Raw genomic sequence first — 112,706 nt, 5'->3', positions numbered from 1 at the left:
CAGAAAGAGGTTGATGGCGACGCCGCGGCCACCGAGCAGGGCGATCAGTGGCGAGCCACCTAGGACGCCGGCGACGTAGACGGGCGCGAACGCCAGCGCGAGCAGGCCGTTCGTCACGGGACCGGCAAGCGCGATGAGACCGTGTTCGCGCTCGGTGAGACGGCCGCGGTGGTGGACGGCGCCCGGCGCGGCAAAGAGGAAGCCGACGAGCGCGCTCATGATGGCCAGAAAGAGCATGCCGTAGTCGGCGCGGAACTCCGCGACCTGATCGAAGCGGACCGCGACCACCTTGTGGGCGAGTTCGTGCAGGAGAAAGCCAAGCCCGGCAGTGACGAGGCTGACGACTAGCGGGAGGACGAGACCCTCGTCGAGGAGCCGCGAGATGGCCTGGCTTCCGCCACCCTCGAAGAAGATGGCGAAGGCGACGCCGAGGGCGACCCACGCGATAGCTAGATCCGTGAGTTCGCGCGAACTGAACTGGAGGCTCACGCGACGGTCCTCCAGAGCAGTTCGGCGCTGTTGCGCGCGCCTTCGAGCATGAGCCGCGAGACGCCCCCGACCCCGCCGATTTCCGTCGCGAACAGCGGCAGGACGTAGACCGCAAAGAGCAGACTCGCGATCATGCTTCCGACGTTCGTCATCGCGACGATCATGATGAGCCGAAAGAGTGGCACGTCGAACATCTGCCCGATCAGTTCGCGGATGGGCGTCTCCTCGTCGCCGAGGAGCTCGTTGAGGCGACCGATGTCGGAGACGTTGACCGGCGTGTGCCGGAGTTCGACGTAGCCCGTGAACCACCCCGGCGCGAGCAGGGGGTTGATCGACGTCATCCAGGCGACGAGGCCGCCGACGGCCGTCGACGACCAGCGCGCGCCGGCGAGCTTGGCGAGCCCGGCCGCGAAGACGCCGTTGACGACGAACCACGCGGCGAAAAGCCGGAGGAGGAAGCCGTCGCGGACGCCCGCCATCGCCAGCAGCGCGAAGAAAGCGACGAAGCCGACGGAGACGAGGATACCGACGGCTTTCAGCCAGGGGACGCCGCCGCCGGAGTCGGTGCCGACCAGCGACTCCCAGGGCGGCAGCGTCTCGGGAGCCGCGAGATAGCCCTCGATTCCTTCGCGGTGGCCCGCGCCGACCACCGCCACGACATCCTTGCCCGCCTCACGGAGCGCGACGAGTTCGTGGGCGATGTACGCGTCGCGCTCGTCGATGAGGGCGCGCGCGCCGGCGGGGCTGAACGAGCGGAACTCCTCCATCATGACGCTCACCACGTCGGCGTCGGTGAGATCCGCCAGATCGACATCGTCGAGGTCGTCGGTCGCGACGCGGCCGTAGCCGGCGCGGTCGGCGATCACGCCACCGAGCAGACCGACGGCGACGCCGCCCGCGAGACCCAGCGTGAGGCTCCCGACCACGCGGGCGACGAACGGGCCCAGATAGCTCGAAACGACGCCGTCCGCGAGGCCGAGACCGACGCCGCCGAGCAGGCCGACGGCGACGCCGGCGCCCGCGCCTGCCAGGAGCGCGTCGTTCGGGTCGAGGGACGCGTCGGCGAGGGTCTTGGCGACGAAGCCGACGCCCAGCGCGAGCACCACTCCGCCCGTGATACGCGTGAGGACGGGGAGCGTGAGACCGAGCGACGGTCCGAACAGGCCCAGCAGCGGCCCGGCGATAATTCCGGCGGCGACACCGAGGGCGAGGCCGATACCCCGGGCGTCGGTGACGCCGAAGGCGAGACCGCCGACGAGGCGAGCCTTCTCCAGAAACCCCATGCGCGCCCAGAACCGCTGGATCGTGGTCTGGATGTCGCGGTCGACCAGCGCCACGTCGATGCCGAGGTCCTCGGCCGTCTCCACCGCGGCCATCATGTCCGCGCCGGGTTCGATGTCGAACTGCTCGCCGAGACGCGCCTGCACGTACGACAGCATCCAGTAGGCGAGAAACTGGAAGACGGTGTTGCCGCGCAACAGGTCGCCGGGTTCGATGTCGTCGGGCGTCTCGCCGCGCATCTGGCGAAAGCGCCCCTCGTCGAGTTCCACGGCGACCACGTCCGGACGGTCGGTTTCGATCGCGTCCTCGACCTCGCGGACGCTGTCGGCCGAGACGTGGGCCGTCCCCACCACGCGGATACTCCCCTCGCCCGACGACGCCCCGTGATCGCTCATTGGTCGCGGTACTATGGCACGCTTTTTACCCTTGTCGGAGAGAGGCAGGGGTATGGCCTCCATCGAGAACGCGGCAGCCCTGGCATCGACCCGTGGCCGCGAGACGGCGCTGGCCTGTCTCGAAACGGGCATCGAGGCCGCGCGACCGGAGCGCGTCGTCGCCGAGTCGATCCGCCTCGACGACGACCGGCTCCACGTCGGCGACGCGACGTATGATCTCTCTAACGTCGACCGCATCATCGCCGTGGGCGGCGGAAAGGCGGCCGACGGCGTGGCCGATGCGCTCGAATCGGTCCTCGGCGGCCGGCTCGACGCCGGGGTCGTGGTCACGCCCGATCCGAGCGATGGCGACCGCATCGATCGCCTGCGCGGCGACCACCCCGTCCCCAGTCAGGCGGGCGTCGAGGGCACCGAGCGCATCCAGGAACTCGTCGCCGACGCCGACGACCGGACGCTCGTGCTCGCGATCATCACGGGCGGTGGGAGCGCACTGTTGCCCGCCCCCGCCGACGGCATCACCCTCGAGGACCTCCAGGCGACGACCGACGCGCTCCTCGACGCGGGCGCGGAGATCGGCGACCTCAACGCCGTGCGCAAACACCTCTCGACGCTCAAGGGTGGCGGTCTCGCGCAACTCGCCGCGCCGGCGACGGTCGCCAGCCTCGTCTTCAGCGACGTCGTCGGCAACGATCTGAGCGTCATCGCCAGCGGGCCGACCGCGCCGGACGGCTCCACGTACGCCGACGCGCTCGACGTGCTGGAGCGCTACGGCGTCGACCCGCCACGGTCGGTGTGGGAGCGACTGGATCTGGGCGCGGCGGGCGACCTCCCCGAGACGCCGGGTCCCGACGACCCGATCTTCGACCGCGTGACGAACCACGTGCTCGCGGACACCTTCACGGCCATCGACGCCGCGCGCGAGGTGGCGCGCGACCGGGGCTACCACCCCTGCGTGCTCTCGTCGTCCGTCCGCGGCGAGGCCCGCGAGGCGGCGCTGACCCACGTCGCCGTCGCCGAGGAGGTGCTATCGACGGGGAATCCGATCGACCCGCCGGCGGTCGTCCTCTCGGGCGGCGAGGCCACGGCGACCGTTCGCGGTGACGGCGTGGGCGGCCCGAACGCCGACTTCGCGCTCGCGGCGGCGGTCGAACTCCCCGACGACGTGACGCTCGCATCCGTCGACACCGACGGCCGCGACGGCAGCAGCGACTTCGCGGGCGCCATCGTCGACAGCGACACGGTCGACGACGTGCCGGCCGCGCGCGAAGCGCTCGCCAACAGCGACGCCTTCGGCCATCTCCGTGACCGGAACGCCGTCATCAGCACGGGCGCGACGGGGACGAACGTCAACGACCTGCGCGTGGTAGTTATCGACTGAGGCGGCCGCAGTACGTCAGTGCCGGCGGTCGCCGACTGTCGATACACCGGACACCGGTCCGTCTGAGAGACGGATGGCTGGTCGGCGTCGAAAGAGAGGAGAAAATCGGCCCGTCGAGGCCGGCAGCAGGAACGCGGCCGTTAGCGAGTCGCCGAGTCGAGGACGAGGGTGTCGTCCTCGAGGTAGTGTTCGAGGTGGTGAGCGTGGTCCTCGAGCGTCAGGAGCTGTTCCCGAAGGAGTTCGGCCGTGGCGTGGTCGCCGAGCCCTTCGGCGAGGTCGACGTGGTCGCGCACCGTCTCGATGATGTCGCCGTACATCTCCATGTCGTTCCGGAGCGACGTGCGGATGTCGTAGACGTCGTCGCCCTCGGGGTCGACGGGGGCGTTCTCTTCGAGCCGCTTGCCGCCCGCGAGCGGGACGCCGCCGAGCGCCTGAGCGCGCTCCGCGAGTTCGTCCGCGGCTTCCTCGGCGTCCGCGGCGGCGTCGCCGAGGAACAGGTGGAGGTCGCGGAACTCCGCGCCTTCGACGTTCCAGTGGTGCTTTTTCAGCTGGTGGTAGAGGACGTACGTCGCGGCGAGGTCGGTGTTGAGCGCCTCGACGAGCTGCTCTACTTTCTCCTGTTCGAGGCGGAGCGCCTCGGTCGCTTCGACCGAATCTGCCTGCTGTCGGACCGATTTTTGCGTGCTCATTGCGTTTCTACGTACGCCCTCCACCCACTTACCCTTTTCCGCTGAGACTCGTTCACACGCGCTGAGGAGCCATAATTCCGGCGTTAACGGTGCTGTCGCGGCCACTTAGATCGGGGCATCTCCGGGGAGAACGCCACCCGAGAGAGGAAGGTTTTGTACCCCGGTGCCGTATCGGTGGCTATGGCAGACTTGCTGCCCTCGCGTCCCGACACCTCTGCGGCGGAGGAGGCCGAACCCCGTGTCGTCGGTCTCGACAACGAGGACGCCGACGACCTGCTGTCGGCGCTCTCCTCGGACACCGCCCGAGAGGTGCTCGCGACCCTCCACGACGACCCAGACACGCCCTCCGGCGTGGCGGAGCGTGTCGACACCTCGCTCCAGAACGCACAGTACCATCTCGGCAACCTCGAAGACGCGGGCCTCATCGAGGAGATAGACACCATCTACTCCGAGAAGGGCCGGGAGATGCGGGTGTTCGCCCCCGCCGACCGGCCGCTCGTGGTCTTCGCCGGGAGCGAAGCCGAGAGCGGCGGTCTCGAGAGCGCGCTCAAGAGCCTTCTCGGCGCTATCGGCCTGCTCGGCGTCGCGAGCGTCCTCGTCCAGTGGTATCTCGACGAACTCCCCCTTCCGGGGCTCGCCCAGACGGGCGGTGCGGGCGCCGACGGCGGGGGCGGCGAGGTGTCCACGCTGGCGACGGAGACGGCGCCGACCGCAGCGGACGCGGCCGGCGGACTCCCGCCGGGCCTGCTCTTTTTCCTCGGCGGCCTCGCGACGCTCGCGCTCGTCGGTGCGGTCTGGTACGTCCGGCAGCGGTAGCGTCGCCACCCCCGTAGCTATTCATACTCCCCGAACCAAACCCTCGGTATGGAGCACACCGCCGAGGTGGCCGGCATCGGGGTGGGCACGAGCGACGACGGATCGAACGTTCCCGCGGTCCTGTTGACCGCTCGGGAGGAGTATCTCCCCATCGTCATCACGGCCGATCAGGCGCGAACCATCCAGCTGGGCCTGTCGGGCGAGCCGTTCGAGCGCCCGCTCACCCACGATCTGCTGGTCGAGATGCTCACGGAGTTCGGCGGCGTCGTCGACGGTATCCGCATCGACGACCTCGCGGACGGCACGTTCTACGCCAAGGTTGACGTGGAGCGCTACGACGACGGCGAGCCTCGCAAGTTCGTCTTCGACGCCCGCCCGAGCGACGCCATCGCGCTCGCGGTCCGGAGTGACTGCCCGATCACCGTCACCGACGCCGTGCTCGACCGGGCCGGGCGCCCGGAAGACGAGTTCGAACCCGAGCGCATCGACGACTTCGACGACGACTGATAGGGGGAATCGGGTGGACTTTTCACCGCCCCGCGCCACCACAGCCCCATGGCAGGCGATACGTCGACGCTCGCGGAGTCACACACCGAAATGACGGAGATGGTGCTCCCGAACGATACGAACACGCACGGGCGGTGTCTCGGCGGCGTCGTCCTCCACTGGATGGACGTCTGTGGCGCCATCGCCGCGATGCGCTTTGCCAACGAGGGCGTGGTCACCGCGTCGATGGACCACGTCGACTTCAAGAGCCCCATCGACCTCGGCGAGGTGGTCGTCATCGAGGCATACGTCTTCGCCACCGGTCGCACCAGTCTGGACGTGAAAGTCGAGGTGCGCGCGGAGAACCCTCAGACGGACTCGGAGCGTGACACCACCTCCTCGTTTTTCACGTTCGTCGCCGTCGACGACGACGGCACCCCGATTCCCGTCCCGGATCTGGAGTGTCCCACGGAGGGCGAACGGCGACTCCGCGATGCGGCCATCGACGACCGCGCGGCGCAACTGGAGCGCCTCGCCGAGCGCATCGAGCGGTGAGCGACTTTTTGCCGCCAGCGCGCGTAGGTGGCGTATGAGCCTCGACGTGGACCCACCGGCCCCACCCGAACTGACGGACGACGCGGTCGATCCGGACGAGTACGACGACGCCGATGTCGTCGCCGACGCGGACTACCGCCGCGAGGAGCTCGAAGCCTTCCTCCGCGACGGCGCGTGGGCCGACGCCTTCGCGCAGTGGGCGGCCGACACCGACCTCGACGAGGCGGACTGGCGGATCGTCCGCGACCTGGACATGCTCCAGGAGTTCGACTTCTTCTGGGACGACTTCGCCGATCGCGTGGGGTATCACGCGCCCGGCATCCCCGAGGACTGGAAGGAGCGCGACTACCACCCCGACATCGACTCCTGGAAGACGGTGTCGTCGATCAACGCGTCGCTGACGGAACTCGGGCAACTGGTGTGTGAGGTGCTGAAAGACGAGTGGATCGACTGGGAAGCGGCGTACGACGCGCCCGACGACCTGCCGGAGTTCTAGCGGTCGCGAACGAATCGGCGGAGCGGCCCGCCCCGGCGCCAGGCGGCCTCACACGCCAGCCACGCGCCGCCGACGCCGACGGCGATCAGGGCCGCAAGGAACCCCCACGGCGACAGCCACACCGGACGGTACCAGGGCGCGCGGTGGGCCCACCAGCCCGCAGTGGACTGCCCCGCGTCGGCGACGGGCGTCCCCGGCCGTCACCCGCTCCAGCCAGGCGCCGGGGCCCGCCCGACTGGCGGCCGGCGAGTCGCCCGCACCGCCGCGGACGGTGTAGGTGCCCACGTCGCGTAATACTCCCAGACGACGCGACCCGTCGGCGTCACCTCGATCACGCGGTGGCCGAGGCTGTCGACGACGAGCGTGTTTCCGTTTGGTAGGCGGTCGGCGTCACGGGGCCACGTGAGGTTGCCCGTGAGCGTCCAGGTCCGGTTCCAGGATCCGTTCTCCCGGGCGTACTCCACCACGCGGTCGTTCTCGCTGTCGGCGACGAGCATCGTCGGCGTGCCGTCAGCGCCCCGCAGGAAGTCGGGGTTGTGTTGGGCGTGAAGGGTTTCCGTCTCGCCGTCGCTCCCGAGGCGCATCTCGATGTCGTCGGTCGTGCGGTTGATGAGCAACACCTGATCGAAGTTCCGCGGCGAGACGAGCAGGCGATCGTCACCCACAGGGTCGACGTCGTTGACGTGAGTCCAGTCCGCGCTGTCGGCGCCACCGGCGGTGTCGTGCGGGAAGTGGTCCGCGAACCGCCACTCCCAGGTGACGGCGCTCTCCGACCGGTTCCAGACGACGACCCGATCGCCGCTGGTGCCGTTCTCGACATCCGCGCGCATGTGTGCGACGACGAGACGGCCGTCGTCGAGGCGGTCGACATCGTGCGTATCGGTAAAGGGCAGACGCTCGGTCCAGACGCGCTCCCGCGTCTCGCGGTCGAGTTCGCAGACCAGCGTCTCTCCCGCGCGGGGACTCACCACGAGCAGGTTGCCGTTGGGCAGCGGATCCACGTCGTAGAACCAGCCGGCGGCACCGTGGGCCCCTCGTACTGCCACCGCAGGTCGCCGTCGGGAGCGATGGAGAGGAGTCGTGGCGGTCGAGAGCGGTCGAACTGCCCGGCGAAGTGGACGCCTTGCGTGCTGACGACCGTCGCGTTCGACGGTTCGGCGTCAACGGTGCCGGGGCCGAGCGAGCCGTCGTCGACCGGATCGTACGCGAGTGTCGATCCCGTCGACAGGAGAAGGAGCACCAGGACGGCGAGGGCGAACGTCAGTCGGAGACGGGACCGAGTGGACACGGCGAGAGGTGGACGGGACCACCACCTGAACGCTTTGGTTTCGCCGCATCCGATCACCCGCGATCACCGTTTTGATATACGCACGGGGATAGGGTCGGGTATGGACGAGATCAGTGACCAGTACACGCCCGAGGACGTCGAGTCCTCGGTGAACGCGTACTGGGACGAACACGACGCGTACGCGGCCACGAAGGAGGCCCACGCCGACGACCCCTCCTTCTTTTTCGTCGACGGGCCGCCGTACACGAGCGGGCAGATGCACCTCGGGACGGCCTGGAACAAGACGCTGAAAGACGCCATCATTCGCTACAAGCGGATGGAGGGCTACGACGTCACCGACCGCCCGGGCTACGACATGCACGGTCTGCCCATCGAGGTGAAAGTCGAGGAGGAACTCGGCTTCGACTCCAAGAAGGACATCGAGGAGTACGGGATGGAGGCCTTCATCGAGGAGTGCAAGTCATTCGCGGAGCGCAATCGCGAGAAGATGGACGAGGACTTCCAGTCCATCGGCGCGTGGATGGACTGGGACGACCCCTACCGCACCGTCTCGCCGGAGTACATGGAGGCGACGTGGTGGGCGTTCAAACAGGTCCACGGGAACGGCCTCGTCGAGCGGGGCAAACGCGCGGTCAACCAGTGTCCGCGGTGTGAGACGGCCATCGCCGACAACGAGGTGGAGTACCACGAAATCGAGTCACCGTCGATCTACGTCAAGTTCCCTCTGCAGGACCGCGAGGGGTCACTCGTCATCTGGACGACGACGCCGTGGACCATCCCCGCAAACGAGTTCGTCGCTGTCGACTCCGAGATGACGTATCAGGCCGTCGACGCGACGAAAGGCGGCGAGACGGAGCGACTCTACATCGCCGAACCCTGCGTCGAGGACGTCCTGCGCGAGGGGCGCTACGACGACTACGAGGTCGTCGCGGAGTACGCAGGCGAGGAACTCGTGGGCTGGGAGTACGACAACCCCCTCGCCGAAGAGGTCCCCGACCACGCCGCCGGCGAGGGCATCGGCCAGGTGTACGCGGCGGACTATGTGGAGGCCGACCGGACGGGTCTCGTCCACTCCGCGCCCGGCCACGGCCAGGAGGACTTCGAGCGCGGCCAGGAACTCGGCCTCGACGTCTTCTCGCCAGTGTCCGGCGACGGCACCTTCACCGACGAGGCCGGCGAGTACGCGGGCCAGTTCGTCCGCGACGCCAACGGCGACATCATCGACGACCTGGACGCGAAGGGCCGTCTCCTGGCGTCGGGGACTCACTCCCATCGCTACGGCCAGTGCTGGCGGTGCGACACCGACATCATCTATCTCGCCACGGATCAGTGGTTCATCACCGTCACCGACGTCAAAGACGACCTGCTGGACAACATCGACGACAGCGAGTGGCACCCCCAGTGGGCGCGGGACAGTCGCTTCCGGAACTTCGTCGAAGACGCGCCGGACTGGAACGTCTCCCGGCAGCGCTACTGGGGGATTCCGCTCCCCGTCTGGGTGCCCGAGGACGACCCCGACCCGAGCGCCGAGGACATCCTCGTCGTCGGCACGCGGGAGGAACTCGCGGAGCGCGCCGACCAGGACATCGACCCCGAGTCGGTCGACCTCCACCGGCCGAGCGTCGACCCCCTCACTATCACGGAGGACGGCACCACTTACGAGCGCGTGCCGGACGTGTTCGACGTCTGGATCGACTCCTCGGTGGCGACCTGGGGCACCCTCGACTACCCCAGCGACGAGTCGCGGTTCGACGACCTCTGGCCCGCGGATCTCATCGTCGAGGCCCACGACCAGACCCGCGGCTGGTTCTGGTCGCAGCTCGGGATGGGAACGGCCGCCCTCGGCGAGATTCCCTACGACGAAGTCGTGATGCACGGCTTCGTCAACGACAGCGAGGGCCGAAAGATGTCGAAATCGCGGGGCAACATCGTCACGCCCGAGGAGGCCATCGACCGCTTCGGCCGCGACCCGCTTCGCGCCTACCTCCTCTCGCACGACCAGCACGGCGTTGACCTCTCCTTCGAGTGGGAGGGCCTCGGCGAGATGCAGTCGACGCTCAACATCTTCTGGAACGTCTTCCGGTTCCCGCTGCAGTACATGCATCTCGACGACTACGACCCCGCCGACGCGAGCCTGGACGACGGGGAACTGACCGTCGTCGACGAGTGGGTGCTCTCGCGCCTGCAGTCGGTCAAAGCCGAGGTGAACGAGGCGTGGGACGACTACGCCGTCCACGACGCGCTGAACGCCGTCCTGGAGTTCGTCACCGATGATGTCTCGCGGTTCTACGTCAAGGCCATCCGCGAGCGCATGTGGGAGGCGGAGGACTCCGCGTCGAAGCTCGGCGCCTACGCGACGCTCGCGACGGTGCTCGATGAAACGGTACGCCTGCTCGCACCGGTCACGCCCTACCTCGCCGAGGAGATGTACCAGCATCTCGACGGCGACGCGACGACGGTCCACCAACTCGCCCACCCGGCGGTCGACGAGGCGTGGCGGGACCCGGCGCTCGAAACCGAGATGACGGTCCTCCGGGCCGTCGAGGAGGCGGCGGCGAACGCCCGTCAGCAGGGCGGCCGCAAACTCCGCTGGCCCGTCCCGCGCGTCGTCGTCGAGACGGAGCACGACCGCGTCGCCGACGCCGTCCGCTCGCTCGATTCGCTGCTCGGCGCCCGAGTGAACACCCGAGTAGTCGAGGTGACCGACACCTTCGAGGAACTCGTCGAACGCGCCGAACCCGAGATGGGCGTCATCGGTCCCGCCTTCGGCGGCGAGGCCCAGGAGGTCATGGCCGCCATCAAGGGGCGCCGCCGCGACGAACTCGCCGACGGCGACGAGACGCCCTACGCCGTCACGGTCGACGGCGAGCAGTACGACCTCACCGAGGAGATGGTGTCGTTCCGCGCCGAACCGCCCGAGAACGTCGCGAGCGCGGAGTTCGACGCCGACATCGACGGTGGCGACGAGAGCGCCAGCGGCACCGTCTACGTCGACACGTCGCTCACGGACGACATCGAGGCCGAGGGGTACGCCCGCGACGTGGTCCGGCGGATCCAGGAGATGCGAAAGCGACTCGACCTGGACGTCGACGAGCGCATCCGGACGCGCATCGACATCGACGACGACCGGGTGGCCGACCTGGTCGACCGCCACCGCGACCTGATCGCCGAGGAGACACGAACCGCGGCGTTCGACGCCGACGCCGACGACTTAGTCGAAGAGTGGGACGTCGAAGGCGTCGCCGTCACCATCGGTATCGAGCAGTTGGACGCAGAACAGACGGCGTAAGCGCGCGCCGGTTTCGTTTTTCCTCGCGACGGGCAACCGATCAGAGAGTATCGCAACTGCCTAGCGATTCGCGGCGAGCATCTTCGACGACCGCTGAGAGCACCTATCAGCGGTTTCGAGGCGAAGCCTCCGGCCTCAAGGAGCAAGGACTTCCGACGCCGGACGGAAGGACGACGCGAGTAGGCCGGAGAGGAAGCCGACAACTCCCCAACCGTCCACGGACTGTAGCCGTCCCCTTCTCCCCAACGCTAATAAACCACCCGGCAGACATCTGACGTATGGGGGTGCGGCGCACTGTCCCAGTCAAACTCGACGTAGGCAGTCACGACGCCGCACTTCTCCGCGAGACAGTCGATGAGTTTCTGTGGGCCGCCAACTACGTCGTAGACCACGCCTGGCAGGGCGAATACAAGACCACGAGCAAGGCCCAGTTGCAGGCAGAAACCTACGATGAGGTGCGTGAACAGACGCGTTTGCACGCAAACCTCGTCCAGAACGCTCGCAACAAGGCCGCCGATGCCGTACAGGGCGTCGTCGCTCGCTGGAAGCAAGGTGAGGACGCTGGCAAACCACACTTCTCGACGCCGACTGTGGTGTACGACAAGCGGTGTGCGACCTTCCACGACGAGTACGTGTCGCTGGCAACCGTTGACGGGCGCATCGAGATCGAGTACGTCCTGCCCGAAAACGAACGCGATACACCTCACAGCCGGTATCTCGACAACGACGACTACGAGGTGACAGGCGCAGAACTCCACTACAGAGACGGCGAGTGGTTCCTTCATCTCCGAACAAAGACGGAGATGGAGACCGGCACGCCGGAACAGGCAACGACCGGGCACAGCACAGTCCTCGGCGTTGACCTCGGCGTGAACCAACTCGCTGTCACTTCGACAGGGACGTTCTGGAGTGGGCATGAGTTCGACCACTGGCGACGGGAGTACGAAAAGCGGCGGGCGTCACTCCAGCAGTGTGGATCGCACCACGCTCACGAGAATATCCAGTCGGTCGGTCGGAAAGAGACGGGGCGCTTCAAACTGATGCTCCACCGGATTGCGAACGGCATCATCGAAGAAGCCGCCGAAACTGGCTGTACGGTCATCGCCTTTGAGAAGTTGACTGGTATCCGTGACCGACTTTCCGGTGCGTCGTGGGGCCATAAGTGGGCCTTCGAGCGGGTATACGAGTACGTCGAATATAAGGCCGAACTCCGCGGCATCGATGTGGATCAGGTGGATCCGGAGAACACGTCACGTCGCTGCTCGCACTGTGGGTTCACGCATCCAGACAACCGCGACGCCGAGGACTTTGAGTGCCTGAAATGCGGCTACGAGAACCACGCGGACTACAACGCCGCCAAGAACATTGGACTGCGGTATCTCCGCCGTAACCAAACTGGAGACGGCGGAGGCGCACCCGTAGGCGTGCGCTTGAATCGCGGGACGTTGAACGCGAACGGAGCGTATGACCCTCCTGCCGGAGATCCCGGCCAGAGCAGGAGTCCACGCGAAAGCCCCACCCTCAACGAAGCGAACAGCGAAGCCGTGAGCGAGTAGGGTGGGGTAGTTTACTCCCAGGTCAACCCTTCGTAAGTGATGCCCTCGCGGCGGTCGACGACGCGCCGGCCGTCGATGACGACCCGTTCGGACATGAGGTCGAACTCACGGTCGAGGTCCGAAAACTCGGGCCAGTCGGTGACGATCAGGACCGCGTGCGCGCCCGAGAGCGTCGGCGAGGGCGAGGCGAGATACTCCACGTCGGGGAACCGCTCGCGCATGTTGTCGGCGGCGGCGGGGTTGGGATCGTAGGCGATGATGTCCGCACCGCGTTCCTGCAGGCCCTCGACGATCGGGATCGCCCGCGAGTTGCGCACGTCGTCCGTATGGGGCTTGAACGCGAGGCCGAGGACGGCCACGCGCTCCCCCTCGACATCGACGTGCTGGTCCATCAGGTCGAGCATGCGCTGGGGCTGGCGGTCGTTCACGTCGATGGCCGCCTGGAGGAGTTCGGGGTCGTACCCTTGCTCGCGGGCCGCGGCGACGATGGCCGAGACGTCCTTCGGGAAGCAGCTGCCGCCCCACCCGGCGCCGCTCCGGAGGAACTGCTCGCTGATGCGGTCGTCGAGGCCGATGGCGTCGGCCACCTCGTAGGCGTCGACGCCGAACTCCTTGCAGATGTTTCCGATGTCGTTGATGAGGCTGACCTTCGCCGCGAGGAAGGCGTTGTTGGCGTATTTGATCAGCTCCGCCTCGCGGAGGCCCGTCCGGACGACGGGCACGTCCTGGGCGTCCAGAATCGGCGCGTACACCGCTTCCAGCGCGTCGAGCGCGCGGTCACCGTCGTCGCTCGTCCCGAAGACGAGTTTGTCCGGGTTCTGGAAGTCGGCGACGGCGCTGCCCTCCCGCAGGAACTCGGGATTCATCGCGAGGCCGAAGTCCTCGGCGACCCGCAAGCCCGACGTGCGTTCGAGCGCCGGCCCGACGACGTCCTCGGTCGTGCCGGGCGTGACCGTACTCTTGACGACGACGGTGGGATAGCCGTCGAGATCGCCGAGCACCTCGCCGAGCGCTTCGGCGCCGGCCTCGACGTACGTGGTGTCGATGCTGCCGTCCTCGTTCGCGGGCGTGGGGAGTGCGAGGAAGACGACCTCGGCGCCGAAATCGACCAGATCGTCGTAGTCGGTCGTCGCCCACAGTGTCGATCCGGCGTACCGGTCGAGGAGGCCGCCGAGGTCGGGTTCGGAGACGGGCGCCTCGCCCTCGTTCAGCGCCGTGACGGTCGACTCGTCGACATCGACGGTCATGACTTCGTGACCGAAGTCGGCGAGACAGGCCGCGACAGTCGTTCCGACGTAGCCGCTACCGACGATACCGATATTCATCACCTACGCGGTGAGACTGTGAGGCAAAGAGGATTCGGATGTACGGCGGTCACCGGCCATCGGCAGGCGCATCGACGGTGAACTCCGCGACGAGGGCGTCGAGGCGCGCAGGGTCGTCGGCGCCGGGGAGCGGTTCTTCGGCAGTGCGACACGCCCGATCGATCCCCAGGCGCTCACAGACGTGATCCGCCGTCGCCGCGGCCATCTTCCGAGCGGTCGTGAGTTTCCCGCCGACGACGGTGACAAAGCCGGCCGCGCCCGCGTCGGCGTGGTCGAGGAGGGCGAACCCGCGGGAGATGCTCCGGGCGTCCCCGCGCACCGCCTCGTCGGGCGCGTAGAGTGGGCGGACGCCCCAGTACGTCCGCTCGACCGCTCTCTCGGCGAGGGCGGGACACATCGCCGCACACTCGGAGAGGACGCGCTCGACGGCCGCACGCGGGCGCTCGAAGTCGTCGGGGTCGTCGACGGCGACGCTCGTGGTGCCGAGGACCGCCTCGTCGCCACGCGGAACGACGATGTCGCCGTCCGCGGGCGGGCGACACCGGTTGAGCACCGTGCCGACACCCGGGTTTTCGACGGCGACCATCACGCCACAGGTCGGCTGCATCGGCACGTCGACCCCCGCGAGCGCGGCACAGCGCTCGGCCCACGGTCCGGTGGCGTTCACTACCACCTCGGCGTCGACCATCGCGTCGAGGCGGCCGCCCACGGCGACGGTGTCGACGTGGCCCCCGGAGACATCGATGGCCTCGACCGGCGAATGAGCGTAGAGACGCGCGCCGGCGTCCCGGGCGTCGGCGGCCGTCGCGACGACCAGGCGGGCGGGCGAGACAACGGCGTCGGGGACCGCGAAGGCGCGCTCGACGGCGGGGCTCGCGGCCGGCACCCGTTCGCGGAGTTCGTCGCCTGACAGCGTCTCGACGGCCATCCCCAGATCCGCACACGCGGCGCGCTTGCGCTCGAAGTACGCGGGGTCGTCGGCAGCGAGTTGCAGAAAGTAGCCGCCCGTCTCGTCGAGACAGCCGGCGGCGATGTCGCGGAGAAGCCGGTTCTCCGCGAGGCAGTCGGCGGCGTCGTCGGGATCGCGCTCGGCGTAGCGCGCGCCGCTGTGGAGGACGCCGTGCGACCGGCCGGTGGTGCCGGCCGCGAGGGCGTCGCGGTCGACGAGGGTGACATCGATATCGCGAAGCGCCAGGTCGCGGGCGACGCTGACGCCCGTCGCGCCGCCGCCGACGACGAGGACGGTCGTCTCGTGCATGGTCGGTGGGTCAGCGCGTGCCGCCTTGACGGCGTCGATGGCCGGCGCATGACGCGCCGTTTATGGCGATTGCCCCGCTGGGATGGCGTATGGCGCCGCCGCTCGTACTCGACATCGACGGGACGCTGACGCGGGCCGACGGCGGGATCGATCCCCGGGCGTTCGACGCGCTCCGCGAATGGGAGGCCCCGATCGTCCTCGCGACGGGGAAGGCGTTCCCCTACCCCGTCGCACTCTGTCATTTCATGGACATCTCCGAACGGGTCGTCGCGGAACACGGCGGCATCGTCTGTGCCGACGACGAGGTGCGGGTGACCGTCGACGACGCGAGTCGTGCGGCGGACGCGGCGCGGGCGTTCGTCGAGCGCGGCGGGCAGATGGGCTGGGGCCGGGCCGACACCGTCAACCGCTGGCGGGAGACGGAAGTCGCCGTTCGGTACGACGCCGACGAAGCGCTGCTCCGGGCTGTCGCCGAGGAGTTCGGCGTCGAACTGGTGGATACGGGCTACGCCTACCACCTCAAACTCCCGGGCGTGGCGAAAGGCGACGGCGTCCGGTCGGTCGCCGAGACGCTCGCCCTCGAACCCGCGGACTTCGTCGCCGTCGGCGACAGCGAGAACGACGTCTCGACGTTCGAGGTGGTGGGCGAATCCTACGCAGTGGCGAACGCCGACGACCGGGCGCGCGACGCCGCCGACCACGTGACCGAGGGCGCCCACCTAGACGGAACGCTCGAAGCCCTGGCGGCGTGTCGCGACCGATGATCCCCGTCCGCCATCGTCTCGAGACGAGTCGCTATGTGGGCGTTCTGTTCCCCGTCCTCGGCGTCGTCATCGCCGGATTCCTGCGCGTCGTCGGCGACGACCTTCCACAGTCCGCGGACTGCGGACTCACTCCCCGTCCGTCAGCCGCCCTGCCAGGCCGATAATCGCCAATCCGAAGAGGAGAACGAGCAGTCCGGCGGCGATCCCGCCGAGTTTCGTCCAGATCGTGAACGGGGTGATGAACTGGGCGGCGATCGGATCGGCGGTGCGTCGGCCGATAAAAGCGGCTGCGAACGCGAGACCGCCCAGCGATATCGTCCCGCCGGCGTACAGACCGAGGCGTCGCCAGGGAATCATCCATCACGCTCGACCGCCTCGCTACACCACGCCGAAAAGGGCTCGTGGGCGCCGTCGACGGGGAGCCGTTCGATACAGGGCACATCGTAGGGATGCCACTCGCCGACGCGGTCGACCATCTCGTCGTACCGTCCGTCGGTGGTTTTCGCGAGCAGAATCGCTTCGTCGTCGGCCGTCACGTCGCCGTCCCATCGATAGACGGACTGGCAGTCCACGACGTTGACACAGGCCGCCAGTCGCTCGTCGACGAGCCGTCGCGCCAGATGGGACGCGTCCTCGCGCGGGACGGTGACGTAGACCGTGACGGGCGGTGACGGGTCGTCGGGCATCTACAGTTACGCTTCGGCGTCGGCGTCGTCGGTTTCGATGGGGACGAACGTGCCGTTGATGTCCCACTCGTGGATGCAGTACACGTCGCCGGCGATGCGGTCGCCCTCGTCGTCGGTGTCGAGACGCCAGGTGCCCGTCGCGTCGTTCCAGCGTTCGCGACGGCCACATTTCTCACACTCCCGGACGGTCGGTTTTCGGATGCGTATGTCCATGGTCATGGTGAGGATAGCACACGGTGGGGATTTAACCCTATCTCATACAGCCGGTCTTTTTCGTGCCGCGGCGACAGCCAGTGGTATGGGCTTTCACACGTTCGACAGCGATCAGGCGGCGAAACTCGAGGATGCAGCCGCCCGGTATCGCCACTGCTCGCGCGAGGAACTCCACGCCCTCGTCGCACCGCAGTCGGACGCGGTGCTCGCCGACCTCGGCAGTGGCACCGGGTTTTACACCGACGATCTCGCCCCCCACGCCGGAACGGTGTTCGCCGTCGACGTCCAGACCGTGATGCACGACCACTACCGCGAGAAAGGCGTCCCCGAGAACGTCGAGCTCGTCGCGGCCGACGCCGCCGACCTCCCCTTCGCGACGGGCGAACTCGACGCCGCCGTCTCGACGTTCACCTTCCACGAGTTCGGGAACGCCGACGCCCTGCAGGAGGTGGCCCGCGTGCTCCGGCCCGGCGGGCGACTCGCCATCGTCGACTGGGACCGTGAGGGTGCGGGCGAGGCCGGTCCACCGCGCGGGGAGACGTACGGCCTCGACGACGCCGTGGGCCTCCAGCGAGCGGCGGGGTTCGCCATCGACCGCGCCGAGACCCGGCCGGAGACGTTCGTGACGGTGGCGCGTCTCGACGGCTGATACGGATTATTGTAACTATTTACCGGTGGTTCGCGGAGGCGATCCAGCGAACCACCGGTACTGACTTACAATAAACCGTATAATACTGCCGGCTGTAACTGGATCAAGATATTCACCACCCCGGGTGGCGAAATCGTTGAACGACTTACAGCCGACAGTATGACGGTCAGACCGGCTCCGCGATGCCCTCGGTGTACCGTTCGAGCGCGAGGACGACGACGGCGCCGACGGCTGCCGCCCCCGCGAACGCGAGGAGCGGATCGGTCGACCACCCGGCGGTCAGTCCCTCGCCGGCCTCGACGACGGGGGCGCGCAGGCCGCCGACGACCAGGCTGACGAGAAAGGTGAGCGTCGCCCGGTGGTAGTGGGCGAGCGCCCAGCGGACGGCGTGGGCGACGCTGAGGAGGCCGACCACGCCCCCGACGCCGAAGGCGACGACGGTCGTCGCGGGGTCGACGACGGCGTCGACCGTCCCGCCCACGAACAGACCGAGGAGGGCGTCGACAAAGGCCGTCAGCCGTTCGACGAGGAACTCGTACTGACCGAGGATGACCAGGATGAGCGACCCCGAGATGCCGGGCAACACCATCGCGCTGATGGCGATTGCGCCGACGAAGACGGTGACCAGCGGCGACGACGGGAGGGCTGCGCCGGCGCGACTCGACGCGAAGAAAGCGAGACAGAACCCGCCGATGCCGGCGCCGATCCGCCCGGGCGTATCGAGCGACGCCTGGTCCGCGAGCGCGACGGCCGAGGCGGCGATCAGGCCGAAGAAAAAGCCGAAGGTGACGACCGGGGAGTCCGCGAGCGCGACGTGGAGGAGCCGCGTCACGACGAGGACGGCGGTGAGGATGCCGGTACCGAGCGCGAGCAGAAACCAGCCGTCGATCTCGAGAAACGCCGCCCGCGCGTCGGCGCGCCGGCCCGGCAGCGGTGCAGCGAGAACGCGGCCGATCCGCGCCGGCGAGACCGCAGTGATGGCTGCGATCAGGCGCTCGTAGATCCCCGTGATGAGCGCGATGGTGCCGCCGGAGACGCCGGGGACGGCGTCGGCGGCGCCCATACAGAGTCCCTTGAGAGCGACGACGAGCAGGGAGCGAAGGCGCCGTTCCATGCGGCGTTAGTTCCGAGCGACGGCGACGCGGGGAGCGTCGAACGCCGTCCGCGTGTCGGTACTTCCTGACACACCGTCGGGCGTGCTCGACGTGTCATCGGCGGAATCAGCGGTCGTCTCCGTGATCGACGCGTCGGGGTCGATCGATTCGGACTCGTTACCGCCGCCGAGCGACAGGTTCTGGAGCGGGTTGCGTTGCTCCAGTGTCACCTCCCGCGTGCCCTCGATGTCGCCGTTGACCCGACCTTCGCTCACGTTCACCTGGGAGCGATACTGCACGAGCGAGCCGTTGTCGTTCGCGAGCGCCGACTCGAGCGTGTACGGGCCCGTCGCCCGGACGCTCACGTTCGTGTAGCCGTTCGACGGCCCGTACTCGTCGTAGCCCGTCGTCGAGTAGGGAAGCGTCATCGTCAGCTCCCCGTCCTCGTTCGTCCGCGTCTGCTGGGTGTACGTGAACGTCTCGTTGGTCGCCGGAACGCGCATCGGGACCGACGCGCGGACCGACGTGTTCGGCGGCAGTCCGTCGCTCGTGATGGTCGCGCCGGGCACCTTCTCGAAGGACTTCACCCACGAGGGCTCGTAGAGCGTCTGCGACGACGGCGGGAGGCCCGTCATGGCGAAGGCGCGGCGGGCCGAGAGCGAGTACTGCGAGGAACTGGACGCGTTCGACTCGCTCACCTGCACCAGCCGGTAGTGTTCGAGCGCTGGCACACGCTCGCTGGGATAGTGGCCGACGCCACCGATCTGTGACGTGCTGTCGTTTTCGACGTAGGCTTCCGCCGCGGACATGTTGTCGAACTGTCGGAGCACCGTTCGTTGGTCCTGCGGCCCCGCTCGGACGGTGATCGTCTCGCCGCTCTGGGTCTCGACGCGCCGTTGTTCCCAGTCGACGACGATCGGCTGGGGCTGTGCCGAACTCCCGTGGTAGGCGTACAGCCGCACCATCTGGCTCTCGTAGTAGCGCTGGGTGCGGACGGGGAAGCTCCCGCGCAGGTCGCTGGCGTACACGCGGTTGTAGAAGTCCGACGCGGAGACGTTCGACGCGTCGTAGAAGACGACCGGAGCGCCGAACTTCGACGACGGGTTGACCATCTGCCAGTCGACCATCACGTACCGGGTGCCCGCCGCCTCCGTGTCGCGCTCGCCGAGGGCGCTCTGTGCGGCCGACTCGTTGGGCGCGAGCAGGAAGTTCGCGGCGTCGGTCGCCCCCTGCTGGAACGGGTTGGCGTTCGGGATGCGCTCACCGCGGACGGTGATCCAGTGGCCGTAGTCCCACCAGGATTGGACGCCGTAGGCGCCGGCCGGATAGTCGTAGTCGCCCCCCGACGGTTGGTCGTAGGAGCCGTAGTACTCCATTTCCTCACTCGCACCGCCGAAGGTGCCAGGGGCGGGCGTGTTCGACTCCATCCAGTTGAGCGAGTCGTTCCACTCCGTCACCGCACCAGGGCCAGTCCCCTGTGCTGTCTCCCAGGCGGTGCTACTCTGGTCGAAGTCGGCGTTACCCGTGTTGCGAACGTTTATCGGCACGAGGAGCACGGGCGTGATGATCAGCATCGCGGCCGCGAGCACCGCGAGCACCTGGTATCCCTGCAGGTCGCGCAGCGCGTCGAAGGAGGGGACGCGCAAGTCGAGATACGTCAGGATCTCCCCGAGGAGGTAGGCGTTCGCGATGGCGACGATCGGTGCCAGGTAGTAGTGGAACCGGACCTGCGTGAACGCAGCAGAGGTCATGAACGCCGCCCAGACGACGAAGAGGAGTTTCTCGCTGTCGTAGTTGGTCTGGATGACGGCGCCAAAGAGGATGGCCGCGACGATCGCGACGCCGACGAGTTCGGAGACCACACCGATCGCGTCGGCGACAGCCTGGAACGGGCCGGGAACGAGGAAGAGCAGTCCCAGGATCGCGAGCGAGCCGAACACGTAGCCGACGCGTTCGGTCTCCCAGTCACGGAGCAGCGGTTTCGCGACCAGCCAGATGACGGCCGCAACGCCCGTGAAGAGCGTGAAGCCGTAGTCGGCCATGATGCGCCCGGTCGCAGTCATGCGGTTCTGCTGGAGGATGTCGGGTGAGAGATACGGCTGCGCCTCGGAGATGGTTCGAAGACCGGCGCCGGCACTGAAGCCGATGAAGCTGAGGGCGTTGGACTGGATCGTCCCGAACAGTGACGGGAGCGCGACCGCGATGAGGCCGAGGGAGAGGGCGATGAGGCCGACGACCGCCGGCGGGTAGTAGGTACGATCGATCGCGCGGTCGTCGAAGAGGCGTGCAAGCCCGGCGAGGAAGGCCGCGCCGACGCCGACGCCGAGCGCGACGACGGGCTGGAGGAGGGAGAAGTCGGTGGCGCCGAACGACACCGTGTCGAACTGCACGAGCATCAGCACCGCGGCCACGACCATCGAGACGACGCCGACGAACGCGATGGGTTCAGGCGAGCCACCAGTAACGTAGTCGCTCGTAAGCTGGTAGACCAGGTAGACGCCAAAGACGCCGACGAGCAGGACACCCGGCGGCCACACCCACATGTAGAGGGCGACCGCGACGCCCGCGAGCGCGCTCCAGATGAGTGGCTGTCGGAGGGCGTCCATATCGCGGTCGACGACGAGTTCCCAAATCGGTTTCTCGCGGACGGCGACCGCGATGGCAATCATCAGCGCGAGCACGGCGATGGTCTGGAAGAGCGGTTCGGCGATGTTGTGGTCGGCGAAGCCGACGAGGCCGCGCTGGAGGAACTGCCCCGGGAGGAGCAGGAGGACGATGGCCCCGAAGAGGCCGGCCGCGCGCCCGGCGAACCGCTTGCCAATGGCGTACACCGGCACGGCGATCAGTGCGCCGAACACGGCCGGGGCGACCAGCAGCGTCTTCGCGACGAGTTCCTGTGACGGGCTGCCGAGGCCGACGACCAGCGCCGCGGTGGCGACCAGCTGGTCGTACAGCGTGCCGAACTGCCCCGCGTTCGTGCCGTACGGGAAGTTCGTCCACGGGTCGTACGACATCGTGAAGGGCCAATGCCGCACCGTATACTCGACCTGACGGAGGTGATACCAGGCGTCATTCCCCGAGAAGTACACTGTCCCGTCGCGGATGAAGTTGCTATACGCCTGCAGGCGGATAGCGAGCATCGTCGCAACGACGAGGACGAGCGCGGGGACGTGATACCAGTTGAAAAAGAGGTCTGCGACCGACGAGGACCCCTGTCTCTGATCGTCGCTCATTGGCCAAACGGACTTGAATTATCGGCATAAACCTTGTTATCTACCGACGGCCACAACCGCTATCAGCGCCGATACGTCCCGTCACAACCGAAGGCTTATTCGCGACTCGGCGGTACGTCGGGCCCATGCAGGTGTCGGTCGTCGTCTGTACGTACGCGATGGAACGGTACGACGCGTTCACCGAAGCCGTCGAAAGCGTCCTCGCCCAGACGTACGACCCCGTCGAGGTCGTCCTCGTCGTCGACGGCAACGGCGCCGTCTACGAGCGCGTGCAGGACGATTTCTGTGACCGCGAGTGCGTCGTCTGTCACAACAACGAGGAGAACCGTGGCATCTCCTACTCGCGCACGAAGGGCGCGGAACTCGCCTCCGGGGACGTGGTGGCGATGCTCGACGACGACGCCGTTGCCCACGAAGACTGGGTGGCAAATCTGGTCGCGGTGTACGAGGACACCGACGCCGTCGCCGTCGGCGGCGACGTGCGACCGGACTGGCAGACCGACCGCCCCGATTTCTTCCCGGAGGAGTTCTACTGGCTCGTCGGCTGTGTCGAACCCGGGTTCGCCGAGGACGGCGAGGAAGTGCGGAACACCTACGGGTCGAACATCTCGTTCAAACGCGACGTGTTTCTGGAGGCCGGCGGCTACGACACGCATACGGGGCGCCGCGGGGACAAGCACATCCAGGCCCACGAGGCGCCCGTCTGCATCCGAATCAAGGACCTGACCGGGCAAGGCGTCATCTACACCGACGACGCGGTGGTGGAGCACAAGCTGTTCGACTACCGCGGCGAGTTCGACTGGCTCGTCGCGCGCTCGTTCTGGCAAGGATACTCGAAGCGCGTGATGGACCTGCTGTATCCCGACGAGGACGGCGACGAGACGGATTATCTCCGCTTCCTGTTTCTGGACCGGGTGCCGCGCCGGGCGAAAGGTGTTATGACGAAGCCGTCGCTGGCGGCGGTGTTGCAGATTCTGGCGATATTCGTGTTTACGGGGGCCGTGGGGCTAGGGTATCTGTATGCGTTGGTGACGCCGGGGTTGTTGGAGAAAGTGGAGACTGTTGTGGAGTAGTCTACGGCGATATTATGGTTATCGGAGGCGGGGCGCTCGAAGCCGAAGGATATAGATTCTGTGCTCGAGATGGTCAGCGTAGCCGATGATAGATCCGACGCGCGTGTATCACTCTCTCCCTGATATCGTTCAGGACTCGATTCGGTCCGTTCTCGACTCACACCCACTGATACGGTGGTACTACGCGGATAACAGTTATCTCCGAACGAAGGGCTGGATGCGGAGCAACGAGGTCGGTGCCCCCGTTGACCAAGACGGAGAGCCGATTCCGTGGTACACGTATCCCACGATCGATTTCATCGAACCTCGGACCCGGACCGAGTTTCGCGTGTTCGAATTCGGGAGCGGTCACTCTTCGCTGTGGTACAGCGACCGCGTCAAGGAGGTAGTCGCCGTCGAAGACTCGAAGGAGTGGGCCACGGCGATGCAAGAGCGTTCCCCGTCGAATTTAACCGTCGTATATGAACCGGACCTCGATGACTACGCATCGGAAGTGACGGCCCACGGATCGTTCGATATCGTCGTCATCGATGGCCGCGTTCGGCAGAGTTGCGTGGGCCCAACTCTAGAGGCGATAACGGATCACGGCGTCGTCATTCTCGACGACTTCGAACGGTGGGACGACAGTGACTGGGCGCGTTTTCGGGACGCGGGGTTCCGCGCACTCCCGTTTGTCGGGCCGAAGGCACAGCGACTGACCGAATCCTGCACGGGCATCCTCTATCGAGACGAAAACTGTCTGGATATCTGACCGGGTGATCGACCGTCGAGGAATACAATATTCTTACTGTCAGGGAGAAACTGTGGAGGAGCGTTCCGGCGATACTCCGACACGTGCGTCCTCGTCCGAATCGTGCACGTCGTCGACGGGGGCATTGTGGGCCAATCCGTGGAAAGGACCGCCTTCAGGCGGCAAAGAACGTAGATGTGTAACCACTGGTCATGTTGGTGCCGGTGGAGAGGCGAATCCGGAGGGAGAACGTTTTTCCACACACCCGGTCCATCCCGAACCGATGTATCCGCCGACACCGACGCTGATGGCTGACGGATCGAGGTGGCGGCCGTGACGGACAGCGCCGCCGACGTTCAGCCCTTGCTCGTCAACGCGTCGGACACCGGCGGGTCGGCGACGGCGACCAAGCGCATCCACCACGGTCTCCGCCGCATCGGCGTCGACTCTCGGATGCTCGTCCAAGAGAAATCCACTGACGACCCGACGATTATCGGTCCCGAATCGACACTCGGTCGCGCCTGGAGTCTCGCCCGACCGCACGTCGACATGCTCCCCCTCCGTCTCTACGGCCAGTCGAGCGGGTTCGGCATCAACTGGCTCCCGGAGCGGAAACTCGAACGCATACGCGAAGTGAACCCCGATGTGGTCCATCTGAACTGGGTGTGGCGCGGAACGCTCTCGGTGCGGACCATCGGTCGGCTTGACCGTCCCGTCGTCTGGCGCTTGCCTGACATGGCCGCGCTCACCGGCGGGTGTCACTACGCCGATGGCTGTGACCGCTTCGAAGAGCGCTGTGGGTCGTGTCCGCAACTCGGCTCCGACTCGGTGTTCGACCTCTCCAGACTCACCTGGCACCGCAAACACCGCCACTGGGACGACCTGGATCTCACCATCGTCGCGCCGAGCACGTGGCTGGCCGACCAGGCGCGCCGAAGTTCGCTGTTCGGAGACCGACGTATCGAGGTGATTCCGAACGCCCTCGATACGGACACCTATCGTCCCCGCGACCCCGAACTGGGCCGGGACTTCTTCGACCTGCCCGAGGACAAACGGCTGGTATTGTTCGGAGCCGTCGACCCGATGGGCGACCACCGGAAGGGCGCGGACCTGTTGCAGGACGCGCTGCAGTCGCTCTCGGGGGAGCTAGAGGACGTCGAACTCGTCGTTTTCGGTGCCAACGAACCGGAGGACCCACCAGACTTCGGCTTCCCGACACATTACGTCGGCTACCTCCACGACGACCCGAGTCTCGTCTTGCTCTACTCGGCGGCCGACGTGATGGTCGTCCCCTCGCGCTACGAGGGGTTCGGGCAGACGGTGTCAGAGGCGCTGGCGTGTGGGACGCCCGTGGTGGCGTTCGACGCGACGGGGCCGAAAGATATTGTCGATCATCGGGAGACGGGGTGGTTGGCGGAGCCGTACGAGGCGGACGGGCTGGCGAGTGGAATTGAGTGGGTGTTGGACGTAGCTGACCGGACTCGGATGTCGACGACTGCGCGGGACCACGCCGTCGAGCGCTACGAGCAATCGAAGGTGGCCGGCGCGTATCTCGATCTCTATCGGCAGCAGATTATCTGATCGAGTCGACTCCGTTTTCTGTGGTCCACACCACTACAGTCCGAGCGCTTCGGTCAAATAATGCATCCCAGGCATAACCTTCCATCTCGCGGGCCGCAATCGATGGAACCGGTCATCGTATTCCTGATCAACGGCGACGTACGGCGGATGGTTCAGGGGAAAGTCCAAATTGAACGTCTCTTTTCCCACGAAGCCGCTTCCCACGTTCTGTGTATTCGTCGACTTCTCGCCGAACCCGATATTATCTACGAGATTTCGGGACGGGACGACGGAGAGACCGCTGTTGAGGTGGCGAGCGAATCCCCACGCATACGCCCAGCTTTCAGTCTCACCCGCAGCGGTGCTGTCATACACTCGCTCTAGATACCGGAACTGCTCAGGATCGGAGACGAGGTCGCGGATTCGGTCACGAACTGTTGGGTTGGCCCACAACCTCATTTCGGGATCGAACTCGTCCCACGCATCCCGCCACGTCGCCCATCCCCAGATGCCGCCGTAGTACGAGAAGTGGTAGTCATAATCGTCTCTCTGCCACTGTTCGAGCTGGTTCCGGCCGGTTATCTCCATAACCCTGTCGTCGTCACGAAATCGATCCAGAAGGAGTTGACAGTACCGGAAGAAGTCCATCTCGGGAAGGATATCATCCTCAAGAATAATCGCTTCCGGCACTTGGTCGAACACCCAGTCTAACCCGGTCGAAAAACGACGCTTCAGGCCCATGTTCTCGTCCGCAAGTTCACATTTGACTTCGAACGAAAATGAATCCTCCAAAACGAGGTCGCGCACGGCCTGGGTGCGCCGTCGATCCGTCTCGTCGTTTGGATTGGGACCATCCGCCACGAACAGGAGACACGAAGGGTCGGCCTCGCGGATCCGTTCAAGCACTCGCCGCGTATAGTCGGGTCTGTTATAAGCGAAAAGCGCGACGGGAGTTTGCAGATCGAATCCGTCGGACATGGTTCGGATTTTATTGACCAAGATTTAGTCCTTTCGTCGATCTGCGTGCGGTTCTGGGAGACGATACTCGCGTGATCTGATAGTCGTAGCTATTTTCTGGGGGTGTCCCATCCCACAGCACGCAGCCCGGCGAAAGGAACTTTTAATCGACCCCCGAGATATACTTCACATCTCGTCGGTGCAGACCCGTCACAGCAACCGTGTCGAGTCTCTCCGGCGATTAACTATCACGATGACAGCCACACGCAGTCAATCGTCACGGAAATCAACGGAGCAAGACGGCGTCGCGTTGAGCATCTGTATTCCGACGTACAACAACGCCGAGCGCCTGGCAAAAGTCATCGGGCACGTCCTCGAACTCGACCACGGCGGTGTAGAACTCGTCGTCTGCGACGACGGATCGGATGACGACACGCGTGCAGCTATCGACCACTTCGACGACGAACGGCTCCGTTATTTCGAAAACGAGACGAATATCGGGTATGAGAAGAACCTCTTTCGCTGTCTCACGCTCGCTCGAGGGAGATATCTCATGCCGCTGGCAGATGAAGATAAAATCGTCAGCGAGAACCTTCGTTGGGCACTCAGCCTGATCGAGAATCCGACCATCGAATTCAGCAGTATCGTCGCCGGATATGGACCTGTCGACGACGAGCAGTACGACTGGGACGAGTCCGTTCCGCTGATGCAGGAGTGTGAGACCGGCTACGATTCGCTCGCTGCCTTCGTGAACCGTATTCCGCATCCGTTCGCCAACCATACGTGGCGACGGAACTACATCGGCGGAATCATCCTCGAACGCTCGGCCATCGACCTCGAAGCGGCGGAGGAATATTTCGGATCGCTGTATATTCACAACGTGTTGCTGATTCAAGCGATGGTCAATGGTCGGGCGATTCTCTCATCCCGCCATCTCTGTCTCGTCGACCATTACCAATACGAGGGAGAACACCGCTTCTGGAGCGACTTCGACTGGTCCGATTTGGAACTTCGTGTCCAGTTGCAACAGTATCGAATGAAGGCAGTCGACGAAATACTACGCGACCAGAAGAGCAAGGACCTGTTCACGCGCGTGGAAACCCGTTTTGCCGCGCAACTCGCGGCGTGGGCGACCCTCCAGAAGGATACCGCACTTGCACCGCTGAAACACGCCGCGCTAAACGGGGATGTACGATCACTCGAAGATATATGGCAATCGCGCGCGTTTCGGCGGCGATACATCTACTATTTAGTCGTACTTCCCCTGCCAATCGACTCGCTTAAACGCGACGTACAAGAGGGGCTGATCCCGCGTAAATCGCTACGTGTCTGGTATCACTTCGTCGCAAGAATCCTGCCGTCGGGAATCGACGAGCGAATCCGGCGATGGTACGCGAACAGAAACTCCTGAGTCAAACGGGAGCGTCGTGGTCGTGACTGCAGTTCCGGAAATTCACTCGAGACCCGCTGCACACGATAACTTATATCCGCAATCCGCTCGGATGCTTTCCTGATGAAAGGTGTCGTACTCGCCGGGGGCAAGGGGTCTCGGCTCCGCCCGATGACTCGTGTCGTCAACAAGCACGTGATCCCGATTTACGACCAACCGATGATCTACTATCCGGTGAATACGCTTGCAGACGCCGGCATCGACGAGATCATGATCATTAGCAACGCGGACCATATCGGCAAGTACATCGAACTGCTCGAAAATGAGAGCGACTTCGATATCGACTTTTCGTACAAGGTCCAGTCGGAACCGAAAGGCATCGCCCACGCCGTCGGTCTCGCCGAGCAGTTCGTCGACGACGAGTTCGTGGTCATTCTGGGTGATAATATTATCCTCGAAGATCTCGGTGAGAAGATCGGTCCACTTCGGTCCGAAGAGGATGCACGTATCTTCCTCAAACAGGTGTCCGAGCCCTCCGCGTATGGCGTCGCATCGGTCGATAACGAGGGACACGTCATCGGTCTGGAGGAGAAGCCCGAGAACCCCGAATCGAACGACGCGGTCGTCGGCCTCTACGTGTTTGATTCGCAAGTGTTCGACGTGATCAGCGACTTGACGCCGTCTGAAAGGGGAGAATACGAAATCACCGACGTCAACCGACAGTATTTGCGAACCGGGACATTGCGGTATGAGCGAATCGACGGCAGTTGGTACGATGCCGGCACCCCAGAGGGCGTGTTTCAGGCGTCAGCCGATGTTCGCGACCGTCGTCGGGAGGACTAGCCGTTCGACAGTTCCGGGCGTGTCTCACGCATGCAACGAAGACCGTCGTATATCCCCTTCGGCGCGTATCCTGTCCGCTCGACGAGTCGTGTTGAGGACAGTTTGGCGTTCGGTCGCGTCGCCGGCAGCGGCACATCGGAAGATAGCGACGGCACGATGCGGTCAACATCGTATCCGAATATCGCCGCGATGCGTCGAGCCCATCGGTAGCGGCTAATGTACTCCGGACCGACGACGTGATAGACGCCATCATATTGTCCTTCTAGCAGTAGTTGAATACAGGCAGCCACGTCGCCGTTGTACACGGGATTGTTGTACCAGTCGGTGAAAACCTCAAGAGACCCTGACCCTTGCAAACCATCCAGCACCCACTCGATCATCGATGGCGACTGCCAGTCGGCACACCACCCGTAAGGTTGGTCAATGCGAACGACAAGCGACGGGACTGCGGCGTCGCGAACGATATCTTCGGCGTCGACTTTCGTCTCGCCGTACGTATTGATTGGGTCGCGTGTCGAATCCTCTACATATAGGCGTTCCCCACCGGAGAAGACGAACGAACTGGAAAATAAGACAATTTTTGCATCAATTCGTTCACATGTTCGGACGACAGCGTCTGTTCCCTCAACGTTGACTTCTCGAGCCAAGTCTGGATCCTGCTCGCAGGCATCGGCATCAACCAGTGCGGCCGCGTGAACGACAGCATCCGGCGAAACTTCTTCGATCAGCGACCCGACCTCGGTCCGATCCCGAACGTCGAGTTTGTGGGTTTCGACGGCTTCCACGTCAGGGGTGTTCGTGTGATACGTGGCGACGACTTGGTGGCCGTGCTCGGAGAGATGAGAGACTAACTTCCGGCCGACGAATCCCGCTCCGCCGGTTATCAGAACTCGCATCAGTAGTCGACGAAGAGGTCCTCAAACGTCTCTTCGATGTACACGACATCTTCGTCCGACATGGATTGGTGTGCGCCGATGACGAACGAGTCGGCCATAATGCGATTCGCTTCCGGATAGTCGTCGAATGGGAGTCGGGCGTCGATCCGTTCGAATCCGGGATGTTTCAGCAGATTGCCCGACCAGAGCGAACGGGTCTGTATTCCGTTCATTTCCAAGTGCCGAACGATGGCCCGACGATCGAAGGGGGCCTCTGGTCGAATTGTCAGCGGATACGCGAGCCAACAGGTCTCGACATCCGAGCGCTGTTCCGGGAGCACGAACCACTCCCGGTACTCGCTGAAGAAATCGTCGAGTGTGGCAAACACTTCCTGTCGGCGTTTGATGAACGAATCCAGTTTCCGGACTTGTTCAACGCCGAAAGCAGCACTCGCTTCCGTCGGCAAGAAATTATATCCGATTTCGTCGAATACGAACTTCGAGTCGTAGTGAACGTCGCCGAGAATACGGTCAAGTCTCTCCTCAATATCGTTGGTCTCGTCGGCCGCCGACGAACGCCCCCAACCACGTAGTTTCTTGAGACGTTTCATCGACTCATCGTTGTCAACGGCGATCATGCCACCCGTCCCGAACGACGTGATGACGTGCGATCCGTAGAAACTCGTCGTCGAAATATCGGTGAATTCGCCCGTTGGTTGACCCTGTATTTTGGCGCCGATCGTGTCCGCAGAGTCCTCGATGAGTTGCAGATCGTGTTCGTCCGCGATCGACCGGAGTTCGGCGTAGTTGGGTACGTTGCCCAGCAGAGACGGAGCCACAATCGCCACGGTATCGTCAGTGATCGCTTCCCGGACTTGCCCAATGTCAAGCAGATAATCACCGACGCCGACGTCAACGAAGGTCGGAACCAGTCCCTTCTGGATAATCGGCGCAACGGTCGTCGAGAACGTAACTAACGGGGTGATGACTTCACTACCCGGCTCCGCATCCAATAGTTCGATCGCTAAGAGGTTCGCAGAAGAACCGGAGTTCACCATTACTCCGTGTTCCTTGCCGAACAGGGTAGAGACACGGTCCTGAAACTCCGAAGTGAACTCACCACCCACTAGGCTCTCGGGATGATCGAGCACCTCGTTTACCGCCTCTCGCTCTTCCTGTCCGTACGTCGCTCGCGCGTAGGGGACGCGATAACCGTCATGCTCCATGTTATTTGTGCAGGTTCGGCATCCCTTATCATAACCGCTTCGATGGTTTCCCCGCCGCGTGAGATGGCGGAACCACAACTCCGAACGAATAGCCTATATCGTTGCTCGCCTAGATTGGCCTATGAGAATCCTCGTCACCGGCGGAGCGGGATTCATCGGATCTAACTTCGTCCATTATCTGTTGGACCACACCGACGACGATATCGTGACGTTCGATAACTTGACATATGCCGGCTCGCTGGACAATCTCGGCGATGCGCTGGACAATCCACGACACGAATTCATCGAGGGAGATATCTGCGACACCGAACTCGTCGAAGATGCCGTCTCGACGGTCGACGCAGTCGTCAATTTCGCGGCCGAATCACATGTTGACAGGTCTATCGAGGGATCGAAGCCGTTCATCAGAACGAATGTCGAGGGGACGCAGACGCTTCTCGATGCGGCCATTGAAGCCGATCTCGAGCGGTTCCTTCAGGTCTCCACCGACGAGGTGTACGGAGAGATAGCGGAAGGCTCGTTTTCAGAGGATGATCCGCTCAATCCACGGAATCCGTATGCCGCGTCGAAAGCGGCAGCGGACTTGCTCGTAAACAGCTACTACGTAACTCACGGGCTGCCAGTCGTCACGACGCGATCGTCGAACAACTTCGGTCCCAGACAGGACCCAGAGAAACTGATCCCGAAATTCATCCTGAACGCTGCGAACGGTGACACACTACCGGTCTACGGCGATGGCACCAACGTTCGAGAATGGACATACGTTATGGATAACTGCCGAGCGATCGACCTCGTTTTGCGCGACGGCGATGTAGGCGAGGTGTACAATATCGGATCTGGACACGAGATGACCAATCTCGAAGTAACACGCCGGATTCTCGACATTCTTGGGAAACCACATGATCTCATCACCTTCGTCGAGGACCGGCCGGGACATGACCAACGGTACGCACTGGATGCATCCAAAGTTCGGTCATTAGGGTGGGAACCGATGCACGATTTCGACGATGCGCTCCGAACGACCGTCGAGTACTATCTGGATCGATAAACCCGACACGTTCCGCTGGACGTAGGCCGGCACCGGCCCCTGAAAGGAACGGCGCAGTGACCCGATTTCGTGACTCGGGGAGTGCGGGTTCTTCGGTGACGGTCCCGTCGACGTCGTTCCGTGGCTGCTGGCAGTATCTATTCCGTGATAGTTTCGACATAATATTGATGGGAATCGAAATACAGTCGACCGATTCGTTTGAGGTGAGCCGCTCTCCGAGTATGGTCGATCACGCCGCACCGGGCCAGTAAAAATCGAGTGCAGGCAGTCGCCTTCGGACGGACCCGTATCTAAACGCGTCCGCGGGGACAAGAAAAGGTTTAATCGAAATACCACCAACCGAGCGACACAGACAATGGGGAGTTCTCGCGGGACGATCGTATACACGAAAGGCGGCGGGCGTCTGGGAAACCAGCTGATAAATTACGCGAACCTGCTGGCGTTTCAGCTTGAACACCCCGAATTCGAGGTGTTTGACCTCGCGTTCGTTCCATACATAGACGCGTACGGTCGAGATGATCTGGAACTCGTGGACCTCTCCGACCTCGAGTTCGACGGGTTTTGGAAACCATTCGTCCGCATCTTCTGGGAGTGGGAACGTCTCGCTTCTATCCGGGATTTCTATCCCATCAATCGATTCCGACATCAGGCGCTCCACTACTTCGCCCAGCGGCAGCGGAACGCTCAGAGTATCGTGGGCGGGAAGCCACACGCGCTCTTCGACATTCCCGGTGAGCAGTACGACGAGTTCGACCTCACGGACGAGGCGAACGTAGACCGCCTGCGATCAAAGGATATGACGCTGCTCGCCGGTTGGGGTGTCCGGTGCTGGCCGCTCGTATCGAAATATCTACCCACGATTCGAACACGCCTCCAACCCGGCGAGGAACACCGCTCCGTGGCGGAGTCGTTCATCGAGCCGCTTCGCGAAAAACACGACAAACTGGTGGGAGTATTGATACGACAGGGCGACTACCGGACCTGGAACGACGGCAAGTACTTCTTCGAGTCCAGACGGTACAAGGAACTGATGGAGGCGTACGCCGCCGAGTTCCCGTCGCAAGATGTCGGCTTCGTCATCGCGTCCGACGAGAGACAGAATGCAGACCTGTTTGCCGACGACTCGTTCACCTTCGCCACGGGAGAGGCAGTTGGCCCCGGCCACTACGTCGAGAACTTCACCGAACTGTCCCTCTGTGACGAGGTTCTGACACCGCCCAGTACGTTCAGCGTGTTCGCCGCAATCCTCGGTGAGTGTCCTGTCGTCCCGCTCTATCCGGGCGTCGAGCAGGATGGATTCGACCGAGCTGACGATCCACTCCGCGATAGCCGAGATCATCCGATTCTGGGACAGATCGTAAAATAACCCCGTTCGACGATCAGTCGAGGTCCGTCTTCTATCCGTCAAATCCCGCCCGTTTATCTGACCCGGGCGTAGACCACCGTTATGGGAGAGATTCGCATCGGACCACCTCGTGACCTGATCACGCGCGTTCGAGAGGCGTTTTCGGTCGAGTCGTTCGTCGAGACGGGGACGCTTCACGGCGAAACGGCGGCGTGGGCGAGTGGACCGTTCCAAACCGTCGTGACGATCGAACTCGGCGACGACCTGTACGAGCGAACGACCGAGCGGTACGGTGATATCGATAATATCGAGTTCCTTCACGGCTCGTCACAGGAGATGCTCCCGGGCGTCGTGGAGCGTCTCGACGACTCGGCCGTCTTCTGGCTAGACGCGCACTACTCCGGCGGCGAGACGGCGGGTGAAGAGTACGAATGTCCGCTCCTAGAAGAACTAGCGGCGATCGGCGGCGCGGACGGTGAGCAGTTCCTGTTCATCGACGACGCTCGCGATTTCCTTTCGCCGCCGCCACGGCCCCACGACCCCGACGACTGGCCCACGATCGACGAGGTCATCCTGACGATACGCGACGAACTGGGACCGGAGTATTACATCGTCGTCGTCGAAGACGTGATCGTTGCCGTGCCGCCCGAAGCCAAGGATATCGTGAAGTCGTACGCACAGGACGTCGCGACCGAGCGCTGGCGAGAATCACGGGTTCGAACGGGTGCCAGGCTGATCTATACGGGAGTCATCGATTCGCTCGTCACGGAGCGAACGGTTGCCCTGCTGCGGCGGACCGGTTTGTATCCGCTCGGGAGAAAAATCTACCATGTACTCGATTGAAGCGCCTAGTTCAGAAGGTTTTACACACGGTCGCTTGAACTGAGAGATAGATGTCAGAGGTCATCCTCGTCACCGGTGGGGCAGGACTCGTCGGATCCGAATGCTGTCGACTGCTCGTCGAGAACGGCTACGAGGTCATCAGTGTCGACAACTACGCTCGCGGTGACATCTTCGGAGCGGCGGGCGACACCGAGCGAACTGCCGAAACCCGGCTCCTTGATGAGAACATCGACCACCGCGTGATGGACATTCGGGACGACGAGATGGAGGATATCGTCGCGTCAGTCGACGGCGTGATACACACCGCCGCCCAACCGTCACACCCGAAATCCATCGAAATGCCGGTCGAGGATTTCGATATCAACGTCCGTGGGACGCTCGACCTACTCGAAGCCGTGCGGACCCACAACGACGATATTCCCTTCGTCTTCACGTCGACGAACAAAGTCTACGGCGAGGTGCCGAATTTCTTCTCGTACGAAAAAGTCGGTGAGCGGTTCGAACCGGTCGACGAAACCTTGTTTGAGGGGTTCGACGAATCACTCCGCATCGACCAGAACATGCACACACCGTTCGGCGTGTCGAAGGCATCCGCCGATCTGTACGTGCAGGAGTACGCCCGAATGTACGACCTCGACGCAGCGTGTTTCCGGATGGGATGTATCACGGGCGGTGCGGCACGGGCCGTCGAACTCCACAACTGGGAGCCATACTTCGTCAAACTCGCACTGACGGGCGAAGAACTGACCATCTACGGCTACGAGGGGTACCAAGTGCGTGATGTTATTCACGCACGAGATCTGGCCGACCTGTTCCTGCGGTATCTTGAGAACCCGCGACCAGGCGAGGTCTACAACGTCGGCGGGGGTCGGGAAAACTCCATCTCGCTTCGTGAATCGTTCGATCTCATCGAGGACGTGACCGGGAACTCGCTCTCGTACACGTACGGCGACCAGCGCAAGGCCGACCACCAGTGGTGGATATCCGACCTGTCGAAAGTGCGGTCTCACTATCCGGGCTGGGAGCGGTCGTACGACCTCCGGGAGATCTTCGAAGAGATTGCCGACGCGCTCCGGAACGAACTGGACACCGCCTGAGCGGGGTTTTCTCCGGACCCATCGGCGACATTTTCCGGGGAGTGCGAACCAGGGGGGGTCTCGTCGATGAGAAGCCGAACTTCATCGGCAACCATTCCCTGATACCGCCGGCGAGAGGAGCTAATCATGAGGAACGATATCGTCGAGTAGCGACGCGATAGCCTCGGTATCGGCGATCATATCGGATCCCGCGGACTGACACGTCACGCTCACGTACTCGTGACCCATCCCCTTCGCCAGCGCGAAAAAACAGGCGTTCCGATACGACCCGAACAGTTCGATGAGCGTCGCCTCCTCGCTGAAAATCATATTAGTCAGTCCGGCTCCGTGAGGGCCGAGAACGATCTCGGCGTTCGAGAACCGACGGACCTGCGTCTCGAAGGAGAGCTCTCCCGGAACGATCCGGTCGAACCCGTAGTCATCGAGTACTGACAGCAGCGCGTCCTCGTTCCGGACGCGGCGGTCCGTCGTATCGGCCCGGGAGACGTAGAGACGGCGTCCCGGACCGGTCGAATGCGTCCCAGCCACGGACTTCCGAATCCGCTCGCCGAGTCGGGCTGCCGCCGCGGGCGAGTGGATGTACCCGTCGCTCGTCGAACTCGTATTCCGGCGGAGTGATCCGAGAACGGCGTGCGAACAGCGAGCACGGGTCCCGGACCACTCGATGAGACGGTCCGTGTCCACGCCGGCCAGCGAGAGTGAGGACAGGAGCCAGGATGGGGGATCGGCAGGGATCAACACCCACGGGTTCTGCCCCGTTCGTTCCTAGTAGACCTCGAGAGCGAACACCTGCACGAGATAGTCCACGAGCCAGTGGTAGTACTCGGTCACCCATGGCCCGACGAGCGAGAAGACGGGGTCGTCGTATCGATAGTCCGGGCGCTGCAATCGGGTTTCGAGAGGGAGTTGACCGGAAAGTAACGCCAGAACCGACGCGTCGACTAAGCGCGCGTATCCGCCGAGGGCCGATTCGAGGAGAAGACGTCCATCGACGCTGATTACCGCGGACGGACCGATCACCGTCGCATCATCGGCGGCGATGACGAATGGCGCAGGGGCAGTACACTCGCCGACCTTCGTTTCGATGACTGACGGCAAGTCGCCAACGTGCCTCGGCCGGTCGAACTCGTATCGTTCGGCCGTTCCGAACCGGTGAACGGTGTATCCAGCGGGCGGGTCGTCCAATAGTTCCGCGCGGGTCAACACGCGCGAACCGAGGATGTGGCGATAGCCCGTCGCGATGTACGGTCGAAGGCGACGGTAGAGTCGTCTCGAGAGAGTCATCGAAATCAGTGCGAGTGATCCACGTGTTGGCAGGCCTTTTCGATCGTCTGGATGTTGATTGCTTCTCGAGTATCGGACGGGAAGTCCGGACAGAGCACACCGAAGGAGCGGTGTTCGACCCATCGCGAAAGACGGTTCATGAGTCGACGACGCCACATCACCTCTCGCTTTATCGCTCGTGCAACAACGTTTCCAGGTTCTCTTGGACGTACGCCTTATCTCGATTCGCGGTGTACCAGTCGATGGTCTCTGCAAGCCCGTCTTCCAGCGAGTATTCAGGCTCCCAGCCGAGGAGTTCCTCGGCCCGCGTCGTATCCGCAGCCCGATGGCGAACGCCAACCGGCTTGTCCGTCATGTAGTTCATCTCGGGCAGGTCCTTCTCCATGTAGTCGAAGATGGCCTCCACGACCTCGTTGATGGAGATATACTCGGAGATGCCGGCGTTGACAGGCGTGGCGTCGGTGATGTTCTCGTTCGCCAGGAGCAGCGCCGAGACGATGTCGTCGACGTAGGTGAAGTTCCGGGTCTGCTCGCCGTCGCCCCAGATCTGGTAGGGTTCCTGGCCCGCATAGGCCTTTGCGATGAGCGCGATGATGGCGTGAGTCTCGTTCTCACGGGGGCCGTAAGCGGTGAAGATACGGACGGAACTCGCGTCCACGCCGTACTGTTCGTGGAACGACTGCAAGGAGAGCTCGCCCATGAGCTTCGCCCAACCGTAGGACTCGTCGGCGTAGGCACCGCCGCGTTCGTCGAAACTCACCATGTCCTCCTGCAACCGCTGTCGTTCCTGCTGGATGTCCGTGGGATACGTACAAGCGCTGGAGGCGAAGGTGATCTTGTCGACGCCGTTCTGGACGGCCGTCTCGAAGACGATGTTGTCGAGCGCCATGTTCGTCGCGCAGTTCGCGGGGTAGTTGGAGATGTACCCGCGGCCGCCGTGGTCGGCAGCGAGGTGGAACAGGCGGTCGATGCCCTGCGTAGCCTCATCCGCGAAGTTCCAGTGCTTGAGATTGCCCTCGTAGAAGTCCACCTCGTCTTCGACCGCAGACAGGTTCCCCGTCTCGCCGCTGGAGAGGTCATCGGCGACGCGCACGTCGGCGCCCCGGTCGACCAGCTGCTCGACGAGATGGCTGCCGATGAAGGAGGCGCCACCCGTGACGAGGACGGTGTCACCCTCGAAGCTCATTGGTTCGCACCTCCGTCAGTCTCGATATTGGCCAGTTCCGCATCGGCACCGAGTTCCTCGGCGGCCCACGCGTACGTCTCGGCGAGACCCTCGGTGAGGCTCACTTCGGGCGTCCAGTCGAGCGCTTCCTCCATCTTCGTCGTGTCAGCCGCGTACTTGTAGGTACCTTCGGGGGCGTCCATATCGTGCTGAATCTCGATGTCCTTCCCGCTGATTTCCACGACGAGTTCGGCGAGTTCCATGATGGAGACGACCTCCTCGCCGTTGCCGAGGTTGATCGGTTCGCCGTCGGCCTTACGCTCGATGGCACGGACCATCCCCTCCACGAGGTCAGTCACGTAGATGAAGCCGCGTTCCTGCGACCCGTCACCGAACATTTCGAACTCGCGGTCGGGATACTCGATGGCCTTGCGGATGAACGAGGGAATGACGTGTGCGCTGTCCAGGTCGAGGTTCTCGCGGGGGCCGTAGGCGTTGAAGATGCGCACCATCGCACAGTCGATATCGCAGTCCTCGTGGTAGGCCTGGCACGCGACTTCGCCGAGCACTTTCGCCCATCCGTAGGTGCTGTGGGGGTTGGCGGGGATAGCCTGGTCCTCGGTGAAGCGGTTGAGGCCGTCGTGTTGTTGGCGGTAGATGCAGGCGCTGGAAGCGAAGAGGAAACGGTCGACGTCGTTGATGCGGGAGGCCTCGAGCATATGCTGGTTCATCAGCACGCTCGGGGTGAGACCGCCGACGTTCTCTCGCTGAATGTAGTGAATCCCGCCGACCCGGGCGGCGAGGTGGAAGACGTGGTCGACGCCCTCGGTCGCACGAAGACAGCCTTCGCGCGTGGTGAGATCCGCGGGGACCAGGTCGATGTCGTCCATCACGTGTTCGATGTGTTCGAGGTCGCCACGGGAGAAATCGTCCGCGACGACGACGTCACACCCTTCTTCAAGAAGGCGGTCGACGAGGTGGCTGCCGATGAATCCGGCGCCGCCCGTGACCAGCGTGGTCGAGTCGGCTAGTTCCATACCGTGACTGGGCGGATGAGCGTAATATATTCACCGACTCGGAGAGAACGTCAGTCGTCAAACAGCCGGTCGCCCAGGATCGCGCCGATAGCTTCCACGTCGAAATGGTCGCGATACACCTCGTAGCCGCCGTCTTCGAGCCGTGCCACCAAGTCCGGATCGGCGGCCAGCGTCTCGATGGCGTCCGCGAGGGCAACGGGATCCTTGGGCGGGACGGTGTAGATACTCTTGCCGTGCTCGAACCAGTCGCTGATGGCCGGCGACTCCTCCGTGATGACCGCCTTCTTCGATGCCACCGCCTCGCTCACCTTGTTCGTGATGCTCGCGAGCGACCGGGGGTCGTCGGCGAAGACGCCGAGCGCGACGTGTGACGACGCGATCCACTCCTGTTGGTCCTCGCGGGGGACGAACCCCTCGAACCGGACGTTCGACAGCGCGAGCTCCTCGGCCATCTCGCGGTAGCGTTCCTGCTCGGGGCCACTCCCGAGGAAGACGAACTCGTACGGTTCGTCGCGCAGTTCCGCGGCGGCGCCGATGATGGTGCCGACGCCGTGGTGGGGCAGGAAGTTCCCCCAGTAGAGGACGGTGAACGTCTCGCGCTTGCCGATTTCCTCGCGAGGGTAGAACCAGTCCTCGTCGGCGCCTGGCGGAAGGCGGACGAACCGCTCTTTCGGGATTCCGTACATGTCGCTGTACAGGTCGATGAACTGGTCGGTACCGACGAGGTGGTGGTCGGGGATCTTGAGGACGAGCCGTTCGAGGACGGCGACGCTCCGCACGATGACCGGATGGATGTCGCGCATCTCCGCCGTCCGATAGAGGGAGACGAACAGGTCATAGACGAGCGGGCAGTCGAGTCGCCGCGCGTAGTACGCCGCGAGCGGGATGAGCAAGGGGTTGAACTTGGTCAGCACGAGGGCGTCGATGTCGACGTTCTCGTCGCGTATCTCGCCCATCCGGCGAACGATGCGAAACCAGAACAGCGGCAGGAGGAGGAGTTTTTTGATACCGATGAATCGCGACGTTTCGCTGAACCGGCATTCGTGAACCGTCGTATCGGCTTGTTCGAACCCGCGGCGGAGCAGTTTCTCCCGCGGATAGTCGTAGTCATAGTCGCCGAGCAACACCACGTTCCGATTCGAGGAGGTCACAGTTCGGCCACGACTACAGGTAGCGGCATCAAAAGAGTGCCGAGACGGAAGACCAGTTGACGACTTCACCGGTGAAACAGAAAGTTATTGACTCCAAGTCGATGACTACGGATCAACCCGCTACACGTGCGGCGACTACTTATGCGACTTGGACAAACCTCCATCGTCTTCTTCCTCTCTCGCATCACTGCCTCGTTACTCGGATTCGGTGCGACGCTCTACTTCGCCCGCGAACTCGGTGCCGGTCCTCTCGGAATCTACTCGCTCGTTCTCGGCGTCGTCGCCTGGCTCAGCATCGCCGGCACGATGGGCGTGCCCGCGGCCGTCACGAAACGTGTCAGTGAGGGCGACGAGCGGGGGCAGTACGTCACCGCAGGAGCCGTGCTCGTCGTCGCCCTGCTCGCGATCCTCCTCGGCGGCGTAGTGCTCTTTCGTGGATGGATAAACACCTACGTCGGCTTTCCTGCCGCGACGTTCGTGGGCCTCATCCTGCTCGTGAGCGTCCTGGCGCAGGTTATCCTATCCACAATTCAAGGGCTGCATCTCGTACAGATACAGGGGCTTCTGTCCCCGCTTCAGACCGGCGTCCGCAGCGGCCTCCAGATCGGCGTGCTGTTTCTTGGTGGGGGCCTCATTGGGCTGTTTCTCGGCTACGCGGCTGGCCACTTTGTCGCGTTGCTGGTGGGTGCGCTCATCGTCAGCAGGCATCTCGATACGATCGGACGACCGACGCGCGAACACCTCCGTAGCCTCATCGAATATGCCAAATTCGCCTGGATGAGCAATCTCCGGTCCAAGACGTTCAATTGGGTCGACATCATCGTCCTCGGATTTTTCGTCTCATCGTCACTCGTCGGGATCTATGCCGTGGCGTGGAATATCGCTCAGTTTTTGATTCTGTTCAGTTCCTCCATCGCGGTCACGATCTTCCCGGAGATGAGCCAACTGGCTGCAAAGGAAGATCCACAGGCGACAGCCGACCTGTTCGAGAAGTCACTCTCCTATGCCGGCTTACTTCTGATTCCGGGCGTTGTCGGCAGCCTCGTCGTCGGTGAGCGACTGCTCCGAATCTACGGCGGCGAGTTCACACAGGGCGTTGCGATACTCGCACTTCTCGTCGTCGCATCGCTGATACAGGCGTACCAAGATCAAGTGTTGACCACGCTGAATGCAGTCGATCGACCGGATATCGCCTTCCGTGTCAACGCCCTATTTTTAGTTGGGAACGTGCTTCTCAACCTTATCCTCATCTACGTGTACGGCTGGGTCGGGGCTGCCATCGCGACAGGGCTGTCCGCATTTCTCAGTCTGGTCGCAGGGGCCACCTATCTCCGCACTATCGTGGCCTACGACCTGCCGCTTACCGAACTGTCGAAGCAGTGGGTCGCAGCCCTCGTCATGGGCATCGTCGTCTACGGTCTTCGGACCCTCGAAAATACGATGGGCATCCTCCGACACAACGTCGCGACAGTTCTTCTCCTCGTCGGTGTCGGCGCCGGTGTGTATTTCACCGCACTCGTCGTCCTCTCGGAGCAGTTTCGCACGACGATCCGCGAAAACCTCCCCGTACTCGAACCGTATCTCGGCTGGTAGTGCCGAAAGTATTTGCGACCGCCCGGCCCAACACATATCATGAAAGCCGTCATCCTCGCCGCCGGCAAAGGCACTCGCCTCCGCCCCCTCACGGACGACAAACCCAAAGTGCTCGTCGAGGTGAACGACAAACCCCTCATCGAGTACGCCTTCGACTCCCTCATCGACATCGGCATCTCGGAGTTCGTCGTCGTGGTGGGTTACAAAAAGGAGCAGATCATGGAGCGCTACGACGACGCCTACGAGGGCATTCCCATCACCTACGCGCACCAGCGTGACCAGTTGGGTCTCGCCCACGCTCTCCTGACGGCCGAACCGTACATCGAGGACGACTTCATGCTCATGCTCGGCGACAATATCTTCGAGGCGAACCTCGCTGACGTCGTCGACCGCCAGGCCGAGGACCGCGCCGACGCCGCCTTCCTCGTCGAGGAGGTGCCCTGGGAGGAGGCGTCCCGCTACGGGGTCTGTGACACCAACGAAGACGACGAAATCACGCGCGTCGTCGAGAAGCCGGACGACCCACCTTCGAATCTGGTGATGACCGGCTTTTACACGTTTACGCCCGCCATCTTCCACGCCTGCCACCTGGTCCAGCCCTCCGACCGCGGCGAGTATGAACTCCCGGACGCCATCGACCTGCTAATCCAGAGCGGGCGAACCATCGACGCCATCCGGATGGACGGGTGGCGCGTCGACGTGGGCTATCCGGAGGACCGCGACGAGGCCGAACGACGCTTGCAGGAGGCGACGACCGACGCCGAGTGACCGGGCGACAGGATGGGAACGACTTTTTGGCCCGCCCGGAGAGATGGTTTGTATGTCCGACCGCGACGACGTCTGCGTGCTCGTCCCCACGCTCGACGAGGCCGAAACCGTCGGCGACGTCGTCACGGAGTTCCGCGACGCCGGCTTCGAGAACGTCCTGGTCATCGACGGCGGGTCGACGGACGACACCCGAACCGTCGCTCGCGAGGCCGGTGCGCGCGTCGTCACCCAATCCGGCTCCGGCAAGGGGCAGGCGGTCCGCGAAGCCGTCTCGGACCACATCGACGCCGAGTCCGTCCTCATGGTCGACGGCGACGGCACGTACCACGCCGCCGACGCCGACGCGATGCTCGAGCCACTTTTCGAGGGCGACGCCGAACACGTTATCGGCAACCGCTTCGCCGACATGGAACCGGGCGCGATGACGCTTCTCAACCGCGTGGGCAACCGCCTCATCAACGCCGCCTTCGGCGTCATTCACGGCGAGTCGTTCGACGACATCCTCTCCGGCTACCGGGCGTTCACCCGCGACTCTTTCGAGCGGATGCGGCTCTCCGCGGAGGGGTTCGGTATCGAGACGGAGATGGCCGTCGAATGCGCCAAGCAAAACATCCCGACGACCGTCGTTCCCATCACCTACTCGTCGCGCCCCGCGGGATCGAACACGAACCTCCATCCCGTCCGTGACGGCGGGCTCATCATGCTGGAACTGTACCGCCGGGCGAAAACCAGCAATCCCCTGTTTTACTTCGGAAGCATCGGCTCGGTGTCGACGCTGACGGGCGTCCTGCTCGCCGCCTACGTCGGCGTCGAGTGGATCACCCGGAGCGTCTCCCACGAAGTCATCGCCGTCGTCGCCGCCTTCGCCATCCTGGTCGGCGTCCAACTGTTGATGTTCGGCCTGCTCGCCGATCTGATCCTCTCCTTGCACCGGGAGAACGTCGAGGAACGGGAGTAGCGCGGGCGGGCCGCACGAAGGGCAACGTTTAGGCCGTTCCCCGGGGGAACCGAGCGTATGCCCGAGACAGTGCTCCTCGTCGGCGGCGGCGGGCGCGAACACGCCATCGCCCGCGCCGTTGCTCCGGACTGTGACCTCTATGCCTGTGCGAGCAACCGCAACCCCGGCATCGCGGCCCTGGCCGCGGAGATGCGCGCAATCGATGAGCGCGACGCCGCGGAAATCGTCGCGTTCGCGCGCGAGGTAGATGCAACGCTCGCCGTCGTCGGTCCCGAATCCGCCCTCGCAGCGGGCGTCGCCGACGCCCTCGACGACGCCGGCGTCTACACCTTCGGCCCCGACGCCGACGCGGCCCGCATCGAGACGGACAAGGCCTATCAGCGACGGTTCATGCGCGACGAGGGGATTCCGGGCTGTCCCGACTTCGAGACGTTCGACGATATGGACGCCGCCTGCGACTACATCGACGCCTACGACGGTGACCTGGCCGTCAAACCCGCCGGCCTCACCGGCGGCAAGGGCGTCCGGGTCACCGGCGATCAGGTGACCAAAGCCGAGGCCAAGGCGTATCTCCGCGAGGCCGACTACGACCGCGTCGTCCTCGAGGAGCGACTGATCGGCGAGGAGTTCACCGTCCAGGCGTTCGTCGCCAACGGCGAGGTGCGCACCACGCCCGCCGTGCAGGACCACAAGCGCGCCTACGAAGGCGACGAGGGGCCGAACACGGGCGGGATGGGAAGTTACAGCGACGCCACCCCGACGCTCCCGTTCATGGACGAGGCGGACTACGACGCCGCCGTCGAGATCCTGGAGGCCACCGTCGACGCGCTGGGAGAGTACAAGGGCGTCCTCTACGGGCAGTTCATGCTCACCGCCGACGGCGTACGCGTCGTGGAGTTCAACGCCCGCTTCGGCGACCCCGAGGCGATGAACACGCTGCCCGTCCTCGAGACGCCGTTCGTGGACGTGCTCACGGCCGCGCGGGAGGGCGTTCGGCTGCCCGCCCTCGAATTCTCCCGCCGAGCGACGGTGTGTAAATACGCCGTCCCCGCGGGCTACCCCACGGATCCCGAGGCGGGCGCGCGCATCGATGTCGACGAGGAGAGCGTCGCCCAAGCGGCCGCGGAGAGCGGGACCGACGCCGGCGACGCCCTGCTCTTCTATGCGAGCGTCGACGCCCGCGACGACGGCCTCTACACCACCACCTCCCGGGCCTTTGCTGTCGTGGGAATCGACGAGACGATCACGGCCGCCGAGACCATCGCCGAGGACGCGCTTGCCGCCGCAGGCGACGGCCTCCGCGTGCGCCACGACATCGGCCGGCCGGCGCTCGTCCAGCAACGGATCGACCACGTGGAGCGACTCCGCGAGTAGCCCGTCCTCTGTTCGGCGCTAAGAAGCGTATGACGGGCGTGTGACGCTCAGCAAACCTTTATTTCGCCGCGTGCCGTCATTTCGGTAATGGCGACGTTACGGGATTCTCTGGACGACCTCGTGGCCGACATCGACGGACTGTTTCTGTTCTCCCCGTCGGCGTCCTACTACGGGAAGTTCGACGACCTGGACGTGCCGCGCGTGGTGATCGCAACGGAGAACGACGTCGACGCAGAGCCGTTCGTAGAACTCCCGTTGGACTTCGACGACGTCCGCGAGCGCATCCGGTTCGGGATCGAGGGCGCGATGGACCGCGATCTCGTCTCGGCGGGCGACACCATCGCCTGCACCGTCGGGATGTTCGACGACGACACCGACTCCCTGGTCCGGATACGCGTCGAGGAGTCGGTGCGGTCCGGCGTCTACGACCTCTTTACCGATTCGCGCGCCGATCCCGGCGTGGTCCGTGATGTCTTCGAGGTGGCCATCGACCTCGGGAAGAAGGGCCAGAAGGGCAAGCCCGTCGGCGCGCTGTTCGTCGTCGGCGACGCGGGCAAGGTGATGAACAAGTCCCGCCCGCTCAGCTACAACCCCTTCGAGAAGTCCCACGTCCACGTCGGCGACCCCATCGTGAACGTGATGCTCAAGGAGTTCTCGCGCCTCGACGGCGCCTTCGTCGTCTCCGATTCGGGCAAGATCGTTTCGGCGTACCGCTACCTCGAACCCTCCGCCGAAGGGGTCGACATCCCGAAGGGACTGGGCGCCCGCCACATGGCCGGCGGCGCCATCACGCGCGACACCAACGCCATCGCCATCGTGCTCTCCGAATCGGATGGCATGGTCCGGGCGTTCAAGGGGGGCGACCTCGTTCTGGAGATCGATCCGGAGGAGTACTGAGATGCAATCCGGCGCCATCAACGACGTCTTCACGGCCGTGCCCATCCGCTTCTGGCTCGCGTTCGCGACGCTCTTTCTCGGCCTCGTGCTCGGGTGGGTCGTCCGGATGTTAGTCCAGCGGCTCCTCCACCGGGCGGGCATCCCGGGCGTCATCGAGGGCACGACCTTCGAGCGAACCGCCCGCGAGTTCGGCACCTCGACCGTCGCCATCCTGTCGGCCATCGCCGGCTACTTCGTGTTCGGCATCGCGGTGTTCGCCGCCATCGCCGTCGCCGAAATCCAGTACGTCGCCCAGTTCTGGAACGCCGTCGCCGGCTTTCTCCCACAGCTCTTTTTCGCTATCGTCGTCCTCATCGTCGGGGTCGTCCTCGGCGACAAGGTGGAACTCCTGGTGTCCGAGCGGTTCCGCGGGGTGAAGCTCCCGCAGATCGACGTCCTCCCCCTGATGGCGAAATACAGCGTCTTCTATCTCGCCGCGCTGATCGCCCTCGGCCAGGTTGGCGTCGCCACCGCGGCGCTCATCGTCCTGCTCGCGGCCTACGTCTTCGCGCTCGTCTTCCTCGGCGGCCTCGCTTTCCGGCACCTGCTCTCGGCCGGCGCCATCGGTACCTACCTCCTCCTCCAGCAGCCCTACACCATCGGCGACGAGATCCGCGTCGGCGACGTGCGCGGGATCGTTCAGGAGATGGACCTCTTCGTTACCCACGTCGAGACCGACGGCGAGGAGTACGTCCTTCCCAACAGCAAAGTGTTCGCCGAGGGTTTCGTCCGGGTCCGGTCCTAACGTTCGCTCACCCCACCCTCAACGGGACGGGCCGGCACGCCCGCCACCGTCGTCTCCGGCGGCACGTCGTCGGTCACCAGCGAGTTGGCGGCCACCTTCGCGTCGGCACCGATTTCGACGCCCGGAAGGACGACGGCGCCCGCGCCCACGAGTGCCCGTTCCCCGACGATCACCTCGCCCGTGCGGTACTCGTCCTGCAGGAACTCGTGACAGAGCAGGGTGGCGTCGTAGCCGACGATGGCGTCGCTCCGGAGGGTGACGAGTTCCGGCCAGAACACGTCGACGGTGGCTTCGAGGCCGACGGCGACGCCGGGGCCGACCGTGGTCCCCAGCCGTCGGAGCAGCCAGTTTTTCGCCCGGAGACTCGGCGAGACGCGAATTAGCCAGACCGCGAGGTAGTTGACGGCGACCCGGATCGGGTGTCGTGCGCGCATCCAGTGCCACAGCGAGTTCCGCGACCCGCCGGTGGGGTGGCGGTCGAGACGATCGTGTCGCCGCTCGGCGTCCGAATCGGTCACGGGCGCTGTTCGTCACCGACCGTCTTGAAACCGTGAGTCACGGAGCGATCGGTGACGAACGAAACGCACACGTGACGGCCCCACGATGCAGCCGTATGGAACGGCAGCAACTGCTCGCGCTCGTACTGGTGTTGCTCATGCTCTTCTCCTCGATCGCGTACGCGTTCGCGTCCGTCTGATACGGTCTGCCCTGCCACCACGTATAGGTGTCTCGCCCCGAAATAGCCGCTATGGCAGTTCCAGTTCTCGGGTCGGCCGTCGCATTTCTCGTTGCATTACTCGTCGGCGGCCTCGCCATCTATCTGAGCGCGCGGGTCATCGCCGGCGTCGACGATTACAGCCATGCCGTGGTGACGGCGCTCCTCGGCGCCATCGCGTGGGCGCTCACGTCGTGGATTCCAGTCGTCGGGTCGCTGCTGGCGCTGGTCGTCTGGGTCGGCGTCATCAACTGGCGATATCGAGGTGGCTGGGTCCGGGCCGCACTCATCGGCGGCATCGCCTGGCTTGCCGCGCTCATCATCCTCAGCGTGGTGAATCGGGTCTTCAGTCTCGGTATCGGCGCGGTCGGGATTCCGGGGACGTAAGATACCATACCCCGTGATCCCGTCGGATCAGGGGCGCCGCCGGAGCGCGACTAGTCCGAGCAGTCCGAGAACAGCGACGAGGGCGCCGAATCCGGCACCGTCGCCCGTCGTGGACGTGGCCGTATCGGTGGCAGTCGCCGTGCCGGGTGTCGTCCCGTCGGCGGTAGACGTCGCCGTCGACACTGAGACCGTCACTTCGTCCGTCTGGGCCGGCGTGGTGGTCGCGTCGGACGACTCCTCGACGGCGGTAACTGCGAACACGGAGAAGCCGGGCGTCTGGGCCGTTACGACCAGCGTTCTGCCCGCTCCGCGCTCGACGCTCGTTTCGAGCGTCGACCACGACGACCCGTCATAGCGTGCGACCCGCAGGCGGCCCGGGTCGACGTCGACCGCCGCAGCATCGAGAGTCATGCGTACCGTCGCGTCAGAGGTGCGCCATTCACCGGGCATCTGGAGGGAGACGGCGCTCACCGTCTGACCGTCCGGCGAGGGCGTCCCACTCGGGAGTGAGGAGAGCGACGTAGCACGGGCGAACCCCGTTGCCGACCCCTGACTACGAACCTCGATCCGACTGACCGGCCCGTCGGAGAGGTCGAACGTCGCGGCGTCGATGTTCGAGAAGACGGAGACCGTCGCGGAGCTGCGGTGGGTCGATGGTGACCCAGGCGCCGACGGGGCACCGCCGCCCCCGCTGGACGGCACGGACACCGCCACGGTAGCCTGCTGACCCGCCGCGCCGTCGTTTCCGGCGGCATCAGCGGCCCGCTGGAGCGATACCGTGTACGTCCCGCTGGTGTCGACGGTCGTGGTCAGCGTGTGCGTGTACGGTCCGCTCCCCAAGGTGGTGAAACTCGATACTGTCTGCGAATCAGGACCGCTCAGGTCGACGGTGACAGCGTCCAACGGCTCCGAAGCGACGACCGTTATCTCGACGCGAGACGGCGTCGCATCGTCGGTCGAAGCCGACACGTCCCCGATGACTGGCGTCGCACCGTCGGTTTCGTCTACGTCGCTGTCGGTTATCGCCGCGATGCTGCTGCCGTCGAGTCCGGTCGTCGACCCCGGCGTATACGTGACCGCGGCGGGGCCGGTTCCGGACACCCCGGTCGTGATGCGGAGTTGGATCGTGTCGTCGTCCGCCGCGGATAGGGTGTTCACCGCCTCGACGGCCGCCCCGCCGAGCGTCCAGTCACCGGGCGTGACCGTCGAGTCGTCGATAGCGCCCGTGAACGTGAGCGTCGCGGCGTCGACGTTCCCGTCCCCGTCGCGGTCGAGCGTCGTCGCCCGTTCGACGGCGGGCGCCGCGCCGCTGGTCGTCCCGGTGAACGTCGTCGACTCGGGGATTGTGTTGCCGAGTGGGTCGACGAGCGTGCCGGCCGCGGCCGTCACGTTCGGCGTCGCGTCACTTCCCGACAGGCCGGAGACGGACAGTTGGAGGATGGCGTCGTCTGCCGTCCCGGTATCGACGCCGTCCACCGAACCAGCGGAGAGCGAGAACGCCGACGCGTCGAGCGTCGATGCACCGTCGTCGATGGGCTCCGAAACCGCCACGTCGATGCGGTCGACAGCCCCGTCACCGTCGGCGTCGGCCGTCGATGCCGCGATGATGTCCGGCGGTGCGCCGTCGGACGCCGTCAGCGTCTGTTTCGGGTTGCTGTTCGGCGTCGTGGCCAGGTCCTGAATCGAGTCGCCCTTGAGCGTCACGTCGGGCGTGAAGCTCGTGTCGTACGGGGGGGAGCCGCTCACCGAGATCCGGATTTGGTTGTCGTCCTCGATTGAAGACTGAAACCCGTCGACCACGCCCGACGACAAGGAGAAATCATCCGCTTCGAGGGAATCATGCGCGTCGACCGTCCCGTCGTCGATGGATTCGGTGAACACCACTTCCAGCCAGTCCACGGTTCCACCCCCAAACGACAACGTCGTCACCGACTGCATCAGCGGCGCCGCGGCGTCTTTGACGGAGCGATTTTGGACGTAGATGGCCGGGTTCGAGCCGTCGGTGATACTCCCACCCAACGCGTGGTACGTGAGCGTCAGGTTGAGTCCGGTGTCGTTGGCCGGCGCGGTGACGTTGAGTATGACCGACGAGCCGTTCACCGAGGCTTGGTCGATGGTGACCGCGTCGGCGTCACTCCCGTTGAGCGAGTAGGCGCCCGTCGTCGGCGAACTGTCCGACACGTCTTCGGAGTGCAGAACCTCAATCCTATCGACCTGTCCGTCCGCAGTCGGGCCGTCGAGCATCGAGATTTCGATGGCGTACGGCGACGCCTTATCGATGGCGGGGGCGGACGTCGTATCGAGCATTCGGTTGCCGGCGGCGTCCTGTATCGCCGCCTCGGACCCCGAAGCGTACGCGAGCGTCGGCGTCGCGCCCGTGTCAGCCTGCCCGCCAGACGGGTGGGACAGCACCACGTCCACGGTGTAGCCACCGCCGTCACTGCTCACGTCCGAGACGGTGCCCGAGAGATTGTTGGCCGTGCCGATGGAGAAGTCGGCCGCCTCGACCGACCCCGACGCGACCTCTTCGGTGAACGTTACGGTCAGGTTGTCGACGAGGCCGTCTCGAACGTGGTTGGCTGTCTCGACGTGGACGAACGTCGGCGCGGCCCTGTCCCGTACCGTGAGCGTCTGTGCAGGTGCGGCGTTCTGTCCGTCGGTGATGTTCGTCCCCGCGTAGTCGACTGTCGGTGCGATGCTGCCGCCCGTGTTGTTCGCGGTGCCGGTGACGTCGATGCGGACCTCTCTATTCGAGACGGTCCCGCTGCTGTCTTTGGTGAGACTGATCGTTCCGTCCACGGGAATCGACCAGTCGCCATCGACGTAGGACGACGCCGACACGTCCTCCGAGTAGCGCACGTCGACGCGGTCGACCGTCCCGTCGGCGTTCGTGTCCCGGTACGAGGCGTTCAGCGCGATGGGCGCCGCCCCGTCGCTCGCGGTGACGGTCACCGAACTTCCGGCGGGACCCGCGTTGCCGTTCGTGTCCTGCACCGCGTTCTGCGACACCGTCACATCGGGCGTGAGCCCCGTCTCGTTCGCCGTCGCCGAACTGAGTTCGAGACGGAGCGTGTCGTCGCCGTCGTTGTCGGCGATGCCCGACACCGTTGCGCCGCCGACGGTGAAGTTGTCCGTCGCGTAGGCGGAGGATGTCTTGACCGCCTCGTCGAAGGTGACGGTCACGTTGTCGACGGTGCCGTCGGTGGTGTTGTCGTACGTAGTCGCCCCCGTCGGCACCGGCCCGTAGTCGGCGGTCACCGACACCGGGGCACTGTTCCCATCACCGTCTAGGTCGACGGTCGCAGACGCCGAACTCCCCTTCTGGACGAGCAACGTGTCGCTCGCGTCGTCGGTCGTTGTGGCCGAGAGGTTGAACGATCCCCAGTACTCGCCGTCACTCCCCGTCGGGTCCGAACCGGCACCCGTGTCGTACATCGTAATCGTGATGGACGCGGTCCCGTTGGTCACCGTGACCTGCTCTTCCGTCCCATTAAGCGTCCCAGCAGTCGCGTTGATGTACACCGTCTCCCCGTCGGTGGCCGTGCTGATCTGGGCCCCGCCGGGCGCGTCGTAGACGGCGGCTTCGTCCTGTGCTGCCGCCACGGGCCCGACCAGCGGCGAACCCAGGCTGGCGAGGACGAGCGACGCCACGGTCACGACGAGGATGGCAGTTCGTCGCGCAGTCATAGAGTATCTTCCGCGAATGCGGAGTCAGCTATACGCCCACCACGGCATCGAGTAGCAACCAAAGACATCGAACGTGGTTACTGTGGAGACGCATCGATATGTTAAAAGCGACGAACGCGGCGACACCTACGTCAGTCGCTTCGAGACGTACGGCCCGTCCTGATAATACCCGAGTTTCTCGCGGTAATACTGGCGGACGCCGATGCCGCTGATGACGCTCACCTTGTCGTAGCCGGCGTCGGCGGCGAGTTCCTCGGCGCGTTCGAGGAGGCGCCGACCGTAGCCCTTGTGTTGCCAGTCGCCGTCGCCCTCCGTCTCCTCGCGGATGCCCGCCTCGCTCCCGTAGACGTGGAGTTCGCGCACCAGCGCGGCGTTGTCGAGTTCGCGCCGCACGGGGTCGTTCGGGAAGCGCAGGCGACAAAAGCCGATGAGCAGGTCGGCGACGGGGTCCTCGAAACTGATGAAATGTTCCGTGCCGCCGCCGGCCTCGTAGGTCATGACATCGAGTTCGACCCGGCCGGGGTCCGGGTCGGCGTCGTTGTGCCCCACCTCGCGGGCGCGGATGTCGCGGGGCGTGATCCCCCGCTCTGCCGCGCGCTGTTCGGCCAGTTGCCGGAGGTTCGACTTCCAGACGCCGGCGTCGATGTGGTCGGCGGGGATGTCGCGTTGCACTCGCTGGAGGCGCGTGTACTTCGGAATCAGGTCCATCACCTCCGCCACCAGGTCGGCCGCCTGGTCGTTGTTCAGGGGGTCGAACTCGTCGCGGCGCCAGCGGTCGTAGATGCGGGTGCCGCGGACGACGAGCGTCGGGTAGATTTTGAGGTAGTCGGGCCGCCAGCGGGGATCCTCGAACAGCTGGCGGAAGTCCTCGAGACACATCTCCTCGGTCATGCCCGGTTGGCCGGGCATCATGTGGAAGCCGACCTTGAACGCGGCGTCGCGCAGGCGGCGGTTGGCGTCGATAGAGGCCTGCACGCCGTGGCCGCGGTGCATCTCGCGATTGATGCGCTCGTAGGTGGTCTGGACGCCGACTTCGACTTTCGTCCCGCCGAGGTCGAGCATCCGGTCGATCTGTTCGGGGTCGCACCAGTCGGGTTTGGTCTCGAACGTCGTGCCGATGTTCCGGATGTCCGCCGTCTCGTTTTCGGCGATGACGTCTTCAAGATATTCGAACTCCGGAACCTCGTCCGGGGCGAAACTCCGCCCCTCGGCCGGGTCCGGCGTCGAATCGGTGTCGTATTCGTTGAGGGCCTGGAGCGCCCGCTTGACGAACCACTCCTGATAGTCGTGGCTCCGGGCGGTCATCGTCCCGCCCATCAGGATGAGCTCCACCTTGTCGACGGGGTGGCCAATGTGGCGGAGCTGTTCCAGACGGAGCGTCACCTGCCCGTAGGGGTCGTAGTCGTTCTGCTCGCCCCGGGCCGCGGCGGGTTCGTGGCCCGTGTAACTCTGGGCGCTGTCGAACTCGGAGGCCGGGCCGCCGGGACAGTAGAGGCATTTCCCGTGCGGGCACATGTTCGGCGACGTCATGATGGCGACGGGGGAGACGCCGGAGGCTGTCCGAACGGGCTTGCGCTGGACGACCTCCTGCACCTCGTCGCGCCGCTCGTCGGGGGCGCGCTGGAGGATGTGGGCGTTTTTCGGCACCTTCGCCGCGCCGTGCTCCGAGCAGGCGTCGAGTTTCGCCGACTCCAGGTCGTCGCGGTCCACCTCGCCGTCGAGGATGCGGTCGACGAGGGCCGCACAGACGCGCTCGAACGCCTCACTCTCGCCCGACTCGGCGTCCGCGCTCGCGGCGTTGCCGGCGCTAGTCATTCGTCCTCGTGTCGTCGATTCGCGGGGTTAAGGGTGTCGCTCCGGGGGGTCCGAAGATCAGGCGATGCGGTCGACAGCGGCGTCGACGATGGCGTCGACGGCGGCGTCGCGACGGCCCGAAAGGAACTCGATGCGGCCGTCACGGATGCTCGCGGCCGTGATACCGGCGTCGGAGACCGCCTCGGCAGCGTCGCTCGCGACGCCCCGGAGGTCCAGGTCGCCGCTACTGCGCAGGTAGAGTTCGTCTGTAGCGACGCCGACGGTCAGGTAGCTGTCATCCTCGGGGCGGCGTCGGCGGTGCAGTTCGTCGAGTAGGAGGCTCTTGGGCGGGAAGTCGAAGCGGTGGGTGTAGGCGTCGGTGTCGAGGTGGTCGACGACGACGCCGTCCTCCTCGTTCCGGTCCAGGTTGGCCGTCGCCGTCTCGATCTCGTCGTCGAGTTTCTGGCGGAACTGCTCGCTGATGTGTCCGGCCAGGCCGCTCGTGGCGTCGAACAGGAGGTCCGTGATGAGTTCGCGTTTCTCCTCGTAGGACTGGTAGTAGGCCTCCAGCGCGATGGCCTCGCGAAGTTCGCGCGTGCGGTCGGCGTCGAAGCCCGCGTCGGCGGCGAGATCGCCGTACGCCTGGGGCGTGTCGCTCCAGTAGGAGACGGCAGGCAGGTGCGCGAGGTCGTCGCGCACGTCGGCGTTGACCGTCGCCGCGAGCGTGGTCGCCATCGCACCCGTCGAGAGGTCGGCGGCGTCGGCGCCGGCCAGACTCGGGTTGACGATGGCTTCGCAGTCGTCGGCGATTGCGGCGTCGGCCACCTCGGCGTCGACGACGACGCGGCTGGCGCCGTAGATGCCGAGCAGGCCCAGGCCGTCGCTGGATTCGACCGTGCTGCCGGTGCCGACGAGCAGGACCAGCGGGAGCTTCTCGTCGTGTCGGTCGCGGTCCTGGAGCATCCGCGTCACGTCCTTGGTCGCGTCGTCCATGTCGTAGACGGACTCCTCGAGCGGACGGCGCGTGAAGAAATGGTACTCGGCGTCGGCGGCGGCGTGTTCCGACCGGATCAGCGGCAGGACGGCGCGCTCGACGGCGGCGCCGGCGACGTAGCCATCCGCCGTCGCGGCGTGGCGAACGACGATGGGACGGGATTCGAGCACGGCCCGGCGGATGGTCTCCGCCGCGTCGAGCAGGTCGCCGGCCACCGCGTCGATGGCGTCGTGATCGGCCAGTGAGACGACGTCGTCCGGTCGGGCCTCCGCCGTCAGCGCGTCGGCCAGGCGCTGTTCGACGGCTGCGGCCTCCTCGCCCTCCAGAATCGTGAGCGACTCGGTTTCGACCTGCAGTTCGTCGTAGCGGAGTTCGACCTCGCCGGCGAGGCGGACGACGCTTCCGACTTCGACATCGGGGTAGGCGCGGACGCCCGCCTCGACGAACGCCGCGCAGTCGACGGCACCCGTGCTGTCGCGGAGTTCGAACACCGTCGGACCGCTCGTCTGTCGGACGCCGACGATCTCGCCTTCGAGGCGCACGTCGTCGCCGACGTGGTCGTCGAGGGCGTCGACATCGACGCGTTCCAGCTCGGCGGCGTCGACGGCCGTCTCCGGGTCGACCGTTTCGGGGTCGTCGGGTGAGTCCGTCTCCGTCGCTTCTGCGATCTCGTCCGTCACGTCGTCGGCTTCGGACGGGGACGGGGACGAGGACGGGGTTTCGGCTTCCTCGGTCGTCTCCGCAGCACCGTTCAGTTCCTCGCCGCTGGACGCGGTCGGCGTCTGTCGGACGGGCGCGGGCGACTCCGTCGCCTCCTCGGCGCCCATCTCGATCTGCTCGCCGTCGGCCTCGCCCTCGGGGTCGTGAACTTTCGCCCCGCGGAACTCGCGTTCCGACTGCCGCTTCGACCACGCGAGGTCGACGTTACCGTTGTCGCGGACGTTTTTCACCTGCACGAACACGGTCTCGCCGGGGTCCCAGCCGAGACTCTCGAGCCGGCGGTCGAGTTCGCTCCGATGCAACAGTCCGGTGACACCAGGAGAGAGGTCGACGAAGACGCCGAAGTCGGCGAAGCCGTCGACCGTCCCCTTGTAGTAGCGGCCCGAGACCAGTTGATCGGTGGTGGAGCCGCGGAAATCAAACCAAACGTCCTCTTCGTGGGTGATCCAATCCATTAGCGGAATCGAACAGCTACACCCTAAAACGATTGTCGAAATGCCCTGACAGCCGATTCAGATGATATACCACGACAAAAGCAGGTCGACCAGGGCGTCGCTCCCACCGAACCCGACGCCGAACAGGAGGACGGCGGGGACCGTCCCGGCGACGAACGCCCGGAGTCGCGTCGTGTCGTGGACGACGCCGAGACCGACGACGAGCAACGTCGCCCCGTACAGACAGCACGCGACCCGAACCTCGGGAATCGGAATCGCCGCGAACGGGGCGGGCGCCGTCGCGTACGCAATGACCTGGACCGTCTCGCTCACGCCGGCACGGTCACGGACGACCGCCATCAACAGGAGCGTCTGAAGCGCCGCGAGCAGGTGGAGCACCGCGGGCGCGACGAGGACGCCGACGAGCAGGACGGTGACCGCGGCACGGAGCGGCCCGCCGGCCGGGAACCGCGACGGATCGAGAACGGATAGCGAGGCGGCGTAGATGACGGCCATCGCGACGGCGAACACGAGGCCCGGCGCCTGATCGCCCGGCGCGACGCCGTGACGGAAGAATCGCCTGGGGCGACCCAGCACCTCGGCCCACGCCCGAACGATGCCGCGCAGTCCGCGGTCACGACCGCCGCGGGGGTTCTCGACCCACGTCGTCACGAGAGGGTGTGCGGTGGCGGCAGGCAAATGGATTCTGGTCTATCGGAGCGTGTGGAACGGAGCGCACGGATACCGGCGACTACCCGCCCACGTTCTGGTCGCTCTCGAAGGTCGACGGGTCGGGTTCGATACGGGCGTATTCGACGACGCGCCGCCCCAGCGTGTCGACCCGACTCGCCAGGTCGTCGTCGACGAACGCGCCGTCCTCGAACGCCGACGACGCGCGGGGGACGGCCGCCTGGTGGGGCAACACCCACGCGTCGAGGGCGCGACACACCGATCGCAGGTGTTCGAGCGCCGTGATGGGGAAGGCGCCGCCCGCGACGCCGAGCAGGCCGACGGTCTTGCCCTCGAACTCGTCGAACCCGCAGTGGTCGAGGGCGTTTTTCAGCACGCCGGAGTACGACCCGTGATACATCGGCGTGCCGAGCAACACCGCGTCGGCCGCACGGACCCGCCGCGCGAACGCCGCACTGTCGCCCTGATCGTCGACATCGGGGTTCAACGGCTGCAGATCGAACCGTCGGAGGTCGAGCAACTCGGCGTCGGCGCCGGCGTCCCTGGCGCCGTCAAGAGCGTGTCCGAGCGCGAGACGGGTGTAACTGTGTTCCCGAAGACTGCCCGGAATCGCGACGACGGTGACCATACCCCGGCGTACGGCCCCAGCGTCAAAGAGTCCGGGGGCAGCGGCCTACCACTCCAGACCGCCGTTGACGCCGAGCACCTGGCCGGTCATGTAGCTCGCGTCGTCGCTCGCCAGAAACCGGATCATGCCGACGATATCCTGGGTGTCGGCGAAGCGATCCAGCGGGATCCGAGCGCGGATCTTCTCCTGGACGCGCTCGGGCACCTTCTCGAGCATGTCCGTCTTCACGAACCCGGGCGCGACGCAGTTCGCCGTCGAGCCCGTGCTCGCGAGTTCGAGCGCGAGCGTCCGCGTGAACGCGAACAGCCCACCCTTCGAAGTGGCGTAGTTCGCCTGGCCGTAGTTGCCCTGCTGGCCGACCACGCTGGAGATGTTGATCAGACGGCCCTCCTCGGCCGACTGGATGTCTTCGAAGAAAGCCTTGGTGCAGTTGAACGTCCCGCCGAGGTTGACATCGATGACCTGTTGCCAGTCCTCGTGACTCATTTCCTCGAACCGCCGGTCGATGGTGATGCCGGCGTTGTTGACGAGCACGTCGACGGAGCCGAGTTCCTCGTGCACTTCGGCAGCCATCCGTTCGACCTCGTCGGGGTCCGAGACATCCGCCTGGGCACACATCGCCGTCTCGTCATTCTCCTCAATGACCTCCTTGACGTCGCGGGCCTCGGCGGCGGAACTGCGGTAGTTGATGGCCACGTCACCACCACACCGCGCCAACTCGTAGGCGATCGACCGGCCGATCCCCCGCGACGCGCCCGTGACGACGCAGGTCCGGCCATCGAGCGGGCGTGGATCCAGCGGATCCAGTCGCCGTGTCGTTTCGGACATGTCTTCCCCATGAACGTATTCCCTGATAATTATTCGCGTGTTTTTCGCCGACAGCTGACTTCCCCGACGATCGTGACACGAAAATCCGTACGACAGAGCCTGCCACGACCGGCCTACTGCGGGTGGAAGGAAGCATCGAACGCGTGCCCTACGCTCGAAGCCGTGCGACGGTGGCGTCGTCGCCGTCCGCGAGTTCGACCAACCCGTCGTCGGCCAGGTCCGACAGCAGTCCACGGAGCCACTCCCGACCGTACTCGCCGTCCGGTGTGTAGTCGACGCGGACGCGCGGCCCGAGTTCGTCGAGCGCGAGTTCGTCGTACTCTTTGAGCGCCGATATCACGCGGCCGCGCATCTGTCGGCGACTCCCTTCGAAGGCGGGCTGGGTCGGCACGTCGGGCGCGGTGAAATCCCCCGTCTCGTAGGCGTCACACCAGGTTCGCCACGGACACCCCGCCTCGTCACAGCGCGGCACCTGCTCGCAGGCGACGCCACCGAGTTCCATGATGGCGTTGTTCCAGACCCGTGAGTCACCCGCCGGCATGAGTTCGCTGGCGGCGCGTTCGAAGGCGGCGTCGTCGTCCGGAACGGAGAAGGCGCGGTGGAGGACGCGCTTGACGTTGGTGTCGACGACGGCGTCGCCGGCGTTGAACGCGAAACTCGCGACGGCGTTGGCGGTGTAGGGACCGACACCCATCAGCGACTGGAGGCCGTCGGGCGTCCGCGGGAACTCGCCGTCGAACTCGTCGACGATCTGTCCGGCGGCCTCGTGGAGATAGCGCGCGCGGTTGTTGTAGCCGAGTCGCTGGTCGGACCAGAAACCGACCACCTCGCTCCGGTCGGCGTCTGCGAGCGATTCGGCGGTCGGCCAGCGGCCGAGAAACGCCTCCCAGGCGTCGACGACGCGGTCGAGTTGGGTCTGCTGGCTCATCACCTCCGAGACGAGGATCTCGTAGGGATCGTCGGTCTCCCGCCACGGGAACGCTCGGTGGTCGGCCTCGTACCACTCGACGAGCGCCGTTCGGACGGCCTCGCGGTCGACCTCGGGCGGCAAGACGGCGTCCTCGCTCATTGGTTGTCGATGGGGGGCGCGATCGCTTAGGGGTGGTGGTTCGGCGGCAGGACCGCACGGCGGGCAATCGGTTTTATACCCCGACTGCGTTGGATGGGGCGCAATGCTCGTCGTACACGCTACCTTCCCCATCGATCCCGACAAGCGCGAGGAGGCACTCGACCACATCAGAACGCTCGCGGAACAGTCCCGCGCGGAGGCGGGCACCATCGACTACCGCGTCGGCGAAGACGTTGAGGATCCCAACGTGTTCCGCTTCCTGGAGCGATACGAGGACGAGGAGGCCTTCGCCGCCCACACCGAGACGGATCACTTCGCGTCGTTCGAGGCAGCCCTCCCGGACCTCCTCGACGGCGAACCCGAAGTGCTACGGTTCGACGTGTCGTCGTCGACCGAACTCGACCTGTAGCGCGGGGCTGGCGTCGGCGTCGCCGCTCGGTCAGCCGAAAGCCGTATTCCACGCCCGCACCTTGTCCGGTGCATGAGCCTCGACGACCTGAACGCGGACGTGAAAAACGCCTACAGCGACCTCGGCGACGACATCGACGTCGACCTCGACCGGGAGACCCGAAACGAACTCGCCATGCTGATGGCGGCGCTGGACCCCGAGGATCCGGGCGAACTCGTTCGCCGGGCGGTCCACGCGCTCTATCGGTCGACCGTCGACACCGGCGACCTCGATTTCCACCTGCGGCAGGGCTACGACGTGACCTACGACGAGTATCTCTCGGGGATGACTTACGACGAGATGACGGGCGCCGACCAGTACCCGCAGCGGGACGACGAACGCCGCTACCAGATGTGACCGACGAGGCGAAGATACAAGCCCCCGTCGCGGCCTAGATGAACTGATGTCGAACGCCCCGCCCGGTGACGGCGTCGCCGAAGCGACCGACGAACAGACGTGGCTCGACCTCGTCGACGACGTCCTCGACACCGCAATCGACCGGGAGGAAGACCTGGAATGTTCGTTCGAGGAAGTCACCGTCGACGTGCCGCTGCGGATGGACTCCGACTCCGAGTTCGCCCGGTGGCACCTGGACGGGACGGTCCGGGTCCACGTCGACGGCCAGCGCGGGCCGCTGTCGGACTGGCTCCGCTGGTGGTCCAGACAGCTCTCCTGAGACGGATTATTGTGACTGGTTACCGGTGGGTCGCCGAAACAGTCCAGCGACCCACCGGTACTGACTTACAACAAACCGTATGAGACGGCCGGAGGTCGACAGCACGAGTCGGCACAAGGCGTTTGGCGGTGGCGGTTCTCGGCGACGTATGGTCGACGCCACGTTCGAGGTGTTCGAAGCCGACGCTGCGGCGTTTGGCTGGCGCCTCCGCCACGACGGCACGACGATCGCGACGAGCGACGGCACCTATCCGACACGACGGGCGGCGATGGTCGACATCCAGCGGATCAAACACGCGGCCCCGGAGGCCGGCGTCGAGTCGGTCGACCGGGAGGCGTGATCACCACTCCTCGAACTTGTCCCGGCGGTAGACATCGATCTCGTGGACCGTCGAATGCTCCTGGCCGGCGGCGAAGACGATCGCGTCGGCGATCTCCTCGGGCTCGCTCACCTCGCCCGGTTCGAACCGCTCGGCGAAGGACGCGCCGTCGTCGCCGCCGAACTCGGTGCGGACCTCGGTCGGATTGACGACGGTGACGCCGACGCCCTCGGGTCCGGCCTGGGCCTCGACGCTGTGGGCGAATCCACGAACCCACCACTTGGTCGCCGCGTACACCGGATTCCCGGGTCGCGGGTACTGCCCGGCGAAACTACCGACGAAGATCAGGTTCCCGTCCGATTCCTGCAGATGGGGGAGCGCCGCGCGCGTCGCGAAGAAGACGCCGTCGACGTTGGTGTCCATCATCGCCCGGTAGTCCGCGGTCGCGAGATCGGCCACGTCGCCGCCGCGCCCGAGGCCCGCGTTGTTGACGAGGACATCGATCCCGCCGAACGTCTCGACGACCGTCTCGATCAGCGCCTCGACGGCGTCCTCGTCGCGAACGTCCGTCGGGACGACGAGCGTTTCGACGCCGTGTTTGGTTTCGAGGTCGGCTGCGATCGAGGCCAGTCGATCCTCGCTCCGCGCCGCGAGGGCGACGCGCGCTCCCTCGCTTGCGAGCGCGTGTGCGGTCGCTTCGCCGATGCCGGAACTCGCACCCGTGACGATGGCCGCACGGTCTTCGAGAGACATGGTTGTCGGTGGTGTCGGTCCGGAGGGCCTTTACTTTCCGCCTCTCCCGACCGATGTGACACCCTCCTCGTCCAGTTCGTCGTACTTCACCGCCACCATCTCGAAGTAGTCCTCGTCCATCAGCCGAGGATCGTTGACCCGGTGGAAGTCGTCGAGCACGAAGTTGGTCTGTTCCCGGTCGAGGCCGTAGGCGTGGAAAGCCGCCGCGTCGATCTCGGCCTGAAGCTCCCGGCGTTCGTCCATCTCCGTCGCCGGCTCGATCCCGCCGAGTCGGTCGCGCATCTCCTCGAAGGCCTCACCGTAGCAGTTGAGTCGGGCCGCCCGCTCAGAAATGAAGTCGAACCACTCGTCCCCGGCCGTGAGGCGCGGGGCCTGCGACTCCTCAAATTTGTACATCACAACTGTCGTGTCGATCTTTGTCTTCATCAGGAAGTCGAAGGGGATGCTGTTGATTAATCCAAGAGCGACGAACAGTTCCTTAGCGGTGAAGATCCGTTCATATACTCCGTGAAGAGGATCATCTTCTAAATCGTCACGTTCAGGACGGATCTCAAATGGTCGAACAGTGTGAAGCTTATTGTGACAGACTATACCACGGGGGATTATTGACGCGATAATAGTTCGCTCATTCGTCGCACTCGTGATGTCCCGAAACACGATCCGGTACTCAGTACAGTCGGGGCGCACATCCTCTTCGGAGAGTGGCTTGCCCCGGTGTTCCTCCAGAAGGTCGTTGACAAAGCCAATCTGTGAACCAGTCCCGTCGAAGGCGTCGTAGAGCCCCCGCTTGAGCTTGCGGAGATTCTTCTCCCGAACGCGGTACTTCGCACTCTCCTGCGGTGGCTCTTCGACACTCCAGAACTCCGGCCCCTCTATGTCGAAGTATGTCGAGTCGTGGACGAACTGGTAGACGTTCTTTCCGCCGAGAACCGGATAATCGCCCTCCGGCGCGGATTCGATAAATCGGTCTGTATCACTCGTTCGGTGGAGTTCTGCGTAGGGGTTCGCATACCAACTATCTCCCACGGATTCCCCGATAGAGGGGTTCTGAATGATCTTGCTGAGAACATCGCTTTCCTTTTCAGATTTCAGTAGAGGGAATACTCGCGCTTCCGGAGAATACTGTTCGAGAACGGTACGAGATGTTCTGAAGGCAGTCTCGTCGATATTCTGGAGCACGTCAGCATTACCCTCCCGATACAGGCTCCGAATCTGATCCGTCTCGCCCCGATTCTCGAAGGTCAGGACGGTGAATTTGTACCGGGTGTCGATATTGTCGAAAATCCCGTGGTTCATAAAGTGGGCCATCACGTCGACCCGCGTCTCGTCGAGGAGGTGCATTCGGAGGTCTTTCCCCGACGATCCGGTGAAAATCGTGCCCGGTAGAATCTGAGCAACGTAGCCGTCGTCGCGGGCGATGTGGAAGACACGCTCCAAGAACAGTGCCGAAAGGTCGTTTTCCGTCCCCTCGGTGCGACCGGCGACTGTGGGCCGCTGGAGTTCGTAGGCCTCGGCGTTATTGAAGTAGTCTGCCTGAATCTTGATATTGCGTTTGTATGCCTCCCACGCCTCCGCAATCTCCGGGTCGTCCAGTAGTTCTTCCTGCCGAGCGTCTTTGGCCGCGGGCATCAGCGTCCGGAATTTCCGGTCGTATCGGACAAAGAAGTCGTCACGGAGCGGTTTGATCCGATCCCACGGTGGATTCCCGACCACCACATCAAAGCCACCGTCGGCGTACACCTCCGCGAATTCGAGCACCCAGTTGAACGGCTCCATCTCCGCGACCGTCTCGGGCGTAATATCCTCGATCCCGGCGTCCACGAAGTCCCCGTGAATGTCGTCGATCAACTCCTCGCGGGCCGTCCGAAGTTTCTCGAATGCCTTCCGCCGATGTTTCTCCGCGGTGTCGCTGTCGAAGGCCTTCTCGTGTTTCTCGATTTCCGTGATGATGCCCTCGTAGCGGTCACGGACGCTGTCCTCGCTAAAACTGCCGAGCGTGTATTCCCCGTTGTCCGTCGTCTCGGGGAAGCCGGTGTAGCCGATCAGGCTGTTCCCCGACCGGAGGTTGAAGACGATGTTGGGCAGAGCCAGCTCCTCTTCCCCGAGGTCGTCCAAGTCCTCGCGTTCGAGCTCGGAAATTATCGAGAGCCACAGCCGGAGCTTCCCGATCTCGACCGCCGGCCCCATCAGGTCGACGCCGTAGATGTTTTCGAGGACGGTCTTCTTCTTCAGCTTGTAGTCGCCGGGCGTCGTGTCGGCCTCGGTCTGGACGTACAGCGCCCGACGGATGCCGACGATTTCTTCGAGGACGGACGTGAGGAAGTGCCCCGAGCCACACGCCGGGTCGACCACCCGGAACTCGTCGACTGTCTCCAGAAGCGGGCCGATGATCGCCATATTCGGCGGCAAGTCCTCGATGAGTCCGTACACCGAGTCGAACACGCGAACGTCCCGCTCTTTCCAGTCGCACTCGTCGACCAGCGTCTCTTTGAATCGGTCGAGAAGGGCCGGGCGAACGGTCTCCTCGGCGCAGAATCGGGTGATTTCGCTCGGGGTGTAGTACGCACCGAGTTCTTTGTTCGTGTCGGCGTTGTCGCTGGTGATGTAGTTGACCGTCTTCTCGAATACGTTGCCCAGAACGCTCGGGTCGAGATCCGTCGGTGCGCCGCCTGCCGAGAAGCTGTACCGCTCCAGCAGGTCGATAATATCGGTCAGGACGGAGTCTCGCACGTCGAAGTCTGCCTCTCGGAAGCCGCCCTCGTCGTCCTCGATGGTCGGGCGGAACAGGCCGCTGTTGAGGTAAGGAACTCCCATGAAGAGGTCGACATTCGTGATGTTGGGGGAGCGGTCGGCGGGCTTCTCGTTCATCACGTCGTAGAAGAGCGGCTGGATCATCTCCTCGTAGAGCGACCCGGCGTAGATCCCCCGCTCGTGAGTGTCCTGCAATTCGAGGAGAAGATCGGGATCAACGATGTGCTTGTCTTCGAGGAATTTGATGAAGATGAGCCGGTTCATCAGCTCGACGGCGAACAGCCGAGCGTCCTCCTCGGTGGCACTATCCGGCTTTACGACGCCGTTCCCGATCAGCGACCGGGCGCTCCGCTCCTCCCCCTCGTCGACGATCCCGAAGACGTAGCGAATGTAGTCCTCGTAGAACTCGTCGGTGATCTCCTCTTGGCGGCGCTTGATGACCTGGCGGGCTTCCTCCGAAATAGAACAGAAATTGTCGAATTGAAAAGTCCTAATCAGACGAGTTATGGTCTCACAGCCCCGTTCAGACGAGATCACCCCCCCCCCCCGCCCAGATCGAATCACGCGAGAGAGAGTGTTGGCTCCCGACTTGATTCTCGAACAACGCGAGGAACACCGGCTGAAGGTCGACCTCCTCGATGACGTTGTGAGTATAGGCATCGGGGTCGTACCGGACGAAGATCCACCGGAGGCCGTCGGTAGCGAAGCCGAAGTCCGACTCGAACTCCCGCTGACTGAGCCAGTCCCGAACCTGCCCGAGTCCGTGATCGCGCTGATCCAGCTTCTTGTTGATCGGTTCGGCCTCGATGAGCAGACGAGTAGAGTCGATGTCGTCGTAGTCACGCAGAGAGACGGTGTAGTCTGCGACCATCGTCCGTTCACCAGAGAGTCCACCGGCCTCCGTGTCGTACTCGTAGCCGAGCTCGTCGAGAAGGGGCTCTATGACGGCGCGTTGAGTGAACGGTTCGGGGTCGAGTCCGTCACGCGTCATTCCCGCCCGAAGTTTGTAGGAGCCGGGATCGGCCCGGAGTATCTTTTCGAGGGTGTTGTCGTCGATCTGTTCTCGAAGCCGGGAGACGGCGTCGTCGACAGCCTGAATGAAGCTAACCTCGGCGTCCTCTTCGACCGTGGTCTCGAAGGCTTCTCGAACGAACTCGGTCGCGGCGGTGGAGGGATTAGATGCCATCGTGCGGATAGGGTCTCGTCAATTTGCTATCCGCTCGGATTGTAAAGTATTCGGGGAATATCCAGATCAAGTTATGCAGGATGATAACGTGTGTAAAACTTATTTGTGGCATAGTTGTAACAACAATATGCACCCTGTTGATCGCTTCAGAAAGCGCGTTGCTGAGGCAGTTGCCTCGATAATCCTACCCCTATTAGCGACGGTTGTGAACGCTATAATGACTGCTCCAAACCCTGCAATGGAAGATCCAAGTATGAGTACACAGGTGACGATCAGCTTCCTCGCCGCACTCGTGCAGTCACTTCCAGGAATAATGACGTTGATAACTATCGGCCTCGCCACGCTGGTTGCGGGCCCGCTTGGATTTATTGGCGCTATCCTCGAAGTTGTCGGCGCGTCTCAACTACTCCATCAACAAAGCCAAGCCGGCTTCTGGCTCATTTGTATTGGAGCGGCGATGGTCGTTGCTGGTCGGTTCATCCCGTGGCTCAAAGTCTGGAATCTACTTTCTGATTCGTGCTCCAGCGGCTACCACCGATAGCATCCAACAATTATGTTGCTTGATCTACTATTGATCAGCGATGCCGAACGAAGAACAGGTCGAAAATATAGTCGCGGCAATTGAATCAAAAGCAGATGAGTTTGGTCAACCAACAGAACATATAGATTACGTTGGAAATGATGATATACGCCGAATGGGTTGCTGGATAGGCACAGGCTGTGACAGAGTCCGGGTATTAGCTTCTCCAGAGTGGGACTACCTTGCTGTCGCCCATCTAATACGGTTAGATGAACGTATAGCGGCGGAGAATAATAGAGACGGTGATTCTGAGGAGATTGAGATTACGTCTGAGGATCTTGAGGAAGCGCGAGCTCAATTGAGAGAGGATCTTGATGATAATGTGGATGCCAATACGCTGGTTGAAATTTATCTTCGGATACACGAAGTAGCTACATCCGGTGACTGCGAGATCATCCTTGATGTTCTGGACTCGTATCAAACATCTCGATGTAGAACGCAAGAACTCATATTCCCGTACAATGAGCCAACTACCACCCCATTGCTTTGGGATGGATATAAACGAGTGAGGCAGACCGGGCGAACTATTCGGGAGATACTACTCGCAAGTTACCCAATAGGGAAATCATTGGGAGGTGGTGAAGAAACAGATACTCCCTCCGGCCCTACTGCATTCCAGTAGGTAGTAATCGACCTGAAAGAATTAGGATTGTCCGGCCAATCAAATTCTAATAGCAATTACAGTATAGATTCAGAAATAATAGAGTGTGTTCCGGCCAATGTTTGGGTGTGCAATAGAGGTAGAGGAACTGAGCCGATGAAATACACCCACCTTCCGGCGAGTCTGCCCGGTGGCAAGCCGAAATCGTCCGACGAGTTACAGTTGCCGTCGGTGCAAAAAAGCAGGGCTTAAATACGAACAGTCCGTCAAATCTGATGCGAACGCCGAGAAGACGGCTACCACATAAAGAGATGGCCCGCAGGGCCAGATAGCTCCGATAGTGTAGTCCGGCCAATCATATTGCCCTCTCACGGCAATGACCAGGGTTCGAATCCCTGTCGGAGCATCGCAGCGGGTTTTTCGAGCGAGACGCGCACGACGGATTCGAGATTCTGGGGACTTCTGCGAAGGTGCTGGATGACTGCGCGAAAGAGCAAAAGCAGGTCCGATCCGGAGAGCAAATCCAGATGGACCGGCGCAGTGCTCGGTCCCACGATGGCCAGCGTGGGACTCACGGGGCCAGCAGCAGGGTCGCTGGACGCCGTGACGATGCACGCCCTCAGCCGAGACGGCCTCATCGGGCAGGCGTCGAATCTCGGCAGAGTCTCGTGGCTAGCGAGCCTTGTGACGGGTCTACCTTCGCACGGATGCTTAGTCATTTGCGTTTCGTATCGCCGTGAATCTGGGACCTCACCCGTCGGAAAGGTTTATACCGCCTCTCGGGTAGTTTCAGGCGAACGATTTCGTCCGTTCATCTGCTGGAGAGCCTCTCTGCCGAGACCGAGACCTCTCCCGCTTGTTCGTAGATCCAATATGCAGTTGCCGACGACAGCCCATTATGAGTACTGACGACCAGAGCCCACTCGACGCCGTACGAGCAAAGTTGGAGGCCGAGATTCCGGACGAACTGAACGTTTCACGGGTTACCTACGAGGGCCCGGAACTCGTCATCTACACCGAAACGCCCCGGGAGTTCGCCGAGCGAGACGGCCTGATACGGAAGCTAGCCAGTTCGATCCGAAAACGCATCACCGTTCGGCCAGCGGCGGGCACACAGGCGAGTCCGGCCGATGCCAAGCCGCGGATCATGGATGTCATCCCCGACGAGGCTGGCATTACGAACCTACAGTTCTATCCCACGACGGGCGAAGTGTTGATCGAAGCGGAGAAGCCCGGACTCGTCATCGGGCGGCGCGCGAGCACGCTCCGCGAAATCACACAGGCGGTCGGCTGGACGCCCGAAGTGCTGCGGACGCCGCCGATGGAGTCGTCGACGGTCGACAACGTCCGGAACTTCCTGATTCAGGAACGCGACGAGCGACAGGCGTTCCTCGAACGCGTCGGCGAGCACATTCACCGCGAACCCACGCACGAGACGGAGTGGGTCCGCGTGACGACGCTCGGGTGCTGTCGAGAGGTGGGCCGCGCGAGTTTCATCCTCAGCACGCCGGAAACGCGAATCCTCGTCGACTGCGGCGACAAACCCGGCGCCGAGGGCGAGGTGCCCTACCTGCAGGCGCCCGAGGCAAACCCCATTCCGGACCTCGACGCGGTCGTCCTGACCCACGCCCATCTCGACCACAGCGCGTTGCTTCCGCTCCTGTTCAAGTACGGCTACGACGGTCCCATCTACACCACGCAGGCGACCCGCGATCTGATGGGCCTGCTCCAGCTCGACTATCTCGACGTCGCCGCGAAGGAAGGCCGGACGCCGCCCTACGAGAGCGCGATGGTGCGCGAGGAACTCAAACACACGATCACGGTCGACTACGGTGACGTCACCGACATCGCACCGGACATCAAACTCACGCTCCACAACGCGGGCCACATCCTCGGGAGCGCCGTCGCACATTTCCACGTCGGCGACGGCTTCCACAACGTCGTCTTCTCGGGCGACATCCATCACACGGACACCCGCCTGTTCAACGGCGCATCCAACGACTTCCCGCGCGTCGAGACGCTCATCATGGAGTCGACCTATGGACGGCGCAACGACGACCAGACCGACCAGGAAGACAGCGAGCGCAAGCTCATCGAGCTGATCGACGACACCTACGAACAGGATGGGAAAGTCGTCATCCCCGCCTTCGCCGTCGGTCGCTCACAGGAACTCATGCTCGTCCTCGAGGAAGCGATGCGGAAGGGGAAACTCCCGACGATGCCAATCTATCTCGACGGGATGATCCGCGAGGCGACGGCGATTCACACCGCCTATCCCGAGTTCCTTCGAGACGGTCTGCGACAGCGAATCCTCCACGAGGACAAGAACCCGTTCCTCGCCGAGCAGTTCCAACAGGTCGACGGCGGACAGGAGATGCGTGAGAACATCGCCGGCGGCGACCCCTGCATCATCCTCTCGACTTCGGGGATGGTGACTGGCGGCCCGATCATGTCGTGGCTCGAACTCCTGGGCGGTGACCCGGAGAACACGTTGGTCTTCGTGGGCTACCAAGCGCAGGGGACGCTCGGACGGCGGATTCAAAGCGGTCGACGAGAGATCCCGTTCAGTGACCGCGGAAGCCGGAGTGAGCAACTGACACTGCGCTTCGACGTGGAATCGGTCAGCGGATTTTCCGGCCACGCGGACCGGGGCGGCCTCGAAGACTACGTGCAAACGATGAATCCGCGGCCGGAGGAGATTCTTTGTGTACACGGGGACGAGTCGTCGACGGATCAGCTCTCGTCCGGGCTCTATCAGGAGTTCGATATTCGCACGCACGCGCCGAAAAATCTGGAGACGTTCCGTTTCGATTGATACGGTTTATCGTACGTCAGTACCGGTGGGTCGACGACCCGTCTGGGCGACCCACTGGAAGGCAGTACAATAATCCGTCTGAGCGGCTATCGCACCTGTCGATCCCTGCATCGCGGGTCCGTCCCAGTCGAGCTTGACATCCTCCCCGCGCTAAAGCACGGGGCTTTCTCCTTGAGTTGCCGTCAAGTGTCGAAACTCGCTCGACGCAGCGAAGCACGTTAGCCCGAAGTATCTCCGCTCGGCGCACACGCCGTCAGGAGGAAGGACAGCCATAGCTGTGCGCTCGAATCGCGGGATCGAAGTGAGCGGTGAGTCCGAGCCTGCCGTTTCGGACTGCCAGAACGGACTTCACACGACAGCGACACCTCAACGAAACGGGTTGCCAGACCGAACGAGGGAGAGTGGCGTTGTTTACTCGTGAGGCAGTGACTTGAACGATCGCGAAGACTTTCTTTCGGGTTCGACAATATTAACTTGCCAACGAGAGAACTCACTGACGATGACTTGGTCCAACCAAGAGTGGTGGCCGAACCTGTTGCGGCTGGACATTCTCGACGACAACGCGCGGGATGTCAGCCCGTACGACGAGGATTTCGACTACGCGGAGGAGTTCCAGAAGCTCGACCTCGAAGAGGTGAAAGCGGACATCGAAGCGGTGATGACGGACTCGCAGGACTGGTGGCCGGCGGACTACGGTCACTACGGACCGTTTTTCATCCGGATGGCGTGGCACAGCGCCGGGACCTACCGCACCGCTGACGGCCGTGCCGGTGCGTCCGGTGGACTCCAGCGGCTCCCACCGGAGAGCAGCTGGCCGGACAACGTGAACCTCGATAAGGCCCGTCGCCTGCTCCAGCCGGTCAAGCAGAAGTACGGCCGCAAGCTCTCGTGGGGCGACCTCATCGTCCTCGCGGGGAACGTCGCCCTGGAGTCGATGGGCTTCGAGACGTTCGGCTTCGCCGGCGGCCGCGAGGACGAGTTCAAGTCCAACGAAGCCGCCGAGTGGGGTCCCGAGACGGACTGGGAGACGACCTCGCCCGAGCGCTTCGAAGACGAAGAGGTGGGCAATCTCAAGGACCCACTCGCGAACACCGTGATGGGCCTCATCTACGTGAACCCCGAGGGCCCGTACGGCGAGCCGGATGTCGAAGGCTCGGCGGCGAACATCCGCGAGGAGTTCGACCGCATGGCGATGGACGACGAGGAGACGGTCGCGCTCATCGCCGGCGGCCACACCTTCGGGAAGGTCCACGGCGCCGACGACCCCGAGGAACACGTCGGTCCCGAGCCCGAGTCGGCCCCCATCGACGAGCAGGGCCTCGGCTGGGCACAGGAGCATCTCGACGAGAAGGCCGGCGGCCTCGACGTCATCACCAGCGGTATCGAGGGTCCGTGGAACGCCTCGCCGATTCAGTGGGACATGGGCTACATCGATAACCTGCTGGAACACGACTGGACCTCGGTCAAAGGCCCCGGCGGTGCGTGGCAGTGGAAGCCTGTCGGCGACGATATCGAGGGGGCACCGCGGCCGCACGACCCCGACGAGACCGAAGAGCCGATGATGCTGACGACGGACATCGCCCTCAAGCACGACGACGACTACCGAGAGATTCTGGAGCGGTTCCAGGAGAACCCCGCCGAGTTCCAGCAGGCCTTCGCGAAAGCGTGGTACAAGCTCATCCACCGCGACATGGGCCCGCCGGAGCGACTCCTCGGCCCGGAGGTCCCGGACGAGACGTTCGTCTGGCAGGACCCCCTCCCCGATGCCGACTACGAGGTTATCGGCGACGCCGAGGCTGCCGAACTCAAGGAGGAGATTCTCGACACCGACCTGACCGTCTCGCAGCTGGCCAAGACCGCGTGGGCGGCGGCGTCGACGTACCGCGACAGCGACAAGCGCGGCGGCGCGAACGGCGCTCGTATCCGGCTGGAGCCCCAGCGCAGCTGGGAGGTCAACGAGCCCGAGGAACTGGCGGCGGTGCTCTCGACCCTCGAAGGGATCCAAGAGGAGTTCAACGGCTCGCGTGACGACGACGTGCGCGTCTCGCTCGCCGACCTCATCGTGCTGGGCGGCAACGCGGCCGTCGAGCAGGCGGCGGCCAAGGCCGGCTACGACGTCGACGTGCCGTTCGAGCCGGGGCGCACGGACGCCACCCAGGAACAGACCAACGTCGAGTCCTTCGAGGTGCTCGAGCCAAAAGTCGACGGCTTCCGGAACTACCTCGGCGCGGGCGACTTCGACGACCTGTACGACACGCCCGAGGAACGGATGGTCGACAAGGCGGAGCTACTGAACCTGACCGTCCCCGAGATGACGGTGCTGGTCGGCGGCATGCGCGCGCTTGGCGCGACGTACGGGGACGACCGCGGCACCTTCATCGACCGCCCGGGCACGCTGACCAACGACTTCTTCGTGAACCTGCTCGACATGGACTACGAGTGGGAATCGGTCTCCGCGGACCACGAACGCTTCGAGGTCCGCGACCGTGACACCGGCGACGTCGAATGGGAAGCCACCCGCTTCGACCTCATCTTCGGCTCGAACGCCCGTCTCCGCACCGTCGCGGACGTCTACGGCAGCGACGACGGCGAAGAGGCGTTCGTGCAGGACTTCGTGGATGCGTGGCACAAGGTCATGACCCTCGACCGGTTCGATCTCGAATAAGGGAGTCGGCTCCGCAGCCGGCCCCTCGCCGGCGCGGTAATACGGCTCGCATCCGGCCTCGCCCGGACGTGCCACCCCCCGAACGGGGGGTATTCTCACCCACAGCGCCGTCTGACACGGAGCGGCGCGTGGCGCGGCGGCTCCGATCTGCTTCGGGGGTCGTCGGTGGGAAGGCTCGTCCCGTTCTGGGTCGAATTTGTGCCTCCCGTATGGCAGAAGGATGGATAAATGACGAAAACGGGTTTTATTACCGAAGCGCCAACCGTGAGCCATGAGCGATGTCATCCAGAGGGATGGGGCGGCGCCGAACTCCGGGGCTCGGCTCGCCGACGCCCGAAGAGAGACACGTGAGCAGGCGCTCGATATGGGGGCGGAATGAATCGATCTCGACTCCTGACGGCGCTTCTGGTTTCGGCCATCGTGGGCAGTTGCCTGGTGGCGCCGCTGACGAGCGTCGGCGCCGCCCAGAGTACCGCGGATGAGTCGGAGGCATACGTCTCGATCGGAAACGTCTCGGTGTCCCCCCAGTATCCGGGACCTGACGAACAGGTCACGGTCACGGCGACGTTCCGGAACTCCGCGAATAGTGGTGGGGCTGCCAAGCTTACGGAAGCGAGCCTTCGTGGGCCCGGCGTCTCGAGACGGAGTTCGGCAGATAACCTCGGTGACCTCGGTCCCGGGGACTCGATCGAGGTTCCCTTTTCCACGACGTTCGAAGAGACGGGACAGAAGCGGCTCACGGTCGTGCTTCGCGGGCACGGCCCCGATGGGAGCGTCTTCGTCGTGGAGCGACCGGTCTACGTGACCGTGGAGGAATCGAGCGGCATCTCGCTCGCCTTCTCGCCGGTGTTCGACGCCGATCCCGCTGCAGGCGCGGAAACCCCGATCAACGTCACGCTGGCAAACGGCGACAGCGAGGCCGTCACCGGAATCCAGCTCGAGCTCAACGGCAGTGGGACCGTCGAGGATCCACAGCGAGTCAAAGGATCCATCGGCGCAGGGTCGGAGCAGACGTTCCAGTACGACGTTACGTTCGATGGCACCGGAACGCAGACGCTCAGCGGCGACGTCACGTACACGACGTCGGAGGGGATGCGGCGAACGGCCACGAAATCGGCCGATATCGAAGTCAGTGAACCGGACATCAGCGCTGGTCTCACAGCGAGAAGCGCGACCGACGGCTCGGTCGAAACCAACGTCGAGTTGACGAACTTCGGAAACGCGGCGTTCTCCGACGTAGAGGTCGTCGCGAGCGCGGGCGGGGATGTTGTCGCTCGGAACCTCATGGAAGACGTCGACCCCGACTCGAGTCGATCAGTGAGATTCGATGTTCCGAGCTCCGTCGATGGCACAGTCACGTACACGGCGACCTACACTGCGGCTGGAACCACGCACACGACAGCCGTACAGGACCAATCCGCCGTCTCGGGGGAGATCCGTCTCGTCAGCGTCGCAACATCCCGGTCCGGGGCAGGAGTGACCCTGCAGGGTGACGCCGCGAACATCGGCAGTACCACTGCCGAATCCGTCCTGCTCAGGGTCGTCGACACTGACGACGTAGATCCGACCGCTCCGGTGGGAGAGTATTATGTCGGCGAAATCGAGGGCAGCGAGTTCGGCACCTTCGAACTGAGTGCCGAGACGGGATCGAACGCCTCGACGATACCGGTCGAAGTCACGTACGTCGTCGATGGTGACCGAGTGACATCGATCCAACGGATCGACATCGCGTCGATATCGGGGAGCAGTGGACAAGCCGCTACCGGGGGGAGCGACGAGCAAGCGGCGGGCGAGGAGCAGGGTCCGCCTTCGGATGGGGGCCCACCGATTCTGGGAATCGGGATCGCCGTGCTGGTCGTGATCGCTGGTGCCGTCGGCTTCGGCATCCGTCGCTGGCGTAGCCAATGAGTATTATCGAACTCACCGATGTCGTCAAGCGCTATCAGAGCGGAGAGGAGGTGGTCGAGGCGCTGAAAGCCGTCGATTTCCACGCCGAGCGCGGCGAGATGGTGCTCGTGACCGGCCCCTCCGGATCCGGGAAGAGTACCTTGCTCAATATGATCGGCCTCCTCGATACGCCGACTGAGGGGACGATTCTGCTCAACGGTCGAAACGTGACGGATTTCGACGAGGACGAACTTACCGAGGAGCGTCGGTCGTCGCTCGGATTCGTCTTTCAGGATTTCCATCTGCTCCCGATGCTTACGGCCGTCGAAAACGTCGAACTCCCGTCGATGTGGGATCGAAGCGTCGACCGCCATGAGCGTGCCATCGACCTGCTGCAGTGGGTCGGCCTCAGTGACCGGCTCACCCATACGCCAGCCCAACTGTCCGGCGGCCAGCAACAGCGCGTCGCCATCGCTCGCGCGCTCATCAACGAACCGGATATTCTCCTCGCGGACGAACCGACGGGGAACCTGGATCAGGCGACCGGTCGAACCATCCTCGAAGAGATGACGCGTCTCAAAAAGGAGGAGAACATCGCCATCGTCGCGGTAACCCACGACGAACAGATGAAGGACTACGCGGATCGCGTCGTCCGCCTCGTCGACGGGGTGATCCAGTCGTGAGCGTCGCGGCTATTCTCCGGCGGTTCCCCAGCGCGTTGATGGCGTGGCGAAACCTCGGCCGGAATCGGATGCGCACCGGTCTGGCCGCGCTCGGCATCGTCATCGGTGTCATCGCGATCGCCTCGCTCGGCATGGCCGGCGTCGCGATCCAGCAGCAGGCGACATCGCAACTCGGAGGGCTCACCGATCAGGTGTCCGTCTCTGCCGGCCAAGATAGCGTCGAAGACGGCGTGACAGCCGACCAGATCGATGAGATGGACAGTGTTCTGACGGACGCACGGGTCGTCCCACAGAAGACCAACGACACGACGGTCTCCTCGCGAAGCGACGAGGCGTACGTGAGCGTGACGGGTGTAACCGAAGCGAGCGCGCTCTACGACGTCTCCAGCGGGGAGGCACCGGACCGACTACAAACCGGTGCGTTGCTCAGTAACAGCACTGCCCAAGAGCTCGGCCTCGAGATCGGTGATCCGGTCAGATACGACGGACAGCTGTACCGGATCCGGGGCTTTATCGCCTCCGACAGCGGCTTCGGGCCCGGCGGTGGCGGCGAACTCGTCCTTCCTCTCTCCGCACTCGCCGACCAACAGCACTACGACGCCGTGACGATCATCGCCGAAGACGGCGACGAAGCCTCGGCGATCGCAGACCGGCTCGAAGCGCATTTCAACACCGAGGGACGGGACTCCGAGGAGGAGTTGCAGATCACTACCTACGGGAGCGCCCAAGAGAGCATCAACTCCTTCATGAACACCCTGCAGCTCGCGCTGATCGGCATCGGCTCGATTTCGCTGGTCGTCGCGAGCGTGGCGATCCTCAACGTCATGTTGATGAGCACGGTTGAGCGCCGTGGCGAAATCGGCGTCCTTCGAGCCGTCGGCATCCGCCGCGGTGAAGTCCTCCGGATGATTCTCACCGAGGCAGCCTTCCTGGGTGTGGTTGGGGGGGTCATCGGCGCAGCGGGATCGCTCGCCGTCGGGGTCGTCTTATTCAGCGTGCTCACAGGTGATGCGACCCTCGTGTTCGGCTGGGGCAGCGTCCGGTATCTTCTGTTCGGCTTCCTCTTTGCAGTCGTCACGAGCGTGCTGAGTGGGATCTACCCCGCCTGGAAGGCGGCGAACGACCGGCCAGTCGAGGCGCTCCGAGGATGAGTGGATGAACGTCACCCAGTCGCGCCATCGAAACGGAGCACGGGACATCGCTCGACGTGAGTCGGTACGCTACGACGTGATTCCGTCGACATCAGAAGCTATTTCCGCGTATTCCCCCGCAATTGCGGTAATGCGGCAGTTATTGTGGTGGCTCATCGGTGGTTCGCGGGGAGGTGAAAACCGCCTCCGGATCGTCCGAGCGCTCCACAAGCGTCCGAGGAACACGAACCAACTGTCGGAGGATCTCGATTTGAACTACAAAACCGTCCAACACCACCTCGAGGTGCTCGGGGAAAACGACATCGTGACGACGGAAGGCGACACCTACGGGAAGATGTATTTTCTCACCGATCGCATGGAACGAAACCTGGATATCCTCGACGAAATCGCCGAACAAGCGGACATAAACAGCCATGGGGACTGATCGAAACCCACGCCGCAGGACGGCACTCGTCACCGCCATCGGACTACTGTGTGGACTGCTTGCCATGCTCGCGGTCGGGGTCTTCCCGGCCCCCCCGAAGTGGATTCCGGAACTGTTCGTGTTCCTCGTCCGAGTCCAAGTGTTCGTCACGACGTTCAATCTCGTGCTGCTGATGGCGCTGCTGTGGACCTACGTCTCCCTCTATCGCGACCTGCCGAACAGATACACACGTAGTCTCATTCTTCTCAGCCTGGCGCTATTGCTCTACGCGCTGACCGCCAATCCGGTCATCCACTTGGCGTTCGGCTTTCCGCCGTCCGGGGGGAGCCCGTTCATCGTCATCCCCCACGCGTTCGTCGGGGTAGCGATCATCGTGCTGTTCTATCAGAGTCAGACATAAGGGCGCTTCTGCGCCGATAGCGTTCGGAAACCGACGGCCCGGTGTCGGCCGCCATGACACTCATCGAGAGACCGAGAACGGCACACTGATTCGGGGCGCAAGCGGGCAAGGTCGGCACGACTCAACGACGAACGGTCGTGGCCGTCGCTCAGTCGTCCGCCGCCGCGCCCTCGGCCGCGCCCGGCTCGGTCACGCCACCGGTGGCCCCGCGCGGGAAGTTATCGATCGTCGCCGCCCGGAACGCCGATTCGTCGAACGTGTACTCCCCGTCGAGGAAGTCGAGGACTGCCTTCGTGTCCCGCCGGGCGTTTTTGAGACAGGTCGACGCACCCGGCGACGGGGTGATGTTGAAGATGATGTCGTCGCCGACGATCTTCGCCTCGCCCATATCGAGGGACTTCGCCGACGTGTCGACGATCTGTGGCCGCACGCCGCCGTACCCCGCCGCGCGTTCGATGTCAGCGAGGTCGACGCTCGGGACGACTTTCTGGACGTGCGGGAGGAACTGCCGGCGACCGACCTCGGGGAGGTCGTAGACGAGATTGCGGAGGACGTAGGGGAGGAGAATCCGGTCCGAGAGGACGTTCGCGTAGCTGAGCATCGCCGCCGCGTTCAGCCCGAACACGTCGAAGAAGTCGGTCATCGTCGAGAGGCGACCGCGTTCGAGCGTCGGGACCAGTTTCGCGGTCGGCCCGAACCGCGTGACGCTCGGATCGTGGACATCCGCGTCGCCGTGGACGGCAGCGAAGGGGAGTTTCTTCATCTGCAGCGTGTACACCTTCCCGTTCAGGAGGTCGTCGGCGAGGAAGAAACTCCCGGCGACGGGGAGCAACACCTTGTCCTGGCCGTAGCCGAGGTCCTTCGCGATCTGGAGGCTGTGCGAGCCGGCGGCGACGACGGTCGCGTCAGCGTCGAACCGGCCCTCGGTCGTCTCGATGGTGTGCCCGTCGAGCGTCGGCGTGACATCGGTGACTTCCGTGTCGGCGTACACGTCGACGTGGGCCTCGTCGGCCGCGCGCTCGACGAACGACTTCGTCGTGGCGCCGTAGTCGACGACGTAGCCGTCGGGCGTCTGGAGGGCGAGCAGCTCCACGTCGGGGTCCCGGCCCTCGACCACCGCGGGTTCGATCTCCGCGATCTCTTCGCGCCCGATCGGTCGCAGTTTGGGGAAGAGGTCACCGAAGCCCTCCTCGTCGTACCGGCGTTCGAGTTCCGGCACCTCCTCGTCGCCGACCGCGAGCACCATCTTGCTCCGCTTTGCGTGCATCTCGCGGTCGGGGTCGTGGTTCTCCAGATAGCCGGCGAGCAGTTCTGCCCCCTCCTTGACCTCGCGGGCCTTCTCGAGCGTGTAGTTCGTCTCGATGTCGCCGAAATGCAGCGTCTGCGAATTGTTCGTGTGGTGGGAGTTGATCGCCGCGATCTCCGCTTCCTTCTCGATCAGTGCGATCGAGCCGATGTCGGTGAACTTCGCGGTGGTGTACAGGAGTGAGGCACCGCTGATACCGCCGCCGACGATCACCAGATCATATGTGTCAGACATGGGTGTTCCGTGATAGCTACGTCCACGACTGTACTCCAGACGGATAACTCATATTTTTCTCCGTCGAGCTATCGACGATTGTCGACGTACCGGTCGACAGAGGGGCTGTATCGGCGGGTCAGCCCACGAGCCCGTGGGGCGTGATCCTAGGCGTTTCACGGCGATACCGGAGCGAGACGCCGTTCGCAACGGCATAGGCCGCCGGCGTCACTCGGCCGCCAGCGTGATACGCCCGTGAACTCGAACCAGGCGCCGCCGGCGTCGCCGTCGGTGACGCGAACGGGCCAGCCGTGGGCCTCGGCGACCCGCGCGACGATACTGAGGCCGTACCCCGTTCCGCCGCGCCGAGTGGTGTACCCGTAGTCGAACACGATATCGCGGTTCTCCTCGGGGTGCCGCGCCATCCCGGTAAACAAGCACTGGAGGAACGAGCGATCCGGACGAGTGGTCACGGCACCGTCCTTGGATTGTCGGACCAGATGAGTGTCTCAGGGGTGGATAGAAGTTACCGGGGCGTGGCCACTCTTAACACGCGTCCCCTGATAGTGTCAGAGCCAGGAGTCCATGTTCGACCGAGCGCTTCTTCCGACGGACGGCAGCGAGGCAGTCGGGCCCGCAGAGGAGACCGCCATCGACCTCGCTGAAATACACGGGGCAACGCTCCACGTGCTCTACATCGTCGACCAACCGACCTCTGTTTCCGGGACGGGTGAGGGAGTACCTGGATTGGATGCCCTTTTGGACGCGTTCGAGCAGGAAGGACAGGAAGCCACCGGCGATGTCGCCGCGCAGGCAGCGGACCGTGGCATCGAAGCGACGAGCGCTGTCCGACGTGGAAACCCGCACGACGATATTCTCACGTACGCTGAGGACCACGATATCGATGTCATCGTCATGGGAACCCACGGTCGAACGGGCGTTAAGCGAGCGCTACTCGGTAGCGTGACCGAAGACGTTGTCCGCCACTCCGAGATTCCGGTATTGACCGTCCACCGGGACCCGGAGGAGTAGGTCTCTCACAGCCCTCCGTCACGGGCGGGCGAAATCCGGGCCGTTCAGTGAGCGCTCGGGACTGGCAACCTAATGAACCGGTGTTTCGTCGACGGTCGCGTCGACATCGGGGTCGTAATGCTTCAGCCCCCACGAGACCAGGGCACAGATCGCGCTCAGGACGACGAACAGGGAGAACCCGCGTGCGTACCCGATCTGCCCGAAGACGTCGGTGTAGTAGCCCAGCGCCGGGAGGATGATGAGTGTCCCGCCGCCGCCGACGCCGCTGATCCAACCGGAGGCGCCACCGACGGCTTCGGGGACGAACTTCGGGACCAACTCGAAGACGGCGGCGTTAGCGATCCCCATCCCCGTGCCGAGGATCATCATCCCGATGAACGCCGGCCAGAAACCGCTCGCGAAGGTCATGACGACCGCACCGACGGCCATGACGCTGAAACTCGCGATCGCGACGTTCTCACCACCGAATCGGTCACTGATGCTACCGCCGGGAATCCTGATGAGGGAGCCGTAGACGATGAAGATGCCCGCGAGCAGCCCCGCTGTCGAGAGGTCGAAGCCGTGGAACAGGTCCCAGTAGGTGGGAAACCACGCGGACAGCGAGGTGAACCCGCCGCCGAACGAGACCGTATAGAGGAAGACGAGCACCCACGTCCGTCGGATCGACGCGGATTCTCGCAGCGAGTCCCAGGCGTTCCCGGACGGGAAGATGTCCTGTCCGAGTTCGTCCGCCGTCTCCGTCGCCGCCTCCTGGTCGTTCCCCTGGCGGAGCAGCTGGAAGTAGTACGGGTCGACAGCGTAGGTGGCGTAGGCGATGGTGACGGCGACGACGAACGCGAGCCAGATCCCGTAGGCGATCGCCAGCCCCGTGAGACCAATCAGGACCGGCAGGACATAGACGACCATCCCCGGGCCGATGTTACCGGCGCCGGCGAACGCGCCCATCGCGAACCCCTGTCTGTCGCTGGGGTACCAGTAGGAGGTCTGGCTGATTCCGACGGAGAACGTCGCCCCGCCGGCGCCCGCCAGCAGGCCGAACAGCACGAGCAGCGGGTACAGATGCATCCCGAAATCGTGGGGGTACGTCAGAAACAGCGTGACGACGAGACCTGCGATCCCGACGATCGTCGAGGCTAACAGGATGAGCATCGGTTTCTTTCCGCCGGCCTCGTCGACCCAGGCCCCGAACGGGATCCGCAGCACTGCTTTGCTGAGGTGTGGCGAGCCTAACAACAGTCCGTGGAAAACGCCGGTGAGGGCCAAGTGTTCCTCAAATATCGGGCCGGCAGCCCCGTAGAACACGATCGTGGTGAGGCCTGCGAAAAACCCGACCGTCGCCATAAATAGGCCACGTCGAGGCGTACCCTCGACGCCGTTCGCTTCCGCGACGCGGTTTTGGCCAGTCATTTTTCCGCGGGGGGAGTCTGGCCCCGTCTGACTGCTACAGTCCGATTGGTCCCTTTCCGGTGAGCATCAGTATATCCGCGCCGGTGCTCATATGACGGCCTTGTCCGAGACATCTTCGTACAGTTCGTTTCGTAGCAACGGGCCCTTGTCTCTGTCGAATTATTTTTTGTGTGTCAATTTTAGAAGACCGGAATTCTGCAATTTCGGTTCCCCGTAGGTAGTGATAAACTGCTGTGGATTAATATACTATCAGAATTTAGATAGTTGTCTGTGGGAGTGGCGCGGCCGACGAGGTCGGGGCCGTCGGTTTCGGTGGACGTGACGATCTCTCCTCCTCCGGTGGCGGCGATGCCGACGAATCGACGGCGTTTCGCGACCGATGTCGTGATCGCGTCAAGCGGGGAGATGTCGAGCTCCTCGGCCATCAGCAATGAGTCGGGGTGTCGCGACACGAAACGCGCCCACAGATCAGCAAAGCGGGGCCCTGCATCGACCGAATCTTGATGTGCTAGCTCCCGGAACTGACCAAGCATGGCAAGCGCGGCAGGCAGTCTGACCGAGCCACAGGTGCTCGCGCACACGAAACGGCGGCTCTTCCCCGAAGCCGACGAGGGATACGCCGTCGTCGACACGCAGTTCTCCTCGGATCGCTGGCTCGCCAGCCAGCACATCGGCCCGGAGATCAAGGACGCGCTCTCGCCGTTCAATCACGTTCGGGTCGGCACCGGCTATCCCGACCTGGTCGGCGTTCGCACCCTCGACGACGGGCTCCTCGCCGTCGACCGACTGGGTGACGACCCGCCGTTGATCGTCGTCGAAGCGAAAGGGCATACGGATCACGGCCGGGTCGACATCGAACGCGGGATCGTCCAAGCGTACGACCGATTGCACGAGGCCAACGCCGCCTACGTCGCGGCGCCGGCGAGTGCTATCTCCCAATCGGCCTGCACGCTCGCCCGGGAGTTGAACGTCGGCGTCCTCGGTGTCGAGACGGACGGCGCCGTCGAGGCCATCGAAGCCCCGCGCATGGTCGGAAACCGGACGACGACGGAGACGAGCGCGATCCGATTCCAGGCCAGCGCGCAGGGCGTCGCGGACAAGTCGTTCGGGCTCAACCACCCGAAGAACTACCTCGCGTACCCGCTCGCCGTGCATCATACGGCAGAGACGGAGGGCATTCTGGCCGAGCGAGTCGTGCGCGCAGTCGACGACGCGCGCACGGGAGCCGCGTTCCTGAATCTCGTCGACGACGACCCCGACCGTATTCACCTGACGCCCCTCGGGAGAGAGGTCGTCCGGTTCGCGCTCCGGGAGTACGAATCGGTCGACGACGCGCTCCGCGCGTTCGACGACTGGAAACGGTCACGCAAGCGTTTCTGCGACATCGCCCCGAAGTGGGGACTGCTCACTCGCCGGGTGGTCTACGAGTATCCCGCGACGAAACTGCTCGTCGAAGAACTTCAGCGGATGCACGCGGACCGGATTCCCGAGCCGACGCTGCCGGAGGTCGTCGAGTACCTCCACGAACTCCATCCCTCCTTCACCGTCGAGTTGTTCGTCCGCGGCGACCAAGCCGTTCGCAGTCGCGTGCTGAACGCCGACGGCGAGTTACAGTCCGCCACGCTGGCCGACGGGGACGTGTACCACTCGCCGACGGTCTTCCAGCTCAAGGCGATGCTGTATCACGCGGGAATTCTGACGACACGGGGCGCCGAACCGTCGAATCTGGACCCCTCGACGGACGTATGGAAGCTGCGGGAGTCGGTTATGTGAACTACCCACCCCTACTCGCTCACGGCTGACGCCGTTCGCTCCTTGAGGGCAGGGCTTCCTGCTTCCACGACGCGCTTTGCAGGAACCGTAGTGGTTCCCGTAGGGAGCGCAGTCTCCACAGGCGTTGATTCGGAGTATCCCACTCCTACATCTTGTAGACCGCGAGAAAGGATGTTCCACGCCGCGTTCGCGTCTCTGTCTGCCTCAAACCCGCAGGCCGGACAGGCGTGTTCACGGACCCACAACGGCTTCTCCGTCGAAACGCCACACGACGCGCACTCTTTCGTCGTCCCTCTCGGATTGACCGCCACGAAGTGCGTCCCTTCGCGGTCGCACTTGTATTCGAGCAACGAGAGGAACGTCCGCCACGCTGCCGATGCAGTATTCCGACTGTTCGACGGACTTTCCATCATCCCCTTCACGTTCAGGTCTTCGACCGCCACGAGGTCGTATTCCCGAGCGTAGTACGCCGAGAGCTTGTGCAAGAAGTCGCGGCGCTTCCGTCGGAGGTCGGCGTGACACTCCGCGACTCGACGCCGTTGCTTCTCGTAGTTGTTCGACCCGTGTTGCTTCCGTGAGAGCTTCCGTTGCTCGCGCTCCAACCGTTCGCGCTCGTCGGAGAGAGTGAGCGGCCCGACCGCCGTGCCGTCGGTGTCGTGTGCGTACTTGAGAATCCCCACGTCGATGCCGACGCACCGTTCAGGGTTCTCGGGAGGCTCGGGTAGTTCACGGTCCATTTCGACGCCGAATGTGGCGAACCACTCACCCGTCGGTTCTTTCTTGAGCGTGACCTGCTTCACGGTGGCGATGTCGGGGATGGCGCGGTGGAGCCGAATCGGTATGTCCGCGAGTTTCGAGAGCGACAGCACAGTCTGACCGCCCTTCTTGTCGAGCTTGAAGCCAGACTGGTACGTGAAACTGCGGAACTCCCGTGGGGGCTTCCACTTGAGGTGACCGACGCCGTAGCCGTTCCTCTTGAGCGCCGAGAGCCCGTTGAGGTTGTCGAACAGGCGTTCCACGACGGTTTGGAGAACCTTCGAGTACACGTCCGAGAGGTCGTCCCACCACTGCTTGAGGTCGGGGAGCTCCGCCCGTAGCGTGGTCATGGACGGCAGTTCACCGTGTTCGTCTTGGTACTCGTTGAGGCGGTAGAGTGTGTGGTTGTACAGTTGCCTACAAATGTCTCGGTGGCGGTCCAACTCCTCACGGTGGGCGTCGGACGGCTTGAGACGGAACTTGTAGGCGTAGTACATTCTACTCGCGTTGGTCCTCGACGTACTGTTTCAGCACATCCAGCGACACCTGCCCCGTCGAGATGAGGCAGTACGAGTCGTTCCAGAACGAGTCGCCCCACAGTTCGGTCTTGAGTTCGTCCGCGTACTCGTTGCGGATACGGCGGGCAGTCGCGCCCTTGGCCGTGTTGATAAACTTCACGAGGTCTGTGGTTGGCTTCGCTCGGAAGAGGATATGTACGTGGTCGTCCTCGCCGTCGAGGTGCGTCAGTTCGACACCGTAGTTGTCCGTGAACCCGCTGATGACCTCGTGAATGAATTGGGTTCGCTCCTCGGTTAGCACTCCGCGCCGATACTTCGTGGTGAGTATCAGGTGGTAGTGCAGGGAATACGTCGAGTGCGCTCCCGAGTCGAGGTCGGACTCCATTGGGTTCGATCAATACTATGCTACCCTACTGCACAAACGTTGTGATTGCGTGGGCCTGTGGGCCTGTGGGCCTGCCACCGAATCGTGTATGAGAACTGTACGGCGCTGTATCCCCTCCCTGCTCGCGCCTCCCGTTCGGTCGGCGCTCGCTGAGGTAGGGGGCTTAGCGCCTACTTTCAGCTAATACGACAATTCACTCTGTACTGCGTATCGAGTATGTTCTTCCCCGGATGCTCCGGCAAACGCTTTTGTCTCGCGGTGCCCTCGTTTGAAGAACCCATGGGGCTTTTCAACGAGCTCGGGCGACAGGTCGAGGAGTTCAAGCAGACTGCGAAGAACGCAGCCAATAGCACTGATACGTTCCAGTGCCCAGCATGTGATGAGCAGTTCGACAATACGCACGAGCACTGCCCGGAGTGCGGGGAGCCGATGGTTGAGTCGACGGGGAAGGATTAGTCGCCTCCTCTGTCTCTGCGACCTCCGTTTGGATATCCGCTTCGCACATGTGGGTTTTCGAGGTATTTGAGCAGCGTCTCCCGGAATTCGGTTAGGGTAGCGGTCGAGACAACGAGTTGGTAGTCACCCCTCAACCCAGCGACGAACACCGTGTGGGAGAACGCCGGTCGAAATGGCACCCGAAATCAAGACGGTGGTGTCGAGCACCGCTGTCATTCAACGTTGTTCCGCGCTTCATGGACGAGCTCGGCTACTTCGGTTATCGAGAGCTCAACCTCGTCAGCGCGCTCTTCGACACGCTGTCGGAACTCTTCGACCGAGGGGAGCTCGACTTTCTTCAGCACGAGGCCGTAGTCGGTGGGAACGACCATCAGCTTCGTTCCTTGTTGCAGACCGAACTCTTCTCGGAGCCGACTCGGGATCGTAATCTGATCCTTTGGCGTCACGGTCGTGATTTCGGGAGTGTCGCTGTTCATGATTATGTAAGGATTCCTTATAATAAACAAGAACCTTCGAGCAGCCTGAAATCTGCGAGCCCTAGCTTTACGGCAATATATTCCCAATAGGAATTCTATGCCTAATGGGAAAGAAAAGACCACGATCGCGCTGGAATATCCGTTTCCCGGCGATCGGGTATTCCGCTATCAGGCGATGCAAGACCTCCTCGGACTGTTAATCGAGGAACCATACGAAGAGTACACGGTGAGTAGACTGGCGGAGATGATTGACGCCACCCAGGCGACGATTTCGAAGTCGGTGCGCCTACTCAACGAGACGGGAGCGATCCAGACCCGTCGAGATGGCAGAAAACGGTACGTCAGTATTCGTCGCGACCGGCTCTCGAAGCCCGATCCCGTTCTCTCGGTTCCACAGACCGAATTCCACAAACCACTCAAAACAGTCATCGACCGCACACAGGAGGCACTCGACAACCTCGTCGGAATCCTCCTGTTCGGCAGTGTCGCTCGTGGCAATGCTGACCGCGCGAGCGACATCGACCTGCTGGTCCTCGTCGACGACGACAAAACCCAAGCCCGTCGCTCCGTCCAGTCCATCGTCAGTGACTTAGAGGAAACCAAGTTCGACGGCAATCGGTACTCGTTCGAAGTGTTAGTCGAGTCGACTGACAGCGCGAGACGAATTGGAGACCGCCTCCAGCAGCAGTTCGACGACGGGATTACGCTCGTCGGCTCGGACGAGCTGTCGGCGATTCGGTCGGAGGTGTACGACGATGGAGAATGACGACATCACGGACGCACTGGCCGCAGCGGAACGGAGCTTCGAGCAATCACCCGAACGGGTCGAAGAGGGGCTCGACGTTGACGAGGCGGAGCTGGTACAACTTCGGCGTGCGTGCCGGCTGCGTGCCGCGGCATCGTTGCTACTGGATCGTGGGTACTACACGGTGGTTATGAAAGATTCGAGGCTAAAACCTCGCCCTTCAGGGCGGGGAGGATGTCAACGAATCGTCGTTCGTGGCGATCGAACGCACCATCCAGTTCCGACTCATCCACGACGGTGCGATGGAGTCGTCCGAGGTAATCAGTAGCCATCGCCGGCTCTACCAGCGTGGGGCCGAAGTCGGGCTCTACGACGAGGAGTTCGCTGCCGAGCTTGCCGAACTGTGGAACCAGAACCGAACGGAAACGTACTATCGACTCGGGTTAGCCACCGAAGCGCAGGCAGTAGCCATGGAGGAGCTTGCAGCCGCTCTTCACCAACATCTGGTCGATGGAAGTCGGATCAGCTACGAATGTCTCTGCTGAATCAGCTGCTCCTGAGGCAGCTAACTGTGGTGAGTGAAGTATACCAGGTTGCTGAGTCCATCAAAGAGTACATTCGTACTCACGAGAATGGGCCGGAAAATCAGACGGTGCGGCGGGACGCACGGATACCCCCCACGGAACAGGGCTTGAATCCGAGCGAATCCAGGGCTTGCTGAATATCCTTGACTGGAGACTAGAACTACTTGAGAACGTCCGGCAGTTCGCCGCGTTCCGGTGTGTTCTCGTCGGGATTGATTCCGAGTTCTTGCAGCTCCTCCTCGGTGGGTTCACGCCCACCGTCGTTTTCGATCGCGTCGACGACGGCATCGAGATTTTCGAGGGCCTCGTCTCGCGTCTCGCCTTGAGCGGACACCTCAACTTCGAGGTCTCGGGCGGTCCAGGTCCCATCCTCGTTGTGAGTCAGGGTGATCCGCGGTTCCCGGCCGGATCCGTGCCCGGAATCGATACTCATACCCATACGTACATGCGGAGAACGGATAAATTACCCTTCCTCTGTGAGTCCGTGCATCGGTGTTCCGAGCGCGTTCCGTTCCATACGGGTGCCTACTCGGCCCACTCCAAATCAGACGGGGCGTACGAGTACTGTTTGATCCCCTCTTCGTCACAATGCGATTCGAGTGCGCCGGGAAACATCTCTGGATCCTCAAGCTGTCCGGTGTAGACCACCGACACCGGCTCGGAGGTAGAACCGCCAGCACGGGCAACTACGACGGCCTCGTCGGGATCGTCGTGACTCGCCTTGACGACCCTGTCGCCCGGCGTGAACGGGTTCTCAGCGAATTCCAGGTTCGTATGCTTGTACGTGTACAGCGTGATGTCCTGGTCGTCGCAGTACGACGAGAGAATGGCCGAGTCGATATCTCGCCAGTTGCTTGGCCCTTCGTCGAGGCTACCGGGGAACGCGACGCAGACGGCCTCACCGTCCATCGACTGACCGTAGACGCCCACGTCCTTCTCCGGAGGTAGGACCTCGACAACGACCGCCACAGACGCGTCCTCGTCACCGGACTTGACGACGCGGTCGCCCGGCGAAAACGGGTTCTGTGGCTTCTGGTTCATGTGGGCCGTGTTCGGGCCGAGATCCATCAGCTCGTTCATCGGACGAGCTGCGAGATGGTCCAGTTTCGTCGGTTCGTCGCCCGAGTACGCTTCCTGGGTCGACACTTTCGACGTGAGCGTCTCGACGCGCTCCCAGCCGAGGAGGATGAGCCCGTCCTCGTTGTCCCGGTGCCACACCATCACGATGATTTCGTCGTCGGGATCCTGGTCAAGGAGCTTCGACGGACGGAAGGCGGAGACATCTCGGGAGGTCTTCACGTCGATTTCGTAGCCGAACACCTCGAAGTCGTAGGCTGAGAAGCTCTCCGGGTGGCACTTACGAATCGCCTCCTCGTTTTCCCACTCCCACATTTCGACGGGGAGGTATTCCCGGCAGAACTGTTCGAAGGCGAGCTCCCCGAGGTTGCCGCGGCGTTTGGTGGGGACGTCGTCGGCGTCCTGCTTCACTGCCTGGTGATGGGCGCGTTTGCGGTCGACGTCGTCGGGGGTGTAGAGGTACACTGTGTTGAACGATATTGCATCGCCTCATGAAGATACTGCCACACCACATCAACAGGCCACTAATACGGTAATCCACTCTGTACTGCGTATAGGAGATACACGTACCACTCAGTTCCTTGTATATAATGGTCATTTGGTCGTTCTTGAGCACGTTTCATTGAGTCCGAGAAACTATATATGTCGCTGCCAAGTACAGCTTTCTATGCCCGCTATCAGCCTAGTATTCCTTGCCGCACAAGCCATTATTTCATCATTCGTTTATTACCTGGCGGGAAGATATGGGGCTCGTTCGCCATTAATCTCCGGCATCCTCGTTTTCATGCTTGGATTTGCTCTTGTACTCGTACTCGACACCGTTATCGGGCTATTTGCGGTCGAACTCCTACTCATCCTCATCTACTTTGTCGGATTACGTGCGGGACGACAGCCTTCAGTTTCAGCGTGATTCCCACAGGTCGATAGCGCTCAATACGCACACCTACTGAGCGGGTGGTTCATATCCGAAAGTCTCGGAATTAACCACCTTGGGAACTGTTCTATGACACCCTCACTCTATGCTACTGGCGGGGTAGAAGTGCGAAATTAGGAAAATGGCAGAGGAACCAGTATGGGCGGATATAGAGTGTGGGTGACTGATATTTCAGTAATGGCGTTTTGAGTCACAGGAAGCAGTCGGCAGCGTAGAGGCAGCGAACTCTAATTAGAAGGGAGTAAATGGTACCTCAAATTCTGTTTCAATTACGTCCAGCACTGCGTCTACTGTGAATTGGGAGAAAGCATCGGTATCGATATCGCTGCGGACTTCGTGTGGTCGGTACGATGCAGTCTGCATATTTCGTGTTCGAACAGTCCTGAGCGAATCTCGGAGACTGGCTTCTTGAAACGGGTTATCGAGGTCATCTATGGATTCTCCTTTCGGTCGAATCCAGAGTTCCCAGTCGAATCCATCAGAAAGTATTGCTACTGCATGGATGTCGAGGTCGCTGTCAAGATAGTTCTCCATGTCGTTCCGCGCGTTTTCGATTTTCTTTGGGGGTTTTACTTCGCCGAAAAACCGGATGTCTTGCTGCATCGCTACCTCGATTGGAATCGAGGTAACTGCGAAGTCGGGAATGCCGCCGCCTCGTGGCCATCGTGGCGCGTACTGTTTCGGTTGTGGGCGCAACGAGTACCCGAATGCCTGTCGGAGCATCGGGAATACGAGATGGTCTTCGATGAAACGCTCTGGTTTTTGGATGAGATTCTGTCCTTTGAGAAAGTGTTTTCCGTCAACGACGGTGTCGAAGTGCGCGGTGCATTCGCGTGCTCCGATCTCATCAATGAAGTCCTCTAGAACGTTCAGGATGTAGTTGGCAAGTGGGTCGTGGTCATCGAAGGTGGTAGGTTGATTTGTCATTTAATCAAGTGTCGGGCAATCATCCTTCAGGTCCTTGTTGGAGTGTAGTGTTAGAAATCGGAGAGGGATTGTTGCCGCTCGTAATCGTATTTCCTTCAATCTTCCCCATAAACTTATAACTCTCCACGATTTCAATAGGTTCGAGTCCCGGACAGAGGCGAGAGCCGCACACGATCCGCATGGGTTCCGGAAATTCAGCGGGCGCTCAAACGGCGGCTGAAAATTCAATTCCGGCTCTACAAGCGTTGAAGAGCAAGAAAACCGGATGGTTACAAGTCGTGCGGATTACGGATGGGTTGGGGCGGATTCGAACCGCCGGCCTGCTCCGTGTGAAGGAGCCGTCATAACCTGGCTAGACCACCAACCCGCGCAGTAAATCGGTACTTGGGACGGCGACTTAAGGGTTGTCTTATACGGTTTATTGTAAGTCAGTACCGGTGGGTCGCTGGGACGGTCAAGCGAACCACCGGTAAACAGTTACACTAATCCGTATTACTCGTCCGAATCGCCGCGGTAGCGACGGATTCGCTCCCGAGCGTCCTGGATGGCCGTCTTGGCCTCGCCCTCGGCACGCTCCTCCAGTTCGGCCAGGTCGTCCTGCAGTTTCTGCAGTCGCGACGGCTCCGGTTCTTCTTCGTCCTCGTTCCCGGTGAGTTCGCGGAATCGCTCTTCGAGCGGGTCGAGTTCCTCGAGGACGCCTTCCTTGGCGTGTTCAGTGGCGCGGCTGAGGTAGTATCGTGCGTCTTCGAAGTGCTTGTTCATATCTGACCCAAGGCGAAGGACAAATATAGCTTTTGTGGGGGGGTGTGACAGGGAAGCCGAAAGCAGTCACACGCCGCGTCAGTACGTGGGACGGTCTTCGGGCACGCCGTCGCGTTCGTTGACGAGGCGGGCAAAGGTGAACAGCGCGTCCGAGAGGCGGTTCAGATACGCGATCGCCTGATCGTTGACGGGGTCGGTGCCGGCGAGGTCGACCGCGCGTCGCTCGGCCCGGCGAACGACCGTCCGTGCGTGGTGGAGGGCCGCGCCGGCCTCGCTGCCGCCGGGCAGGACGAACGACTCCAGTGGGGCGAGTTCGGCGTCGGCCTCGTCGATCCACGTCTCGAGTTCCGCGACGTGGTCCTCGCGGACGACCGGGTCATCCTCGTCGGGATCGGGGTTGGCGAAGTCCGCCTGGACGACGTGGAGGTGGTTCTGGACGCGTTCGAGATGCGCGTCGATGTCGTCGTAGCCCGTCGGGCGGATGGTGCCGATGAGGGCGTTCGCCTCGTCGACGGTGCCGTAGGCCTCGATCCGCGGACTCGTCTTCGAGACGCGCGACATGTCGCGCAGGTCGGTCATCCCCTCGTCGCCGCGGCCGGTGTAAATCTTCATGCGAGGGTCCGATCCACGAACTGCAGGATGTTGTCGCTCTCGGCCATCGTCACCCCGTGATCGTCGTCGACGAGCACCGGCACGCCGCGCTGTCCACTGACGCGTTTGACGCCGTTCCGCTCGGAGTGGAGCGCGTCGACCCACACCGTCTCGTAGTCGATGTCGTGGCGATCGAGGGCGTCGTGCACTTTCTCGCAGTACGGACAGCCTTCGAGCGCGTAGAGCGTGGTTTCCATACGCTGCCGTTGGACCGCCCCGGGCAAGTACCTTGGCCCCGGGGGGATTCGGCTCGGCTGGCGGGCTAGTCTGGGAGAACCCACGGACCGCCGGCCGGCATCGACCGTCCGGTGACTCACGAACGTCGCTGACGCAGGTCGACACCGACGACGACGGCCAGCGCCGCGAACGGGAGGACGGTCGGGAGGCCGCCGGCCAGTTCGGCGACCGAGCCGACGACCGCGCCAACCGCGACGAACAGCGCGGCGAGCACGGGGGCCCCGACGAGCGCGAGGCCCAGCGTCTGCCGGTCGCGCTCGGCACGGAGGTAGCCGATGCCCCACCCGATCAGCCCGGGAAGGGCGAACACGAGCGCGACCAGCGCGAGCAGGGCACCGAGCAAGGCAGTCGCCGCGGCGGTCAGGTCGTCACTGCCACCGCCAGTCGCGGCGAACAGCGTCGTTGCGAGGGTTCCGACGGCACCGCCGAGTATCGCGGCCGACGCACTCCAGCGATGCCACCGCCCCATCCACGGGCGGTCTCGCCGGAATAGCGAGAGCAGTCCCACCACGACGAGCAGCGCGGCGAGCACCGACAGGGGTGGCAGGACGACGCGCTCGATCCACAGCGGACTGAACAGTGGCGGCTCGAAGACGTAGGAGTCGGTCGGAATCGGCCCGTACCAGCGCGGCGGGACCGTCGCGACGATGGCGAGCACGCCCCCGAGGATCGTCAGATCGCCGACGAGCCGTCGAGGGGGCGTCCACATGCTCACACCCCTCCGAACGCGACGACGGTTCCGCGCCGCGTCACCGTCACGACGCCGCCGTCCAGGATCGCCGGCGGCATCGCCGGGTCGACGTCGGCGTACCCCCACGTCGCCTCGCCGAATCGGGCCGTGAAGGCGACCAGCCGGACGGGTGGCCGGCGGTCGCTGTGCCCGGCCTGGAGCGCGACCGCGTGCGACGCCGTGGCGGCCGTGACACTCCCCTCCCCGACCGACGAGCACCAGCGGGGTTCGGGCGGGCCGTCGTCGACGCGGTCGAAGGCGAAGGTGGCGTCCCCCGCCTCGACCGGCTGTTCGGCGGCGTATATCGTCTCCGGCGTGACGACGGGCGCGGAGAACGTCCGTCCGGATCCGCGGTCGACGGTCCACCGCATCGTTCCGTCGGCGAGCGCCACGCCGACGAGTCCCTCGTCGGTGCCGAGATAGACGGTGTCGCCGTCGATGACGGGATACGCGTCGGTGCGCACCGGCGACACCCACCGGCGCTCGCCGGTCGCGGCGTCGATCGCGGCCAGTCCGTCGAGCGCCGCCACGAGGGTCCCGTCGGCGACGGCGGGGAGCGTCGCGTCCGCGCCCGCCGCCGACCACTGGACATCGCCCGTTGCGGCGTCGAGCGCGACCAGTTCGGTGGTCGTCGGCACGACGACGGTTGCGTCGACAACGACCGGCGTTCCCGTCGGCTGGGCGTCCGTGAACTGCCACACGGTCGCTCCGTCGGCGATGTCGAGGGCGGTCAGTCCGTCCGCGGTCGCAACGCAAACGGTGTCGCCGGCGACGACCGGCGGAGCGAGCGTCGCGCTGTCGCGAACGGGCGGCCCCGTCACCGCCGGCGTGAGCGAGACGTTCCAGCGCGTCTCGCCGTCGCGAAGGCCGAGCGCGAACACGCCGTCGCCGGTGGTGAGATACACGCGTCCGTCGGCGACGGTCGGCGAACTCACCGTCGCCTCGGCGTCGTCGACGACGGGCGCCGAGAGGGTCGTCCGCCAGCGGAGCGTCGGCGTCCCGGTCGGCAGGCGACGCGACGGAGCGTACCCCGTGTTGGCGGCGTCGAACCGCGGCGCGGGCCACGCACCGCCGGGGTGTCGATCGAACCCGGTGCCCGTCTCGTCGGCGTCGACGACGGTGTCGGGCGTCGGACCGTCGGAGTCCGGGCACGACGACGAGCAGCCAGCGAGGCCGACGAGGCCGACCGAAAGCGTGCCGAGGAACGTCCGGCGTTGGATGGAGGGCATCGTCGGAACGTACTGATGGGGAGTATTGTAACTGTTTAGAGATTCTCGCGGGGACGGTTCCCGTGAGAATCCCTGACGACTTCCAATAAATCCTGTGACACCTCGATGAACGGTGTCACGCTTCGGCGGCCATGCCACCGAACCGTTATACGCGCTCGTGTCCTATGGGAGCGTATGACACAGACGCTGGTCAGCGACGCGATGACCACACCGATGCTCACGCTCGACGCGGAGACGCCGGTCGACGAGGCGGCGCGGGGCATGCTGGAAGCGGGCATCAAGTCGCTCGTCGTCGTGGGCGAGGCCTGCCAACCGGAGGGCATCTTCACGTCGACGGACGCACTGCAGGTGGCGGCCGACGGCGCTCCGGCCGGCGAAGCCACCGTCGCGGAGTACATGACGACGGACGTCGAAACGGTGAGCCCGGACGAACCGCTGTCCGCCGTCGCCAAGCGAATGGTCGAGGGCGACATCAGCCACCTGCCGGTGACCGACGGCGACGGCAACGGCGTCGGCATCCTGACGACGACGGATCTGACCGAGGCGCTGTCGACGGCCGAGGCGCCGGTCCGATAGCGGCCGTCGAAACGCTGCCGCATAGTTTTGGGTAACTACTTACTACTCGGCCCACCGATAGGTCGGCATGGCGATAGATATCGAGCGGGTCGTGACGTACCCCACGAACTCGGACGAATGGATCAAGACCGTCGCTATCGGCGGCGTGTTGGCGCTGCTCTCGGTGTTCATCGTTCCGGCGTTTCTGCTGTACGGGTATCTCCTCCGCGTCCTGCGGGCCGGCATCGCGGGGACCGACGAACCGCCCGCGTTCGACGACTGGGGGACGCTCCTCCGCGAGGGCGTCGTGGCGTTCGTCGTCATGCTCCTCTACCAGTTGATCCCCCTCGCTGTCCTGTTCCTGACGGTCGGTGGATCGGTCGCCGCGATCGGGACGGGAACCGAGACCGGCGCCGGTGTCGGCGTCGTCGGCCTCCTCGGCGGGCTCGCCCTCTCGACACTGCTCGCGCTCGTCTTCGGCTACCTCATGCTCATCGGCCCCACCAACTACGCGCACGAAACCACGTTCGGCGCGGCGTTCGACATCGACGTGCTTCGCTCGGTCGCCCTCGATCACCGACGCCCAACCGCAACCCTGAAACGGAGTGCAACCGGGGTAGGAACATGGCCACGGTTGCGGAACGCCTCGGCGTCGCTCCGGCACGGCTCTGGGTCGGATCAGTACTCACACTCCTTGCGGTCCTGATCGGTGGCTCGCTCGCGGCGCCACGCGTCGTCTACGACGGCTTCATCTGGCACTACTTCTGGGGGCCGGTGCAGGCCGACGCCAACGCCGCCGTCTGTGCCGTCCGTGAGGGCGGCACGACGCGCTATCTCTACGACGCCGCCGCGTGTTCGGCGGCGCCCGAACCGGTCGCCTACCCGGGGTATACGCTCGTCTCGGAGGTCGGCTACGTCGTCATCCTGCTGATCGCGCTCACGGGCCTCATCTTCCTGCTCAAGCGCCTCTCGCTCGGCACCGACCGCGACCTGTTTTTCGCCCTCATCCCCTTCGTCTTCTTCGGCGGGGCGCTCCGGGTCGTCGAGGACGTAACCGACACCGGCGGCGCCGACGCCGCGATCACCTACCCGCTCAACACGCTGCTCATCAGCCCGATCATCTACTTCACGGTGTTTGCGGTGACGCTCGGCGCCCTACTCGGCAGCGTGGCGCTCGCTCGCCGTGACGTCATCGATCACTACACGCGACCGCTCGTCGGCAGCGGGGTCGCGGTGCTCGGAGTGACGCTCGCGTTCCTCTTCTGGAGTGCGATCCGCCCCGACGGCCCGGGGACGTTCTATCCGCAGGTCCTCGCCGTGATCCTCGCGGGAGCGACGGTCACCGCCGGCGGCACCTGGTGGCTGATCGAGCGGTATGCTCCAGGGATCAACGCCGGGACCGGCCGCATCGGCTTCGTCGTCATCTGGGGGCACGCCATCGACGGCGTCGCCAACGTCGTCGGCCTCGACTGGATGGTCGCGCTCGGCGCCGGCCCGAACCTCGTCCCCAAGCATCCGGTCAACCAGGCCGTCGTCGACATCACGGCCGCCACGCTCCCCGCGTCGGTGCTGGCCGTGACGGGTGACACCTGGCCCTTCCTCGTCGTCAAACTCGTCGCGGCGACGGCGGTCGTCTGGCTGTTCGACGAACGGATCTTCGAGGAGAGCCCGCAGTATACGATCCTCCTCCTGGTGGCGATTCTCGCGGTCGGACTGGGGCCCGGCACCCGCGACATGCTCCGGGCGACGTTCGGCGTCTAAGGGAAGGGGTGGAACGCCCGATCGAACCGGGGTTCGTAGCCCAGTTCGCGCGGCACCGTCTCGGCCCGCTCGCCGAAGAACGGCTCGCCGACGAACAGCGGTTGGGCCTCGGGGCTCAGGATGCGAACCGCCTCGAACCCGAGCTCTGCGACATCGGGCGTCGTGAGTCGGGCGGCGTACGTCGACAGGCCGGCGTCGGCTGTCCGCGTGACGACGGCGTCGAGTGCGGTCTCCCCCGTCGGCAGGGGGTCGGGACCGACACTGGCCGCTGGCACCACGGTGTCGGCGGACTCCTGCTCGACGAACTCGCGGGCCGCGCGCGGGAAGTCGGCATACCGGCCGATGGCGCCCTCCTCGGCCGCCGCCTCCTCCGGCCCCATCGCCCGGAGTTCCATCCAGTTCTGGAGCGCCTCCGCGAGCGCCGACCGTGCGGCCGCCGCCGCGTCGAGGTCAGCGCCCGATCCGACGGCGAAGCGCGGCCACTCGGCCTCGCGGTGGACGGCGACGGCGACGACGGGCACGTCGATGTCGGCGGTGACGAGCAGCGGCGTCACGGTCAGGCGCTCGGCGCGGGCGCGGTCGACGAGCGCCTCGAACCCCGGATCCTCCACCGTCAGTTCGAGCGGTTCGTACGTGGAGTACCACGCGAGCATCGTCGCGTCGCGTTCGATGACCTCGTACAGGCCCGAGAGCAGCGCCTCGACGCCGCTGTTGCCGAGACCGAGCCCCGTCGTGATGGCCGGGCGGGACGACTCCTCGGGCGGCGGGTAGTGGACGAGTTCGGCGGGGAGCGAGACGGAGGCACCCGTCCGCAGGTCCTCGCCGGGCACCCACGGGATCGGTTCCGCGGGGTCGACCGACTGGTCGTCGGGCGCGACGACGGCGTCGGGCGAGACGGCGCCGTCGGCCGCAACGTCGGCCGGTGCGGCCACGGTGAACTCCTCGCGGCGATAGACGCCGGCGCAGTAGCGTTCGAGGCCTTCGCCGAGCGCTTTCATGAACGCCCGGTCCCAGTCGTCGTCGACGCCGGCCGCGAACCGCGCGGCGCGGGCGTCGCTGTAGGCGGTCGTATCGGCGGTCGTCGCCAGGTAGTAGGGCGCGGGGAACGACTCGCGTTCGCCGACCTGTGTGAGCAGGCCGACGCGTCGGTCGACGGCCTGTTCCGCGCGGGCAACGGCGTCGTCAAGGGCGACCTGGCGCTCGTCGCGCCGGAGCGTCCGGTCGCGGTCGTCCGGCCGCGGAACGGGGAAGACGCGGCGTTCCTCGCCGGGCACTTCGACGACCGTCCCGGCCAGATCCGCGCCGCTCAGAAGCGAGACGGCGCGGTGCCCGGCCACGGCGCCGGCGAGGCGAACCGCGCTCCGGTTCCCGGTGGGATCGGCGTCCGTCTCGGTCTCCGTCGTCGACTCGATCCGCGCGACGAGATCACGGTAGCCCACGCCGTCGGCGAAGACGGTCACCGCCGCGTCGAGGTCGGCGGTGACGCCGCCGAGGCCGCCGATTTCGACGGCGATCCAGCGCGTCGCCGCGGCGTCGGCTACCTCGAAGGCGGGCGCACCCGCGGGAGCGACGACGACGCCGAGCGGATACGATCCGAGGTCGTCCGGCGTCGTCTCCGCCGCCGTTGCATCGATGTCCTCGAGGGCGGCACGGAACGACGCCGCGGCCGGCCCGCTTCCCGCGATACCGATCTGCATGGGACGGTCGAGACGCTCCGGGGAGAAAAGTGACCGGAAGTTCGGGACTGACTCGTACGGGTGATTGTAACTGTGTACCGGTGGTTCACCGGACTGTTTCGGCGAACCACCGGTATAGACTTACAATAAACCGTATCAGGCCGAGTGACTGAGCGTCACGGCGGCGAGTTCTTCCGGCGTCGCCTCGTCGAAGCGGTCCTCGTTGAGTTTCAGGCGTAGCCGGGGGCGACCGACATCGATCGGAACCTTCTCGGTTCGGATCAGCCCCTCGTCTTCGAGCGTCGTCTTGGTGCGGGAGAACGTCGCCTTGCTCGCGATGCCGACATCCTCGCCCCACTTGCTGATATCGTACAGCAGTACGTCGTTGCGGGCGGCGACCAACAGCGTCAGCGTCACCTCGTCGAACTCGGCCGTGGCGCTGCGTGCGGATTTCAACGCGTCGAGCGTGGCGTCGAAATCCTCGCGGGTCTGCTCCCCGATCTCGGCGCCGAGCGTCTCGCGAACCCGCGATATCGGCGGGGTGCGGAGGTCGAAGTCCGAAGCGATCTGCCACTGGGATTCGTAGAGATCGTCCACGGTGTCGACGAAGGAGTCCTCGTCGGTGCCGAGGGCGGCGACGTTGTCGCCGACCGCGACCAGCGACCACACGGTGCCGTTGGCGACCGCGAGCGGATTTCTGTGGCCGCTGCTTCCGGTTCGGATCGTGAGCGTGCCCGCGTCCACGTGGTCGGCGGCGTTGCTCGCCACGACGAAGTCGTCCATCACGTCTTTCAACAGGGACTCGTCGGCCAGCACCCGTATTCGTGGGGGATCGTCGGCGGTCGTTGCGAGCGCCGTCAGCGACTCGACGGCATCGGTTATCGGGTCGACGATCAGGAGGTCGTCGGCCGACGCGAAAATCGTCTCCAGGACCTCTTCGAAACTCCGGCCGTGCAAGTTCGCCCCGGCTCCCATGCGATCAATATTCCCATATCAATATTTAATATTAACGACTAGCACAACACGTAACAGAGTAAATATTCAGTGTATAAATAATTGGTTTTTCGGTGGAGTACCAGGAATTATCTGCGAGCGATCGGTGACGCGGGCGACCACCGTGCGGTTCGCGAGCGCTCCGATCGCTAGCTTATTCAGCGTTCCTCGTGAGAGACGGCTATGGAGTTCAGCCACGTTCGAGCCGTCGACGAGGCCGTCGCCGACGCGCTCGTCGGCGAAACCGACCGCCAGCGAAACACGCTGTCGATGATCGCCTCGGAGAACCACGCGAGTCGAGCTGTCATCGAAGCACAGGGAAGCACGCTCACCAACAAGTACGCCGAGGGCTACCCCGGCGAACGGTACTACGCGGGGTGTGCCTACGCCGACGCCGTCGAGGAGCTCGCCATCGAGCGCGCACGGGAACTGTGGGGCGCGGAACACGTCAACGTCCAGCCCCACAGCGGGTCCCAGGCCAACATGGCCGTCTACCTGGCGATGCTCGACCCCGGCGACCGCATCCTCTCGCTCGAACTCGAACACGGCGGCCACCTCAGCCACGGCCACCCCGCGAACTTCGCGGGCCAGCTCTACGAGGTCGAACAGTACCGCGTCGACCCGGAGACGGGGTATCTCGACTACGAGAACCTGGCCGACATCGCCGACGAGTTCGACCCGGACGCCATCGTCTCCGGGTTCTCGGCCTACCCCCGACAGGTGGACTGGGAGCGCATCGACGCCGTCGCCGACGCCGTCGACGCCTACCACATCGCCGACATCGCCCACATCACGGGGCTCGTCGCCGCGGGCGTCCACCCCTCGCCCGTCGGCATCGCCGACTTCGTCACCGGCAGCACACACAAGACCATCCGCGCCGGGCGCGGTGGGATCATCATGTGCGACGCGGAACACGCCGACGCCATCGACAACGCGGTGTTCCCCGGCGTCCAGGGCGGTCCCCTGATGCACAACATCGCGGGCAAAGCGGTGGGTTTCGGCGAGGCGCTCGAACCCGTGTTCACCGAGTACGCCGAACGGGTCGTCGCCAACGCCCGCGCGCTGGGGGGGACGCTCGCCGATCACGGCCTCTCGCTCGTCTCGGGCGGCACCGACACCCATCTCGTGCTGGTCGACCTGCGCGACTCCCATCCCGACCTCTCGGGGGGCGACGCCGAGGCGGCGCTGGAGCAAACGGGCATCGTGCTCAACGCAAACACCGTTCCCGGCGAGACGCGGTCGCCGTTCGATCCCAGCGGCATCCGGGCCGGCACCGCCGCGCTCACCACCCGCGGCTTCGACGAGGACGCCATGCGGGAGGTGGGCGATCTGATCGTGCGCATCCTCGACGCACCGGACGACGACGCTATCATCGAGGCGGTCGCCGACCGCGTCGACGAACTCTGTGCGGCCCACCCGCTGTACGACTAATCGGAAGGATCGTAACTGTTGATGGATTCGCGTCGGACCGGGACGGTCCGACTCTCTCGTGACTTCCGATACGCGCCGTCGCGAGCTACTCGACCGGCGTCTTGACGACCGTCACCGGTTCGTCGGCCAGGCGGACCACGCGGTCGGTGACGGAGCCGAGGAGGCTCCGGTACTCCTCCGGGTGGCGTCGGGTGCCGAGGACGATCAGGTCGACGTCTTCGTCGTCGGCGTAGTCGACGATTTCCTCGTGTGGCCGGCCGTGTCTGAGCGTCTCGATCACCTCGACGCCGCGAGCAGCCGCGCGCTCCGTCACCGCCGTGAGCGCGTCCTCGCCCACCTCTTCGAGGCCGTGTTCCGGCCCCTCCCGCTCGTCGACGTACTCGTCGCCGCTGTACGCGGAGTAGACATCGCTGTCGACCACGAACAGGACGTGGAGCAGGGCGTCGTGCAGGGAGGCCAGGCCGATGGCGTGGGACGTGGCGTTCTCCGAGGCGATACTCCCGTCCGTCGCGAGCAGGATGTCGTCGTACATGTGACGCAGTTCGACGCGTCAGCTGAAAAACGTATTCACGGTTCTCATACTGTCGGCTGTAAGTCGTTCAACGATTTCGCCACCCCGGAGTGGTGACTATCTTGATCCAGTTATAGTAGCATTTGGAACTGTTTGCACACCTGATCTCCAGACTGCACGCGATCAGGTGTGCAATGACTTACAAAGGCCACTATACAGCCGACAGTATCACGCGCCGATCCTGCACCAATCAGTGCGTTGAAGGCGGTCCATCGCGCCTGTCTGGACATGACTCACATCATCGACGGGAACGCGGTCGCGTCGGACGTTCGAGACGGTCTGTCGACGGCAATCGAGACGCTCGACGCGGAAGGCGTCACCCCGACGCTCGCGACGGTCCTCATGAGCGACGACCCCGCCAGCGAGACCTACGTCTCGATGAAACAGCGAGACTGCGAGGAAGTGGGCATCGAGGCGCTCGACATCGAACTCGATCCCGAGGCGCCCGCCGACGAACTGTTCGAGACGGTCGAGGACCTGAACGCCGATCCGAACGTCAACGGCATCCTCGTCCAGATGCCCGTCCCGGACCACATCGCCGACCGCGATGTCATCCGCGCCATCGACCCCGCGAAAGACGTCGACGGCTTCCATCCCGAGAACGTGGGGCGACTGGTCGCCGGCGACCCCGTCTTCAAGCCGTGTACCCCCCACGGCGTCCTGGAACTCCTCGATGCGGCCGACGTGGAAACCGAGGGCGCAGACATCGCCATCGTCGGCCGGTCGAACATCGTCGGCAAGCCGCTGGCGAACCTCCTCGTCCAGAAGGCCGACTACGGCAACGCGACGGTGACGGTCTGTCACTCCCGGACGGAGAACCTGGCCGAAAAGACTCGCCGCGCGGATGTCGTCGTCGCCGCCGTCGGTGTGCCCGAACTCATCGACGGCTCGATGATCTCCGACGGCACCGTCGTCATCGACGTAGGCGTCAACCGCGTCGAACGCGACGGCGAGTCGACGCTCGTCGGCGACGTGGACTTCGAGAGCGCCAAGGAGAAAGCCAGTGCCATCACGCCCGTCCCCGGTGGCGTCGGCCCGATGACGCGAGCGATGCTCCTCTACAACACGGTCACGGCGGCGAGCCGGCAGGAAGACGTGCCGGTCGACCTCTCCTGATACGGATTATTGTAACTGTGTGCCTGTGAGTCGCCGACCCGTCTCGGCGACTCACCGGTAATGACTTACAATAAACCGTATGAAGGGGACTACAGTCGCTCCCGCGCAGCCGCCAGCGCGTCCTCGTCGTCCTCGTCGTCCTCGGCGAGATACCGACCGACCTCGCGGGCCGCCGTCACCAGTGATTCTGCGTCCGCCGGCGACACGTCACCCTGGAGCGCCTGCACTCGTTTGACGCGCTCACGGAGCGTCCCCAACGCTTTGCGCGCCGCGTCGTCGGGATGTTCGTCGAGCCAGTCGAGCAGGTCACTTCGGTAGTCGTCGATGGCGTTCGCGTAGCCGAGGCCGCGGGCGTCGGTCCACGCCGCGGGCACCGCGTCGGGCGGCGGGCGCTCCCCGTCGTCGGCACCGCGGAGGAGCGCGAGCAGATACGTGCGGGCCTCGTCGCTCGGCGCCCGCTCGCGGTCGAACCGATCGATCATCTGCAGGAGTTCGCTGGCGGCGAGGACGGTGTCGTCGAGGGGCTGTAGGCGTCCTCCATCGATGAACCCGCGACGACGGAGATACTCCCGCAGGTCGCGTTTGCAGTCGTCGACGACATCGGCAAGTGAGTCCGACGCCGACTCCGACGCCGCGGCGGTCCGGTACGGCGTCAGATCCAACGTCGCCGGCGCGTCGGTATGGAGCGTGCGGTCGTCGACGCCGACACTCCGGAGGCTCTCGCACTCGGGGCACGCGACGCTCCCCGTCTCGTAGTACGACCACCGGCAGCCACAGTCCTGACACTCCCGCCGGCCGCGAACCTTCATACGCGTCGTTGGCCGGGCGGCGGCAAAAGGTCGGCGCTCTGGGGGCGTACCGGCGCTCCCACCCCGATTCGAGGCCGTCCGACGACGGATAGCGTTTTATTTTTGACAGCAAACCGGTGTGTAGTCCGGTACCTTTATCAGGGGCGATTTCCCATTGTCGCATGACGCTTCGTCTGGAGGGCCGAAGCGTCAGCGGGGACCAATTCAGGGCGGCAAGTATCCACGCGATTTTCGCGTGGCTTGCTTCCTTTTCCGCACACAATAGCCACGTAGTCACTACTGTTCGTCGCATACCGTCAGTCGTGTCCCGTCTCGTCGGCCGCCTCGTCGGCTTCCGCCGTCATCGCGCTCGGATCGACCGCGTACGGGCGAAGCGGCTCGGATTCGATGAGCTCCGGCAACACCAGTCGGGCGAAGTGGATCACCAGGACGAGCAGCATGGGCGCCAGGAAGATCCCGTACCAGCCGAAGAGCAGAGGGCCGAAGGTGTACGCGATCATCAGACTCCCGACGTGGAGGCTCCGGCCCGAGACGTAGGGGCGGAGCACGAGGTCGGGGATGGTGTCGACGATGACGAACGAGACGACGGCGAAGACGGCGACGAACCAGAGCGTGCTCGGATCGGTCAGAAACCCCACGCCGCCGAGATACAGCGCGACAGGGACGTAGATGAGCTTCATGCCGACGATGGGAATCAGGCTCGCGATGCCCGTGAGCAACCCGACCAGGGGTGCCGCGGGGATCCGGAGCCCCGCGGGTGCGTAGACGTTGAGTATCGAGTACGCGATCACGCCGATGCTCCCCGTCAACACCGCGTTGAGGATGTTGCCGAAGAAGATGCCGTGGAAGTCACGGTCGACCGCGCGGGCGTAGGACTCCAGGACGCCCCGGTCGTCGCCGAAGCGCGCGATGGTCCACCGCGAGAGCCGAGCCCCGTCGCGGAGCAGGTAGAAGGCGAGCGCGAGCATCACGAACAGGTGGACGGCGCCGACGCCGACGAAGGCCAGCGTGTCCGCCGCCGAGCCGAGCGAGGAGAGCAGCGACTGCAGTTGTTCGAGGGTGAGATACTGCTCCGGATCGAGGGCGAGCAGTGCCGCGGGGTCCGCGATGGCGTTGAGGAGGTCTTCGTCGACGATGGGCCATCTCGACGGGTCGAAGGCTCCCTCGTTGACGTACGACAGGAGTTCGTTCAAGGCGACGCTGAGGGCGTACGCGATCAGGAGCAGGGCGGGCAGGGCGAGCGCGAACAGCGAAATCGCCGCGGCGAGACTCGGGGGGCGAATCCGCCGCCGCAGACGACGGTAGATGGGGCGCGTGGCGTAGTAGATGAACGCACCGAAGACGAACGTGCCGATGAACGAGTAGACGACGTACAGCAGGGCGGCCCCGAGCGCGGCACCGAAACTCCACCAGCCGAGGCGGTAGCGAGACACCTGGGGGACCGACATGTAGACGACACGCGCGGGACAGGTGATAAAACCTGCCGCGAGAGCGGGGCGCGATCAGGTCCAGCGGTCCAGTCCCGTCTGGACCAGCGACTCCTCGATACGGTCGAAACCGCGTTCTACCTCGGCAGCGTCGACCTCCCACTCCTCGACGACGTAGTCGCGAGCGGCGTCCATGTCGGGGTCGACATCGAGGTCGATGTCGTAGTCGTCGGTGACCGGTGGGTCGAGAAACAGGTCGCGCACCCGGTCGCCGTTGACCACCTGCCACCCCTCGGCGTCGAGGGCGGTCCAGAGGTCGCCGTGGTCGTGGATCGCCTGCAGCGCCGTCTTCGGCCCGACGCCGTCGACGCCGGGGTTGAAGTCCGTGCCACACAGGATGGCCACGTCGACCAGCTGTTCGCGCGTGAGGTCGTGGCGGGCGAGCGTCGCGTCGAGATCCATCAGTTCCGGCGCGCCCTTGCTCGTCAGTTGGCGGAGGGTTCGCGGCGCGCCGAACAGCAGCGTGTCGTAGTCCTCGCTGCCCGCGTAGTCGGCGTCGCCGTGGCGCGCCATGTACGCCGCCTGCGCCTCGCCCTCGGCGGGGGCGTCGACGACCGGTACGTCGAGGCGGGCGAACAGTTCCCGTGTCGTCTCCAGGATGACATCGGTGAGTCGTTGCGTGCGGGCTTCGAGACGGGCGGCTTCGACCGTTTCACCGCGCTCTTCGGCCTCGGCACGGCGCTCCTCGGCCTGTTCGCGCTTCTCGCGGCGGTCGGCCACCTCGCTCGCCTTCAACTCCGTGACGCCACCGTCGAAGACGAAGATGGGCGTCAGGTCGTGGTCGAAGAACTTGGGGAGGCCTTGCACGATGCCGACGAGGTTCGCCACCTCCTCGCCGTCCGCGGTGGTGTAGATGGTCGAGTCGGTCCACTTGACCGTGGTCGTGAGATAGCGATACAGCCAGTTGTGCGCGTCGACGGCGACGACGCTCCCGGCCACTTCGTCCCAGGTCACGTCCGAGATGGCGGCGAGTTGGCGGAGGTCTGCGTTGCCCATTACTGGGCGCTACGCAGGCCTTGACTTTCAAGGCTGCCTTCGTCAGCGACCGCGTGCTTTCCCCCGACTGAGGCGTGCCGACGACAGGTCGAGGGGCGCTACGCAAACTGTGTTTTGAGCCAGTCGGCTGCGGCGTTCAGATCGAAAACTCCCGATCCGTAGAAAATAGATAAGGGTAACTCTCGGCCATCTGCTGCGTAACGTTCTCGCCACACGTCGGCGAGTTCTTTCAGATCAGCCGCTCGTACTAATCGAATATCCGTCCCGAGTTGCTTCTCTAATTGCGTCGCGTTCGTCGCCGCCTGCTCCGTGAAGTCGGGCGCAATGATAAGAAACCACTCGACGTCGTGCTGCTCGCTTTTCGTATCGATGTAGCTCTTGATCTTGCTACGCGTGTCACTGCCGAGGCGAAACTTCTGCCGTCTGCGCTTGTTATCCCAGAGTAACCACTGCCCGTCCTGTTCGATTTCTCCATCAGCCACGACACCGCTCGCCTGCTGCCCTAACTGGGTCGTCTCTTCGAGGTTGAGCGCTTCTCGAAAGATTTCCGCCGTCGCATCTTCGAATAACACGTCCAGTTTCTCCGCTGGGTGATCGGCATCGACGAGATCCTGCAGTTGGGGAGGGACCTGTTTCACGGCACCATCCGCGATATCTTCGTAAACATCCAGATACAGATCGACGGCCGGTTCGTCCTCATCGACGGTTTTCTGAGAATGCTCGAAGTAGTCGATGATCGCCGACACCATCTCGTCGGTCTTGCGCTTGTGCGCGTCGAGACTATATCGATCGACGATCGCCTTGAGATCGTCTTTCTCGACGACTTCCTTCAGGAGTTCACTGGGGTAGACGCCCGCCGCGACGATGTTCTCTCGGCGATCTTGATTCCGGCCGTAGTTCTTCCCGTCGACACCGAATCGTTCACGCGCGTCGATCAACACGGACTGGCGGTCGAACGGGTCGAGCGTCTCCAGCATCTGCAGGAAGTTCTCGTCCGACATTTCGTAGTACAGCCAGTCACGGACGACATCGACGTAGTCCTCCGGGATGCCAACGAGTTCGTCGAAGTCGTCGCCGTTGACCTCGTAGACGATCGCCTGCTCCTGGAGTGACCACAGCCCTTTCTCGATCGTATCGCGTGCGTGTTCGGGGTTGTCCGACCGTGAGACCTTGGGGAACCGCTCGATCGCAGAGAGCCGCTGGAAGAAATCGAGCCACGTGTAGTACTCGTGTTTGCTGTCGTGGGATCGGTTATGGAGTTCGAAGTAACTGTACACCATGTGGAGTTCCGAATCGTCGATCTGGTTCTTGTAGTCGACAGCCGCATGGGCGAGATGGAGGAGGTCGTCGGACTCCGGGAACGACCCGTCGTCGTAGTCTTCGATGAGCGTGTGCTGCCAGTCCTGAACGGCATCCAGAAGCGGGCCCTTCTCCATACTGTAGTCCGGTCGTTGGATGAGTTGGTGGAGGATCCCGTACCGAATGACGAGTGCTTGATACGGCGAGTCGTTGATCGCGCTGAGACGTGGCGGCGTGAAGTCGTTGAGTTCCGCATGGAGTCGAATCTCGTCTGCGAGAGCGGGAGCGTGTGTTTCGAGATATTCTTCGCGGTCGCTGAACCCGTCGTGTTTGAACGCTTCCGGGTCAAACTCGTCGGTACGTGTTTTCGTATTGTCCTTGATGAACCGCTTTCGTTCGTGACTCTTCCAGTCCTGATCGATCAGTTCACGCAACTCCATATGTTGTACAGCCGTTATTTACAGCTACACTTCAATTTACCTCGCCGACAGATTGACCGTCTACTCGCGTGTTCGGGAGCATCGTCCGCGGATCACATCGTCGACGATGAATTGTCAGGATCTCAAGCGTAGACCAAGAGCAGTCACTGCCAGGGAACCACATCTCCGTCCACCACGCCGACGCCATCCGGCGGATCGACGACAGCGGGCGGGTCGCTACCCCGTTCGTCGTCGAGGAACGACGCCATCTCGTCGTCGAATTCGCGGCCGCGATAGCGCTCCAGGCCGTCGCGGTACGTCTCGGCGTCGCGCGGACCGGGACGTTCGCAGACGAGTTCGGCCAGCCCCGTCTCGTCGCCCGTGAACCCGAAACCGGCGCGGTAGGCCGCCCGGTAGGCGACGGGGTTGTTGACGGCGATGCGGAGGCGGTCGAACCCCCGCGCCTCGGCGCAGTCAGCGACGAAGGCCAGGAGGCGAGAGCCGAGGCCGTCGCCCTGGCGGTCGTCACGGACGGTGATGTAACGGACACAGAGACAGTCGTCGTCGGTGCGGTCGGGGCTGAACGACGCGGCCGCGAGAACGGCGTCGTCATAGGCAGAGTCCTCGGCGGCGGCGTTCGCGTCGTACACGACTGCCTTCCCCGTCGCGCCGAGGACGAACTTGCCGGCGTACGCGAACCGGCGGTAGTCGAGACGGAGGGTCGGGCCGTCGGGCGGCCAGCCGAGGAGGGCGAACGCCATACCGTGCCGAGGGCGTCCGCCCCGAAACCTTTGGCGCTCGGTCTCCCATGGAAACCTATGCACGGTGAGGGAGACGTCGCGTTCTTCGACCGGGTCGCCCGGCTGTACGACCGCCTCGCGCCCGCGACCGACCCGGAACCCATCTGGGCCGGGCTGGCCCGCGCCGACCGCCCCGTCACGCGGGTGCTGGATCTCGCCGGGGGGACGGGACGGGGCGCGCGGGCGGTCACCGAGTCAGCGGCGGCGGCCGGACTCGGCTCGGTCGACGCCGTCGTGGTCGACGCCTCACGCGCCATGCTCCGGCGAGCGGCGGCCCGCGGTGTCGCGTCGGTGCAGGGCGACGCCGGCCGACTGCCGCTCCGGGACGGCGCCGTCGACGCCGTCGTCCTCCTCGACGCGTTCCACCACCTGCCGGATCCCGAAGCCGCGCTCGAAGAGACGGCGCGCGTGCTCCGTCCCGGCGGCGTCCTCGTGATCCGGGAGTTCGATCCCGGGACCCTCCGTGGCCGACTGCTGGCCGCGTCGGAGCGGGCCGTCGGCTTCGAGTCGACGTTTCGGCGCCCCGAGACGACGGCAACGGCCGTGGACAGCGCGGGCCTCGACGCGACGGTGCTCGATCGGGGGTTCGCGTACACCGTCCTCGGGACGAAGCGAGGGAGCCATTAGGCCCCGGTCGAAACGCCGGATATGGCCAACGCAGTCCCGGCGTTCCTCGAGAACCGTCTCGACGGCCGTACGGCGCCGCTGGCGGTCGGTGACTTCCTCCTCATCGCCGTCCTGTTCGGCGCGGGTACGGTCCATCACAACGGTGTGTCGTACGTCGCCGCGAATCCCGGCTATCTCGTCGGCACGCTGGCTCCCTTCTTCGTGGGCTGGATCATCGCCGCGCCCCTGCTCGGCGCGTACGCTCCCGGCGCGGCGGAGTCGGCGAAAGCCGCCGTTCCGCTCGCCCTTCGATCCTGGCTGGTCGCCGACCTGATAGCGATGGGGATTCGGGCGACGCCGTTCGTTCGGGGCAACGTCGCGCTCTCCTTCCTGGCCGTCTCGATCGGCGTCGGCTTCGTCGGTCTGGGGCTGTGGCGCGCGCTCTTTTTCAAGCTCCGGTAGCCCGGCGTCGGACGAGCAGCACGGAAAGTCCCGTCGCGGCGGCGGCGATACCGGCGAGGGCGAGGAAGAGCGTCCCCGGATCGGCGTAGGTGAGGATCGTTCCCGCGATGACCCCGCCGAGCGCACCGATGCCGAAGACGCCGAGGTAGGTGTAGCCGTAGGAGAGTCCGCGCGTCCCGACGGGCGTGTAGTCGGCGATAGTGGCCTGGTAGATCGGCTGTGCCATGAACAGCGTGACGCCGAACAGCGCGCCGAAGACGAGCAGCGGCCGTAGTCCCATCTCCGCGACGGGGAGAAAGGCGAGAGCGAGGACAGTGAGCGCGGCGAACACGCCCGCAATGCCGTATTCGGAGGGGAGCCGATCGCTGAGTTTGCCGCCGGTGTACTGCCCGAGGACGCCGACGAGCAACAGTCCGGCGTAGAAGTAGCGTTCGGGGTTGAGCGTCCGACCGGCGCTCGGGTCCACGCCCGGCAGGAGCGCGGCGAGCGGGATGGGTTCGAACCCGGGGAACGTCGACAGGAGACTCGGCAGGAAGGTGAGGACGCTCCGGTAGTAGAGACCGCTACACATCGTGATGAGGAACACGACAGCGAAGGCGCCCACGAAGAGCCGTTTCGACTCCGCGAAGAACGCACGCACGGATTCGACGCCGCTGCCGGCGCGCGCGTCGACGGTGCTGTCGTCGGCGTCGACGGCGGCCGTCTCGTCGAACTCGGCGCGCACGGCGTAGACGCCCGCGACGAGAGCGGGCACCGCGAGCAGCATGGCCACCGTCGACCAGTCGAACACGAGCAAGAGGATAGCGGTTATCAGGGGACCGAGACCGATCCCCAGGTTGCCAGCGGCGCCGTGATACGCGAAGCCGGTGCCGCGGACGGTGACGCCCTTGCTGATGAGCGTCAGCCCCGCCGGATGGTAGACGCTGGCGGCCGCGCCCCACACCAGCAACGCCAGCGCCACGGCGACGAGACCGGGGGCGAGCCCGAGCAGGAGAAACGAGCCGCCCATGCCGAACAGACAGGCGCCGATGAGTCGCCGCGAGCCGACGCGGTCGGCGACGATACCGCCCGGAAGCGCGCCGAGACCGAACAGCCCGTAACCGGCGGTGACGATCACCCCGAGCGACGCCTGCGTGACGGCGAACTCCATCCCCGCCACCCGTATCACCTCGAACTCGGCCAGCCAGATGGAGACGAAGATGGGAATCGAGAGTTCGTACGTATGGACCAGGCTGTGAGCCAGCATCACGAGAGCGACGATCTCCCGGTCGTTCCGGTTCACGGCCGACACAACGGCACCGATCGACTTAATTCCTATCTGAATCGTCGATGAAACATCCGATCCCGCGCCCGAGTTACACAACGATCGTTGATTGAAAACTTATGAGTAAGCACTGGAAAAGCATCTCACAGATTCCGGATGACGACGGAAAATATTATATGCCAACCGAGAGTATAGTCGTGTGAACAATACTCATGATTGGGTATTACGATCTCGTCCTCGTGCTCGTCCCCGTCACGCTAGTCGGGATCACTGGTGGCCTCGGCGCCGTCGGCGTCGGATTCATGGCTGCGCTCCCGGTCGGTGGGGCCGTCGCCAGTCTCGTCGTCGGTCACGCGCTGTTCGTCAACGCCCCCGCATCGCAGCCGTCCGTCGCCGCCACGCACGCGTCGACAACGGCCCCGCCGACGGGCGCGGACTGACCCGCCGACCAATAGTATAACTGCGCGCCGCCCACAGACGCGAGTATGACCGACACCCTGTTCCTGACCAGCGACGACGTCGACGACCTGGCGACGCCCGCCGACTACGTGGCCGCCGTCCGCGACGGCTATCGCCAGCGCGGCGACGGCGCCCCCGCGGAGCCACGCACCGCGCTCTACAACGACGAGCCACCGGGGCTGTTCACCTCCTACACGGCTGTCCTCCCCGACACGGGCGTGATGGGTGGCTACATGTACGCCGCCGGGTTCGGGGAGGGTGACGCGTGGTTCGTGACGCCGCTGTTCGACGCCGAGTCGGGCGAACCGCTCGCCGTCCTCGACGGGGCGAGCATGAACCCGTTCAAGACGGGGGCGGCCGGCGCCGTCGGCGTCGACGCCCTCGCCCGTCGGGACGCGTCGAGCGTCGGCGTCTTCGGCTCCGGTGCCCAGGCCCGCGGCCAACTCCGCGCCATCGACACCGTCCGGGACATCGACACCGTCTGGATCTACTCGCCGACCAAGGAGAACCGCGAATCCTTCGCGGGCGAGATGGACCGCCGCCTCGACGCCAGCGTCGCCGCCGTCTCCTCCAGCGCCGCCGCCGTCGAGGGCGCGGACATCGTCGTCACCGCGACGAACGCCCCGGACCCCGTCTTCGACGGCGACCTGCTCGAACCGGGCACCCACGTCACGGCGATGGGGCAGTACCATCCCGAAAAGCGCGAACTCGACGAGACGACCGTCGCGCGGGCGACGTACGTCCTCGACCTGCGCGACCGGGCCACGCAGGACGCTGGCTCGTATATGCACGCCGTCGAGTCCGGCGCCGTCGACGCGGACCACCTCCACGGCGAACTCGGCGAGGTCGTCGCAGGGGCCGTCCCCGGCCGCACCGCTGCCGACGAAATCACCGTCTTCGACAGCGGCGGGACGGGGATCGAAACCGCCGCGGCGGCCGCCATGCTCTACGAACGAGCGCAGGACGCGGGCCGTGGCTCGACCATCTCCTTTGCGCCCGCGAGCGAGGCGCTGACGGGCGAGTGATCAGTCGAGGCGGTACCGCAACAGCGCCGCGATGCCGCCCAGGTTCTTCAGGCGCTGGCCGGGGTCGAACTCCCCGGAGAAGACGACCACGTCACCGCCCTGCTGTTCGACGGACGTGATGATGTCGTCGACGTCGCGGTCCCACTCGCCTTCGCCCTGGCGTTCCTCCCGGAGTCGATCGTCGAGGACCAGCAGCGTCTCGACGGCGCCGTATTCGGCCGCCTCGGCCACCGCCTCGACGCCGTAGGTGGCCTTCTCGCCCGTCGCGATCTCCTCGGTCAACGCGTCGATGAGTTCCGCCTCGCGGGCGATACGCGTCTCGGTCTGGACCTCCTCGAGTGCGCCGCGTTTCAACACCTCGTGGACGCCCCGGTCGCCCACGCCCGCCGTGTCGACGGTGGTCGTCCGATCGGCCAGGTCCGGATACTCGTCTTCGAGGTGGTCCAGCGCGTCACCCTTGGTGAAACCGGGGCCCGCGAGGATGATGGCGTCGGGGTCGAGATGCGAAAGTGCGTCGCCCAGGTCCTCGAACAGTTCCGAGCGCGGGCGGGCGTACTCCCCCTTGCCCGTCGGCCGGGTGAACGAGGCGTACTCCTCGGTGCCGTACTGGGCGACGGTGTGGATGTGCGCCTCGCCCTCTTCGACCGTCGCGATGGCGACATCGGGGTTCTCGGCGGCGGCCTCCGCCTCCTCGATGCGCTCCATCTGATCCGGTTTGAAACGTTTGACGATGGTCAGTTCGTCGTGTTCCTCGACGTTCAGCGTGTGGTGGTGGCCGAGCTGGTCCTCCCGCGAACAGCCGACGATGACGCCGCTCACCCGCAGGCGGTTGGCGAAGCGGGCGAACTCCACCTCCTCGACCTCCAGGGTGACGTGGATATGCTCGCGCTCGCCGCCGGTGTCGCGCATCTGCTCGTCGTTGCGCTGGATGCGGCGACTCGTATCGCCCTCGACTTCGTCACCGGGTTCGAGGACGTAGGACAGGTGCCAGAGGTCGTCGACGTTTTCGGGGACGACCGTCAGTCGGGTGCGCCCCTCCTCTCCCCGACCGCGGCTCTGGATTCGCATACCTGAATCTCGGCGCCCACGGCCACATACCTTGCCATTCGGGACGCCGCTACTCCTCGATGATGCTGCTGCCGCCCGGCGGGAGGAACTCCTGGATCCGATCGGGACTCGCCACCTTCCGGACGAACGACTCGTCGGCGAACCGCTCCTTGAAGACGCGGTAACACCGCTTGGCGGCGTCGTTCTGCGCGAACTTGCCGGGTTCGAGATGGACCGTCGTCGCCGCGGCCGGATCGATGGCCGCCGGCGGCCCGCCGATGACCCGCGTCTCCGGTTCGCACTGGATGCCCACCGCGGCGCGTGCGCTCACGTCGCGGAAGTAGGTCCGGTCGCCGCGGATGACGAACCCGCCCTTTTCGATATACTCCCCGCTCTCGGGCGTCTTCGACACCTGGTCCGGTTCGACCATGTAGGCGTCGCCCGCGAACCGGCTGTCCTTCCAGACCGAGGAGTACGACACCGCGAACTGCGCCGCCTCTCGGAGCGTGGAGTCGGGGAACTCCACCTCGCGGGCGGCCTCGCTCGGTCCCGTCGCCTTCAGCAGCGTCACCGGGCCGCCGTGGGCCTGCGCGTGGAAGAACCGGTCGTTTTGCTCCATATACTTCTTGACGATGGCCTCGTTCTCGTCCGCGTTCCGCCCGCCGATGACGAGGAAGCCGTCGCTCGTGTGGAACCAGCGGAAGTCCTCGTACCAGTGTTCGGGGTTCCGGATCGGCACCGACGACCGGGCCAACCAGTCCACCTCGCCCTCGGGTTCCGGCTCTTCTTCCGCCGTCTCGTCCTCGCTCTCCCACTCCTCTCGCCGGCGCTTGACCGCCTCGAGTTCCTCGCGGGTGTTCTCGATGGCCTCCAGAGCGCCCTCCTTTTTCCCTTCGATGCGTTTCGCCTCGGTGTAGAGGCGGTCGGCGTTCTTCTCGACGCCGGAGGTCGGATCGACCGGCACCTGAATCCCGTCGAGGTCGATAGTCACCATCCCCTTCGCCGAATCGATGTCGACCACCGCCTCGGCCGCCGGGATGCCCTGTTCCGCGCCCTCCGCCAGTGTCTCCTCGATGTCGTCCCAGGGGACGCCCTGTTCGCGCGCCGTGCGCACCGTCGAGATGACCTCGTCAACCAGGTCGTAGTTGGCGTACAGCGCCTCGGCGCGGTCGCGTTCGGTCTCAGCCTGCTCCTCGAACCCCTCGATGGCGTTTTTCTGCTGTTCGATGATGCGTTTCTGTTTCGCGATTTCGGCCTCGAAGTCGGGGCTCTCGTCGCTCGTCGTCTCCTCCTCCGGCTCGCGCTGCAGGCGGTGGAAGTAGTCGTCGACGGCGGCGTTGAAGGAGTCGAACCCTTCGGCCGAGAAGTCCGCGCGCTCCTCCAGGGGGAACGGCGTCACGTCGACCACGCGATCGTCCGCGACGTACACCCGCGGATCGAAGTCGCCGGACTGGAGCCGGTCGGCGAGCCGACCGATGGCGTCGTAGAGCTGTTCGTACGTCTCCTCGTCGGCGTCGGCGATGTCGAGCGTCTTCTCGACGCCCGCACGCGAGCAGATTTCCTCGCCGTAGAGGCCGCCGAAGTTGAGTTGGGTGGCGAGCGTCCGCACCACGTCGGTGTCGGACTCCTCCATCCGTCGGACGAAGGCGTCGTAGCTGACGGTGAGGGGGTTGATGCGCGATTGGGGGAAGCCGTACTGCGACCCGGGCGCGACGGTCCGGGACTTCAGGCGCACCGTCTCTAAGCTCTGGACCACCTCGCCCGCCTCGTCGAGGACGGCCACGTTGCCTTCGCCGAACAGTTCCGCGACGATGCGAGTGTTCTGGTCCTCGCGTTCGAACTCGAAGACGAGGATGCGGTCGAACTCGTACTGGGAGACGCCGGCGAAGTCGGCGCCGCTCAGTCGGTTCCGGAGCATCATCGCGAAGTTGGGCGGGCGTCCCGGCGCGTCCGCGACGTGTTCCGGATCCGCCATGTGTGCGCGCTTGATGTCGCCGACTTCGATCATGAGTTCGACCCGGCCGCGGTCGAAATCCCGCATCCGAAACCGCAGAAGGTCGTCGTCGTAGAGATAGGCCTTATCGACTTTCGCCCCCTCGTACGCCCCGAGTTCGGTGACGAGGGCGGCGATGTCGACGCTCGTCAGTTCCCGCTTCGCGTCCATACCCCGTCTTTCTCGGGCCGCCCGAAAAGGCGTGTCGTTGTCGCGGTATCGGTGGGTGCGGCACAAACTGATAAACCGGTAGGGAGAGTGCATCGGGTATGCGACTGGAGGAGTACTGGGGAGTGGGGCCGAAAACGAGCGAGCGCCTCCGCGAAACGCTGGGCGAGGAGGCGGCCGTCGAGGCCATCGAATCGGCGGACGTCCGCGCGCTCACTGACGCGGGGATCACGCGTGGCCGGGCGACGCGCGTCCTCCGCCGGGCGAACGACGACGCCGGGATGGAAGCCCTCGCCACCCGCGACGCGCGCGAGGTGTACGACGACCTGCTCTCGCTCGCGAGCGAGT

General features: G+C 64.3%; 112 protein-coding genes, 2 tRNA genes and 1 pseudogene (2 of these 115 only partly in view). 57 read left to right on the top strand and 58 right to left on the bottom strand.

What is annotated here, in order from left to right; genetic code table 11:
* Positions 1-489 carry the 5' portion of a metalloprotease gene (locus tag MXB53_RS05980; RefSeq protein ID WP_248896474.1) on the bottom strand. 141 nt of this gene lie to the left of the window's left edge, so only the first 489 of its 630 coding nucleotides appear in the window; the start codon lies at positions 487-489; its stop codon lies off the left edge, out of view.
* Complete coding sequence (locus tag MXB53_RS05975) at positions 486-2,165, bottom strand: TraB/GumN family protein (protein WP_248896472.1); 1,680 nt, start codon at positions 2,163-2,165, stop codon at positions 486-488. Before MXB53_RS05975 ends, MXB53_RS05980 begins: the two co-directional genes overlap by 4 nt.
* Before the next feature lie 61 nt (positions 2,166-2,226).
* On the opposite strand from MXB53_RS05975, the gene MXB53_RS05970 reads away from it, so the two are divergent.
* Positions 2,227-3,543, top strand: coding sequence for a glycerate kinase type-2 family protein (locus MXB53_RS05970; RefSeq protein ID WP_425601215.1), 1,317 nt, complete (start codon positions 2,227-2,229; stop codon positions 3,541-3,543).
* A gap of 140 nt (positions 3,544-3,683) precedes the next feature.
* Here the strand turns inward: MXB53_RS05970 and dpsA are convergent, their stop codons facing one another.
* The gene (dpsA, locus tag MXB53_RS05965) at positions 3,684-4,232 is read right to left on the bottom strand and encodes a DNA starvation/stationary phase protection protein DpsA (protein WP_248896469.1); all 549 of its coding nucleotides are present in this window, start codon (positions 4,230-4,232) and stop codon (positions 3,684-3,686) included.
* Positions 4,233-4,412: 180 nt separating this feature from the next.
* Between dpsA and MXB53_RS05960 the strand changes: the two genes are divergently transcribed.
* From MXB53_RS05960 to MXB53_RS05945, 4 genes are read left to right on the top strand one after another with little or no spacing between them, the layout of a single operon-like run.
* Positions 4,413-5,048 (top strand): ArsR/SmtB family transcription factor, encoded by a 636-nt coding sequence (locus MXB53_RS05960; RefSeq protein ID WP_248896467.1) that lies wholly within the window; start codon positions 4,413-4,415, stop codon positions 5,046-5,048.
* Positions 5,049-5,096: 48 nt separating this feature from the next.
* On the top strand, positions 5,097-5,555 hold the full coding sequence (locus MXB53_RS05955) for a bifunctional nuclease family protein (protein ID WP_248896466.1): 459 nt from the start codon (positions 5,097-5,099) through the stop codon (positions 5,553-5,555).
* Positions 5,556-5,603: 48 nt separating this feature from the next.
* Complete coding sequence (locus MXB53_RS05950; RefSeq protein WP_248896464.1) at positions 5,604-6,089, top strand: acyl-CoA thioesterase; 486 nt, start codon at positions 5,604-5,606, stop codon at positions 6,087-6,089.
* Positions 6,090-6,123: 34 nt separating this feature from the next.
* Positions 6,124-6,585: a DUF7992 family protein gene (locus MXB53_RS05945; RefSeq protein ID WP_248896462.1), complete on the top strand. Its 462-nt coding sequence runs from the start codon at positions 6,124-6,126 to the stop codon at positions 6,583-6,585.
* Here MXB53_RS05945 and MXB53_RS15615 read toward each other — a convergent pair.
* From MXB53_RS15615 to MXB53_RS05935, 3 genes are all read right to left on the bottom strand, one after another.
* Complete coding sequence (locus MXB53_RS15615) at positions 6,582-6,707, bottom strand: hypothetical protein (RefSeq protein WP_283102236.1); 126 nt, start codon at positions 6,705-6,707, stop codon at positions 6,582-6,584. The two genes, MXB53_RS05945 and MXB53_RS15615, sit on opposite strands and share 4 nt — an antisense overlap.
* A gap of 78 nt (positions 6,708-6,785) precedes the next feature.
* On the bottom strand, positions 6,786-7,631 hold the full coding sequence (locus MXB53_RS05940; RefSeq protein ID WP_248896461.1) for an aryl-sulfate sulfotransferase: 846 nt from the start codon (positions 7,629-7,631) through the stop codon (positions 6,786-6,788).
* Complete coding sequence (locus MXB53_RS05935; protein ID WP_248896459.1) at positions 7,550-7,873, bottom strand: hypothetical protein; 324 nt, start codon at positions 7,871-7,873, stop codon at positions 7,550-7,552. The genes MXB53_RS05940 and MXB53_RS05935 overlap by 82 nt, the downstream gene beginning before the upstream one ends.
* Positions 7,874-7,973: 100 nt before the next feature.
* On the opposite strand from MXB53_RS05935, the gene ileS reads away from it, so the two are divergent.
* Entirely contained in the window at positions 7,974-11,162 is a 3,189-nt protein-coding gene (gene ileS / locus MXB53_RS05930) for an isoleucine--tRNA ligase (RefSeq protein WP_248896457.1), read from the top strand.
* A 278-nt stretch (positions 11,163-11,440) separates the two neighbouring features.
* Complete coding sequence (locus tag MXB53_RS05925) at positions 11,441-12,718, top strand: RNA-guided endonuclease InsQ/TnpB family protein (RefSeq protein ID WP_248896455.1); 1,278 nt, start codon at positions 11,441-11,443, stop codon at positions 12,716-12,718.
* Positions 12,719-12,729: 11 nt separating this feature from the next.
* Here MXB53_RS05925 and aglM read toward each other — a convergent pair whose 3' ends face one another.
* Both aglM and MXB53_RS05915 read right to left on the bottom strand, forming a co-directional pair.
* The gene (gene aglM / locus MXB53_RS05920) at positions 12,730-14,043 is read right to left on the bottom strand and encodes a UDP-glucose 6-dehydrogenase AglM (protein WP_248896453.1); all 1,314 of its coding nucleotides are present in this window, start codon (positions 14,041-14,043) and stop codon (positions 12,730-12,732) included.
* A gap of 49 nt (positions 14,044-14,092) precedes the next feature.
* Positions 14,093-15,301 (bottom strand): FAD-dependent oxidoreductase, encoded by a 1,209-nt coding sequence (locus MXB53_RS05915; protein ID WP_248896451.1) that lies wholly within the window; start codon positions 15,299-15,301, stop codon positions 14,093-14,095.
* Between the two features lie 89 nt (positions 15,302-15,390).
* On the opposite strand from MXB53_RS05915, the gene MXB53_RS05910 reads away from it, so the two are divergent.
* On the top strand, positions 15,391-16,065 hold the full coding sequence (locus MXB53_RS05910) for a phosphoglycolate phosphatase (RefSeq protein WP_248896449.1): 675 nt from the start codon (positions 15,391-15,393) through the stop codon (positions 16,063-16,065).
* Between the two features lie 126 nt (positions 16,066-16,191).
* Here MXB53_RS05910 and MXB53_RS05905 read toward each other — a convergent pair whose 3' ends face one another.
* From MXB53_RS05905 to MXB53_RS05895, 3 genes are read right to left on the bottom strand one after another with little or no spacing between them, the layout of a single operon-like run.
* Complete coding sequence (locus MXB53_RS05905) at positions 16,192-16,422, bottom strand: hypothetical protein (protein WP_248896447.1); 231 nt, start codon at positions 16,420-16,422, stop codon at positions 16,192-16,194.
* A complete protein-coding gene (cutA, locus tag MXB53_RS05900; protein ID WP_248896445.1) occupies positions 16,419-16,751 on the bottom strand; it encodes a divalent-cation tolerance protein CutA in 333 nt (110 codons plus the stop codon). Before cutA ends, MXB53_RS05905 begins: the two co-directional genes overlap by 4 nt.
* 6 nt (positions 16,752-16,757) lie before the next feature.
* The gene (locus MXB53_RS05895) at positions 16,758-16,964 is read right to left on the bottom strand and encodes an HEWD family protein (protein ID WP_248898075.1); all 207 of its coding nucleotides are present in this window, start codon (positions 16,962-16,964) and stop codon (positions 16,758-16,760) included.
* An 85-nt stretch (positions 16,965-17,049) separates the two neighbouring features.
* Here MXB53_RS05895 and MXB53_RS05890 point away from each other — a divergent pair, with 85 nt between their 5' ends.
* A complete protein-coding gene (locus tag MXB53_RS05890; RefSeq protein ID WP_248896443.1) occupies positions 17,050-17,613 on the top strand; it encodes a class I SAM-dependent methyltransferase in 564 nt (187 codons plus the stop codon).
* Between the two features lie 166 nt (positions 17,614-17,779).
* Here MXB53_RS05890 and MXB53_RS05885 read toward each other — a convergent pair whose 3' ends face one another.
* The gene (locus tag MXB53_RS05885; protein WP_248896442.1) at positions 17,780-18,727 is read right to left on the bottom strand and encodes a DUF368 domain-containing protein; all 948 of its coding nucleotides are present in this window, start codon (positions 18,725-18,727) and stop codon (positions 17,780-17,782) included.
* 6 nt (positions 18,728-18,733) lie between these two features.
* A complete protein-coding gene (locus MXB53_RS05880; protein WP_248896440.1) occupies positions 18,734-21,940 on the bottom strand; it encodes an oligosaccharyl transferase, archaeosortase A system-associated in 3,207 nt (1,068 codons plus the stop codon).
* A 125-nt stretch (positions 21,941-22,065) separates the two neighbouring features.
* Here MXB53_RS05880 and aglG point away from each other — a divergent pair, with 125 nt between their 5' ends.
* The 3 genes from aglG (at position 22,066) to MXB53_RS05865 (ending at position 25,324) form a co-directional block, all read left to right on the top strand.
* The gene (gene aglG / locus MXB53_RS05875; RefSeq protein ID WP_248896438.1) at positions 22,066-23,013 is read left to right on the top strand and encodes a glucosyl-dolichyl phosphate glucuronosyltransferase; all 948 of its coding nucleotides are present in this window, start codon (positions 22,066-22,068) and stop codon (positions 23,011-23,013) included.
* A gap of 217 nt (positions 23,014-23,230) precedes the next feature.
* Positions 23,231-23,764: a class I SAM-dependent methyltransferase gene (locus tag MXB53_RS05870; protein ID WP_248896436.1), complete on the top strand. Its 534-nt coding sequence runs from the start codon at positions 23,231-23,233 to the stop codon at positions 23,762-23,764.
* A gap of 312 nt (positions 23,765-24,076) precedes the next feature.
* The gene (locus MXB53_RS05865) at positions 24,077-25,324 is read left to right on the top strand and encodes a glycosyltransferase family 4 protein (RefSeq protein WP_248896435.1); all 1,248 of its coding nucleotides are present in this window, start codon (positions 24,077-24,079) and stop codon (positions 25,322-25,324) included.
* Positions 25,325-25,357: 33 nt separating this feature from the next.
* Here the strand turns inward: MXB53_RS05865 and MXB53_RS05860 are convergent, their stop codons facing one another.
* Complete coding sequence (locus MXB53_RS05860; RefSeq protein ID WP_248896434.1) at positions 25,358-26,281, bottom strand: glycosyltransferase family protein; 924 nt, start codon at positions 26,279-26,281, stop codon at positions 25,358-25,360.
* A gap of 232 nt (positions 26,282-26,513) precedes the next feature.
* Here MXB53_RS05860 and MXB53_RS05855 point away from each other — a divergent pair, with 232 nt between their 5' ends.
* Positions 26,514-27,671, top strand: a complete 1,158-nt coding sequence (locus MXB53_RS05855; RefSeq protein WP_248896432.1) for a glycosyltransferase family 2 protein — start codon at positions 26,514-26,516, stop codon at positions 27,669-27,671.
* Positions 27,672-27,773: 102 nt separating this feature from the next.
* Positions 27,774-28,493 carry a sugar nucleotidyltransferase gene (locus tag MXB53_RS05850; protein WP_248896430.1) on the top strand — a complete coding sequence of 240 codons (720 nt, stop codon included), beginning with the start codon at positions 27,774-27,776 and terminating at the stop codon, positions 28,491-28,493.
* Here the strand turns inward: MXB53_RS05850 and MXB53_RS05845 are convergent.
* A complete protein-coding gene (locus MXB53_RS05845) occupies positions 28,490-29,389 on the bottom strand; it encodes an SDR family oxidoreductase (RefSeq protein WP_248896428.1) in 900 nt (299 codons plus the stop codon). The genes MXB53_RS05850 and MXB53_RS05845 overlap by 4 nt on opposite strands.
* Complete coding sequence (locus MXB53_RS05840) at positions 29,389-30,594, bottom strand: DegT/DnrJ/EryC1/StrS family aminotransferase (protein WP_248896427.1); 1,206 nt, start codon at positions 30,592-30,594, stop codon at positions 29,389-29,391. Before MXB53_RS05840 ends, MXB53_RS05845 begins: the two co-directional genes overlap by 1 nt.
* 121 nt (positions 30,595-30,715) lie before the next feature.
* Here MXB53_RS05840 and rfbB point away from each other — a divergent pair, with 121 nt between their 5' ends.
* From rfbB to MXB53_RS05820, 4 genes are all read left to right on the top strand, one after another.
* Positions 30,716-31,642 carry a dTDP-glucose 4,6-dehydratase gene (gene rfbB / locus MXB53_RS05835; protein ID WP_248896425.1) on the top strand — a complete coding sequence of 309 codons (927 nt, stop codon included), beginning with the start codon at positions 30,716-30,718 and terminating at the stop codon, positions 31,640-31,642.
* Between the two features lie 355 nt (positions 31,643-31,997).
* Positions 31,998-33,008 (top strand): O-fucosyltransferase family protein, encoded by a 1,011-nt coding sequence (locus MXB53_RS05830; RefSeq protein ID WP_248896423.1) that lies wholly within the window; start codon positions 31,998-32,000, stop codon positions 33,006-33,008.
* Between the two features lie 81 nt (positions 33,009-33,089).
* Positions 33,090-33,830: a hypothetical protein gene (locus tag MXB53_RS05825; RefSeq protein WP_248896421.1), complete on the top strand. Its 741-nt coding sequence runs from the start codon at positions 33,090-33,092 to the stop codon at positions 33,828-33,830.
* Positions 33,831-33,880: 50 nt separating this feature from the next.
* Positions 33,881-34,927: an NAD-dependent epimerase/dehydratase family protein gene (locus MXB53_RS05820; RefSeq protein ID WP_248896420.1), complete on the top strand. Its 1,047-nt coding sequence runs from the start codon at positions 33,881-33,883 to the stop codon at positions 34,925-34,927.
* Between the two features lie 120 nt (positions 34,928-35,047).
* On the opposite strand, the gene MXB53_RS05815 is transcribed toward MXB53_RS05820, so the two are convergent.
* The 5 genes from MXB53_RS05815 to MXB53_RS15790 form a co-directional block, all read right to left on the bottom strand.
* Positions 35,048-35,668 (bottom strand): glycosyltransferase family 61 protein, encoded by a 621-nt coding sequence (locus MXB53_RS05815; protein WP_248896418.1) that lies wholly within the window; start codon positions 35,666-35,668, stop codon positions 35,048-35,050.
* Between the two features lie 24 nt (positions 35,669-35,692).
* Positions 35,693-36,211 (bottom strand): hypothetical protein, encoded by a 519-nt coding sequence (locus tag MXB53_RS05810; protein WP_248896417.1) that lies wholly within the window; start codon positions 36,209-36,211, stop codon positions 35,693-35,695.
* 169 nt (positions 36,212-36,380) lie between these two features.
* Positions 36,381-37,397 carry an NAD-dependent epimerase/dehydratase family protein gene (locus MXB53_RS05805; RefSeq protein ID WP_248896415.1) on the bottom strand — a complete coding sequence of 339 codons (1,017 nt, stop codon included), beginning with the start codon at positions 37,395-37,397 and terminating at the stop codon, positions 36,381-36,383.
* The gene (locus MXB53_RS05800; RefSeq protein WP_248896414.1) at positions 37,394-38,413 is read right to left on the bottom strand and encodes an NAD-dependent epimerase/dehydratase family protein; all 1,020 of its coding nucleotides are present in this window, start codon (positions 38,411-38,413) and stop codon (positions 37,394-37,396) included. Before MXB53_RS05800 ends, MXB53_RS05805 begins: the two co-directional genes overlap by 4 nt.
* Before the next feature lie 50 nt (positions 38,414-38,463).
* The gene (locus tag MXB53_RS15790; RefSeq protein ID WP_248896412.1) at positions 38,464-39,564 is read right to left on the bottom strand and encodes a glycosyltransferase family 4 protein; all 1,101 of its coding nucleotides are present in this window, start codon (positions 39,562-39,564) and stop codon (positions 38,464-38,466) included.
* A gap of 141 nt (positions 39,565-39,705) precedes the next feature.
* On the opposite strand from MXB53_RS15790, the gene MXB53_RS05790 reads away from it, so the two are divergent.
* The 6 genes from MXB53_RS05790 (at position 39,706) to MXB53_RS05765 (ending at position 45,938) form a co-directional block, all read left to right on the top strand.
* Entirely contained in the window at positions 39,706-41,157 is a 1,452-nt protein-coding gene (locus MXB53_RS05790) for a flippase (RefSeq protein ID WP_248896410.1), read from the top strand.
* 39 nt (positions 41,158-41,196) lie between these two features.
* The gene (aglF, locus tag MXB53_RS05785; RefSeq protein WP_248896408.1) at positions 41,197-41,925 is read left to right on the top strand and encodes a UTP--glucose-1-phosphate uridylyltransferase AglF; all 729 of its coding nucleotides are present in this window, start codon (positions 41,197-41,199) and stop codon (positions 41,923-41,925) included.
* Between the two features lie 52 nt (positions 41,926-41,977).
* On the top strand, positions 41,978-42,883 hold the full coding sequence (aglJ, locus tag MXB53_RS05780; RefSeq protein ID WP_248896407.1) for an S-layer glycoprotein N-glycosyltransferase AglJ: 906 nt from the start codon (positions 41,978-41,980) through the stop codon (positions 42,881-42,883).
* Between the two features lie 57 nt (positions 42,884-42,940).
* Positions 42,941-44,257, top strand: a complete 1,317-nt coding sequence (gene purD / locus MXB53_RS05775) for a phosphoribosylamine--glycine ligase (RefSeq protein WP_248896406.1) — start codon at positions 42,941-42,943, stop codon at positions 44,255-44,257.
* 87 nt (positions 44,258-44,344) lie between these two features.
* Positions 44,345-45,154 carry a diadenylate cyclase gene (gene dacZ / locus MXB53_RS05770; RefSeq protein ID WP_248896404.1) on the top strand — a complete coding sequence of 270 codons (810 nt, stop codon included), beginning with the start codon at positions 44,345-44,347 and terminating at the stop codon, positions 45,152-45,154.
* 1 nt (position 45,155) lies between these two features.
* Positions 45,156-45,938: a mechanosensitive ion channel domain-containing protein gene (locus MXB53_RS05765; RefSeq protein WP_248896402.1), complete on the top strand. Its 783-nt coding sequence runs from the start codon at positions 45,156-45,158 to the stop codon at positions 45,936-45,938.
* Here MXB53_RS05765 and MXB53_RS05760 read toward each other — a convergent pair.
* Positions 45,935-46,456, bottom strand: a complete 522-nt coding sequence (locus tag MXB53_RS05760) for an acyltransferase (protein ID WP_248896401.1) — start codon at positions 46,454-46,456, stop codon at positions 45,935-45,937. The genes MXB53_RS05765 and MXB53_RS05760 overlap by 4 nt on opposite strands.
* Positions 46,457-46,488: 32 nt before the next feature.
* Here MXB53_RS05760 and MXB53_RS05755 point away from each other — a divergent pair, with 32 nt between their 5' ends.
* Together MXB53_RS05755 and MXB53_RS05750 are read left to right on the top strand one after the other, a co-directional pair.
* Positions 46,489-46,635 (top strand): hypothetical protein, encoded by a 147-nt coding sequence (locus tag MXB53_RS05755; protein ID WP_248896399.1) that lies wholly within the window; start codon positions 46,489-46,491, stop codon positions 46,633-46,635.
* A 51-nt stretch (positions 46,636-46,686) separates the two neighbouring features.
* A complete protein-coding gene (locus tag MXB53_RS05750; protein WP_248896398.1) occupies positions 46,687-47,040 on the top strand; it encodes a hypothetical protein in 354 nt (117 codons plus the stop codon).
* Positions 47,041-47,067: 27 nt separating this feature from the next.
* On the opposite strand, the gene MXB53_RS05745 is transcribed toward MXB53_RS05750, so the two are convergent.
* From MXB53_RS05745 to MXB53_RS05715, 7 genes are all read right to left on the bottom strand, one after another.
* A complete protein-coding gene (locus MXB53_RS05745; RefSeq protein ID WP_248896397.1) occupies positions 47,068-50,727 on the bottom strand; it encodes a hypothetical protein in 3,660 nt (1,219 codons plus the stop codon).
* Positions 50,728-50,853: 126 nt separating this feature from the next.
* Entirely contained in the window at positions 50,854-52,542 is a 1,689-nt protein-coding gene (locus MXB53_RS05740; RefSeq protein WP_248896395.1) for a tRNA uridine(34) 5-carboxymethylaminomethyl modification radical SAM/GNAT enzyme Elp3, read from the bottom strand.
* A gap of 57 nt (positions 52,543-52,599) precedes the next feature.
* Positions 52,600-54,690: a DHH family phosphoesterase gene (locus MXB53_RS05735; protein WP_248896393.1), complete on the bottom strand. Its 2,091-nt coding sequence runs from the start codon at positions 54,688-54,690 to the stop codon at positions 52,600-52,602.
* Between the two features lie 57 nt (positions 54,691-54,747).
* Positions 54,748-55,341, bottom strand: coding sequence for a YIP1 family protein (locus tag MXB53_RS05730; RefSeq protein WP_248896391.1), 594 nt, complete (start codon positions 55,339-55,341; stop codon positions 54,748-54,750).
* Positions 55,342-55,420: 79 nt separating this feature from the next.
* On the bottom strand, positions 55,421-55,987 hold the full coding sequence (locus tag MXB53_RS05725) for an NADPH-dependent FMN reductase (RefSeq protein WP_248896389.1): 567 nt from the start codon (positions 55,985-55,987) through the stop codon (positions 55,421-55,423).
* A 45-nt stretch (positions 55,988-56,032) separates the two neighbouring features.
* On the bottom strand, positions 56,033-56,815 hold the full coding sequence (locus MXB53_RS05720; RefSeq protein ID WP_248896388.1) for a beta-ketoacyl-ACP reductase: 783 nt from the start codon (positions 56,813-56,815) through the stop codon (positions 56,033-56,035).
* A 148-nt stretch (positions 56,816-56,963) separates the two neighbouring features.
* Positions 56,964-57,884: an HhH-GPD family protein gene (locus MXB53_RS05715; protein WP_248896387.1), complete on the bottom strand. Its 921-nt coding sequence runs from the start codon at positions 57,882-57,884 to the stop codon at positions 56,964-56,966.
* A 103-nt stretch (positions 57,885-57,987) separates the two neighbouring features.
* Here MXB53_RS05715 and MXB53_RS05710 point away from each other — a divergent pair, with 103 nt between their 5' ends.
* The 4 genes from MXB53_RS05710 (at position 57,988) to MXB53_RS05695 (ending at position 59,348) form a co-directional block, all read left to right on the top strand.
* On the top strand, positions 57,988-58,293 hold the full coding sequence (locus MXB53_RS05710) for a putative quinol monooxygenase (protein WP_248896386.1): 306 nt from the start codon (positions 57,988-57,990) through the stop codon (positions 58,291-58,293).
* Positions 58,294-58,365: 72 nt separating this feature from the next.
* Entirely contained in the window at positions 58,366-58,689 is a 324-nt protein-coding gene (locus MXB53_RS05705) for a ribbon-helix-helix protein (RefSeq protein WP_248896385.1), read from the top strand.
* Between the two features lie 46 nt (positions 58,690-58,735).
* Positions 58,736-59,008, top strand: a complete 273-nt coding sequence (locus tag MXB53_RS05700) for a hypothetical protein (protein WP_248896383.1) — start codon at positions 58,736-58,738, stop codon at positions 59,006-59,008.
* A gap of 148 nt (positions 59,009-59,156) precedes the next feature.
* Positions 59,157-59,348 carry a YegP family protein gene (locus MXB53_RS05695; protein WP_248896381.1) on the top strand — a complete coding sequence of 64 codons (192 nt, stop codon included), beginning with the start codon at positions 59,157-59,159 and terminating at the stop codon, positions 59,346-59,348.
* Here MXB53_RS05695 and MXB53_RS05690 read toward each other — a convergent pair whose 3' ends face one another.
* A complete protein-coding gene (locus MXB53_RS05690) occupies positions 59,349-60,080 on the bottom strand; it encodes an SDR family oxidoreductase (RefSeq protein WP_248896378.1) in 732 nt (243 codons plus the stop codon).
* A gap of 30 nt (positions 60,081-60,110) precedes the next feature.
* Positions 60,111-64,017, bottom strand: a pseudogene (locus MXB53_RS15945) (Eco57I restriction-modification methylase domain-containing protein).
* A 127-nt stretch (positions 64,018-64,144) separates the two neighbouring features.
* Between MXB53_RS15945 and MXB53_RS05675 the strand changes: the two are divergent.
* The 10 genes from MXB53_RS05675 (at position 64,145) to MXB53_RS05630 (ending at position 75,223) form a co-directional block, all read left to right on the top strand.
* On the top strand, positions 64,145-64,558 hold the full coding sequence (locus tag MXB53_RS05675) for a hypothetical protein (protein WP_248896374.1): 414 nt from the start codon (positions 64,145-64,147) through the stop codon (positions 64,556-64,558).
* Positions 64,559-64,598: 40 nt separating this feature from the next.
* Positions 64,599-65,219 carry a hypothetical protein gene (locus tag MXB53_RS05670; RefSeq protein WP_248896372.1) on the top strand — a complete coding sequence of 207 codons (621 nt, stop codon included), beginning with the start codon at positions 64,599-64,601 and terminating at the stop codon, positions 65,217-65,219.
* 310 nt (positions 65,220-65,529) lie between these two features.
* Positions 65,530-65,604 (top strand) — tRNA-Glu (locus MXB53_RS05665).
* A gap of 492 nt (positions 65,605-66,096) precedes the next feature.
* Positions 66,097-68,013: a beta-CASP ribonuclease aCPSF1 gene (locus MXB53_RS05660; protein WP_248896371.1), complete on the top strand. Its 1,917-nt coding sequence runs from the start codon at positions 66,097-66,099 to the stop codon at positions 68,011-68,013.
* Between the two features lie 466 nt (positions 68,014-68,479).
* The gene (gene katG, locus MXB53_RS05655) at positions 68,480-70,678 is read left to right on the top strand and encodes a catalase/peroxidase HPI (RefSeq protein WP_345779718.1); all 2,199 of its coding nucleotides are present in this window, start codon (positions 68,480-68,482) and stop codon (positions 70,676-70,678) included.
* A 375-nt stretch (positions 70,679-71,053) separates the two neighbouring features.
* A complete protein-coding gene (locus MXB53_RS05650; protein ID WP_248896368.1) occupies positions 71,054-72,586 on the top strand; it encodes a COG1361 family protein in 1,533 nt (510 codons plus the stop codon).
* On the top strand, positions 72,583-73,248 hold the full coding sequence (locus tag MXB53_RS05645; protein ID WP_248896366.1) for an ABC transporter ATP-binding protein: 666 nt from the start codon (positions 72,583-72,585) through the stop codon (positions 73,246-73,248). The genes MXB53_RS05650 and MXB53_RS05645 overlap by 4 nt, the downstream gene beginning before the upstream one ends.
* Positions 73,245-74,399, top strand: a complete 1,155-nt coding sequence (locus MXB53_RS05640; protein WP_248896364.1) for an ABC transporter permease — start codon at positions 73,245-73,247, stop codon at positions 74,397-74,399. Before MXB53_RS05645 ends, MXB53_RS05640 begins: the two co-directional genes overlap by 4 nt.
* 130 nt (positions 74,400-74,529) lie before the next feature.
* Entirely contained in the window at positions 74,530-74,823 is a 294-nt protein-coding gene (locus tag MXB53_RS05635) for a winged helix-turn-helix domain-containing protein (RefSeq protein ID WP_248896363.1), read from the top strand.
* Positions 74,813-75,223 (top strand): DUF8036 family membrane protein, encoded by a 411-nt coding sequence (locus MXB53_RS05630; RefSeq protein WP_248896361.1) that lies wholly within the window; start codon positions 74,813-74,815, stop codon positions 75,221-75,223. Before MXB53_RS05635 ends, MXB53_RS05630 begins: the two co-directional genes overlap by 11 nt.
* Positions 75,224-75,371: 148 nt before the next feature.
* Here MXB53_RS05630 and MXB53_RS05625 read toward each other — a convergent pair whose 3' ends face one another.
* Positions 75,372-76,763: an FAD-dependent oxidoreductase gene (locus MXB53_RS05625; RefSeq protein WP_248896359.1), complete on the bottom strand. Its 1,392-nt coding sequence runs from the start codon at positions 76,761-76,763 to the stop codon at positions 75,372-75,374.
* A 155-nt stretch (positions 76,764-76,918) separates the two neighbouring features.
* A complete protein-coding gene (locus tag MXB53_RS05620) occupies positions 76,919-77,215 on the bottom strand; it encodes an ATP-binding protein (RefSeq protein ID WP_425601195.1) in 297 nt (98 codons plus the stop codon).
* Between the two features lie 112 nt (positions 77,216-77,327).
* On the opposite strand from MXB53_RS05620, the gene MXB53_RS05615 reads away from it, so the two are divergent.
* On the top strand, positions 77,328-77,774 hold the full coding sequence (locus MXB53_RS05615) for a universal stress protein (protein ID WP_248896356.1): 447 nt from the start codon (positions 77,328-77,330) through the stop codon (positions 77,772-77,774).
* Positions 77,775-77,843: 69 nt separating this feature from the next.
* Here the strand turns inward: MXB53_RS05615 and MXB53_RS05610 are convergent, their stop codons facing one another.
* Positions 77,844-79,115 (bottom strand): MFS transporter, encoded by a 1,272-nt coding sequence (locus MXB53_RS05610; protein WP_248896355.1) that lies wholly within the window; start codon positions 79,113-79,115, stop codon positions 77,844-77,846.
* A gap of 245 nt (positions 79,116-79,360) precedes the next feature.
* Positions 79,361-79,606 (bottom strand): hypothetical protein, encoded by a 246-nt coding sequence (locus MXB53_RS05605; RefSeq protein ID WP_248896353.1) that lies wholly within the window; start codon positions 79,604-79,606, stop codon positions 79,361-79,363.
* Between the two features lie 106 nt (positions 79,607-79,712).
* Here MXB53_RS05605 and MXB53_RS05600 point away from each other — a divergent pair, with 106 nt between their 5' ends.
* Entirely contained in the window at positions 79,713-80,954 is a 1,242-nt protein-coding gene (locus tag MXB53_RS05600) for a hypothetical protein (RefSeq protein WP_248896351.1), read from the top strand.
* A gap of 11 nt (positions 80,955-80,965) precedes the next feature.
* Here the strand turns inward: MXB53_RS05600 and MXB53_RS05595 are convergent, their stop codons facing one another.
* Positions 80,966-82,207, bottom strand: a complete 1,242-nt coding sequence (locus MXB53_RS05595) for an RNA-guided endonuclease InsQ/TnpB family protein (protein ID WP_248896349.1) — start codon at positions 82,205-82,207, stop codon at positions 80,966-80,968.
* A gap of 1 nt (position 82,208) precedes the next feature.
* A complete protein-coding gene (gene tnpA / locus MXB53_RS05590) occupies positions 82,209-82,613 on the bottom strand; it encodes an IS200/IS605 family transposase (protein WP_248896348.1) in 405 nt (134 codons plus the stop codon).
* A gap of 279 nt (positions 82,614-82,892) precedes the next feature.
* On the opposite strand from tnpA, the gene MXB53_RS05585 reads away from it, so the two are divergent.
* Positions 82,893-83,069 (top strand): hypothetical protein, encoded by a 177-nt coding sequence (locus MXB53_RS05585; RefSeq protein ID WP_248896346.1) that lies wholly within the window; start codon positions 82,893-82,895, stop codon positions 83,067-83,069.
* Positions 83,070-83,281: 212 nt separating this feature from the next.
* On the opposite strand, the gene MXB53_RS05580 is transcribed toward MXB53_RS05585, so the two are convergent.
* Positions 83,282-83,545 (bottom strand): AbrB/MazE/SpoVT family DNA-binding domain-containing protein, encoded by a 264-nt coding sequence (locus MXB53_RS05580; RefSeq protein ID WP_248896344.1) that lies wholly within the window; start codon positions 83,543-83,545, stop codon positions 83,282-83,284.
* Positions 83,546-83,771: 226 nt separating this feature from the next.
* Between MXB53_RS05580 and MXB53_RS05575 the strand changes: the two genes are divergently transcribed.
* Genes MXB53_RS05575 through MXB53_RS15940 form a run of 3 tightly spaced genes read left to right on the top strand, consistent with a single transcriptional unit; the run spans position 83,772 to position 84,835 of the window.
* Entirely contained in the window at positions 83,772-84,311 is a 540-nt protein-coding gene (locus MXB53_RS05575) for a nucleotidyltransferase domain-containing protein (RefSeq protein WP_248896342.1), read from the top strand.
* Complete coding sequence (locus tag MXB53_RS16025) at positions 84,301-84,618, top strand: DUF8154 family protein (protein WP_486606374.1); 318 nt, start codon at positions 84,301-84,303, stop codon at positions 84,616-84,618. Before MXB53_RS05575 ends, MXB53_RS16025 begins: the two co-directional genes overlap by 11 nt.
* Positions 84,545-84,835 carry a DUF8154 family protein gene (locus MXB53_RS15940; RefSeq protein ID WP_248896340.1) on the top strand — a complete coding sequence of 97 codons (291 nt, stop codon included), beginning with the start codon at positions 84,545-84,547 and terminating at the stop codon, positions 84,833-84,835. Before MXB53_RS16025 ends, MXB53_RS15940 begins: the two co-directional genes overlap by 74 nt.
* Positions 84,836-85,034: 199 nt before the next feature.
* Here the strand turns inward: MXB53_RS15940 and MXB53_RS05565 are convergent, their stop codons facing one another.
* Both MXB53_RS05565 and MXB53_RS05560 read right to left on the bottom strand, forming a co-directional pair.
* Positions 85,035-85,307 carry a type II toxin-antitoxin system HicB family antitoxin gene (locus MXB53_RS05565; RefSeq protein WP_248896338.1) on the bottom strand — a complete coding sequence of 91 codons (273 nt, stop codon included), beginning with the start codon at positions 85,305-85,307 and terminating at the stop codon, positions 85,035-85,037.
* A gap of 92 nt (positions 85,308-85,399) precedes the next feature.
* Positions 85,400-86,416: a DUF7961 domain-containing protein gene (locus tag MXB53_RS05560; protein ID WP_248896337.1), complete on the bottom strand. Its 1,017-nt coding sequence runs from the start codon at positions 86,414-86,416 to the stop codon at positions 85,400-85,402.
* A gap of 202 nt (positions 86,417-86,618) precedes the next feature.
* On the opposite strand from MXB53_RS05560, the gene MXB53_RS05555 reads away from it, so the two are divergent.
* Positions 86,619-86,861 (top strand): sporulation control protein, encoded by a 243-nt coding sequence (locus tag MXB53_RS05555; protein WP_248896335.1) that lies wholly within the window; start codon positions 86,619-86,621, stop codon positions 86,859-86,861.
* Positions 86,862-87,116: 255 nt separating this feature from the next.
* Here MXB53_RS05555 and MXB53_RS05550 read toward each other — a convergent pair whose 3' ends face one another.
* From MXB53_RS05550 to MXB53_RS05520, 7 genes are all read right to left on the bottom strand, one after another.
* On the bottom strand, positions 87,117-87,812 hold the full coding sequence (locus MXB53_RS05550; RefSeq protein WP_248896333.1) for a hypothetical protein: 696 nt from the start codon (positions 87,810-87,812) through the stop codon (positions 87,117-87,119).
* Positions 87,813-88,104: 292 nt separating this feature from the next.
* A tRNA-Val gene (locus MXB53_RS05545) sits at positions 88,105-88,179 on the bottom strand.
* 125 nt (positions 88,180-88,304) lie between these two features.
* Positions 88,305-88,574 (bottom strand): DUF7553 family protein, encoded by a 270-nt coding sequence (locus tag MXB53_RS05540; RefSeq protein WP_248896331.1) that lies wholly within the window; start codon positions 88,572-88,574, stop codon positions 88,305-88,307.
* Positions 88,575-88,652: 78 nt separating this feature from the next.
* The gene (locus tag MXB53_RS05535; RefSeq protein ID WP_248896330.1) at positions 88,653-89,186 is read right to left on the bottom strand and encodes a cob(I)yrinic acid a,c-diamide adenosyltransferase; all 534 of its coding nucleotides are present in this window, start codon (positions 89,184-89,186) and stop codon (positions 88,653-88,655) included.
* A complete protein-coding gene (locus tag MXB53_RS05530; protein ID WP_248896328.1) occupies positions 89,183-89,422 on the bottom strand; it encodes a glutaredoxin family protein in 240 nt (79 codons plus the stop codon). Before MXB53_RS05530 ends, MXB53_RS05535 begins: the two co-directional genes overlap by 4 nt.
* 116 nt (positions 89,423-89,538) lie before the next feature.
* Positions 89,539-90,171 (bottom strand): hypothetical protein, encoded by a 633-nt coding sequence (locus tag MXB53_RS05525; protein WP_425601214.1) that lies wholly within the window; start codon positions 90,169-90,171, stop codon positions 89,539-89,541.
* 2 nt (positions 90,172-90,173) lie between these two features.
* Entirely contained in the window at positions 90,174-91,421 is a 1,248-nt protein-coding gene (locus MXB53_RS05520; protein WP_248896325.1) for an outer membrane protein assembly factor BamB family protein, read from the bottom strand.
* Positions 91,422-91,595: 174 nt separating this feature from the next.
* Here MXB53_RS05520 and MXB53_RS05515 point away from each other — a divergent pair, with 174 nt between their 5' ends.
* The 3 genes from MXB53_RS05515 to MXB53_RS05505 all read left to right on the top strand — a co-directional run bounded on the left by MXB53_RS05515 (position 91,596) and on the right by MXB53_RS05505 (position 93,737).
* Positions 91,596-91,997, top strand: coding sequence for a CBS domain-containing protein (locus MXB53_RS05515; protein WP_248896323.1), 402 nt, complete (start codon positions 91,596-91,598; stop codon positions 91,995-91,997).
* 67 nt (positions 91,998-92,064) lie between these two features.
* Complete coding sequence (locus tag MXB53_RS05510) at positions 92,065-92,682, top strand: DUF4013 domain-containing protein (RefSeq protein WP_248896322.1); 618 nt, start codon at positions 92,065-92,067, stop codon at positions 92,680-92,682.
* Positions 92,601-93,737: a DUF63 family protein gene (locus tag MXB53_RS05505; protein ID WP_248896319.1), complete on the top strand. Its 1,137-nt coding sequence runs from the start codon at positions 92,601-92,603 to the stop codon at positions 93,735-93,737. The genes MXB53_RS05510 and MXB53_RS05505 overlap by 82 nt, the downstream gene beginning before the upstream one ends.
* Here MXB53_RS05505 and MXB53_RS05500 read toward each other — a convergent pair.
* Positions 93,734-95,434, bottom strand: a complete 1,701-nt coding sequence (locus MXB53_RS05500; RefSeq protein WP_248896317.1) for a YcaO-like family protein — start codon at positions 95,432-95,434, stop codon at positions 93,734-93,736. The genes MXB53_RS05505 and MXB53_RS05500 overlap by 4 nt on opposite strands.
* 135 nt (positions 95,435-95,569) lie before the next feature.
* Complete coding sequence (gene tbsP, locus MXB53_RS05495; protein WP_248896314.1) at positions 95,570-96,388, bottom strand: transcriptional regulator TbsP; 819 nt, start codon at positions 96,386-96,388, stop codon at positions 95,570-95,572.
* 201 nt (positions 96,389-96,589) lie between these two features.
* On the opposite strand from tbsP, the gene glyA reads away from it, so the two are divergent.
* Positions 96,590-97,837: a serine hydroxymethyltransferase gene (gene glyA / locus MXB53_RS05490; protein ID WP_248896312.1), complete on the top strand. Its 1,248-nt coding sequence runs from the start codon at positions 96,590-96,592 to the stop codon at positions 97,835-97,837.
* A gap of 85 nt (positions 97,838-97,922) precedes the next feature.
* Here the strand turns inward: glyA and MXB53_RS05485 are convergent, their stop codons facing one another.
* Positions 97,923-98,369 (bottom strand): universal stress protein, encoded by a 447-nt coding sequence (locus tag MXB53_RS05485; RefSeq protein WP_248896310.1) that lies wholly within the window; start codon positions 98,367-98,369, stop codon positions 97,923-97,925.
* Positions 98,370-98,636: 267 nt separating this feature from the next.
* Here MXB53_RS05485 and MXB53_RS05480 point away from each other — a divergent pair, with 267 nt between their 5' ends.
* On the top strand, positions 98,637-99,524 hold the full coding sequence (locus tag MXB53_RS05480) for a tetrahydrofolate dehydrogenase/cyclohydrolase catalytic domain-containing protein (RefSeq protein WP_248896308.1): 888 nt from the start codon (positions 98,637-98,639) through the stop codon (positions 99,522-99,524).
* Between the two features lie 89 nt (positions 99,525-99,613).
* Here MXB53_RS05480 and MXB53_RS05475 read toward each other — a convergent pair whose 3' ends face one another.
* The 5 genes from MXB53_RS05475 to MXB53_RS05455 form a co-directional block, all read right to left on the bottom strand.
* Positions 99,614-100,333 carry a DUF7117 family protein gene (locus tag MXB53_RS05475; protein WP_248896295.1) on the bottom strand — a complete coding sequence of 240 codons (720 nt, stop codon included), beginning with the start codon at positions 100,331-100,333 and terminating at the stop codon, positions 99,614-99,616.
* A gap of 296 nt (positions 100,334-100,629) precedes the next feature.
* Positions 100,630-101,781: an AI-2E family transporter gene (locus tag MXB53_RS05470; protein ID WP_248896294.1), complete on the bottom strand. Its 1,152-nt coding sequence runs from the start codon at positions 101,779-101,781 to the stop codon at positions 100,630-100,632.
* 54 nt (positions 101,782-101,835) lie between these two features.
* Positions 101,836-102,816, bottom strand: a complete 981-nt coding sequence (gene fen / locus MXB53_RS05465; RefSeq protein ID WP_248896291.1) for a flap endonuclease-1 — start codon at positions 102,814-102,816, stop codon at positions 101,836-101,838.
* A 98-nt stretch (positions 102,817-102,914) separates the two neighbouring features.
* Positions 102,915-104,555, bottom strand: a complete 1,641-nt coding sequence (locus tag MXB53_RS05460; RefSeq protein ID WP_248896289.1) for a hypothetical protein — start codon at positions 104,553-104,555, stop codon at positions 102,915-102,917.
* Between the two features lie 143 nt (positions 104,556-104,698).
* Positions 104,699-105,295, bottom strand: coding sequence for a GNAT family N-acetyltransferase (locus MXB53_RS05455; RefSeq protein ID WP_248896288.1), 597 nt, complete (start codon positions 105,293-105,295; stop codon positions 104,699-104,701).
* Positions 105,296-105,352: 57 nt separating this feature from the next.
* Between MXB53_RS05455 and MXB53_RS05450 the strand changes: the two genes are divergently transcribed.
* Positions 105,353-105,961 (top strand): class I SAM-dependent methyltransferase, encoded by a 609-nt coding sequence (locus MXB53_RS05450; RefSeq protein WP_248896287.1) that lies wholly within the window; start codon positions 105,353-105,355, stop codon positions 105,959-105,961.
* A 21-nt stretch (positions 105,962-105,982) separates the two neighbouring features.
* Entirely contained in the window at positions 105,983-106,402 is a 420-nt protein-coding gene (locus MXB53_RS05445; protein ID WP_248896285.1) for a DUF3054 domain-containing protein, read from the top strand.
* On the opposite strand, the gene MXB53_RS05440 is transcribed toward MXB53_RS05445, so the two are convergent.
* Positions 106,389-107,648, bottom strand: a complete 1,260-nt coding sequence (locus MXB53_RS05440; RefSeq protein WP_248898074.1) for an MFS transporter — start codon at positions 107,646-107,648, stop codon at positions 106,389-106,391. The two genes, MXB53_RS05445 and MXB53_RS05440, sit on opposite strands and share 14 nt — an antisense overlap.
* 230 nt (positions 107,649-107,878) lie before the next feature.
* Here MXB53_RS05440 and MXB53_RS05435 point away from each other — a divergent pair, with 230 nt between their 5' ends.
* Together MXB53_RS05435 and MXB53_RS05430 are read left to right on the top strand one after the other, a co-directional pair.
* Positions 107,879-108,106: a DUF8015 family protein gene (locus MXB53_RS05435; protein ID WP_248896283.1), complete on the top strand. Its 228-nt coding sequence runs from the start codon at positions 107,879-107,881 to the stop codon at positions 108,104-108,106.
* Positions 108,107-108,151: 45 nt separating this feature from the next.
* On the top strand, positions 108,152-109,150 hold the full coding sequence (locus MXB53_RS05430) for an ornithine cyclodeaminase family protein (protein WP_248896281.1): 999 nt from the start codon (positions 108,152-108,154) through the stop codon (positions 109,148-109,150).
* Here MXB53_RS05430 and MXB53_RS05425 read toward each other — a convergent pair whose 3' ends face one another.
* Both MXB53_RS05425 and rqcH read right to left on the bottom strand, forming a co-directional pair.
* Entirely contained in the window at positions 109,151-110,218 is a 1,068-nt protein-coding gene (locus MXB53_RS05425; protein ID WP_248896279.1) for an mRNA surveillance protein pelota, read from the bottom strand.
* Between the two features lie 49 nt (positions 110,219-110,267).
* Entirely contained in the window at positions 110,268-112,361 is a 2,094-nt protein-coding gene (gene rqcH, locus MXB53_RS05420; protein ID WP_248896277.1) for a ribosome rescue protein RqcH, read from the bottom strand.
* 98 nt (positions 112,362-112,459) lie between these two features.
* Here rqcH and MXB53_RS05415 point away from each other — a divergent pair, with 98 nt between their 5' ends.
* On the top strand, positions 112,460-112,706 hold the 5' end (the start) of the coding sequence (locus MXB53_RS05415) for a DNA mismatch repair protein (protein WP_248896275.1). 1,475 nt of this gene lie beyond the right edge of the window; 247 of the gene's 1,722 nt are visible here — the first part of the coding sequence; its start codon is at positions 112,460-112,462; its stop codon lies off the right edge, out of view.

The organism is Haloplanus sp. XH21 (genome assembly GCF_023276355.1).
Taxonomy (GTDB): domain Archaea; phylum Halobacteriota; class Halobacteria; order Halobacteriales; family Haloferacaceae; genus Haloplanus; species Haloplanus halobius.
This window is presented reverse-complemented; position numbering and strand designations above follow the sequence as displayed.

Bases quoted from the DNA above. Each gene is read 5' to 3' on its own strand.
- fen (WP_248896291.1), bottom strand. From the start codon at position 102,816: ATGGGCAACGCAGACCTCCGCCAACTCGCCGCCATCTCGGACGTGACC.
- MXB53_RS05610 (WP_248896355.1), bottom strand. From the start codon at position 79,115: ATGGCGACGGTCGGGTTTTTCGCAGGCCTCACCACGATCGTGTTCTAC.
- MXB53_RS05845 (WP_248896428.1), bottom strand. From the start codon at position 29,389: ATGCGAGTTCTGATAACCGGCGGAGCGGGATTCGTCGGCCGGAAGTTA.
- MXB53_RS05710 (WP_248896386.1), top strand. From the start codon at position 57,988: ATGCTCGTCGTACACGCTACCTTCCCCATCGATCCCGACAAGCGCGAG.
- MXB53_RS05670 (WP_248896372.1), top strand. From the start codon at position 64,599: ATGCCGAACGAAGAACAGGTCGAAAATATAGTCGCGGCAATTGAATCA.
- MXB53_RS05765 (WP_248896402.1), top strand. From the start codon at position 45,156: ATGCAATCCGGCGCCATCAACGACGTCTTCACGGCCGTGCCCATCCGC.
- rfbB (WP_248896425.1), top strand. From the start codon at position 30,716: ATGAGAATCCTCGTCACCGGCGGAGCGGGATTCATCGGATCTAACTTC.
- MXB53_RS05915 (WP_248896451.1), bottom strand. From the start codon at position 15,301: ATGCACGAGACGACCGTCCTCGTCGTCGGCGGCGGCGCGACGGGCGTC.
- rqcH (WP_248896277.1), bottom strand. From the start codon at position 112,361: ATGGACGCGAAGCGGGAACTGACGAGCGTCGACATCGCCGCCCTCGTC.
- MXB53_RS05595 (WP_248896349.1), bottom strand. From the start codon at position 82,207: ATGTACTACGCCTACAAGTTCCGTCTCAAGCCGTCCGACGCCCACCGT.
- MXB53_RS05890 (WP_248896443.1), top strand. From the start codon at position 17,050: ATGGGCTTTCACACGTTCGACAGCGATCAGGCGGCGAAACTCGAGGAT.
- MXB53_RS05715 (WP_248896387.1), bottom strand. From the start codon at position 57,884: ATGAGCGAGGACGCCGTCTTGCCGCCCGAGGTCGACCGCGAGGCCGTC.
- MXB53_RS05880 (WP_248896440.1), bottom strand. From the start codon at position 21,940: ATGAGCGACGATCAGAGACAGGGGTCCTCGTCGGTCGCAGACCTCTTT.
- purD (WP_248896406.1), top strand. From the start codon at position 42,941: ATGCCCGAGACAGTGCTCCTCGTCGGCGGCGGCGGGCGCGAACACGCC.
- MXB53_RS05905 (WP_248896447.1), bottom strand. From the start codon at position 16,422: ATGATTCCCTGGCGACGCCTCGGTCTGTACGCCGGCGGGACGATATCG.
- MXB53_RS05690 (WP_248896378.1), bottom strand. From the start codon at position 60,080: ATGTCTCTCGAAGACCGTGCGGCCATCGTCACGGGTGCGAGTTCCGGC.
- MXB53_RS05625 (WP_248896359.1), bottom strand. From the start codon at position 76,763: ATGTCTGACACATATGATCTGGTGATCGTCGGCGGCGGTATCAGCGGT.
- MXB53_RS05885 (WP_248896442.1), bottom strand. From the start codon at position 18,727: ATGGAACGGCGCCTTCGCTCCCTGCTCGTCGTCGCTCTCAAGGGACTC.
- MXB53_RS05660 (WP_248896371.1), top strand. From the start codon at position 66,097: ATGAGTACTGACGACCAGAGCCCACTCGACGCCGTACGAGCAAAGTTG.
- MXB53_RS05550 (WP_248896333.1), bottom strand. From the start codon at position 87,812: ATGACAAATCAACCTACCACCTTCGATGACCACGACCCACTTGCCAAC.
- dacZ (WP_248896404.1), top strand. From the start codon at position 44,345: ATGGCGACGTTACGGGATTCTCTGGACGACCTCGTGGCCGACATCGAC.
- MXB53_RS05955 (WP_248896466.1), top strand. From the start codon at position 5,097: ATGGAGCACACCGCCGAGGTGGCCGGCATCGGGGTGGGCACGAGCGAC.
- MXB53_RS05695 (WP_248896381.1), top strand. From the start codon at position 59,157: ATGGTCGACGCCACGTTCGAGGTGTTCGAAGCCGACGCTGCGGCGTTT.
- MXB53_RS05505 (WP_248896319.1), top strand. From the start codon at position 92,601: ATGGCCACGGTTGCGGAACGCCTCGGCGTCGCTCCGGCACGGCTCTGG.
- MXB53_RS05450 (WP_248896287.1), top strand. From the start codon at position 105,353: ATGCACGGTGAGGGAGACGTCGCGTTCTTCGACCGGGTCGCCCGGCTG.
- MXB53_RS05425 (WP_248896279.1), bottom strand. From the start codon at position 110,218: ATGCGAATCCAGAGCCGCGGTCGGGGAGAGGAGGGGCGCACCCGACTG.
- MXB53_RS05645 (WP_248896366.1), top strand. From the start codon at position 72,583: ATGAGTATTATCGAACTCACCGATGTCGTCAAGCGCTATCAGAGCGGA.
- MXB53_RS05635 (WP_248896363.1), top strand. From the start codon at position 74,530: ATGCGGCAGTTATTGTGGTGGCTCATCGGTGGTTCGCGGGGAGGTGAA.
- MXB53_RS05530 (WP_248896328.1), bottom strand. From the start codon at position 89,422: ATGGAAACCACGCTCTACGCGCTCGAAGGCTGTCCGTACTGCGAGAAA.
- MXB53_RS05615 (WP_248896356.1), top strand. From the start codon at position 77,328: ATGTTCGACCGAGCGCTTCTTCCGACGGACGGCAGCGAGGCAGTCGGG.
- glyA (WP_248896312.1), top strand. From the start codon at position 96,590: ATGGAGTTCAGCCACGTTCGAGCCGTCGACGAGGCCGTCGCCGACGCG.
- MXB53_RS05585 (WP_248896346.1), top strand. From the start codon at position 82,893: ATGGGGCTTTTCAACGAGCTCGGGCGACAGGTCGAGGAGTTCAAGCAG.
- ileS (WP_248896457.1), top strand. From the start codon at position 7,974: ATGGACGAGATCAGTGACCAGTACACGCCCGAGGACGTCGAGTCCTCG.
- MXB53_RS05705 (WP_248896385.1), top strand. From the start codon at position 58,366: ATGAGCCTCGACGACCTGAACGCGGACGTGAAAAACGCCTACAGCGAC.
- aglF (WP_248896408.1), top strand. From the start codon at position 41,197: ATGAAAGCCGTCATCCTCGCCGCCGGCAAAGGCACTCGCCTCCGCCCC.
- MXB53_RS05535 (WP_248896330.1), bottom strand. From the start codon at position 89,186: ATGAAGATTTACACCGGCCGCGGCGACGAGGGGATGACCGACCTGCGC.
- MXB53_RS05500 (WP_248896317.1), bottom strand. From the start codon at position 95,434: ATGCAGATCGGTATCGCGGGAAGCGGGCCGGCCGCGGCGTCGTTCCGT.
- MXB53_RS05600 (WP_248896351.1), top strand. From the start codon at position 79,713: ATGGCAAGCGCGGCAGGCAGTCTGACCGAGCCACAGGTGCTCGCGCAC.
- MXB53_RS05475 (WP_248896295.1), bottom strand. From the start codon at position 100,333: ATGAAGGTTCGCGGCCGGCGGGAGTGTCAGGACTGTGGCTGCCGGTGG.
- MXB53_RS05605 (WP_248896353.1), bottom strand. From the start codon at position 79,606: ATGGCCGAGGAGCTCGACATCTCCCCGCTTGACGCGATCACGACATCG.
- aglG (WP_248896438.1), top strand. From the start codon at position 22,066: ATGCAGGTGTCGGTCGTCGTCTGTACGTACGCGATGGAACGGTACGAC.
- MXB53_RS05805 (WP_248896415.1), bottom strand. From the start codon at position 37,397: ATGAGCTTCGAGGGTGACACCGTCCTCGTCACGGGTGGCGCCTCCTTC.
- MXB53_RS05735 (WP_248896393.1), bottom strand. From the start codon at position 54,690: ATGGATTGGATCACCCACGAAGAGGACGTTTGGTTTGATTTCCGCGGC.
- MXB53_RS05455 (WP_248896288.1), bottom strand. From the start codon at position 105,295: ATGGCGTTCGCCCTCCTCGGCTGGCCGCCCGACGGCCCGACCCTCCGT.
- MXB53_RS05855 (WP_248896432.1), top strand. From the start codon at position 26,514: ATGACAGCCACACGCAGTCAATCGTCACGGAAATCAACGGAGCAAGAC.
- MXB53_RS05860 (WP_248896434.1), bottom strand. From the start codon at position 26,281: ATGTCCGACGGATTCGATCTGCAAACTCCCGTCGCGCTTTTCGCTTAT.
- MXB53_RS05485 (WP_248896310.1), bottom strand. From the start codon at position 98,369: ATGTACGACGACATCCTGCTCGCGACGGACGGGAGTATCGCCTCGGAG.
- MXB53_RS05840 (WP_248896427.1), bottom strand. From the start codon at position 30,594: ATGGAGCATGACGGTTATCGCGTCCCCTACGCGCGAGCGACGTACGGA.
- MXB53_RS05960 (WP_248896467.1), top strand. From the start codon at position 4,413: ATGGCAGACTTGCTGCCCTCGCGTCCCGACACCTCTGCGGCGGAGGAG.
- MXB53_RS05445 (WP_248896285.1), top strand. From the start codon at position 105,983: ATGGCCAACGCAGTCCCGGCGTTCCTCGAGAACCGTCTCGACGGCCGT.
- MXB53_RS05675 (WP_248896374.1), top strand. From the start codon at position 64,145: ATGCACCCTGTTGATCGCTTCAGAAAGCGCGTTGCTGAGGCAGTTGCC.
- cutA (WP_248896445.1), bottom strand. From the start codon at position 16,751: ATGCCCGACGACCCGTCACCGCCCGTCACGGTCTACGTCACCGTCCCG.
- MXB53_RS05790 (WP_248896410.1), top strand. From the start codon at position 39,706: ATGCGACTTGGACAAACCTCCATCGTCTTCTTCCTCTCTCGCATCACT.
- MXB53_RS05435 (WP_248896283.1), top strand. From the start codon at position 107,879: ATGATTGGGTATTACGATCTCGTCCTCGTGCTCGTCCCCGTCACGCTA.
- MXB53_RS05800 (WP_248896414.1), bottom strand. From the start codon at position 38,413: ATGGAACTAGCCGACTCGACCACGCTGGTCACGGGCGGCGCCGGATTC.
- MXB53_RS05820 (WP_248896420.1), top strand. From the start codon at position 33,881: ATGTCAGAGGTCATCCTCGTCACCGGTGGGGCAGGACTCGTCGGATCC.
- MXB53_RS05470 (WP_248896294.1), bottom strand. From the start codon at position 101,781: ATGTCGGTCCCCCAGGTGTCTCGCTACCGCCTCGGCTGGTGGAGTTTC.
- MXB53_RS05945 (WP_248896462.1), top strand. From the start codon at position 6,124: ATGAGCCTCGACGTGGACCCACCGGCCCCACCCGAACTGACGGACGAC.
- MXB53_RS05740 (WP_248896395.1), bottom strand. From the start codon at position 52,542: ATGACTAGCGCCGGCAACGCCGCGAGCGCGGACGCCGAGTCGGGCGAG.
- MXB53_RS05825 (WP_248896421.1), top strand. From the start codon at position 33,090: ATGGGAGAGATTCGCATCGGACCACCTCGTGACCTGATCACGCGCGTT.
- MXB53_RS05460 (WP_248896289.1), bottom strand. From the start codon at position 104,555: ATGGAGTTGCGTGAACTGATCGATCAGGACTGGAAGAGTCACGAACGA.
- MXB53_RS05950 (WP_248896464.1), top strand. From the start codon at position 5,604: ATGGCAGGCGATACGTCGACGCTCGCGGAGTCACACACCGAAATGACG.
- MXB53_RS05870 (WP_248896436.1), top strand. From the start codon at position 23,231: ATGCGGAGCAACGAGGTCGGTGCCCCCGTTGACCAAGACGGAGAGCCG.
- MXB53_RS05480 (WP_248896308.1), top strand. From the start codon at position 98,637: ATGACTCACATCATCGACGGGAACGCGGTCGCGTCGGACGTTCGAGAC.
- MXB53_RS05650 (WP_248896368.1), top strand. From the start codon at position 71,054: ATGAATCGATCTCGACTCCTGACGGCGCTTCTGGTTTCGGCCATCGTG.
- aglJ (WP_248896407.1), top strand. From the start codon at position 41,978: ATGTCCGACCGCGACGACGTCTGCGTGCTCGTCCCCACGCTCGACGAG.
- MXB53_RS05750 (WP_248896398.1), top strand. From the start codon at position 46,687: ATGGCAGTTCCAGTTCTCGGGTCGGCCGTCGCATTTCTCGTTGCATTA.
- aglM (WP_248896453.1), bottom strand. From the start codon at position 14,043: ATGAATATCGGTATCGTCGGTAGCGGCTACGTCGGAACGACTGTCGCG.
- MXB53_RS05895 (WP_248898075.1), bottom strand. From the start codon at position 16,964: ATGGACATACGCATCCGAAAACCGACCGTCCGGGAGTGTGAGAAATGT.
- MXB53_RS05440 (WP_248898074.1), bottom strand. From the start codon at position 107,648: ATGCTGGCTCACAGCCTGGTCCATACGTACGAACTCTCGATTCCCATC.
- MXB53_RS05630 (WP_248896361.1), top strand. From the start codon at position 74,813: ATGGGGACTGATCGAAACCCACGCCGCAGGACGGCACTCGTCACCGCC.
- MXB53_RS05910 (WP_248896449.1), top strand. From the start codon at position 15,391: ATGGCGCCGCCGCTCGTACTCGACATCGACGGGACGCTGACGCGGGCC.
- MXB53_RS05540 (WP_248896331.1), bottom strand. From the start codon at position 88,574: ATGAACAAGCACTTCGAAGACGCACGATACTACCTCAGCCGCGCCACT.
- MXB53_RS05725 (WP_248896389.1), bottom strand. From the start codon at position 55,987: ATGGTCACCGTCGTCGCGATTCCGGGCAGTCTTCGGGAACACAGTTAC.
- MXB53_RS05700 (WP_248896383.1), top strand. From the start codon at position 58,736: ATGTCGAACGCCCCGCCCGGTGACGGCGTCGCCGAAGCGACCGACGAA.
- MXB53_RS05810 (WP_248896417.1), bottom strand. From the start codon at position 36,211: ATGACTCTCTCGAGACGACTCTACCGTCGCCTTCGACCGTACATCGCG.
- tnpA (WP_248896348.1), bottom strand. From the start codon at position 82,613: ATGGAGTCCGACCTCGACTCGGGAGCGCACTCGACGTATTCCCTGCAC.
- dpsA (WP_248896469.1), bottom strand. From the start codon at position 4,232: ATGAGCACGCAAAAATCGGTCCGACAGCAGGCAGATTCGGTCGAAGCG.
- MXB53_RS05830 (WP_248896423.1), top strand. From the start codon at position 31,998: ATGGGGAGTTCTCGCGGGACGATCGTATACACGAAAGGCGGCGGGCGT.
- MXB53_RS05555 (WP_248896335.1), top strand. From the start codon at position 86,619: ATGCCCGCTATCAGCCTAGTATTCCTTGCCGCACAAGCCATTATTTCA.
- MXB53_RS05745 (WP_248896397.1), bottom strand. From the start codon at position 50,727: ATGACTGCGCGACGAACTGCCATCCTCGTCGTGACCGTGGCGTCGCTC.
- MXB53_RS05430 (WP_248896281.1), top strand. From the start codon at position 108,152: ATGACCGACACCCTGTTCCTGACCAGCGACGACGTCGACGACCTGGCG.
- tbsP (WP_248896314.1), bottom strand. From the start codon at position 96,388: ATGGGAGCCGGGGCGAACTTGCACGGCCGGAGTTTCGAAGAGGTCCTG.
- MXB53_RS05515 (WP_248896323.1), top strand. From the start codon at position 91,596: ATGACACAGACGCTGGTCAGCGACGCGATGACCACACCGATGCTCACG.
- MXB53_RS05565 (WP_248896338.1), bottom strand. From the start codon at position 85,307: ATGAGTATCGATTCCGGGCACGGATCCGGCCGGGAACCGCGGATCACC.
- MXB53_RS05525 (WP_425601214.1), bottom strand. From the start codon at position 90,171: ATGTGGACGCCCCCTCGACGGCTCGTCGGCGATCTGACGATCCTCGGG.
- MXB53_RS05925 (WP_248896455.1), top strand. From the start codon at position 11,441: ATGGGGGTGCGGCGCACTGTCCCAGTCAAACTCGACGTAGGCAGTCAC.
- MXB53_RS05510 (WP_248896322.1), top strand. From the start codon at position 92,065: ATGGCGATAGATATCGAGCGGGTCGTGACGTACCCCACGAACTCGGAC.
- MXB53_RS05850 (WP_248896430.1), top strand. From the start codon at position 27,774: ATGAAAGGTGTCGTACTCGCCGGGGGCAAGGGGTCTCGGCTCCGCCCG.
- MXB53_RS16025 (WP_486606374.1), top strand. From the start codon at position 84,301: ATGGAGAATGACGACATCACGGACGCACTGGCCGCAGCGGAACGGAGC.
- MXB53_RS05975 (WP_248896472.1), bottom strand. From the start codon at position 2,165: ATGAGCGATCACGGGGCGTCGTCGGGCGAGGGGAGTATCCGCGTGGTG.
- MXB53_RS05580 (WP_248896344.1), bottom strand. From the start codon at position 83,545: ATGAACAGCGACACTCCCGAAATCACGACCGTGACGCCAAAGGATCAG.
- MXB53_RS05720 (WP_248896388.1), bottom strand. From the start codon at position 56,815: ATGTCCGAAACGACACGGCGACTGGATCCGCTGGATCCACGCCCGCTC.
- MXB53_RS05520 (WP_248896325.1), bottom strand. From the start codon at position 91,421: ATGCCCTCCATCCAACGCCGGACGTTCCTCGGCACGCTTTCGGTCGGC.